Annotated in this window: 99 protein-coding genes, 2 pseudogenes and 1 riboswitch (1 of these 102 only partly in view); of the genes and pseudogenes, 47 read left to right on the top strand and 54 right to left on the bottom strand. The window is 61.1% G+C overall.

Annotated features, from left to right (window positions below; genetic code table 11):
* Nucleotides 1-292, top strand: partial view of a magnesium/cobalt transporter CorA gene (gene corA / locus B5M06_RS06235; RefSeq protein ID WP_054065398.1) — the final stretch only. 695 nt of this gene lie to the left of the window's left edge; 292 of the gene's 987 nt are visible here — the last part of the coding sequence; its start codon lies off the left edge, out of view; the stop codon is at nt 290-292.
* Between the two features lie 127 nt (nt 293-419).
* On the opposite strand, the gene otnI is transcribed toward corA, so the two are convergent.
* The 5 genes from otnI to B5M06_RS06210 form a co-directional block, all read right to left on the bottom strand.
* Nucleotides 420-1,247 (bottom strand): 2-oxo-tetronate isomerase, encoded by an 828-nt coding sequence (gene otnI / locus B5M06_RS06230; protein WP_054065397.1) that lies wholly within the window; start codon nt 1,245-1,247, stop codon nt 420-422.
* A gap of 19 nt (nt 1,248-1,266) precedes the next feature.
* Nucleotides 1,267-2,427 carry a glycerophosphodiester phosphodiesterase gene (locus B5M06_RS06225; RefSeq protein ID WP_080025189.1) on the bottom strand — a complete coding sequence of 387 codons (1,161 nt, stop codon included), beginning with the start codon at nt 2,425-2,427 and terminating at the stop codon, nt 1,267-1,269.
* 193 nt (nt 2,428-2,620) lie between these two features.
* Nucleotides 2,621-3,205 carry a methionine biosynthesis protein MetW gene (metW, locus tag B5M06_RS06220; RefSeq protein WP_054065396.1) on the bottom strand — a complete coding sequence of 195 codons (585 nt, stop codon included), beginning with the start codon at nt 3,203-3,205 and terminating at the stop codon, nt 2,621-2,623.
* Nucleotides 3,202-4,332, bottom strand: coding sequence for a homoserine O-succinyltransferase MetX (gene metX / locus B5M06_RS06215; protein ID WP_054065438.1), 1,131 nt, complete (start codon nt 4,330-4,332; stop codon nt 3,202-3,204). The genes metW and metX overlap by 4 nt, the downstream gene beginning before the upstream one ends.
* A 112-nt stretch (nt 4,333-4,444) precedes the next feature.
* Nucleotides 4,445-5,023, bottom strand: coding sequence for a TMEM165/GDT1 family protein (locus B5M06_RS06210; RefSeq protein ID WP_054065395.1), 579 nt, complete (start codon nt 5,021-5,023; stop codon nt 4,445-4,447).
* 21 nt (nt 5,024-5,044) lie between these two features.
* A riboswitch (yybP-ykoY riboswitch) is annotated at nt 5,045-5,219 on the bottom strand.
* 272 nt (nt 5,220-5,491) lie between these two features.
* Between B5M06_RS06210 and B5M06_RS06205 the strand changes: the two genes are divergently transcribed.
* Together B5M06_RS06205 and B5M06_RS06200 are read left to right on the top strand one after the other, a co-directional pair.
* The gene (locus tag B5M06_RS06205) at nt 5,492-5,830 is read left to right on the top strand and encodes an RNA recognition motif domain-containing protein (RefSeq protein WP_054065394.1); all 339 of its coding nucleotides are present in this window, start codon (nt 5,492-5,494) and stop codon (nt 5,828-5,830) included.
* A 210-nt stretch (nt 5,831-6,040) separates the two neighbouring features.
* The gene (locus B5M06_RS06200; protein ID WP_054065393.1) at nt 6,041-6,448 is read left to right on the top strand and encodes an RNA recognition motif domain-containing protein; all 408 of its coding nucleotides are present in this window, start codon (nt 6,041-6,043) and stop codon (nt 6,446-6,448) included.
* Nucleotides 6,449-6,525: 77 nt separating this feature from the next.
* Here B5M06_RS06200 and lptC read toward each other — a convergent pair whose 3' ends face one another.
* Genes lptC through B5M06_RS06185 form a run of 3 tightly spaced genes read right to left on the bottom strand, consistent with a single transcriptional unit; the run spans nt 6,526 to nt 8,686 of the window.
* On the bottom strand, nt 6,526-7,128 hold the full coding sequence (gene lptC / locus B5M06_RS06195; RefSeq protein ID WP_054065392.1) for an LPS export ABC transporter periplasmic protein LptC: 603 nt from the start codon (nt 7,126-7,128) through the stop codon (nt 6,526-6,528).
* The gene (locus tag B5M06_RS06190) at nt 7,125-7,685 is read right to left on the bottom strand and encodes a KdsC family phosphatase (protein ID WP_054065391.1); all 561 of its coding nucleotides are present in this window, start codon (nt 7,683-7,685) and stop codon (nt 7,125-7,127) included. The genes lptC and B5M06_RS06190 overlap by 4 nt, the downstream gene beginning before the upstream one ends.
* Nucleotides 7,685-8,686 (bottom strand): KpsF/GutQ family sugar-phosphate isomerase, encoded by a 1,002-nt coding sequence (locus B5M06_RS06185; protein ID WP_054065390.1) that lies wholly within the window; start codon nt 8,684-8,686, stop codon nt 7,685-7,687. The genes B5M06_RS06190 and B5M06_RS06185 overlap by 1 nt, the downstream gene beginning before the upstream one ends.
* A gap of 321 nt (nt 8,687-9,007) precedes the next feature.
* Between B5M06_RS06185 and B5M06_RS06180 the strand changes: the two genes are divergently transcribed.
* The 4 genes from B5M06_RS06180 to B5M06_RS06165 all read left to right on the top strand — a co-directional run bounded on the left by B5M06_RS06180 (nt 9,008) and on the right by B5M06_RS06165 (nt 14,009).
* Nucleotides 9,008-9,565 (top strand): adenine phosphoribosyltransferase, encoded by a 558-nt coding sequence (locus tag B5M06_RS06180; protein ID WP_054065437.1) that lies wholly within the window; start codon nt 9,008-9,010, stop codon nt 9,563-9,565.
* A gap of 208 nt (nt 9,566-9,773) precedes the next feature.
* Nucleotides 9,774-10,781, top strand: coding sequence for an Lnb N-terminal periplasmic domain-containing protein (locus B5M06_RS06175; protein ID WP_240184009.1), 1,008 nt, complete (start codon nt 9,774-9,776; stop codon nt 10,779-10,781).
* A 122-nt stretch (nt 10,782-10,903) separates the two neighbouring features.
* Nucleotides 10,904-12,835 carry an esterase/lipase family protein gene (locus tag B5M06_RS06170; protein WP_054065389.1) on the top strand — a complete coding sequence of 644 codons (1,932 nt, stop codon included), beginning with the start codon at nt 10,904-10,906 and terminating at the stop codon, nt 12,833-12,835.
* A 181-nt stretch (nt 12,836-13,016) separates the two neighbouring features.
* Entirely contained in the window at nt 13,017-14,009 is a 993-nt protein-coding gene (locus B5M06_RS06165) for a Bug family tripartite tricarboxylate transporter substrate binding protein (RefSeq protein ID WP_054065388.1), read from the top strand.
* 40 nt (nt 14,010-14,049) lie between these two features.
* Here B5M06_RS06165 and B5M06_RS06160 read toward each other — a convergent pair whose 3' ends face one another.
* The 6 genes from B5M06_RS06160 to rpmH all read right to left on the bottom strand — a co-directional run bounded on the left by B5M06_RS06160 (nt 14,050) and on the right by rpmH (nt 18,883).
* On the bottom strand, nt 14,050-14,406 hold the full coding sequence (locus tag B5M06_RS06160; protein WP_054065387.1) for a hypothetical protein: 357 nt from the start codon (nt 14,404-14,406) through the stop codon (nt 14,050-14,052).
* A gap of 135 nt (nt 14,407-14,541) precedes the next feature.
* The gene (mnmE, locus tag B5M06_RS06155; RefSeq protein WP_054065386.1) at nt 14,542-15,993 is read right to left on the bottom strand and encodes a tRNA uridine-5-carboxymethylaminomethyl(34) synthesis GTPase MnmE; all 1,452 of its coding nucleotides are present in this window, start codon (nt 15,991-15,993) and stop codon (nt 14,542-14,544) included.
* 195 nt (nt 15,994-16,188) lie between these two features.
* Entirely contained in the window at nt 16,189-17,895 is a 1,707-nt protein-coding gene (yidC, locus tag B5M06_RS06150) for a membrane protein insertase YidC (protein ID WP_054065385.1), read from the bottom strand.
* Entirely contained in the window at nt 17,892-18,164 is a 273-nt protein-coding gene (gene yidD / locus B5M06_RS06145; protein ID WP_054065384.1) for a membrane protein insertion efficiency factor YidD, read from the bottom strand. Before yidD ends, yidC begins: the two co-directional genes overlap by 4 nt.
* Before the next feature lie 4 nt (nt 18,165-18,168).
* On the bottom strand, nt 18,169-18,687 hold the full coding sequence (locus B5M06_RS06140; RefSeq protein WP_054065435.1) for a ribonuclease P protein component: 519 nt from the start codon (nt 18,685-18,687) through the stop codon (nt 18,169-18,171).
* A gap of 61 nt (nt 18,688-18,748) precedes the next feature.
* The gene (gene rpmH / locus B5M06_RS06135; RefSeq protein WP_042412105.1) at nt 18,749-18,883 is read right to left on the bottom strand and encodes a 50S ribosomal protein L34; all 135 of its coding nucleotides are present in this window, start codon (nt 18,881-18,883) and stop codon (nt 18,749-18,751) included.
* Between the two features lie 351 nt (nt 18,884-19,234).
* On the opposite strand from rpmH, the gene dnaA reads away from it, so the two are divergent.
* From dnaA to gyrB, 3 genes are all read left to right on the top strand, one after another.
* Nucleotides 19,235-20,641, top strand: a complete 1,407-nt coding sequence (dnaA, locus tag B5M06_RS06130) for a chromosomal replication initiator protein DnaA (protein WP_054065383.1) — start codon at nt 19,235-19,237, stop codon at nt 20,639-20,641.
* A gap of 129 nt (nt 20,642-20,770) precedes the next feature.
* Nucleotides 20,771-21,892 (top strand): DNA polymerase III subunit beta, encoded by a 1,122-nt coding sequence (gene dnaN / locus B5M06_RS06125; protein WP_054065382.1) that lies wholly within the window; start codon nt 20,771-20,773, stop codon nt 21,890-21,892.
* A 152-nt stretch (nt 21,893-22,044) separates the two neighbouring features.
* Nucleotides 22,045-24,624, top strand: coding sequence for a DNA topoisomerase (ATP-hydrolyzing) subunit B (gene gyrB, locus B5M06_RS06120; protein WP_054065381.1), 2,580 nt, complete (start codon nt 22,045-22,047; stop codon nt 24,622-24,624).
* 1,802 nt (nt 24,625-26,426) lie between these two features.
* Here the strand turns inward: gyrB and B5M06_RS17390 are convergent.
* Nucleotides 26,427-26,696, bottom strand: a pseudogene (locus tag B5M06_RS17390) (hypothetical protein); the annotation flags it as partial.
* Complete coding sequence (locus tag B5M06_RS06110) at nt 26,647-26,892, bottom strand: AlbA family DNA-binding domain-containing protein (RefSeq protein WP_240184038.1); 246 nt, start codon at nt 26,890-26,892, stop codon at nt 26,647-26,649. The pseudogene B5M06_RS17390 and the gene B5M06_RS06110, both read right to left, overlap by 50 nt.
* 176 nt (nt 26,893-27,068) lie before the next feature.
* Here B5M06_RS06110 and B5M06_RS06105 point away from each other — a divergent pair, with 176 nt between their 5' ends.
* From B5M06_RS06105 to B5M06_RS06090, 4 genes are all read left to right on the top strand, one after another.
* Nucleotides 27,069-28,571: a DUF3375 domain-containing protein gene (locus tag B5M06_RS06105; RefSeq protein ID WP_054065379.1), complete on the top strand. Its 1,503-nt coding sequence runs from the start codon at nt 27,069-27,071 to the stop codon at nt 28,569-28,571.
* A gap of 108 nt (nt 28,572-28,679) precedes the next feature.
* Nucleotides 28,680-29,399, top strand: a complete 720-nt coding sequence (locus tag B5M06_RS06100; RefSeq protein WP_080025186.1) for a DUF4194 domain-containing protein — start codon at nt 28,680-28,682, stop codon at nt 29,397-29,399.
* Nucleotides 29,383-32,694: an ATP-binding protein gene (locus tag B5M06_RS06095; protein WP_054065378.1), complete on the top strand. Its 3,312-nt coding sequence runs from the start codon at nt 29,383-29,385 to the stop codon at nt 32,692-32,694. Before B5M06_RS06100 ends, B5M06_RS06095 begins: the two co-directional genes overlap by 17 nt.
* Complete coding sequence (locus tag B5M06_RS06090) at nt 32,691-33,887, top strand: Wadjet anti-phage system protein JetD domain-containing protein (protein WP_054065377.1); 1,197 nt, start codon at nt 32,691-32,693, stop codon at nt 33,885-33,887. Before B5M06_RS06095 ends, B5M06_RS06090 begins: the two co-directional genes overlap by 4 nt.
* 88 nt (nt 33,888-33,975) lie before the next feature.
* Here B5M06_RS06090 and ssb read toward each other — a convergent pair whose 3' ends face one another.
* Nucleotides 33,976-34,533 carry a single-stranded DNA-binding protein gene (gene ssb, locus B5M06_RS06085; protein ID WP_054065376.1) on the bottom strand — a complete coding sequence of 186 codons (558 nt, stop codon included), beginning with the start codon at nt 34,531-34,533 and terminating at the stop codon, nt 33,976-33,978.
* A 265-nt stretch (nt 34,534-34,798) separates the two neighbouring features.
* The gene (locus B5M06_RS06080; protein ID WP_054065433.1) at nt 34,799-35,983 is read right to left on the bottom strand and encodes an MFS transporter; all 1,185 of its coding nucleotides are present in this window, start codon (nt 35,981-35,983) and stop codon (nt 34,799-34,801) included.
* Nucleotides 35,984-36,299: 316 nt separating this feature from the next.
* On the opposite strand from B5M06_RS06080, the gene uvrA reads away from it, so the two are divergent.
* A complete protein-coding gene (gene uvrA, locus B5M06_RS06075; RefSeq protein WP_080025336.1) occupies nt 36,300-39,233 on the top strand; it encodes an excinuclease ABC subunit UvrA in 2,934 nt (977 codons plus the stop codon).
* A 108-nt stretch (nt 39,234-39,341) separates the two neighbouring features.
* On the opposite strand, the gene B5M06_RS06070 is transcribed toward uvrA, so the two are convergent.
* Complete coding sequence (locus tag B5M06_RS06070; protein ID WP_054065374.1) at nt 39,342-40,214, bottom strand: gamma-glutamyl-gamma-aminobutyrate hydrolase family protein; 873 nt, start codon at nt 40,212-40,214, stop codon at nt 39,342-39,344.
* A gap of 539 nt (nt 40,215-40,753) precedes the next feature.
* Between B5M06_RS06070 and B5M06_RS06065 the strand changes: the two genes are divergently transcribed.
* Nucleotides 40,754-41,125: an HPF/RaiA family ribosome-associated protein gene (locus B5M06_RS06065; protein WP_054065804.1), complete on the top strand. Its 372-nt coding sequence runs from the start codon at nt 40,754-40,756 to the stop codon at nt 41,123-41,125.
* Nucleotides 41,126-41,225: 100 nt separating this feature from the next.
* Here B5M06_RS06065 and B5M06_RS06060 read toward each other — a convergent pair whose 3' ends face one another.
* Nucleotides 41,226-42,632, bottom strand: coding sequence for an aspartate ammonia-lyase (locus B5M06_RS06060; RefSeq protein ID WP_054065805.1), 1,407 nt, complete (start codon nt 42,630-42,632; stop codon nt 41,226-41,228).
* A 427-nt stretch (nt 42,633-43,059) separates the two neighbouring features.
* On the opposite strand from B5M06_RS06060, the gene B5M06_RS06055 reads away from it, so the two are divergent.
* Nucleotides 43,060-43,323: a hypothetical protein gene (locus B5M06_RS06055; RefSeq protein ID WP_130932739.1), complete on the top strand. Its 264-nt coding sequence runs from the start codon at nt 43,060-43,062 to the stop codon at nt 43,321-43,323.
* A 108-nt stretch (nt 43,324-43,431) separates the two neighbouring features.
* On the opposite strand, the gene gap is transcribed toward B5M06_RS06055, so the two are convergent.
* On the bottom strand, nt 43,432-44,433 hold the full coding sequence (gap, locus tag B5M06_RS06050; protein ID WP_054065807.1) for a type I glyceraldehyde-3-phosphate dehydrogenase: 1,002 nt from the start codon (nt 44,431-44,433) through the stop codon (nt 43,432-43,434).
* Nucleotides 44,434-44,530: 97 nt separating this feature from the next.
* Nucleotides 44,531-46,573 carry a transketolase gene (tkt, locus tag B5M06_RS06045; RefSeq protein WP_054065808.1) on the bottom strand — a complete coding sequence of 681 codons (2,043 nt, stop codon included), beginning with the start codon at nt 46,571-46,573 and terminating at the stop codon, nt 44,531-44,533.
* A 151-nt stretch (nt 46,574-46,724) separates the two neighbouring features.
* On the opposite strand from tkt, the gene B5M06_RS06040 reads away from it, so the two are divergent.
* The 5 genes from B5M06_RS06040 (at nt 46,725) to B5M06_RS06020 (ending at nt 52,883) form a co-directional block, all read left to right on the top strand.
* Entirely contained in the window at nt 46,725-47,504 is a 780-nt protein-coding gene (locus B5M06_RS06040) for a nucleotidyltransferase family protein (protein WP_054065831.1), read from the top strand.
* Nucleotides 47,505-47,639: 135 nt separating this feature from the next.
* Nucleotides 47,640-49,019, top strand: coding sequence for an aminopeptidase P N-terminal domain-containing protein (locus B5M06_RS06035; RefSeq protein ID WP_054065832.1), 1,380 nt, complete (start codon nt 47,640-47,642; stop codon nt 49,017-49,019).
* Between the two features lie 41 nt (nt 49,020-49,060).
* Nucleotides 49,061-50,497: a pyruvate kinase gene (gene pyk / locus B5M06_RS06030; protein ID WP_054065833.1), complete on the top strand. Its 1,437-nt coding sequence runs from the start codon at nt 49,061-49,063 to the stop codon at nt 50,495-50,497.
* Between the two features lie 159 nt (nt 50,498-50,656).
* The gene (gene fba / locus B5M06_RS06025; protein WP_054065809.1) at nt 50,657-51,721 is read left to right on the top strand and encodes a class II fructose-bisphosphate aldolase; all 1,065 of its coding nucleotides are present in this window, start codon (nt 50,657-50,659) and stop codon (nt 51,719-51,721) included.
* Nucleotides 51,722-51,902: 181 nt separating this feature from the next.
* Entirely contained in the window at nt 51,903-52,883 is a 981-nt protein-coding gene (locus B5M06_RS06020; protein ID WP_054065810.1) for a Bug family tripartite tricarboxylate transporter substrate binding protein, read from the top strand.
* An 83-nt stretch (nt 52,884-52,966) separates the two neighbouring features.
* Here the strand turns inward: B5M06_RS06020 and B5M06_RS06015 are convergent, their stop codons facing one another.
* Genes B5M06_RS06015 through B5M06_RS05985 form a run of 7 tightly spaced genes read right to left on the bottom strand, consistent with a single transcriptional unit; the run spans nt 52,967 to nt 57,369 of the window.
* Complete coding sequence (locus tag B5M06_RS06015; RefSeq protein WP_054065834.1) at nt 52,967-53,491, bottom strand: NUDIX hydrolase; 525 nt, start codon at nt 53,489-53,491, stop codon at nt 52,967-52,969.
* A gap of 60 nt (nt 53,492-53,551) precedes the next feature.
* Complete coding sequence (locus B5M06_RS06010; protein ID WP_054065835.1) at nt 53,552-54,082, bottom strand: GNAT family N-acetyltransferase; 531 nt, start codon at nt 54,080-54,082, stop codon at nt 53,552-53,554.
* 11 nt (nt 54,083-54,093) lie between these two features.
* Nucleotides 54,094-55,125 (bottom strand): response regulator, encoded by a 1,032-nt coding sequence (locus tag B5M06_RS06005; protein ID WP_054065811.1) that lies wholly within the window; start codon nt 55,123-55,125, stop codon nt 54,094-54,096.
* Nucleotides 55,109-55,609 carry an Hpt domain-containing protein gene (locus B5M06_RS06000; protein ID WP_162777386.1) on the bottom strand — a complete coding sequence of 167 codons (501 nt, stop codon included), beginning with the start codon at nt 55,607-55,609 and terminating at the stop codon, nt 55,109-55,111. The genes B5M06_RS06005 and B5M06_RS06000 overlap by 17 nt, the downstream gene beginning before the upstream one ends.
* The gene (locus B5M06_RS17645; protein ID WP_275886667.1) at nt 55,537-56,250 is read right to left on the bottom strand and encodes an ATP-binding response regulator; all 714 of its coding nucleotides are present in this window, start codon (nt 56,248-56,250) and stop codon (nt 55,537-55,539) included. The genes B5M06_RS06000 and B5M06_RS17645 overlap by 73 nt, the downstream gene beginning before the upstream one ends.
* The gene (locus B5M06_RS17640) at nt 56,243-56,377 is read right to left on the bottom strand and encodes an ATP-binding protein (RefSeq protein WP_080025184.1); all 135 of its coding nucleotides are present in this window, start codon (nt 56,375-56,377) and stop codon (nt 56,243-56,245) included. Before B5M06_RS17640 ends, B5M06_RS17645 begins: the two co-directional genes overlap by 8 nt.
* Nucleotides 56,377-57,369: a PAS domain S-box protein gene (locus B5M06_RS05985; RefSeq protein ID WP_054065814.1), complete on the bottom strand. Its 993-nt coding sequence runs from the start codon at nt 57,367-57,369 to the stop codon at nt 56,377-56,379. Before B5M06_RS05985 ends, B5M06_RS17640 begins: the two co-directional genes overlap by 1 nt.
* 249 nt (nt 57,370-57,618) lie before the next feature.
* Between B5M06_RS05985 and B5M06_RS17715 the strand changes: the two genes are divergently transcribed.
* From B5M06_RS17715 to B5M06_RS05965, 4 genes are all read left to right on the top strand, one after another.
* Nucleotides 57,619-58,113, top strand: a complete 495-nt coding sequence (locus tag B5M06_RS17715) for a DUF2061 domain-containing protein (RefSeq protein WP_077393594.1) — start codon at nt 57,619-57,621, stop codon at nt 58,111-58,113.
* 398 nt (nt 58,114-58,511) lie between these two features.
* Nucleotides 58,512-60,821, top strand: coding sequence for an NADP-dependent malic enzyme (locus tag B5M06_RS05975; protein ID WP_054065815.1), 2,310 nt, complete (start codon nt 58,512-58,514; stop codon nt 60,819-60,821).
* 201 nt (nt 60,822-61,022) lie between these two features.
* Entirely contained in the window at nt 61,023-61,361 is a 339-nt protein-coding gene (locus B5M06_RS05970; protein WP_240184035.1) for a guanyl-specific ribonuclease, read from the top strand.
* Nucleotides 61,362-61,492: 131 nt separating this feature from the next.
* Entirely contained in the window at nt 61,493-61,918 is a 426-nt protein-coding gene (locus tag B5M06_RS05965; protein WP_054065817.1) for a barstar family protein, read from the top strand.
* Between the two features lie 106 nt (nt 61,919-62,024).
* Here the strand turns inward: B5M06_RS05965 and rsmA are convergent, their stop codons facing one another.
* From rsmA to B5M06_RS05950, 3 genes are read right to left on the bottom strand one after another with little or no spacing between them, the layout of a single operon-like run.
* Nucleotides 62,025-62,786, bottom strand: coding sequence for a 16S rRNA (adenine(1518)-N(6)/adenine(1519)-N(6))-dimethyltransferase RsmA (gene rsmA / locus B5M06_RS05960; RefSeq protein ID WP_054065818.1), 762 nt, complete (start codon nt 62,784-62,786; stop codon nt 62,025-62,027).
* 9 nt (nt 62,787-62,795) lie between these two features.
* Nucleotides 62,796-64,166 (bottom strand): peptidylprolyl isomerase, encoded by a 1,371-nt coding sequence (locus B5M06_RS05955; RefSeq protein WP_240184008.1) that lies wholly within the window; start codon nt 64,164-64,166, stop codon nt 62,796-62,798.
* Nucleotides 64,167-64,202: 36 nt separating this feature from the next.
* The gene (locus tag B5M06_RS05950; protein ID WP_054065820.1) at nt 64,203-66,662 is read right to left on the bottom strand and encodes an LPS-assembly protein LptD; all 2,460 of its coding nucleotides are present in this window, start codon (nt 66,660-66,662) and stop codon (nt 64,203-64,205) included.
* Nucleotides 66,663-66,737: 75 nt separating this feature from the next.
* On the opposite strand from B5M06_RS05950, the gene B5M06_RS05945 reads away from it, so the two are divergent.
* From B5M06_RS05945 to B5M06_RS05935, 3 genes are all read left to right on the top strand, one after another.
* Nucleotides 66,738-67,835, top strand: a complete 1,098-nt coding sequence (locus tag B5M06_RS05945) for an aminoglycoside phosphotransferase family protein (RefSeq protein ID WP_054065821.1) — start codon at nt 66,738-66,740, stop codon at nt 67,833-67,835.
* 99 nt (nt 67,836-67,934) lie between these two features.
* Complete coding sequence (locus tag B5M06_RS05940; protein ID WP_054065836.1) at nt 67,935-68,663, top strand: 16S rRNA (uracil(1498)-N(3))-methyltransferase; 729 nt, start codon at nt 67,935-67,937, stop codon at nt 68,661-68,663.
* Between the two features lie 203 nt (nt 68,664-68,866).
* Complete coding sequence (locus B5M06_RS05935) at nt 68,867-70,027, top strand: GGDEF domain-containing protein (protein ID WP_240184007.1); 1,161 nt, start codon at nt 68,867-68,869, stop codon at nt 70,025-70,027.
* A 112-nt stretch (nt 70,028-70,139) separates the two neighbouring features.
* Here the strand turns inward: B5M06_RS05935 and B5M06_RS05930 are convergent, their stop codons facing one another.
* The 5 genes from B5M06_RS05930 to pyrF form a co-directional block, all read right to left on the bottom strand.
* Nucleotides 70,140-71,618 (bottom strand): M20 family metallopeptidase, encoded by a 1,479-nt coding sequence (locus tag B5M06_RS05930; RefSeq protein ID WP_054065822.1) that lies wholly within the window; start codon nt 71,616-71,618, stop codon nt 70,140-70,142.
* Nucleotides 71,619-71,733: 115 nt separating this feature from the next.
* Nucleotides 71,734-73,734: a methyl-accepting chemotaxis protein gene (locus B5M06_RS05925; RefSeq protein WP_054065823.1), complete on the bottom strand. Its 2,001-nt coding sequence runs from the start codon at nt 73,732-73,734 to the stop codon at nt 71,734-71,736.
* 122 nt (nt 73,735-73,856) lie between these two features.
* Nucleotides 73,857-74,627 (bottom strand): 5'-methylthioadenosine/adenosylhomocysteine nucleosidase, encoded by a 771-nt coding sequence (locus B5M06_RS05920; protein ID WP_054065824.1) that lies wholly within the window; start codon nt 74,625-74,627, stop codon nt 73,857-73,859.
* A 95-nt stretch (nt 74,628-74,722) separates the two neighbouring features.
* Nucleotides 74,723-76,396, bottom strand: a complete 1,674-nt coding sequence (locus B5M06_RS05915; protein ID WP_054065825.1) for a long-chain-fatty-acid--CoA ligase — start codon at nt 76,394-76,396, stop codon at nt 74,723-74,725.
* Between the two features lie 292 nt (nt 76,397-76,688).
* On the bottom strand, nt 76,689-77,522 hold the full coding sequence (gene pyrF, locus B5M06_RS05910; protein WP_054065826.1) for an orotidine-5'-phosphate decarboxylase: 834 nt from the start codon (nt 77,520-77,522) through the stop codon (nt 76,689-76,691).
* A gap of 38 nt (nt 77,523-77,560) precedes the next feature.
* Here pyrF and B5M06_RS05905 point away from each other — a divergent pair, with 38 nt between their 5' ends.
* Together B5M06_RS05905 and B5M06_RS05900 are read left to right on the top strand one after the other, a co-directional pair.
* Nucleotides 77,561-78,469: a DMT family transporter gene (locus tag B5M06_RS05905; protein WP_054065827.1), complete on the top strand. Its 909-nt coding sequence runs from the start codon at nt 77,561-77,563 to the stop codon at nt 78,467-78,469.
* On the top strand, nt 78,463-79,056 hold the full coding sequence (locus tag B5M06_RS05900; protein ID WP_054065828.1) for an exopolysaccharide biosynthesis protein: 594 nt from the start codon (nt 78,463-78,465) through the stop codon (nt 79,054-79,056). The genes B5M06_RS05905 and B5M06_RS05900 overlap by 7 nt, the downstream gene beginning before the upstream one ends.
* Before the next feature lie 92 nt (nt 79,057-79,148).
* Here B5M06_RS05900 and B5M06_RS05895 read toward each other — a convergent pair whose 3' ends face one another.
* Entirely contained in the window at nt 79,149-79,808 is a 660-nt protein-coding gene (locus B5M06_RS05895; protein WP_054065829.1) for a YiaD family glycine zipper/OmpA-like lipoprotein, read from the bottom strand.
* Between the two features lie 280 nt (nt 79,809-80,088).
* On the opposite strand from B5M06_RS05895, the gene mltA reads away from it, so the two are divergent.
* The gene (gene mltA, locus B5M06_RS05890) at nt 80,089-81,255 is read left to right on the top strand and encodes a murein transglycosylase A (protein ID WP_054065830.1); all 1,167 of its coding nucleotides are present in this window, start codon (nt 80,089-80,091) and stop codon (nt 81,253-81,255) included.
* Between the two features lie 89 nt (nt 81,256-81,344).
* Here mltA and B5M06_RS05885 read toward each other — a convergent pair whose 3' ends face one another.
* Genes B5M06_RS05885 through def form a run of 5 tightly spaced genes read right to left on the bottom strand, consistent with a single transcriptional unit; the run spans nt 81,345 to nt 84,552 of the window.
* Nucleotides 81,345-81,686: an AzlD domain-containing protein gene (locus B5M06_RS05885; protein ID WP_077345337.1), complete on the bottom strand. Its 342-nt coding sequence runs from the start codon at nt 81,684-81,686 to the stop codon at nt 81,345-81,347.
* Nucleotides 81,683-82,513, bottom strand: coding sequence for an AzlC family ABC transporter permease (locus tag B5M06_RS05880; protein WP_080025183.1), 831 nt, complete (start codon nt 82,511-82,513; stop codon nt 81,683-81,685). The genes B5M06_RS05885 and B5M06_RS05880 overlap by 4 nt, the downstream gene beginning before the upstream one ends.
* Before the next feature lie 3 nt (nt 82,514-82,516).
* A complete protein-coding gene (gene fmt, locus B5M06_RS05875; RefSeq protein ID WP_054064971.1) occupies nt 82,517-83,485 on the bottom strand; it encodes a methionyl-tRNA formyltransferase in 969 nt (322 codons plus the stop codon).
* 48 nt (nt 83,486-83,533) lie between these two features.
* A complete protein-coding gene (locus B5M06_RS05870; protein WP_054064970.1) occupies nt 83,534-84,043 on the bottom strand; it encodes a hypothetical protein in 510 nt (169 codons plus the stop codon).
* Nucleotides 84,043-84,552, bottom strand: a complete 510-nt coding sequence (def, locus tag B5M06_RS05865; RefSeq protein ID WP_054064974.1) for a peptide deformylase — start codon at nt 84,550-84,552, stop codon at nt 84,043-84,045. Before def ends, B5M06_RS05870 begins: the two co-directional genes overlap by 1 nt.
* Nucleotides 84,553-84,710: 158 nt before the next feature.
* Here def and B5M06_RS05860 point away from each other — a divergent pair, with 158 nt between their 5' ends.
* Entirely contained in the window at nt 84,711-85,880 is a 1,170-nt protein-coding gene (locus tag B5M06_RS05860) for a LysM peptidoglycan-binding domain-containing protein (RefSeq protein WP_054064973.1), read from the top strand.
* A 2-nt stretch (nt 85,881-85,882) separates the two neighbouring features.
* Complete coding sequence (gene dprA, locus B5M06_RS05855; protein ID WP_054064969.1) at nt 85,883-87,061, top strand: DNA-processing protein DprA; 1,179 nt, start codon at nt 85,883-85,885, stop codon at nt 87,059-87,061.
* Nucleotides 87,062-87,107: 46 nt separating this feature from the next.
* On the opposite strand, the gene secF is transcribed toward dprA, so the two are convergent.
* The 4 genes from secF to B5M06_RS05835 form a co-directional block, all read right to left on the bottom strand.
* Nucleotides 87,108-88,058 (bottom strand): protein translocase subunit SecF, encoded by a 951-nt coding sequence (secF, locus tag B5M06_RS05850; protein WP_054064968.1) that lies wholly within the window; start codon nt 88,056-88,058, stop codon nt 87,108-87,110.
* 11 nt (nt 88,059-88,069) lie between these two features.
* Complete coding sequence (gene secD, locus B5M06_RS05845; RefSeq protein ID WP_054064967.1) at nt 88,070-89,938, bottom strand: protein translocase subunit SecD; 1,869 nt, start codon at nt 89,936-89,938, stop codon at nt 88,070-88,072.
* Between the two features lie 91 nt (nt 89,939-90,029).
* On the bottom strand, nt 90,030-90,359 hold the full coding sequence (gene yajC / locus B5M06_RS05840) for a preprotein translocase subunit YajC (RefSeq protein WP_054064966.1): 330 nt from the start codon (nt 90,357-90,359) through the stop codon (nt 90,030-90,032).
* A 448-nt stretch (nt 90,360-90,807) separates the two neighbouring features.
* Nucleotides 90,808-94,377: an indolepyruvate ferredoxin oxidoreductase family protein gene (locus B5M06_RS05835; RefSeq protein WP_054066380.1), complete on the bottom strand. Its 3,570-nt coding sequence runs from the start codon at nt 94,375-94,377 to the stop codon at nt 90,808-90,810.
* Between the two features lie 157 nt (nt 94,378-94,534).
* Between B5M06_RS05835 and B5M06_RS05830 the strand changes: the two genes are divergently transcribed.
* From B5M06_RS05830 to B5M06_RS05810, 5 genes are all read left to right on the top strand, one after another.
* The gene (locus tag B5M06_RS05830) at nt 94,535-95,005 is read left to right on the top strand and encodes an Lrp/AsnC family transcriptional regulator (RefSeq protein WP_077345334.1); all 471 of its coding nucleotides are present in this window, start codon (nt 94,535-94,537) and stop codon (nt 95,003-95,005) included.
* 76 nt (nt 95,006-95,081) lie between these two features.
* A complete protein-coding gene (locus tag B5M06_RS05825; RefSeq protein WP_080025182.1) occupies nt 95,082-96,743 on the top strand; it encodes an MFS transporter in 1,662 nt (553 codons plus the stop codon).
* Between the two features lie 485 nt (nt 96,744-97,228).
* Nucleotides 97,229-97,993 (top strand): TerC family protein, encoded by a 765-nt coding sequence (locus B5M06_RS05820; protein ID WP_054066638.1) that lies wholly within the window; start codon nt 97,229-97,231, stop codon nt 97,991-97,993.
* Between the two features lie 139 nt (nt 97,994-98,132).
* On the top strand, nt 98,133-98,582 hold the full coding sequence (locus B5M06_RS05815) for a hypothetical protein (protein WP_114070928.1): 450 nt from the start codon (nt 98,133-98,135) through the stop codon (nt 98,580-98,582).
* 87 nt (nt 98,583-98,669) lie between these two features.
* Nucleotides 98,670-99,020 (top strand): phage holin family protein, encoded by a 351-nt coding sequence (locus B5M06_RS05810; RefSeq protein WP_054066639.1) that lies wholly within the window; start codon nt 98,670-98,672, stop codon nt 99,018-99,020.
* Here B5M06_RS05810 and B5M06_RS05805 read toward each other — a convergent pair.
* Nucleotides 98,991-100,526 (bottom strand): M48 family metalloprotease, encoded by a 1,536-nt coding sequence (locus tag B5M06_RS05805; RefSeq protein WP_054066636.1) that lies wholly within the window; start codon nt 100,524-100,526, stop codon nt 98,991-98,993. The genes B5M06_RS05810 and B5M06_RS05805 overlap by 30 nt on opposite strands.
* Nucleotides 100,527-100,674: 148 nt before the next feature.
* On the opposite strand from B5M06_RS05805, the gene moaC reads away from it, so the two are divergent.
* Nucleotides 100,675-101,178, top strand: a complete 504-nt coding sequence (gene moaC, locus B5M06_RS05800) for a cyclic pyranopterin monophosphate synthase MoaC (RefSeq protein ID WP_054066635.1) — start codon at nt 100,675-100,677, stop codon at nt 101,176-101,178.
* 66 nt (nt 101,179-101,244) lie between these two features.
* On the opposite strand, the gene B5M06_RS05795 is transcribed toward moaC, so the two are convergent.
* The 3 genes from B5M06_RS05795 to sucC form a co-directional block, all read right to left on the bottom strand.
* Nucleotides 101,245-101,715, bottom strand: coding sequence for a pilin (locus tag B5M06_RS05795; RefSeq protein WP_080025181.1), 471 nt, complete (start codon nt 101,713-101,715; stop codon nt 101,245-101,247).
* Between the two features lie 382 nt (nt 101,716-102,097).
* Nucleotides 102,098-103,000 carry a succinate--CoA ligase subunit alpha gene (gene sucD, locus B5M06_RS05790; RefSeq protein WP_054066634.1) on the bottom strand — a complete coding sequence of 301 codons (903 nt, stop codon included), beginning with the start codon at nt 102,998-103,000 and terminating at the stop codon, nt 102,098-102,100.
* A gap of 21 nt (nt 103,001-103,021) precedes the next feature.
* Entirely contained in the window at nt 103,022-104,182 is a 1,161-nt protein-coding gene (gene sucC, locus B5M06_RS05785; protein ID WP_054066633.1) for an ADP-forming succinate--CoA ligase subunit beta, read from the bottom strand.
* Nucleotides 104,183-104,512: 330 nt separating this feature from the next.
* Between sucC and argC the strand changes: the two genes are divergently transcribed.
* The 4 genes and pseudogenes from argC to yddG all read left to right on the top strand — a co-directional run bounded on the left by argC (nt 104,513) and on the right by yddG (nt 107,562).
* Nucleotides 104,513-105,445, top strand: a complete 933-nt coding sequence (gene argC, locus B5M06_RS05780) for an N-acetyl-gamma-glutamyl-phosphate reductase (RefSeq protein WP_080025180.1) — start codon at nt 104,513-104,515, stop codon at nt 105,443-105,445.
* A 157-nt stretch (nt 105,446-105,602) separates the two neighbouring features.
* Complete coding sequence (locus B5M06_RS05775) at nt 105,603-106,001, top strand: CZB domain-containing protein (protein ID WP_162777373.1); 399 nt, start codon at nt 105,603-105,605, stop codon at nt 105,999-106,001.
* A 27-nt stretch (nt 106,002-106,028) separates the two neighbouring features.
* Nucleotides 106,029-106,457: pseudogene (locus tag B5M06_RS05770) on the top strand (N-acetyl-gamma-glutamyl-phosphate reductase); the annotation flags it as partial.
* A gap of 181 nt (nt 106,458-106,638) precedes the next feature.
* Nucleotides 106,639-107,562 carry an aromatic amino acid DMT transporter YddG gene (gene yddG, locus B5M06_RS05765; protein WP_054067136.1) on the top strand — a complete coding sequence of 308 codons (924 nt, stop codon included), beginning with the start codon at nt 106,639-106,641 and terminating at the stop codon, nt 107,560-107,562.
* A gap of 397 nt (nt 107,563-107,959) precedes the next feature.
* On the opposite strand, the gene recX is transcribed toward yddG, so the two are convergent.
* Together recX and recA are read right to left on the bottom strand one after the other, a co-directional pair.
* Nucleotides 107,960-108,415 carry a recombination regulator RecX gene (gene recX, locus B5M06_RS05760; protein WP_054067137.1) on the bottom strand — a complete coding sequence of 152 codons (456 nt, stop codon included), beginning with the start codon at nt 108,413-108,415 and terminating at the stop codon, nt 107,960-107,962.
* Nucleotides 108,416-108,480: 65 nt separating this feature from the next.
* Entirely contained in the window at nt 108,481-109,596 is a 1,116-nt protein-coding gene (recA, locus tag B5M06_RS05755) for a recombinase RecA (RefSeq protein ID WP_054067138.1), read from the bottom strand.
* A gap of 141 nt (nt 109,597-109,737) precedes the next feature.
* Between recA and B5M06_RS05750 the strand changes: the two genes are divergently transcribed.
* The 3 genes from B5M06_RS05750 (at nt 109,738) to B5M06_RS05740 (ending at nt 112,656) form a co-directional block, all read left to right on the top strand.
* Nucleotides 109,738-110,241: a MarR family winged helix-turn-helix transcriptional regulator gene (locus B5M06_RS05750; RefSeq protein ID WP_054067139.1), complete on the top strand. Its 504-nt coding sequence runs from the start codon at nt 109,738-109,740 to the stop codon at nt 110,239-110,241.
* Nucleotides 110,242-110,423: 182 nt separating this feature from the next.
* On the top strand, nt 110,424-111,098 hold the full coding sequence (locus B5M06_RS05745) for a response regulator (protein ID WP_054067154.1): 675 nt from the start codon (nt 110,424-110,426) through the stop codon (nt 111,096-111,098).
* Between the two features lie 67 nt (nt 111,099-111,165).
* Nucleotides 111,166-112,656 carry a sensor histidine kinase N-terminal domain-containing protein gene (locus B5M06_RS05740; RefSeq protein WP_054067155.1) on the top strand — a complete coding sequence of 497 codons (1,491 nt, stop codon included), beginning with the start codon at nt 111,166-111,168 and terminating at the stop codon, nt 112,654-112,656.
* 12 nt (nt 112,657-112,668) lie between these two features.
* Here B5M06_RS05740 and B5M06_RS05735 read toward each other — a convergent pair whose 3' ends face one another.
* Complete coding sequence (locus tag B5M06_RS05735) at nt 112,669-113,655, bottom strand: LysR substrate-binding domain-containing protein (protein WP_240184006.1); 987 nt, start codon at nt 113,653-113,655, stop codon at nt 112,669-112,671.
* Between the last annotated feature and the right edge of the window lie 51 nt (nt 113,656-113,706).

The raw sequence follows: 113,706 nt of genomic DNA, 5'->3' as shown, positions 1-113,706 counted from the left end.
TGACATTGAGTCACTGGACAGCCACACGCAGTTCCTGTTCGACAAGATCAACTTCCTGATGGACGCGACCGTCGGTTTTCTGAACATCAACCAGAACAAGATCATCAAGATCTTCTCAGTGGCCAGCGTGGCCCTGCTGCCGCCTACCTTGATTGCCAGCGTCTACGGCATGAACTTCGCGATGATGCCGGAGCTGGAGTGGAAGTACGGCTACGTCTACGCCATCTTGCTGATGATTGCCAGTGCACTCGTGCCCATGCTGTACTTCCGCAAGCGCGGCTGGCTGCGCTAAGCCCTGCGCCCGGCACGGGCGCGTCGCTTTCGCACACCCATCAAAAAAGAAATAGCGCCTTGTGCGCTATTTCTCTATGTTTCAGACACTTTTCTATCTGAAAACCAATATTTTCAAGCGCAAGCAGCTATTTTTTAGATAGCTCCTGCGGCAAGCGCCGCAGCCAGCCCAGCCCCTGACTGGTTCCGGCACGGGGGCGGTACTCGCAGCCTACCCAGCCCGCATAGCCCAGCGCATCCAGCACGCCAAACAGGTAGTCGTAGTTCAGCTCGCCCACATCGGGCTCGTGGCGCTCGGGCACACCGGCAATCTGGATATGGCCCACACGCCCCGTAGGCAGGTACTGGCGCAGCTTCATGGCCACATCACCTTCCACAATCTGGCAGTGGTACAGGTCCATCTGCACCTTGAGATTGGGCGCTGCCACCAGCTGCACCAGGTGGTGCGCCTGGGCCTGCGTCTGCAAGAAGTAGCCCGGCATGTCCCGGCCGTTGATGGGCTCGATCAGCACCTCCACCCCGGCATCGGCCGCAGCCTGTGCCGCCCAGCGCAGATTGCACAGCGCCGTATCTTCCAGCAGCTTGCGCGGCGCGCCCTCGGGCATCCTGCCGCTCATCAGATGAATGCGCGGGCAGCGCAGCGCTTGTGCATAGCGCAGGGCCTGGAGCACACCGGCCTGGAACACCTGCTCCTGCCCCGGCAGACACAGCGTGCCACGCATGCCCTCCTCCCAGGCAGCCACCATGGCCTCGGGCGTATCACCGCCCGGTGGCGCATTGAACAGCACCTGCTGCAGGCCAGCCTGCGCCAGCGTATCGGCCAGTACTTCAGGCGCATAGGCATAGGGAAACAGATATTCCACCGCGGTAAAACCATCGGCTGCAGCGGCAGCAAAGCGCTCCAGAAATGGCTGCTCGGTGTACATCAGTGACAGATTGGCAGCAAAACGTGGCATGGCGCCCTCCTCACACCCATCAGCGCAGACCCATGCGCTGCATGGTCTGCATGCCCACAGCGGGGTCGTCGGTAAACACGCCATCAATGCCTGCGCTCAGAAAGTCTTCCATATCGGCCTGCGCATTGCCACGCAAGGCAGCATTGCTGGCGGGCTGAGCCTTGAGGCTGGCTGGCAGAAACTGGTTTTCCGGGCGCAGGGTCCAGGCATGCACTTTCAGACCAGCCTTCTGGGCCTGCGCGACCAGCGGAGAGGCCGGTGTGTTCTTTCCGTCCACCACGCGGATCACCATGCTCTTGCTCAGGCCCAGCCCATAGGCATAGCTGGCAATGTCGGCCAGGCCCTGCGGTGTGAGCATGTCTGCGTACGTGGTGGCCTTGCCTGCAGCCACGGCGTCATAGGGACTGCCTTTAGGCATGACCAGCTGCACCAGGCGCACCGCGCTCTGGCTGCGAAGCTGGCGCAGATTGCTGACCTCAAAAGACTGCACCAGCACGGGTGCATCGGCATGGTTCCAGCCATTGTCCTCCAGCACCTTCAGCAGGGCAGGCTCCAGCGGCAGGCCGATGGACTGAAAGTAGCTAGGGTGCTTGGTTTCTGGATAAATGCCAATCGTGCGGCCCAGCCTAGCGCTTTCTGCCTTGGCCAGGTCAATGATTTCCTGCAGCGTTGGCACTTCAAACTGGTCGTTAAAGCGCACATTAGCAGGACGCACGGCAGGAATGCGCTCGCGTGCTCGCAGGGTCTTGAGTTCTGCCAGTGTGAAATCTTCGGCAAACCAGCCCGTGATGTCCTTGCCATCTATGCGCTTGGTGTTCTTGCGGTCAGCGAACTCCGGGCGCTCAGCCACATTGGTGGTGGCCTCTTTGACGCTGCCGTCGGCATTCAAAATGGCCATCGCGTTTTCGTGGCGCGCCACCAGCACACCATCCTTGGTGATGACCAGGTCAGGCTCGATAAAGTCCGCCCCTGCGCGAATGGCTTCACGGTAGGCTTCCAGCGTGTGCTCCGGACGCACAGCCGATGCGCCGCGGTGCGCAATCAGCAAAGGTCTGGCCACCTCTGCTTGTACTGCGCTGTGTTGCTGCAATGGCTGGCTGGTGACGCAGCCGCTGAGCCAGATGGTGGCTGCCAGAACAGCCCCCATGCAGGCCGATGTGCGCGAATGACTGGCTTTCATATTCCTGCCCTTGATCTTCAAAATAACAGGAGCAGCTAGCGCTTATGAATGCTTGTTTTCAAATACAAAAGACATTGAAAACCTTGAATATCAAGCGCAAGCAGCTATTGTTTTGAATGCCATGCGTGGTACGCACAGCACTTGCAAGACGCATTATGGGCAGGCAGGCCTTGCCTGGCCTGTCACCTCACTGTCAGCCGCGCTCCAGACAGAACACTGCCGTGCTGGCGCGCAGATTGGGTAAGGTGCGGATGATCTGGCCTTCCTTCAGGCCAAAGGCATCGACCACGTTCAGGCGGTTCTTGTTGGCCAGCACCTCAAAGTCTTTGAACGTACCCACGCGAATGTTCGGCGTGTCATACCACTGGTAAGGCAGGTGGCGCGTCACAGGCATACGCCCGCGCAGCACCGAAAAGCGGTTGGGCCAGTGCGCAAAGTTGGGAAAGCTCACCACACTCATGCGGCCTACGCGGGCCGTTTCACGCAGCATGGTCTCGGCATTGCGCAGGTGCTGCAACGTGTTGATCTGCAGCACCATGTCAAAGCTGTTGTCGTCAAAAATGTTCAGGCCATCGTCCAGATTGAGCTGCAGCACATTGATGCCGCGCTTGACGCAGGCCAGCACATTGGCGTCGTCAATCTCCACGCCATAGCCGGTGCAGCCGCGCTCGCGCTGCAGATAGTCCAGAAAGCTGCCGTCGCCGCAGCCCAGATCCAGCACACGTGCGCCTTCGGGCACAAGCTGGGCCAATGCTTGCATGGTGGGTGTCGCGCTCATGCGTTGAACTCCTTGGCAATACCTTCAAAGTAGGCGCGCATGGCGGCCATGTAACGGGGGTCGTCCAGCAGGAAGGCGTCATGGCCGTGCGGGGCGTCAATCTCGGCGTAGCTCACATCGCGGCCGTTTTGCAGCAGGGCCTGCACGATCTCGCGGCTGCGGCCGGGGGCAAAGCGCCAGTCGGTGGTAAAGCTCACGAGGAAGAACTTGGCCAGGCTCTGCGCCAGTGCGGCCTTGAGGCTGCCGCCGTATTGTTTGGCGGGGTCAAAGTAGTCCAGCGCACGTGTGATCAGCAAATAAGTGTTCGCATCAAAGTAGCTGCTGAACTTGTCGCCCTGGTAGCGCAGATAGCTCTCAATCTGGAACTCGATGTCCTGCGTGGTGAACTTGATGTTCGGCCCTTCGCGCAGCTCACGGCCAAACTTCTGGTTCATCACATCATCACTCAGGTAGGTGATGTGACCAATCATGCGCGCAATGCGCAGGCCGCGCTGCGGAATCACGCCGTGCTCGTAGAAGTCCCCGCCGTGAAAGTCAGGGTCCGTCACGATGGCGCGGCGCGCCACTTCGTTAAAGGCAATGTTCTCTGCATTCAGGTTGGGCGCGCTGGCCACCACCACGGCGTGGCGCATGCGCTCGGGGTACTGCAGCGTCCAGCTCAGCGCCTGCATGCCGCCCAGACTGCCGCCCAGCACCGCCGCCAGCTGCTGGATGCCGAGCCGATCCAGCAGGCGCGCCTGCGCGTGGACCCAGTCTTCCACCGTCAGCACGGGAAAGCTGGAGCCATACACCTTGCCTGTATCGGGGTTGGTGTGCATGGGGCCTGTAGAGCCAAAGCACGAGCCCAGGTTGTTCACCCCAATGACAAAGAACTTGTTGGTATCTACCGACTTGCCAGGACCAATCATGTTGTCCCACCAGCCCGCGCTCTTGGGCTGGTCTTCGTAGACGCCTGCGACATGGTGCGAGGCGTTCAGGGCATGGCAGACGAGGATGGCGTTGGACTTGTCGGCATTGAGTGTGCCGTAAGTCTCGTACGCCAGGGTGTAGTCGCGGATGCTCTTGCCGCTTTGCAGCGGCAGCGCATCGGCGAAATGCATGGATTGTGGTGTGGCGATGAAGGACATGAAAAAACCCGGCATCGCTAAAAACGAGGCCGGGTTCAATACATTCGGTTTCGTCTTTAGCAGGATTTATAAAGCGCCCGCAAGCAGAAGCAAATCGGCGCGTAAGTCCGCATTATGCCAAAGCTGGCACATCCTTGGACAAGAGCGCCAGCACGCCCAGCACCAGGAAGATGCCGGCTGACATGATATGCACCATGCGGATAGGCACTTTCTTGACCAGCTTGTCCCCCAGCCACACCACAGGCGCATTGGCCAGCATCATGCCCAGCGTCGAGCCCAGCACCACCCACAGATAGGCGTTGTACTGCGCAGCCAGCATCACGGTAGCGATCTGCGTCTTGTCGCCCATCTCGGCCAGAAAGAACGCCACCACGGTGGTGCCAAACACGCCCCAGCGTGATTGGTTATCCACATCTTCGTCATCGAGCTTGTCAGGGATAAGCATCCAGATGGCCATGGCGATAAAGGACACACCCAGAATCCAGCGCATCACATCCGGCCCCACCCAGGCATTGACCCAAGCGCCCACCGCACCTGCCAGGCCGTGGTTAATCACCGTGGCCACGAAAATGCCCAGAACGATAGGCCAGGGTTTGCGAAAACGTGCGGCCAGCACCAGAGACAGCAACTGCGTTTTGTCGCCCATTTCTGCGAGGGCCACAATGCCGGTTGAGACGAGGAAGGCTTCCATATATGCGGGGTAAATAGTTACAGGCTGGCTCAAACACGCATTGACTACCACCGCGCCAGCCTTTGGAACGGTTGCAGTCAATGGTCTTGCCCAGCTCTTCCAAGCCGCATGCACCATAGCGCGAAGGCGCCAAGTCTGTTGATGCATGCCTTTGGCGCATTGCACGCCAAACGGACTACTCCCCAAGGACTTGGCTATTGTAGCGATTGAAAAATTCTTTGCGCTGTCTGCCGTCACTTTCCATGCAGTGCAAAGCAACACTGGGGGAAAGCCCGAAGGTCTGTTGTATCCGCGTATAAATTGCGCAGAAATTCCATTGCCAGCCGAACACCTTGCCTCATAATGACCTCGCTCCCAGGTGCGCGGGCACAGGAGCTAGTGCGTTTGCGTCTCTAAGGTGGGTCACGGTTAGCTGGCTTTCGATTAGGGCTCCATCGCGTTTCAAGTTTTTTTCCAGGAGTCCCAAACATGGGCAACAAACTGTACGTAGGCAACCTGCCCTACGCTTTCCGCGACAACGATCTCGAACAAGCCTTCTCTCAGTTCGGCTCCGTGCAGAGCGCAAAGGTCATGATGGAGCGTGACACAGGCCGTTCCAAGGGCTTTGGCTTCGTAGAAATGGGCAGCGACGCTGAAGCCCAATCCGCTATCCAGGGCATGCACGGCCAAAACTACGGCGGCCGTGACCTGGTGGTCAACGAAGCTCGCCCCATGGAGCCTCGTCCTCCCCGCTCCGGTGGCTTCGGCGGTGGCCGTGGCAACGGTGGCGGCTACGGCGGTGGCTTTGGTGGCCGCAACAGCTACTAATTCAAGCGCTCAAGTGCACTAGTTGCACTGGCGTTGCAAAAAGGAACCTTCGGGTTCCTTTTTTGTTTTATTGACATCTTTTACTTCTGAACGGTTGCCATATTTTTGCAACTACCCCAATAATGTTTTCCGCGGTTGATGCATTAACCGCTCCTCATGAAATGTAGTGGAAGCAAAAGCTCCATTGGTTAAATGGCACAGGAGTCTTTAATGGGCAGCAAGTTATATGTAGGGAATTTACCCTATGCCGTTCGCGATCATGATTTACATCAGGCCTTCACCCAGTTTGGAACGGTTGTGAGTGCCCGCGTGATGATGGAAAGAGATACCGGTCGCTCCAAAGGTTTTGGCTTTGTCGAGATGAGTGCTGAAGCAGAAGCCAGCGCTGCCATTGAAGGCATGAATGGTCAGCCACTGGGCAGTCGCAGTCTCATTGTCAATATTGCCCGCCCCATGGAGCCAAGGCCGCCACGCAGCAATAACTACGGCGGCGGCTTTCAGGCGCCAGGCCATGCAGGGCGCAACGATGGCGGCTTCCGCAGCCCTTATGGCACCAATATGCGCAACCGCAACAATGCCGGCAATAAATCCAGTCATCAGGACGGTAACGGTTTCTGAAACTACAGAAAATCAAAAAGGCCCTACAGGGCCTTTTGAAAGTTATGTCCTACAACACATTCAGAATAAATCTGAGATTATTGATTCTTCGGATAAATAATCCCTTTCACACGGCCATTCAGTTCGGTCGTCTGTGAAATATTGTCGTAGTTCATGGAGTCACCCGTGAACTGGTCTTTGCCGCGGTTCAATACCACGGGTAAATGCGACTGCACGCGTTCCTCATTGGTCCAGGCATGCAGAAATTCACCCGTCACACGCATGGGCTGCGAGGGATTCTGCGGCGATGTACGCAGCACTTCGGCATCGCCCACCAGCTGTACTTCCGAGGAATCCGAGTTGCTGATACCGCGCTGAGCAGATGCCACGGTCACCACGCCATCCTGCGCAATGCTGCGTGTACGGACGTCGTCCACCTCCAGAATGTCCGACTTGGGCAGATGTCGCGCCTGCGTGCCCGTCATCACATTGGTCAGGCGACCACTACCGTCAAACTGGTGCACAGAAAAGCGCTCCATCACATAGTCCGGGTCATCCGTGAGCGCGCTTTCCGTCTGAACCTGCAGCGGCTTGGGCGCATGGCGCACCAGCCACCAGGTCCCCATGGCCAGCATGGCCATGAGCACGACGGGCAGGTAGATGGAGGCATGCTCCCACGCACGCTGCAAAGGTTTTTTCATGCCAGGTAAGTCTCCAGCAAAGTTCGGTAATGGCCGCTGGCGACCAGCAGCAGATCGCACAGTTCGCGCACCGCACCCTGACCACCTTGCGCACGTGTCACAAAGTCTGCCACCGCCAGATTCTCTGGGTGTGCGTTGCAGGGTGCGCAGGCCAGGGCACAGCGCTGCATGACGGGCAGGTCAGGCCAGTCATCGCCCATCATGGCAGCCTGGCTCCAGGCCAGCCCCAGGCTGTCCAAAATAGCCTGTGCTGCAGGCAGCTTATCTTCCGTGCCATAGACCGCATGCTGCACACCCAGCTGCTTCAGGCGCAGGCGCAGCGGAGCAGAATCACGCCCCGTAATCACGGCAGGCACGATGCCCGCTTTTTGCAGCAGCTTGATGCCGTGGCCATCGAGGGTGTTGAAGCGCTTGGTGGTTTCGCCCTGCTCCGAGAAATGCAGACCACCATCGGTCAGCACACCATCGACATCAAAAAAGGCAATGCGCACGGGCTGGGCCTGCAGCAAAAGCTCGGGCGCAAACTGCAAGGCAGGTGTGGTGAGGCGCTTGGGCATCAGATCACCTTGGCCAGCATCAGGTCACGGATATGTACCATGCCCAGCAGACGGCGGTCTGCATCGACCACCAGCACCGAGGTAATGCCGTGCTGCTCCATCATGTGCGCGGCATCTACGGCCAGAGCCTCCGGTGCAATGGTGCGAGGCTGCTTGTGCATGAGGTCTCCTGCCTTGGCATTGCGCAGATCCGCACCGTCTTCAATGCGGCGACGCAGATCGCCATCGGTAAAAATGCCCAGCACACGGCGATCGGCATCGACCACCGCGCTGGCCCCCAGGCTCTTGGCACTGATTTCACGCATCAGACGGTCAAAGCCATCGTCTGCCAGCACACTGGGCACATCATCGCCGCTGCGCATCACATCACGCACATGGGTCAGCAGCTTGCGGCCCAGCGCACCACCGGGATGAGACAGCGCAAAGTCTTCGGCCTTGAAACCACGTGCATCCAGCAGCGCCATGGCCAGGGCATCGCCCAGCGCCAGCTGCACCGTGGTGCTGGCTGTAGGTGCCAGATTCAATGGACAGGCCTCACGCACCACGCTGGTATCCAGCACCCAGTTCGAATGCTTGGCGAGGCTGGAGTGCGCACCACCCGTCATGCCCACAATGCGCACACCCTGGCGCTTGAGCGCTGGCAGCAAGGCGGTCAGCTCATTGCTCTCACCGCTGTTGGAGATCGCCAGCACCAGATCCTGACGCGTCACCATACCCAGATCACCGTGGCTGGCTTCTGCAGGGTGCATGAAAAAGGCAGGCGTGCCGGTGGAAGCCAGCGTTGCGGCGATCTTGCGGCCAACGTGACCGCTCTTGCCCATGCCTGTGACCACCACACGGCCAGGGGTGCTCAGAATGGCCTGCGCCACCTGTACAAAGCTGTCGTCCAGTCGCTGTGCCAGCGCTTGCAGGGCCTGAATCTCAATAGACAGTGTTTCGCGCGCGATGGCCAGCGCCTGCGAAGCGCCCAGAACGGGCGCAGTATGCGTGAGGGTGTTCATCCGGCAATTTTATCGACCACTGGGCTTTGTCTGCCCTGCGTACCTGACTCCTGCAGCACCACTCAAGGGTAAGCGGTGCACTTTTCCTAGCGCAAGCGCTGCTGCAGTGCAGCATGTGTGGAGATAACAGCAGATTACATCGCAGTGAAGCGCCCCCCCGTATGCGCAAGGTGCAGGCACTTAGTACACTTTTGCACGTTCACCGCCTTTGATCCTGCCCCCTGTGCGGCAGGGCCTGGGCCTGTTTTAATCTGTCGGTCATTGCACACACGTGCGATGACTTTCTGCCCCTTTCCGGAGCGACTGCGCTCTGAGCCCACCATGTACACCACCAGCGTCAACGACTACCTTCGCCAGCACATCCGCACCGTGCCCGACTGGCCAGCCCCTGGCGTGCAGTTCCGCGACATCACCCCCCTGCTGCAGAATCCGCAGGTATTCCGCATCCTGATCGATGCCTTTGTGCACCGCTACATGTCACCCGAGATGCGCCCAGACGTGGTGGCCGGCCTCGATGCGCGCGGCTTTATCCTGGGCTCCGTCATCGCCTATGAGCTGAATGTGGGTTTTGTGCCCATCCGCAAAAAAGGCAAGCTGCCCTTTACCACCGTAGAAGAGACCTACGAACTCGAATACGGCAGTGCCACCGTCGAGCTGCACACGGATGCCGTCAAGCCCGGCGACAAGGTGCTGCTGATTGACGACCTGATCGCTACCGGCGGCACCATGATGGCTGGCAAGAAGCTGATCGAAAAGCTGGGCGCCACCGTCATGGAGGGTGCTGCCATTGTGGACCTGCCAGAGCTGGGCGGCTCCAAGCTACTGCGTGACACCGGCAAGCTGCCGCTGTTCACACTGGTGGACTTTGCAGGCCACTGAGCGACAAGCACCAGCCACAGCCATCTGTGCATATGTGTTTCCACAAGCCGACATTTGTCGGCTTTTTTGCATTCTGGCGTCAGAATATGCGCGCAGCCATGGCTGCAACGCGGTGTTTCTTCACGCTTCTGTACGTTCGCACCCACCCTTTATGCCCTCTCACCATCTACTGCTGACGCCGTCTCCCTGGCGGCGAGGTCTTCGCATTGTGTTGTGGTTCCTGCTGACTGCCGTGTGCATGCTGTGCTGCGCCTGGGGCGTCATGGCACTGCTGGCACAGGCACCTGCTCAGCACAATATCGCGCAGGCGCTGGCTCTGGTGTGGGGCTTTGCCTGGCTGCTGGCGTGGGGCGCAGGGCTGCTGCAGCGCCGCATGCTGCCCGTGCTGATGGGCGGCACGGTACTCATGCTGGCCATGCTGGTGTGGTGGAGCACCATACTGCCGCGCTCAGACCTGGACTGGGCGCCCGATGTGGAGCATCTGGTCGTGGAGGAAACCGATGCTGCACAGCCTTCCATCGTGCAGCTGCGCAATGTGCGCAACTTTGACTGGCGCAGTGAAACCGACTTCACCCCGCGCTGGGAAACACGCAGCTATGACCTGAACCAGCTTGACAGTGTGGACGTGGCGCTGTCGTACTGGATGGGGCCCGCCATTGCACATACGCTGGTGTCCTTTGGCTTCAAGGATGGGGAACACGTGGTGTTTTCCATCGAGATCCGCAAGGAGTCGCACGAATCCTTTGATGCGCTGGCAGGCTTCTTCAAGCAGTATGAAATGGCCCTGGTTGCCGCCGATGAGCGCGACATTCTGGGCGTGCGTACCAATGTGCGCGGCGAAGAAATCCAGATGTTCCGCATTCACATGCCGCAGGCCGCCATGCGCGAACTCTTCATGGCCTATGCACGCCAGGCCAGCCTGCTGGAATATGCGCCGCGCTTTTACAACACACTCACGGCCAACTGCACCACCATTGTCTGGCAGCTGGCACGGCGCATGGGCCAGGAACTGCCGCTGGACTGGCGGCTGCTGGTGTCCGGCTACCTGCCCGAGTACCTGCGTGACGTAGGTGCACTCGACTCCATGCAGCCGCTGGAGCTGCAGCGCAAGAGTGGTGACATCACCACCCGCGCCCAGCAGTGGCAGCCCCCGGCAGATGCCAGCGACACACAGGCCAGCATCGACTTCTCCCGCTACATTCGCCAAGGCATGTAAAGCGCTGTGCTGTGCACACATCACGCCAGGCAGCACATGCACGCAGGCTAAGCCTGCCTGGGCCAGCGCCTTCTTGGGCGGCGGCGCGCAACCATGCGCCGCCCTTTTTACACTCGCAACCTATGTTGTCTTCCTTTCTGTCGCGCACCCTTGTGGTGGGTCTGCTTGCTGCCGTGCTGGCCGGCTGCGCGGGCGTGACCGTACGCTCTGCCGACCCTGCAAACTATCTGGCCGAGCGCCGCAGCGATGTGCTGACGGCCGGCACCCTCAGCCCTGCCACCCAGGAATCACTGCGCGTGCTGGATCTGGACCTCAAGCGCTGTCTGGCCGATGTGCCCATGTGTCACTACACCTTGGCCAATGCCACCGGCCTGTATGACGAGCAGCGCATGGCCGCGCTGGCCGAGCTGTGGATTTACCAGGCCCGTCAGGCACAGCAGGCCCCCTCGCTGCCCGGCACCCGCACCAGCGCCGAAGTGCAGGCCTGGCTGGAAGCCGCACGCCACGCCTGGGCCTATCTGTTTTTCACACACCGGGAGCCCAGCGAGCGCGCCTTTGAAGACCGCCAGAGCCAGGTGCGTGACTATTACAACCACGCCGTGCAGCAGGCCGTGGCCGGCATGTTTGCGCTCAGCCGCCTGCAGGAAGACCATGTTCCGCTGGAAATTGGCCGCTGGAAGCTGAGCACCGACTTCTCCCACGTCTGGCTGCCTGCCAACAAGCACATGCCGCAGGAGCTGATTCCCGCCACCTCGCTGCGCTTTTCGGGCCTGCGCAACCAGTACCAGCGCAACGGACTGGGTGCCGAGCTGGTCGCCGTCTTTCAGACCGAGGAAGAAGCACAGGCCGCCCATGTGCAGCAACGCAACGTAGAAGGCCCGCCCCGGCCACCGTTTCAGGAGTCGCTCTTTCCGGCACTGACCACGGTCCTGAGCTTTGGCGGCAACACGCTGCAGGAAGTGCTGTCCACCCGCGAGGTGGAGCTGCGCGCCTACGACCCCTACCGCTTTCGCGAAATTCCGCTGGGCAACACCACCGTGCCGCTGGCGGGAAACTTTTCCTCGGGCTACGGCCTGTGGCTGGCGCGCTCGGGCTTTTCCACCCAGGCGCTGCGCACCCTGGTGGGGCTGAACAACGGCATCGTCCAGCCCACGGTCTACCTGATGCAGCCCTATGACCCCAACCGCCGCATCATCGTCATGCTGCATGGTCTGGCCAGCAGCCCGGAAGCCTGGATCAATGTGGCCAATGAAGTGCTGGGCGATGAAACCCTGCGCAGCAACTACCAGGTCTGGCAGGTCTACTACCCCACGAACGCACCGCTGGCACTGAACAACTACGCCATCCGCCAGGCACTGCAGCAGACGCTGCGCCACTTCGACCCCATGGGTACGGCACGCGCCTCGAAGGACATCACGCTGATTGGCCACAGCATGGGCGGCGTGCTGGCACGCCTGATGGTCAGTGAATCGGACGGCAAGGTGCTGGATGCGTTTGCCGCGCACAGCGGCCTGCCGGATGCGCCGCAGGAGCAGGTCCAGCTGCGGGACTTTCTGGAGCTGACCCCGGTACCCCAGGTCAGCAGTGCCATCTTTATTGCTGCGCCCCACCGCGGCACGGACTTTGCCAACAACCGGGTGGCCCGCTGGGTGTCCAACCTCATCACGCTGCCGTTTTCCATGCTGGAGCAGTTTGGCGATGTGGCGCGGCGCCTGGCCCAGAGCGGCCCCAGCATTGGCAAATCCTCGCTGCTGCGCATCCCGAACAGCATCGACAACCTGCGCGACACCGACCCCTATGTGCGTCTGACGGCCGACATACCCATCTCGCCGAAGGTGCGCTACCACTCCATCATCGGCAACCACACGCCCAGCAGCCCGCTGACAGAGAGCAGTGACGGCATCGTGCCCTACCACAGCGCCCACCTGGAAGGTGCGGCCTCCGAGCTGGTCGTACCCTTTGGCCACAGCGTGCAGGAGCACCCGCGGGCCATCGTGGAAATCCGCCGCATTCTGCACAACCAGCTGCTGGGCAGCACAGCCAAAAATAAGTGAGCGCCTTGCGCTGTCAAATTAAGGGTTTCAGACAGTTTTCTATCTGAAACCCTTTTTGCATGCGCGCTAGACGCTACAGGTATTTGCAAAACGGCAAGCCTGCCTTGTTTTGATGCAGCAGCAACTTCCGTTAAGCTCCGTGGATTCAAAATTGCTTATGCATATTAAGAGAGGCTAATCCATGTTTTCCACCCGCACCCTCTGGCGCGCCGTGCTGTCCGCCACCGCCTGTGTCGCAGCCTTTGCCACCACGGCCCATGCCGCCGAAGCAGACGCCTACCCCAGCAAGCCCATCACCCTGGTGATTCCCTACTCTGCGGGTGGCTCGACCGACATTCTGGGCCGCCTGCTGGCCCAGAAGCTGGGTGAGCGCATGAACGTCTCGGTGGTCGTGGAAAACAAGCCCGGTGCCAACGGCACCATTGGCGTGGATCGCGTTGCCAAGTCGGAGCCCGATGGCTACACCATCGTGCTCGGTGACGTAGGCGGCCTGGCCATCTCGCCCAGCCTCTACCCCAAGCTGCCCTACAACCCGCTCAAGGATCTGGCGCCTGTGAGCCTGGTGGGCCGCAGCCCCCTGGTGCTGACCGTGGGCAGCAAGAGTCCACTGAACTCGCTGGCAGACCTGACCGCCGCAGCCAAGGCCAACCCCGGCAAGCTGAACTATCCCTCCTCCGGCACGGGCGGCCCCAACCACATGGGCGGTGCGCTCTACGCCCTGCAGGCGGGGGTGGATGTGACCCACATCCCCTACAAGGGCAGTGCGCCTTCCGTGGTATCGCTGGTCTCGGGTGAAACGGATTTTGGCTTTCTGACGGCGGTGACCATCAACTCCCAGCTCAACGCAGGCAATGTCCGTGCGCTGGCTGTGGCCCACAGCGAACGCCTGCCTGCCATGCCCAATGTGCCCACCATGCACGAAGCGGGTCTGAAGAATTTTGTGGCTGACGCCTGGTTCATGGCGGCCGTGCCTGCAGGCACACCCCAGCCCATCATCGATCGCCTGCAAAAGGAAATTGCTGCCGTGCTGCCCGAGCCTGATGTGACCAGCAAGCTCGACAGCGTGGGCGTGCTGCCTGCGGGGCTGTCCGTGAAGGCTTCGCAGGACTTCCTGGCCAGCGAAATCGTCAAGTGGCGCGACGTGGTGCACAACGCCAAGATCACACTGGAATAAGCCGGCCGCCGCTGGCAGGCCAGGTGCAGCCATGCAGCGCCTAGGGCGCAGCGGCTGCACCCTGCGTCTGCTGCAGGCTGGCCTTTTCGGCTTCCAGTGCCTGTAGTGCGCTGCGCAACTGGTTGGCCGTCACCTGGCATTGCGCCACCAGCACTTCCATGTCCTGCCAGCTGGAGGCCGACTCCGGCCCTTCCATCATGGCCATGGCGCGGCGGGTATGCAGCACTGCCATCAGCGTGTCGCAATGCTTCAAATGGCTTTGCAGCGCCTCACGCGCCCGGGGCAGTTCGATGCGCTCCAGCACCTGCAGGCGCTGTGCACCTGCGGTCTGTACCTCTGCTGGCACTGTCTCCAGCTGCTGTGCAGGCACCTGCGCAGTCGCACCGAATCCCACCATTGCCAGCACCACGGCGCCGCAGCGCCCGATAGGCCTTATTCGTCTCCACCACATATATAGCCCTGTTCCGGGTGTTATTGCCATGGGCACATGGTAGCGGCGAAGCGGGCGGCGCTGGGAAAAGGAGGGCGTGCCTTACTTGCCGATGCAGAAGCTGGAGAAGATCACGCCCAGCAAATCGTCCGAGGTGAATTCGCCCGTAATGCTGTTGAGCGCGGTCTGCGCCAGGCGCAGCTCTTCGGCCAGGATGTCCAGCGCCGGGCCGGGCACGTTCAGCTGGGCATGGGCTTCTTCCAGATGCACCCCCACCGCCTGCAGCGCTTCGACATGGCGTGCGCGAGCAATGTACAGACCTTCAGCGGCCGACTGCCAGCCCGCCACCTGCAGCAGGCGCTGGCGCACGGCATCCAGCCCTTCGCCCGTGCGGGCGGACAGGCTAAGGGGCGCTTCCGTGCCCTTGCGGCCTGCCAGCGGAGCCAGTGGCTGCATCTGCGCCGCGATCACGCCCGGAGCTGCCAGGTCGGCCTTGTTCCACAGATCAATCACGGGGATGCTCGGCGCAATCCGATCGGCCAGGGTCTGGGCAATGTCCAGATCCGCCGCCACATAGTCTGCATCGTGCATGCGCGAGAGGTCGTGAAGGAAGAGCACGGCGTCTGCCGCGGCAATCTCCTCCCAGGCACGCGCAATGCCGATGCGCTCCACCTCATCGTCGCTGTCGCGCAGGCCTGCAGTGTCAATCACATGCAGGGGCACACCGTCGATCTGGATGGTCTGCTGCACCTTGTCGCGCGTAGTACCTGCAATCGGCGTGACGATGGCCAGCTCTGCGCCTGCCAGCGCATTGAGCAGCGAGCTTTTACCCGCATTGGGCTGGCCCGCAATCACCACCTTGATGCCTTCGCGCAACAGCGCGCCCTGCTGGGTGCGTGCCAGCACCAGGCCGAGCTGGTCGCGCAGGCTGTCGAGCTGGCCGTAGGCATCGGCCTTTTGCAGAAAGTCGATTTCTTCTTCGGGGAAGTCCAGCGTGGCCTCCACCAGCATGCGCAGGTGCACCAGTGCGTCACGCAGTTCGCCAATCTCGCGCGAGAACTCGCCCGACAGCGATCGACTGGCACTGCGCGCAGCGGCTTCGGTGCTGGCGTCGATCAGGTCGGCAATCGCCTCGGCCTGGGCCAGATCGATCTTGTCGTTCATGAAGGCGCGCTGGGTGAACTCTCCGGGCTCAGCCAGACGCAGGCCGGGCAGCACGGGAGCATCCGCTTGCGTGCGTGCCTGCGCCGCTTCCAGGCAGCGAGCCAGCAGCAGCTGCAGCACCACGGGGCCGCCGTGGGCCTGCAGTTCCAGCACGTCTTCGCCGGTGTAGCTGTTGGGGCCGGGAAAGTAAATCGCCAGACCGTGGTCAATGGGCGCACCCTTGCTGTCTCGGAAGGGCAGATAGGAGGCCTCGCGGGGCTTGAGATCCTTGCCCAGCAGGTGGCGCACAAAGCCTGCCAGCTGCTTTCCGGAGACACGCACAATGCCCACGGCCCCGCGTCCGGGGGCTGTGGCAATGGCGACGATGGGGTCGTTATGGCGCGCAAGCATGGCTGGTCATCCTATGTTGGGCTGCCACTGCGGCAGCCTTCCTTCAAAACAGGAGCACTTTGCGCTCGTCTTTATTGGTTTTCAGCATGATTTCTATCTGAAACCTAGAGCACACAAGCGCTAAACGCTCTTGTTTTGAAAGAACAAGGGCCGCTTGCGCGGCCCCTGATGCTTTCTCTCAGCGCAAGGGCTGAATTATTTCTTCTTGTTGTTGCTGTCAGGCGTTTTCTTCAAGAAGCTGGGCAGGTTGAACTGCGGTGGCACACCCATGCGTGTGTTGATGACCCACTGCTGGGCAATCGACAGGATGTTGTTGGTCAGCCAGTACAGCACCAGACCTGCGGGGAACATGAAGAACATCACGCTGAAGATCAGCGGCATGATCCACATCATCTTGGCCTGCATAGGATCTGGCGGCACAGGGTTCAGGGCCGTCTGCAGCATGGTGGACAGCAGCATCAGCACAGGCAGGATGAACAGCGGATCCTTGGCCGACAGGTCAGAAATCCACAGCCAGCTGGCGTGACGGATTTCCACCGACGACAGCAGCACCCAGTACAGCGCAATAAACACTGGAATCTGGATCATGATGGGGAAGCAGCCACCCATGGGGTTGACCTTTTCCTCACGGTAGATGCGCATCATCTCCTGCTGCATCTGCTGGGGATTGTTCTTCAGGCGCTCACGCATCTCCATGATGCGGGGGTTGATGGCCTTCATCTTGGCCATCGAGGCATAGGCCTTGGCGTTGAGCCAGTAGAACAGAATCTTCAGGAACAGCACCAGGCCCACGATGGACCAGCCCCAGTTGCCCAGCACGCTGTGGATCTTGTCCAGCAGCCAGTACAGCGGCTTGGCCAGAATGGTCAGCCAGCCGTAGTCCTTGACCAGTTCCAGGCCAGGAGCCAGCGCTTCCAGCACCTTCTCCAGCTGAGGACCGGCGAACAGGCGTGCGTCCAGCGTCTTGGTCTCACCGGGCTGGATGGTGCCCAGCGGCGTGATCAGGCCGGCAGCAAACAGGTCGTTGCCCACCTTGCGGGCAAAGTTGTCGCGGTAGATGCCTTCACCCAGCAGCCAGGCGCTGGCAAAGTAGTGCTGCACCATGGCCACATAGCCGCTGTTCGCAGTTTCCTGGAAGCTGGCCTTGCCCTTGGTGATGTCCTCAAACGACACCTTCTGGAACTTCTGCTCTTCCGAGTAGAACGCAGGGCCGGTGTAGGTGGAGTAGAAAGCACTGTCTGCACCTTCGTGCGTGCCATCACGCATCAGCTGCAGGTACAGCTGGGGCGTCACGGCAGCGCTGCCGGTGTTGACCACTTCATGCTTCACGCCAATGGCGTAGGAGCCACGCTTGAGCGTAAACGTCTTGATCAGCTTCACGCCACCCTGCTCGGGCGACTCAAAGCGCACCTGCAGCTCGTCCTGACCGTCCTTGAGTTCACGGTCGCCAGGCAGCAGGTTCATCACGGTCTTGTGGGTGGGGAAGTCGCCCCCCACCAGACCCGTCTGGGCCACATAGACGCGCTTTGCACTGTCTTCAAACAGCACGAAAGGCTGCTTCAGGCTTTCGTTCTGGGCGTAGTCCAGCAGCTCGGCATTCACCACCGCACCGCCCTGGCCGTCAAAGGTCAGACGCAGCACATCGGTAGACACCGTGACTTTTTCGCGCACAACGGGCGCGGTCTCAGGCATGTCAGGCAGCGCAGCCGCACCAGAAGCAGACTGTGCACTGGCCTCAGGCACATCCGCAGGCTTGTCCTGTGCAGGCGCCGTAGCCGTCGCTGGCGCAGGAGTTGGGAAAAACGTGGCAGGTCTGCCATTGTGGATTTGCCATTGGTCCCATAGCAGCACTATGGAGAAACCAAATATCACCCACAGGATGGTGCGGCGAATGTCGTTCATGAAGACTTCTTTGGTGAGGAAGAGGAGGTCAAAGCAGTAAACAGCTTGGGCGCTTTTTCAGGCACGGGATCATGCCCTCCATCACACCACGGGTGACAGCGTACCAGCCGACGCAGCGTCAGATACGAACCGGCTGCTGCGCCATGTCGTTCCAGCGCCTGCAGGGAGTAGACAGAGCAGGTCGGCTCAAAGCGGCAGGCAGAGCCCAGCCAGGGGCTCAGCAGCAGACGGTAGCCACGCACTATCGCCATGAGCAGGGCCTTCATCATGCGCCTACCCCGGACTTGGTTCCGTCGCTGCGGCGACGGGCGGTGTCTGCTTGGGCGCAGCACTTTGCTTGCGCCGCGTGGCATGTGCCAGCAGCTGCTGCAGCTCGGCGCGCACGGCCCGCTTGAGCGGCTCGGAGCTGGCACTGATGAATTGCTTACGGTCAAAGCCCGCGCGCAGACGCACCACATAGGCAGCTGCAGGCAAGGCTTGCAGCTGCGAGGCGCTGTCGCTGACGACGGCATACACCTGACGCTTGATCAGGTGCCGAGTCACCGAGTGCTTGGCCCAGCGCTTGGGTGCCATACAGCCTATCCACACCTGCGGCATCTTGCACCCGGGCACGACAAACAGGGCCTGCGGTGCCTGCTCTGCGAGCTTTGCACCGGGCCCTGTTGGCTCAGCGTCCTTGACGACATCGGCTTCACTGAGCACCAGACGGTGCAAAGCAAAGTGCGGCGTCCGGGAAACAATTCCCCCGGACATGGCCGCCTGAAATTGGGAGCGCGTCTTCAGCCGTTGCATCACAGCACGCCCTGCCAGCAAGCAGGTAATGGTGTCAGGCAGTCGGCCAAGCTGGCAGTCCTTAGACAGCCAGACGCTTGCGACCCTTGGCGCGGCGTGCGTTGATCACGGCACGGCCGCCCTTGGTCTTCATGCGCACCAGGAAACCGTGGGTGCGAGCGCGCTTGGTCTTGGAGGGTTGGTATGTACGCTTCATGTTCGTTCCTTGAGAAGGTTCAGTTGTTTTGACCGGCCTGTGCATTCCGCATGAATGCACGCGGCCCAATTTTCCCCGACTCGGCACGTCTGCAGGCGCTGCTGCTCAACAAAAGGCAACTGCTGCAAAAAGCCTTGCACGGGCCATATCACCCTGAACACATTCAGGGAAACCCAAAATTATCTCAGTGTTAGCACTCTCTTGCAATGTCCCTCTGAAGATGGCCCAAAATACGTAATTTCCGCAGTCAGAATAAAAAAGTGCCACCGGTTTGTGGATAACTTTTTGAAAAGCTACAATCCTCACCCCGCATCCGTTCCTCCTATCCACAAAAAAGTACCACCCATTGCAATGACAGAGGAACTCACCAATGACGCAGGCTTAGGCCTTTGGCTCGCCTGCGTTGAGCAGCTCAGTCAAGACCTGCCTGAACAACAATTCAACACCTGGATCAAGCCTTTGACCGCCGTTGTGGCTGAAGACTTCTCCAAGGTGACGGTGTACGTGGCCAACCGCTTCAAGCTGGACTGGATTCGTGCCCAGTACGCAGCCCGCATTGCTGGTTTGCTGGAAGATCTGTACGGCCAACCGGTGACACTGGAGTTAGCACTCGCTCAGCGTGAAGGCGTGACACGCACTTATGTGCGCCCCTATCAGGCCGAGCGCAGCACGCCTGCAGAAGTGCCTACGCTGCTGCCTGCCAATGCCGCACCGGAAGAGTCTGCGGCACCGGCTTTCCGCACCCGCCTGAACTCTGCCCTGACCTTTGAAACGCTGGTGGAAGGTACTGCCAACCGCATGGCACGCTCGGCGGCCATGCACGTGGCGGCTTCGCCCGGACACCTGTACAACCCACTGTTTATCTACGGGGGTGTGGGTCTGGGTAAAACCCACCTGGTACATGCTGTGGGCAACAAGCTGCTGGAAGACCGTCCGGATGCCAAGGTTCTCTACATCCACGCTGAACAATTTGTCTCGGATGTGGTCAAGGCTTACCAGCGCCGCACCTTTGATGAGTTCAAGGAGCGCTATCACTCGCTCGATCTTTTGTTGATCGACGACGTACAGTTTTTCGCCAACAAAGACCGTACGCAGGAAGAGTTCTTTAACGCGTTCGAAGCTCTGCTGGCCAAGAAGAGCCACATCGTGATGACATCAGACACCTACCCCAAGGGTCTGACCAATATCCACGAACGCCTGGTTTCGCGTTTTGACTCGGGCCTGACCGTGGCCATTGAGCCACCCGAGCTGGAAATGCGCGTGGCGATTCTGATCAACAAGGCCCGCGCCGAAAACGCTGAAATGCCGGAAGAGGTCGCCTTCTTCGTGGCCAAGAACGTACGCTCCAACGTGCGTGAGCTGGAAGGCGCACTGCGCAAGATTCTTGCTTACTCGCGTTTCAACCAGAAAGAGATCTCCATCCAGCTGGCGCGTGAAGCGCTGCGCGATCTGCTGAGCATTCAGAACCGCCAGATCAGCGTGGAGAACATCCAGAAAACCGTGGCCGACTACTACAAGATCAAGGTGGCGGATATGTACAGCAAGAAGCGCCCCGCGTCGATTGCCCGTCCGCGCCAGATCGCCATGTACCTGGCCAAGGAACTGACCCAGAAGAGCCTGCCCGAAATTGGCGAGCTGTTCGGTGGTCGCGACCACACCACAGTGCTGCACGCGGTGCGCAAGATTGCCGCCGAGCGACAGCAACAGACCGAGCTGAACCAGCAATTGCATGTGCTGGAGCAAACGCTCAAAGGCTGATGGAATTACCCTCGTCCAGCCCGGGCCTACCGGGCAAAATGAGGGGGTTTTGAGTGGCAAGAGGGGGCGCTAAAGTGACGCCGCTGCTCAATCCCAAGACACCCGCATCCTGAAAACTCAGAGGTTGACATGATCGTCCTGAAAGCCACACAAGACAAAGTTCTCGCGGTCCTGCAATCGGTGTCCGGCATTGTTGAACGCCGCCACACCCTGCCCATCCTGGCGAACGTGCTGATCAAAAAGACCGGCAACGCCATGCAATTTACCACCAGCGATCTGGAAATCCAGATTCGCACCACCGCAGAACTCGGTGGCGACACGGGTGACTTCGCGACCACCATCGGCGCGCGCAAGCTCATCGACATTCTCAAGACCATGCCCGGCGACCAGACCGTGGCCCTGGAGTCGCAGCAGTCCAAGATGATTTTGAAGGGCGGCAAGAGCCGCTTCACGCTGCAGACCCTGCCCGCTGAAGACTTTCCGCTGGTGCAGGAAGCGGCCAACTTTGGCCCTGCCTTCAGCGTGCCCCAGAAGGTACTCAAGGACCTGATGGGCCAGGTCTCGTTTGCCATGGCGGTGCAGGACATTCGCTACTACCTCAACGGCATTCTGTTCGTGGCCGAAGGCAATACGCTGAGCCTGGTGGCCACCGATGGTCACCGCCTGGCCTGGGCCAGCGCCGAGCTGGACGTGGACGTGGGCGAGAAGCAGGAAGTCATCCTGCCCCGCAAGACCGTGCTGGAGCTGCAGCGCCTGCTGAGTGACGTGGGTGGCGAGAACTCGCCCCGCATCGAAATGCAGTTTGCGAACAACCAGGCCAAGTTCACCTTTGGCGGCATGGAGTTCGTGACCAAGCTGGTCGAGGGCAAGTTCCCTGACTACAACCGCGTGATTCCACGCAACCACCAGAACAGCGTCACCCTGGGCCGCGCACCGCTGCTGGCTTCGCTGCAGCGCACGGCCATCATGACCAGCGACAAGTTCAAGGGCGTGCGCCTGACGATTGAGCCTGGCACGCTGCGTGTGGCATCCAACAACGCCGACCAGGAAGAGGCGGTGGACGAACTCGATATCGACTACGGCAGCGACGCCATCGACATCGGCTTCAACGTCACCTACCTGCTGGACGTGCTGTCCAATATGTCGCAGGACATGGTCAAGATCGACCTGCAGGACAGCAACAGCTCCGCGCTGATCACCATCCCCGGCAACGACAACTTCAAGTACGTTGTCATGCCCATGCGCATTTGATGCGTCACCGGATCAGGCGTGATAGTCTGATCACTTCTCAAAAAAAGTAGCTGCTGGCGCTTGCCAGCGCTTCTTTTTGAAACGATTTATTGGTATTTCCCAGGCAAACCAAGCGCAAACAGCTCTTGAGTTTGTAGCAGTAAGGCAACTTCATGACCGACGAGAACAAGCCAGAAAACCAGACCACAGCACCCGCAGCGCCCGCTGACACCGGCTACGGCGAAGGTGCCATCCAGATCCTGGAAGGCCTGGAGGCCGTGCGCAAGCGCCCCGGCATGTACATCGGCGACACCTCCGATGGCACGGGCCTGCACCACCTGGTGTTCGAAGTGGTGGACAACTCCATCGACGAAGCACTGGCAGGCCACTGCGATGACATCCTGGTGACCATCCATGCCGATGGCTCGCTGTCCGTCATCGACAACGGCCGCGGCATTCCCACCGGCGTGAAGATGGACGACAAGCACGAGCCCAAGCGCTCGGCCGCAGAAATCGCCCTGACCGAACTGCACGCGGGCGGCAAGTTCAACCAGAACAGCTACAAGGTCTCCGGCGGTCTGCACGGCGTGGGCGTGTCCTGCGTGAACGCGCTGTCCGTGTGGCTCAAGCTCACCGTGCGCCGCGACGGCAAGGTGCATGAGATCGACTTCTCGCGCGGCTTTGTACAAAACCGCCTGATCGAAGTAGTGGACGGCGTTGAAACCTCGCCCATGCGCATCGTGGGCGAGACCGACAAGCGCGGCACCAAGGTGCACTTCCTGCCTGACCAGGAAATCTTCAAGGAGAACTTTGAGTTCCGCTACGAAGTGCTGGCCAAGCGTCTGCGTGAACTGTCCTTCCTGAACAACGGCGTGCGCATTCGCCTCAAGGACGAGCGCGACGGCAAGGAAGACGACTTCTCCGGCGCCGGTGGCGTCAAGGGCTTTGTGGACTTCATCAACACCAACAAGAAGGTGTTGCACCCCACGGCTTTCTATGCGACCGGCTCGCGCCCAGCCGACACCTACGGCGGCATTCCCGGCACCGAAATCGGTGTGGAAGTGGCCATGCAGTGGAACGATGGCTACAACGAGCAAGTCCTGTGCTTTACCAACAACATCCCGCAGCGTGACGGTGGTACCCACCTGACCGGCCTGCGCGCGGCCATGACCCGCGTGATCGGCAAGTACATTGCCGACAATGAACTGGCCAAGAAGGCCAAGGTCGAAGTCTCTGGCGACGACATGCGTGAAGGCCTGTGCGCGGTGCTGAGCGTGAAGGTGCCCGAGCCCAAGTTCTCCAGCCAGACCAAGGACAAGCTGGTCAGCTCCGAAGTGCGTGCGCCGGTGGAAGACATCGTCGCCAAGACACTGACCGAGTACCTGGAAGAAAACCCCAACGACGCGAAGATTCTGTGCGGCAAGATCATTGAAGCTGCCCGCGCCCGTGAAGCTGCGCGCAAGGCCCGTGAAATGACCCGCCGCAAGGGCGTGCTGGACGGCATGGGCCTGCCCGGCAAGCTGGCCGACTGCCAGGAAAAAGACCCCGCGCTGTGCGAAATCTACATCGTGGAGGGTGACTCCGCCGGTGGCTCCGCCAAGCAGGGCCGTGACCGCAAGTTCCAGGCCATCCTGCCCCTGCGCGGCAAGATCCTGAACGTGGAAAAAGCCCGCTACGAAAAGCTGCTGTCCAGCCAGGAAATCATCACCCTGATTACCGCTCTGGGCACCGGCATTGGCAAGGCCACGGCAGAGTCTGGCAAGAGCAACTCGGACGACTACAACCCCGACAAGCTGCGCTACCACCGCATCATCATCATGACCGACGCGGACGTGGACGGTGCCCACATCCGTACCCTGCTGCTGACCTTCTTCTACCGCCAGATGCCTGAGCTGGTCGAGCGTGGCCACATCTACATCGCCCAGCCACCGCTGTACAAAGTCAAGAACGGCAAGGAAGAGCTGTACCTGAAAGACGGCCCCGCGCTGAACAAGTACCTGCTCAAGATCGCGCTGAATAACGCATCCGTCACCACCGGCGGCGCTGCGCCTCGCACCATCGAAGGCGAAGAGCTGGCCAAGCTGGCCGACATGCACCTGGCCGCAGAAATGGTCATTGAGCGCCTGTCGCACTTCCTGGACACCGAAGCCCTGCGCGCCATTGCCGATGGCGTGAAGATCAAGCTCGACACGCTGGAAGACGCCCAGGCCTGCGCCCCCGTGCTGGAAGCCAAGCTGCGCGAACTGACCACCACCGGCGTGCCTGCTGCCGTGACTGCGGAACTCGACCCACACACCGAGAACCCCATCCTGCGCATCAGCCGCCACCACCACGGCAACATCAAGAGCTCCATCCTCACGCAGGACTTTGTGCGCAGCCAGGACTACGCCGCCCTGTCTGCCGAGGCGGACAGCTTTGCCGGTCTGCTGGCCGAAGGCGCCAAGGTCACACGCGGTGAAGGCGAAAAGGCCAAGACCGAAAAGGTCAGCGACTTCCGCCAGGCCATGCGCTGGCTGATCGCCGAAGCCGAGCGCACCACCGCACGCCAGCGCTACAAGGGTCTGGGTGAAATGAACCCCGAGCAGCTGTGGGAAACCACCATGGACCCCAATGTGCGCAGCCTGCTGCAGGTCAAGATCAACGACGCCATCGAAGCCGACCGCGTGTTCACCATGCTGATGGGCGACGAAGTGGAGCCACGCCGCAACTTCATTGAAGACAACGCGCTCAGGGCGGGGAATATTGACGTTTGATGTCTAATGTAGGTGACTGGAATAAGTGGGATTTTGGAAACAAAAAGGTGGGATTTTTCTTCCCACACCACTTATGCCTGGACCTACTCGTAGGTGACAAGCTTCAGAGAGACAAGCGCACGAACTTCAGATAGCGGGCGCTTAAAGAAAAGAGAGTTGTGCTCTCGCATACAGAGATATGCACCCTAGAAAGCACAACGCCACCCATAGGGTGGCGCGGCTCTGTTACGTAAGGGGCATCACCTCTTTCGGTCTTTCAACCTATGGTACCTAGCCTGACGACTAGGATGGGAGCGGCTTGTCCTTACGTGTATGGAGCGAAGTATAACGAACAAAGTAAGTCCGTCAATGCCATACGAAAATTTCTTGACTTCCGTTTCATCGCCTCGTAGTGGTGTGTACAGGCGCGTTTTTCGGACACAGAACGAGGTTGAGACCTGCGGGGCCATCTTGTGGGGACAACAAGTCACGATGTCCCTTCTATCACTGACATCGAACTTCGAAGTTGCGTTGCGAAACCGCATACATGTGAGCCTCTCTAGGCAAGCGAGCTCGAAACTAAACGCGCAATCTTCGGACTCTTTTCCTTGGTATGACAAAGAGTTAGGTTGGCTTCAGCTTAACGGAGAGTCACTAGAAAAAGTGGAAAGAATACTTTCTGCTAACCAGCTACGTTTAAAAGTTCAACCACCTCCTGACAAGGTGATTTCAAGACTCTCATTTGGATTTTGGTCAAATATTCTTGACTCACAACTACCTGGACCGATAGCAGCCAGAACTTTCCCGGAAATCCTTCCGTATCACCCTTCAAGCAAACACCACTGGAAACATGTTAATAACCAGAAGGTAGTAGTTGACATCATTAAAGGTGTGCAAACTTGGAGAAACCGCTTGGCTCATTGCAAGCCTGTCTGGAATGAAGGATGGTTCCGCAGTAGTCCGAATCAGCATTGGACTGAACTTCTACCCCGCTTAAAGCAAAAGCATAACGAGGTCCTAGACTGTCTTTCGTGGATATGCCCCGCAACATGTACTGTTTATAAAGACTCATTCGCTGGGAAAATTTTTCCAGCTTTGGTTTCTGAGGAAGCTATCGTTGCACACCTTCAAGCGCCAACAACTTTTGGGGTATCACCGATTTTTTCGGCTCCCACGCCACAAGAAATAGCAGCTTATAAAGCTCGTAGATGAATAGCGATTGGCGCCTTGCATCAACTGCAAGCTCTTGCATGGGCTGCTTCCTCCTCCGCACTTCCTACTTTGGAGGCCTACTGGCTCAGCAAGATAGGCTGAGTTTATTGGCCTACTTCGCGTTAACTCTAGCCAAAGCTAGCGCTATAGCTAAGCACCGCTATTAGAGGCATAATTTTCGCGAAGAACCACCTCTGCGGTGCCATGTTGCCTCTGATTTGAAGCATTATTTGCTTGGTGCATAGACTCCGATGGGGTGACTACCCCGACATGCTGAAGTTTTCACAGACCATCTGTAGAGTTGAAATTTTGTCCCACCTTTTCCTTGCCATTTGTCCCAGCTGATGTTGCAAGGTCAAGCTAAGCGATTGATTTCAAAGAGGTGAAAATCCCATTTATTTCAACCACCTACAGTCTAAAGAAAGCGTATCTCTTATCTAAAAAATACGCCAAGAATGCTTTAGAAAACAAAAAAATCAACAGCTTACAAATGGCGCTTGGATACATCCAAGCGCCATTTTTCTATATAGCTTCGCTTCTAACCAAGCGCCAGACGGTCCCAGAACGAGGGCCTTCTGGATAAATGAGCCCTTCTTTTTTCATGCTCTGGATCAGGTTTTTTTAGGCGTTGTTGCATAAATCGCCGGGCCTGCAAAATTCAATTTCAGGCCATCAACAGCTTTTCGCTGTCCTGTTGGCGCTGCTGACAGCCAAGTTAAAAACGCTGAGATAAAAAAGCGTGCAAAAAAGCCTTTGAGGCCCAAGCGCACCACTGCCCGCATCAGCCAACGCAGGTTGTAGCCTGCAGCGCATAGCACCGCATGGATGGCATCACCCATTTGTCCTTTGAGCCAGCAGCGGTCCATTCCGTGATCTGCTTTGGTAAGGATCAAAGTTCGTACCCACAATTTGATGGCTACCGTCTGCTACCCCCCAGACCATCCAGGCACGATCCTTACGCTCCAAAGCAGCGGTATTTGCCAGCGCAGACAGATATTGACCAATGGTTTCCGCGTCCTGCAAATTCTCTTTGAATTCCACTGTTGCTTGCTCACGAGGCAAATGCAGTAGCTCCATCAACTTGGCGTGCAATGCTGCTGTATCCATTCGTCCATCTCCCTGTCTTCAAAAATCGCTGCCCTCTCGCTGAACCGCATGCTTAAACTCCGTCAACGAGTACCGCCCCAGACAGCTGGCATATCTCTCAAGAGTATGCATATTTAATTCATCCAACGACAAACGTTCTCTCCCCCATGCCCTCCCTCAACCAGCAACGCACCCAGAAGTACATTCAGGCCCGGCAGCAGCATCCGGCCTGGCTGCTGCTGGCTTCGCGCAGGGCGCCGTTGATGCTCAGTTGCCTGGAGGCACTGTTTGAGCACCAGCGCGAAGGCGTGGGTTTTGATGATGCCGTGCAGGCACTGGCAGACATGCTGGCGGCGCATGCCAACCAGCCTGACTATGAGATTGACCCCGCCGATGTGGCCGCACAGGCACGCAAGGAGTTGCGCGAGTGGATTCGCCGAGCCTTGATCACCGAGCGCGAGGGCAAGATTTTTGAGACCGATGCGCTCAAGACGGCGCTGCGTTTTCTGGAGCAGCTGGACAACCGCTGGATGACCTCCACCGCTTCGCGCCTGGCGATCGTGCAGCGTGAAATTGACCACCTGGCGGCAGCACTGGATCCCAACCCTGAACACCGCGCCGCCCACCTGCAGCGCCACATAGAAGAGCTGCAGGCACAGCTGGCGCAGGTGCAGCGTGGTGAATTGCCAGTGCTCAGCGAAGAACAGGCGGTGGAAGGCGTTCGCGAGGTCTATGCACTGGCCACCAGCCTGCGTGAAGACTTCCGCCGCGTGGAAGACTCCTGGCGCGAGGCAGACCGTGCCTTGCGCCAGGCCATTTTGAGTGCGCAGCATCACCGGGGCTCAATCATGGATCAGCTGCTCGAAGGCCATGCCAGCTTGCTCAACACCCAAGAAGGGCGGGTGTTTGAGAACTTCCAGCAGCAGCTGGACCGCCAGAGCGAACTGTCCGAGATGCGCCAGCGCATCCGCAGCATTCTGGCCCACCCTGCCGCGCAGCAGGCCCTGGATGACTTGCAGCAAAGCAGCCTGCGCCTGCTGGTAAGCCAGCTCATCAAAGAGGCCAAGGTGGTGCAGCAAGTGCGTGCGCGCAGCGAACGTGAGGTCAGCCAGTTCATGAAGACCGGCCAGGCCGCCGAAAACCAGCGCGTGGGCCAGCTGCTCAATGACATCTTGCAGCAGGCCCTGGAGGTGGACTGGCAGCGCCAGGCCGTGCGCCGCCAGCCTGCGCCACTGCCGCCCATTGGCATCAGCCTGGCGGGGCTGCCGCTGATAGAGCGCCTGCGGGTCAAATCGCTGGAACAGGCGCAGACATCTGCCGAGTTGATGCTGACCACGCAATATGCCGATCTGGACCAGATGGAAGATGAGTTCTGGCAGGCGTTTGAGGGGCTGGACCAGCAGGCCCTACTGGCGCAGACACTACAGGTGCTGCAGCAGCACGCGCGCCCCATGAGCCTGCACGAGCTGGCGCAAGCCCTGCCACTGGGCGAGCACGATCTGGAAACGCTGACCGTATGGCTGACTGCCGCGCAGGCAGCGGGCATAGCACCAGCAGACGGCTGCGAACATATCACCACCACCGATGCACAAGGACAAGCTGCCTGGCGTTTTACCGTGCCTCGCGTACAGTTGAGCGCTGACGATGTTCAGACTTTTGAAGCACAGTAATCCATAAAAAATCATAGCTGCTAGCGCTTGATTTATCTTGGTTTTGCATAAAAACCAGCGTCAAAACATTGCAGCACAAGCGGTAGCAGCTATTTTTAGATGAGTTCCATGGGCACCACTCCCTCTGACGATCTGTTTGACCAATGGGCGGCCAGCACGCCAGACGATGCGCAGGACAGCGCTCTTTCTGCGCCAGAATCAGCACCCGCCAGCAACACGACACCCGTCAACCTGCGCCGCGCCATGCAGGAGTTGCTCAAGCATGGCCTGCTGGAGCAGCAAAGCAAGCCCCAGCTGTTTCGCCAGATGCTGACGGAAACCGCACGCATCAATACGCTGCTGGAGCCGCTGGATCTGGAGCTGCGCCTGGACGACACGCGGGGGCTGGCCTATGTCGCCATTCCTGCCAGCTACCAGCCCGATGAGGACGAGGGTGATGAATGGACGCATCCCCTGGTGCGCCGCCAGCGGCTGACGCTGGAGCAATCCCTGCTGCTGGCGGTTTTGCGGCGCGAGTTTTTGCAGCAGGAGCAAGAGCGCGGCATTGGCGTGCCTGTGTACACCAGTGTCGAGCAACTGCTGCCGCAGCTGGAGATCTACCTGAGCGCCAGCGGCAGCGAGATGCAGGACCGCAAGCGCCTGCTGACGCTGCTGGAGCACCTGCGCAGTCATGGCGTGGTGTCAGAAGTGGATGCGCAGGAGCGCGTGCTGGTTCGACCCATGATCGTGCATCTGGCCAATCCGCAGAACCTGCAGGCACTGCTCCAGCATCTGCGCAAGCTGACCCAACCCAAGCAGCAGGAGGAAGCACATGCCGACGACGAATGAAACTGCCCCCAGCTTTCACCTGAGCGAACTGCACCTGTACAACTGGGGCGCGTTTGCAGGCCGCCACCAGGCACTGCTGGATGCAGACAACACCGCCATCATCGGCCCCACAGGCAGCGGCAAGACCACGCTGATTGATGCCTTGATGACACTGCTGTGCGCCAGCCCGCGCTACAACCTGGCATCCACCGGCGGCCATGAAAGCGACCGCGATCTGGTGTCCTATGTGCGCGGCGCCACCGGCCCCGGCCACAGCGGTGATGGCAGCCAGCACCTCACACGCAGTGGCCGCACCGTCACGGCCATTGGCGCACGCCTGGTGCGCGGAGAGGAATCCGTGCTGCTGGGCGCACTGTTCTGGCTGGATGGCACCAGCTCCTCCGCCTCCGACATGGGCAAACGCTGGTTTTTTGCGCAAGGCGCTGACCACCACTTGGATCTGTGGCTCGAGGCCCACCACCGTGGCGGTGCGCGTGCCCTGACGCAGCTGGAAAAAAACACCGAAGGGCTGCAGAGCTTTTCCAGCAAAAAGGCCTATCTGGCCCGGCTGCAGCGCTTCTTTGAAGTAGGCCCGAATGCTTTTACCCTGCTCAACCGCGCCGCAGGCCTGAAGCAGCTCAACAGCATTGACGAGATTTTTCGGGAGCTGGTGCTGGACGACCACGCCGCGTTTGACGATGCCCTGCAAGTGGTGGCCAGCTTTGACCAGCTTGCCTCCATCCATGCCGACCTGGAAGTGGCTAACCGCCAGTACCTGTCCCTGCTGCCCCTGCGCGACCTGGAACAGCAGGCGCGCAAACAGACGGAGCTGGTCGATCAGCTTCAGCGCCTGAAAGTTGCCCTGCCCGCCTGGTTCGCCACGCAAGGCCTGCAGCTGTGGGAAGCTCGCTGCCAGGAACTGCTGCGCGAACTGCAGGTGCTGCAGGGCCAATGCCACACCGCCAACGACGCCTTGCAGCAGGCACGGCAGCATGAGCAAGACGCCTTGGCCCACTACCTGCAAGCAGGCGGCAGCAATATTGAAATGCTGCGCAACAGCATTGCCACGCAAAAAGGCATCCTGCAGCAGCGCGAAAAAGCCTTGCTCGACTACCTCCAGCTGGCCCGCAATCTGGCACTGAGCGTGCCCCGCCGCCAAGCCATGAATGCCAGCGTGCTGGCTGCGCAGCAGGCCCAGGCACGCACGGCACTGGAGCAGCTCGCTGCGCAGGAAACCGCACTGCAAGAGGCCGCAGAAACCGCTGTCACGGCCGAGCGCAATGCCCATGCCCAGCTGCAGCAATGGCAGCAGGAATTGCAGGAAGTGCGTGCGCGGCCGCATTCCAACGTGCCTGCCAACTTTCAGCAGTTCCGCGCCGATCTGGCCCAGCACCTGCAATGCCCACCGGAAGATCTGCCCTTTGTGGCCGAGCTGGTGGAAGTGCCCGCTGCCCACCACGCCTGGCGCGGCGCCATCGAGCGTGCTCTGGGCAACCACCGCCTGCGCGTGCTGGTGGCCCCTGCCCTGATGCAGCGTACGCTGGACTGGGTCAACCAGCGCCACAACCGCCTGCATGTGCGCCTGCTGGAAGCGCGAGAGAGTGAGCCCGTGGACTTCTGGGACGATGGCTTTGCCCGCAAACTCAACCTCAAGCCCCATGCCCACAGCGCCGCACTGCGCCAGCTGCTGGCCGGGCTGGACCGCCACTGCGTAAACGATGTGCAAACCCTGGCCCACACCCCGCATGCCATGACGCAGCAGGGCCTGATGTCTGGCAAAGCCCAGCACTTTGACAAGCAGGACCAGAAACGCCTGGACCAGGACTGGATGACGGGCTTTGACAACCGCGACCGGCTGGCCCAGCTCAGCGCACAGATCGCACAGGCCGAGCAGGCATGGAAGCAGCTCGATGCCAACAAACGCCAGGCCCAGCAGGCACTGAGCCACTTGCGTGCGCAGCGCATCCTGTGGGAGCGCTTACAGGAGCTGCGCTACGAACTCATCGATGTGGCCGGCCCACAGGCCGAGATCCAGCGGCTGCAGGACCAGCTCGATGCCCTGCTCGACCCACAATCCGACGCCACCCAGGCCCAGCAGCGCTGGGAAGCTGCCAAAGCGCAGACCCAGGCCGCCGACCAGACGCTGCGCCAGCTGGAGCAACACAGGCAGCGGCAAACCGCCATTCACGAACAGGCCCTGCAGCAGCGTGACCAGTTCGCCCAGCGGGTGGCCGAAACGCCCGCGTCCACGCTGGATACAGGTCTGGTGCAGCTGCTGCCCAAAGGGCGACTGCCCCAGCTGCAACACGAGCAGCTGCATGCACAAGAGCGCGACACCCTGGGCAAGATACAGGAACGCCTGGAGCAGGAAAACCGCCGCCTTCATGACACGCACAAGGAGCTGATTCGCCAGATGGGCAAGGCGCTCAAGGAAGACACGGGGGCACTGGTCGATCACAGCGAGGAGCTGGCCGCGCTGCCGCATTTTCTGGACCGACTGCGGGTGCTGGAAGAAGAGGCATTGCCCGAGAAACGCGCCCACTTTCAGGAGTATCTGAACGCCGCTTCAGACCAGGGCGTGAGCACCTTGCTCAAGGGCATCGAAACCCAGGTCAGTGACATTCTGGACCGCATCGAAGCCCTTAACCAGACCTTGCTGCGCGTGGACTTTCAGCCTGGCCGCTACCTGCAGCTGGACCCGCAACCCGTGGTGCACCAGAGCCTGCAGGCACTGAACAAGGCCATGGCGCAGCTGCGCACTGAACGCCTGCGCGACGACGGCGGCCGCAGCCACTACCAGGCTCTGCGTGCCATGGTGGAACTGCTGCGCGAGCACGCCAGCAACCGGCGCAACAAGGCATCGCAAGCCTTGCTGGATGCACGCTACCGCCTGCAGTTTGCTGTGCAAGTGCTCGACCGCGAAAGCGGTCAGGTACTGGAGCGGCGCACAGGCTCACAAGGTGGCAGCGGTGGCGAGAAAGAAATCATTGCCAGCTATGTGCTCACCGCCTCGCTGAGCTATGCCCTGTGCCCGCCGGGCCGCAACCGCCCACTGTTTGGCAGCATTGTGCTCGACGAGGCATTCTCCAAAAGCTCGCAGGCCGTGGCGGCACGCATTATTCAGGCGCTGCGCGAGTTTGGCCTGCACGCCCTGTTTGTCACGCCCAACAAGGAAATGCGCCTGCTGCGCGACCACACACGCTCTGCCGTGGTGGTGCACCGCCGTGGCGCACAGGCCAGCCTGGCCTGCCTGAGCTGGCAGGAGCTGCAGGCACGTGCGCAGCAGCGCCAGGCCCACGCACCGCAGACCGCATGAAAACGCCACAGCAACTGGCCCACTGGCTCACCCGCTGCTGGCAGCGCCAGGACTGGCGCGAAAAGCAGCTACTGCCCGGCACGCCCGGGGCATGGCCGCTGCGCCTGGCCATTGGCCTGCCCGACAGCCAGGTGTTTCTGCAAAACGGCAGTGCCTTGCGCCAGCACTTGCAGCAATGGCACAGCGTGGCGGACCGCGGCATTGGCACGGTTCTCTGGACAGAACACCGCTTTCGCGGCGCCAGCGCGGCCCTGCGCATTCCCACCCACTGGGAGCTGGCCAAGCCTTCGCAATACCTGCAGGCCGTGCGCCAGCTGGGTGGCAGCAGCGGCACAGCCATTGCGCGGGAGTACAGCGCGCTGCAAACCGTGCTGGGCCAGGTGGATCCGTGCTTTCACCGCCTGCTGGTACGCCGCCTGGCCCTGTGGCGCGATACGCCGGTAGAGGCCGTCGTCACCGCCGCCCGCATCGCCATGGAACTGCAGCCGCAATGCGCCCAGGGCAAGCCCCTGCGCGCGCTGGCCCTGCAAGGCAATGACAGCAAGTTTTTTGAGCGCCACGCCGCCCTGCTCAAAGCCTTGCTGGATGAGCGCTTTGACGGTGCCGCCAGCCGCGAAGGCCTGGCGGCATTTCTGGGTGCGAGCGAAGAGGCCGACCACTGGCTGCTGGTACTGCCCCTGGCCCCGGGCCTGCTGCCCTTTGGACGCCTGCGGCTGAGCACGCAGGAGCTGCGGCACACCCCACTGCCCGGCCAGCGGGTGCTGCTGGTGGAAAACGAACAATGCGCTCACCACCTCAACATCACCCTGCCAGACACCGTGGCCGTACTCGGTGCGGGTCTGGATCTGGAATGGCTCAACGCCCCCTGGCTGCAGGAACGCCACGTGGCCTACTGGGGCGATATGGACAGCTGGGGCCTGCAGATGCTGGCCACGGCACGCCGCCACCTGCCCCATCTGCAGGCCTTGATGATGGACCGCCCCAGCTTTGAGGCCCACGCCCAGCACGCCGTGCCAGAGCCTGTCCCCACCACGCTGGATGCGCACTGGCATGACCTGCTGCCGCACGAGCAGGAGTTGGCCCAATGGCTGGGCCAGCAAGGCTGTGGCAGGCTGGAGCAGGAGTTTTTACGCACGCAATGGGTACAGCAGCATCTGACGCAGTGGTTGGCAGGAACGCCAGCAGCGGTCTAGCCACTTGCCGCCAGCGCCCCAAAAACAAAGCCTCTCAGGCGCAACACCTGAGAGGCTTTTTATGTATGAATCCGTACGGAATCAGGCCTTAGAACGGGATGTCGTCATCCATGTCGTCAAAGCCAGATGCTGCACGCTGGGGAGGAGGTGCCATGGGCGCTGGTGCGGCGGCAGGGGCCTGCTGCTGGGGTGCTGCAGGGCGGGGAGCAGGCGCTGCGGGGCGGCGGGATGCAGGTGCTGCATAACCGCCGTTGTCGCCATAGCCTGCGTCATCGCCATAGCCCTGGTTCTGGCCGCCCATGCCGCCACCCTGGCGGCCGCCGAGCATCTGCATGCTGTCGGCGCGGATTTCGGTGCTGTAGCGCTCGATGCCTTGCTGGTCCGTCCACTTGCGGGTACGCAGGCTGCCTTCTACGTAGACCTGGCTGCCCTTGCGCAGGTACTGGCCCACGATTTCAGCCAGACGGCCGTTGAACACCACGCGGTGCCACTCGGTGGCTTCCTTGTTTTCGCCGGTGTTCTTGTCGCGCCAGCGGTCGGTCGTGGCGATGGTGACGTTGGCAACCTGATCTCCGCTGGGGAAGGTGCGCATTTCGGGGTCGCGCCCCAGGTTGCCGACGAGAATGACTTTGTTGACAGATGCCATGGTGAATACCTTTGGTTCAGTGGTAGCACGGGCGTTGATGGGGGAGTTCCCGTGCCAGATAGTGATTGCAGCACCCCCCGGAATGACTGCAGGAGCGCAGCTTAGCGCATGTTGTGAGTGCCTGCACGCCCGTAGCTTCCCTTGGGGAAAAGAAGTTGCCCAACGGCTACGGATATTCAAAAAACATAGCTTCTTGCGCTCGTAAAACAAGGGGTTCAGAGCCATTCAAGCCTGAACCCCTTGTCAATATTGCGCCGCAAGCTATTTATTTTTTAGCGTCATAGCGCCCTATGGGTTGGAGCGGCCAGGTGATGATGAGCCACAGCAGCATCAGCGCCGTGGTAGCGGCAAACAGCACAGGCGCACCGCCCAGCTTGGCCAGCACACCGCCCAGAAAACCACCGGCAAACAGGCCCAGCGACTGCAGCGTGTTGTAGGCCCCCAGTGCTGCACCGCGCAGATGGGCGGGCGCCATGCGCGAGACCAGACTGGGCTGCGTGGCCTCCAGCGCGTTAAAGCCAACAAAGAACACAAACATCAGCACCCCCATGACAGCCAGCGAGGGGGCTGCGGCTGCCTCGGCCATCACGCCCAGCACTGCCTGCACGACCAGCACCAGGGCGATGGAGCCCAGCAGCGCGGCACGCAGGCGGCCACGGCGCTCCATGGCAAACAAGGCCCCCATGGCGACGAAGGACAGCACCACGGCAGGCAGATAGAGCTTCCAGTGCACATCCTTGGCCAGACCAGCCGCCACCAGCATGGCGGGCACGGCCACCCACATGGACATCTGCACGGTGTGGAGGATGAAGACACCGGCGTTCAGGCGCAGCAGATCGCCATGGCCCAGCAGCTCGCGAGCGCTGCCACGCGGGGCCTCTGCGTGGTGTTCAGGCTCCGCAGGCACGACCCACAGCACCACGGCAATGCCAGCCAGTGCCAGCGCAAAGGTCAGGCCAAAAATGCCAGACAAACCACCCCAGGCCGCCAGCACGGGGCTGAGCACCAGGGCCAGCGCAAACATCAGGCCGATGGAGCCGCCCACCATGGCCATGGCCTTGGTGCGTACGCTGTCGCGGGTCATATCGGCCATCAGCGCCGTCACAGCCGCCGACACGGCACCTGCACCCTGCAGGGCGCGGCCCAGCATCAGTCCGGTGAGCGAGTCCGCCAGTGCAGCCACCAGACTGCCCAGTGCAAACACGGCCAGCCCGGCCACGATGATGCGTTTGCGCCCCCAGCGGTCAGAGGCCAGGCCCAGCGGCAGCTGGAACACGGCCTGCGTCAGCCCATACAGGCCCATGGCAAAGCCCACCATGGCGGGGTTGTCACCACCGGGGTATTTGGCGGCTTCCAGCGCAAACACGGGCAGCACCAGAAACAGGCCCAGCATGCGCAGCGCAAAAATCAGGGCCAGGCTGGCGCTGGAGCGGCGCTCCTGCGCGGTCATCTTGCCCGCAACGGCGGCTGGGGCATCAGGGGAGGAAGAAGCAAACTGAGACTGGGACACGCGACAAAACCAGGGTTGGGCGGCATAAAAAACCGCTGTGCTCAGCGGCGCAGGCCTTGGCTAGCAAGACTCAGGCAGTGCGAAAAATACGCGCTGCGCAAATCCTTATTGTCTGCGATTCGTACCAAGCCTGCTACACGCGCACAGGTGCAAATCTCTATGATGGCTGGTTTACCTTTGCCACGACTGCACCGCTGTGACTGACGCTTTGACACCAAAATTGCCTGAGGACGCCGGCCGCTATCTGGGCCATGCCATGGGCCACACCCACATCAGCATCCGCGGTGCGCGTACGCACAACCTCAAGAACATTGATCTGGACATCCCGCGCAACCAGCTGGTGGTGGTGACGGGGCTGTCCGGCTCGGGCAAGTCCAGCCTGGCGTTTGACACCCTGTACGCCGAGGGTCAGCGCCGCTATGTGGAAAGCCTCTCGGCCTATGCGCGGCAGTTTCTGGGGCAGCTCGACAAACCCGATGTGGATTTGATCGAAGGCCTGTCGCCCGCCATTGCGATTGAGCAAAAGGCCGCCAGCCACAACCCGCGCTCCACGGTGGGTACGGTCACAGAAATCAACGACTACCTGCGCCTGCTGTTTGCGCGCGCAGGCACGCCCTACTGCCCCGAGCACGGTCTGCCCCTGCAGGCCCAGACCATCAGCCAGATGGTCGATGCCATGCTTGCCTTGCCCGAGGGCACCAAACTCATGCTGCTGGCCCCCATGGCACGCAGCCGCAAGGGCGACTTTGCCGAGCTGTTTGTGCAGATGCAGGCCCAGGGCTATATCCGCTTTCGCATTGATGGCAAGGTGGTGGAGGCGGCCGATCTGCAGCCGCTGGACAAAAACAGCAAGCACGATGTGGACGTGGTGATTGACCGCATCAAGGTGCGTGCCGATCTGCAGCAGCGCCTGGCCGAGAGCATTGAGGCCGCACTGCGCATTGGTGGTGATGCCTCCAGCGGCCGCGTGCTGGCAGTGGACATGGATTCTGGCCAGGAGCACATCTTCAGCAGCCGCTTTGCCTGCCCACTGTGCACCTACTCGCTGGAAGAGCTGGAGCCACGCCTGTTCTCCTTCAACTCGCCCATGGGGGCCTGCCCCACCTGTGATGGTCTGGGCCTGAGCGAAGACTTTGACCCGGACAAGGTCGTGCCCTTCCCGTCTGTGAGCGTGGCCAATGGCGCCATCCACGGCTGGGACAGCCGCAACCCCACCTACTTCAGCCTGCTGCAAAGCATTGCCCACCATTACGGGCAGGATGTGAACGCTGCTTTTGAAGCCTGGCCCGCCGATGTGCAGAAAGTAGTGCTTTGGGGCTCCGGCGAGGAAAAAATTCCGTTTGCCTACGACAGCGATGGCAAGACCACCGTGGTCGAGCATGTGTTTGAAGGCGTCATCCCCAACATGATGCGCCGCCTGCGCGAGACCGATTCGCAGATCGTGCGCGACGACCTGTCACGCCTGCGCAGCATACGCACCTGCCCCGACTGCCAGGGCACGCGCCTGCGCCGCGAAGCGCGCTTTGTGCGTGTGGGTGATGGCGACCAGGCCCGCGCCATCTATGAGGTCAACCGCGCCACGCTGACCGAAGCCCACCAGTGGTTCCGCAGCCTGCAGCTGCAGGGCAGCAAGGCCGACATTGCCGAGAAAGTGGTGCGCGAGATTGCTGCACGCCTGCGCTTCTTGCTGGACGTGGGCCTGAGCTATCTGAGCCTGGACCGCAGTGCTGACACGCTCTCAGGCGGCGAGGCCCAGCGCATTCGCCTGGCCAGCCAGATTGGCAGCGGCCTGACGGGCGTGATGTATGTGCTGGACGAGCCCAGCATTGGCCTGCACCAGCGCGACAACGACCGCCTGATTGCCACGCTGGAGCACCTGCGGGACATTGGCAACAGCGTCATCGTGGTCGAGCACGACGAAGACATGATGCGTGCGGCCGACCACATCATCGATATGGGGCCGGGCGCTGGCGTGCATGGCGGCCAGGTCATGGCCCAGGGCACGTTCGAGCAGGTCAAGGCCAACCCGAACTCACCCACCGGCCAGTATCTGAGCGGCACCAAGGCCATTGCCGTGCCGCGCCAGCGCACGCCGTGGATACCAGTCAAGCAGGACGATGCCGCCGCACAGCCTGCCAGCGGCTTTCCCAGCATTCGCGGCAGCGAGGCCGCCAGCCAGCACCACGCCCTGCAGGCCCTGCGCGTAGTGGGGGCCAGCGGCCACAACCTGCGTGATGTGACCGTGGACTTTCCCGTGGGACTGTTCACCTGCGTGACGGGGGTGTCAGGCTCGGGCAAATCCACCCTGGTCAATGACACCCTGTATGCCGAGGTCGCGCGCCAGCTGCACCGTGCAGGCACGGAGCCTGCACCCCACCAGGCACTGGAAGGGCTGGAGTATTTCGACAAGGTCATCAATGTGGACCAGTCGCCCATTGGCCGCACACCGCGCAGTAACCCGGCCACCTACACCGGGCTGTTTACACCGATTCGCGATCTGTTTGCCGAAACCAATACGGCGCGGGAGCGCGGCTACGGCCCCGGGCGCTTCAGCTTCAACGTCTCCGGCGGGCGCTGCGAGGCCTGTCAGGGCGATGGCCTGATCAAGGTGGAAATGCACTTTCTGCCGGACGTGTATGTGCCCTGCGACATCTGCCACGGCAAGCGCTACAACCGCGAGACGCTGCAGGTGCAGTGGAAGGGCAGGAATATTGCCGATGTGCTGGAGATGACGGTGGAAGACGCCCACGCCTTCTTCAAGGACGTGCCCAGCATCCACCGCAAGCTGCAGACGCTGATGAACGTGGGCCTGGGCTATATCCGCCTGGGCCAGAGCGCGACCACGCTCTCAGGCGGCGAGGCGCAGCGCGTCAAGCTCGCACAGGAGCTGTCCAAGCGCGACACGGGCCGCACGCTCTACATCCTCGATGAGCCCACCACCGGCCTGCACTTTGCCGATGTGCAGCTGCTGCTCAAAGTGCTGCACCAGCTGCGCGATGCGGGCAACACCATCGTGGTGATTGAGCACAACCTGGACGTGATCAAGACTGCCGACTGGGTCATCGACATGGGCCCCGAAGGCGGTGCAGGCGGCGGCCAGGTGGTTGCCGTGGGCACACCCGAGCAGGTGGCGGCCCACCCTGAAAGCCATACGGGACGCTATCTGCAGGCGTATCTGCAGCCACGGTAAAACGCCCTGCCACTTCTGTTTTAGTAGCTTTTTGCGCTTGAATAAAAAGGGTTTCAGATAGTTTTCTATCTGAAACCCTTTGTTTTTCTGCACTGACCGCTTCTGTTTTTATCTTCTACGCAACAAAGCCCGGCGCAGCATGCGTGCCGCGCGGTCGCGAATCTGGAAGGGGCTGTGGCTGTCTGCAGGGCGGTACTTGGCATGGGTGCAGGCCGTGAGAAAGTCGCCCAGCAGCACACTGCTGTCGATGATGGGGCTGTCCGGGTTGTGGAATTCCGGGTGCCACTGCGTGGCCGCGATATAGCTCTTGCCTGGTTCATGGCGGCAGATGGCTTCGGGAATATGGTCGGGAATGCTCCAGGCCTCTACCACAAAGCCCGGTGCTACCTGCTTGATGCCCTGGTGGTGAATGCTGTTCACCCGCGCCACGTAGGTGTTGGGGTAGAGCTGCGCCAAGCGCGAGCCGGGCACGATGTGGATGTCATGCTGGTGGCGGTCATAGGCATCGGCATTGCGGTGCACCTGCGCACCGGGCACCTGGGTCAGGATATCCTGGTAGAGCGTGCCGCCAAAGGCCACGTTGATGAGTTGCAGCCCGCGGCACACGCCAAAGATGGGCTTTCCCGCCTGGCTGAAGGCCTCGACCACGGCCAGGTCGTACAGATCGCGCACGCGGTCGCCCAGCCATTCCGGGCGCAGCGGCTCCTCGCCATAGCTGCCGGGCCACACGTCTGCACCACCGTGCATGACCACACCGTCCAGCCAGTCTGCATAGTGGGCCAGCGTGACGTCGCCCTTGGCAGTTTCGCCCATGGGGCAGGGAATCATGACCACCATGGCGCCACTGGACATGATCCAGTGCGCGATGGACTGCTCCACGTATTGCAGGGTCTTGCCTGTAAACAGCGGGCGGCTGGGGTCTGCATGCGAAAAACAGGCGGACAGACCGATCTTGAGGCGGCGAGCGGCGGGCAGGGACATGGGCAGGCGAGGTGGAGGTGCTAGGGCGTGTTCACATAAAGCTTGAGATTCGCGTTGAAGGCTTGGGGATGGGATGCTAGGCGCGGTGGCGCAGCAATGCCGAGCGCCTTGCAAGCCGCCGCAACAACGCAGACCGCCCCAAGCCTTCAACCCCATTTGTGATCTCCATAATCAGGGGCAGCGAACCCAATGTTGATGTGAACACGCCCTAGTTGTAACCTCAGCCTGCCGCCCTGTCATGTAGGAACTGCAGCCATACGGTTTTAGCGGTGAGCATCTGCCAACAAAGCCCTCCATGTGCTGGTACTTGCGCTGCATGTCTGTCTGCAGCCCACACGCAGGAAGCGTTTTGGCTGATTGGAGGTTTGACCAATATCAAGTAACTTTCAAGCTCGAACTTGAAATGGCCCAAAGAAGTCCCACACTGTAGAAAACCACACACCGAGACTGCGCTTGCAGCCATCGCGTGAACGATTTCGCTGGTCATCCAGCGCAACCGCTGCACCTTCTGGTGCGGCTTTGGCGATAAGGAGATATGCATGCAAGTACAAGTCCATACCGACGCAACCATCCAGGGCGGCGAATCGCTGGAACAATGGACTCGCGAAGAGGTCAACAGCAAGCTGGCCCGCCTCAAGGAATACGTGGTGCGGGTAGAGGTCTTTTTCACGGGCGTGGATGCCATGAAGGTCAATGGCGCCCCCGGCAAGAAATGCGTGCTGGAAACCCGTGCCAACGGTCGCCCGCCTGTAGCCGTCAATGCAGAAGCCGAAAAGCTGCACGACGCCTTCCATGCCGCCATCGAAAAGTTGCGCCGCGCCGTAGAGTCTGACCTCGACAAGGTGCGTGACAAGAACATTCGCGAAAGCGTGCGCGGGGTCGATGACGCGGCCACCGGCACAGAAGGCTAAGCCTCGCACTGCTCCTCTGGTCTTGCCGACCAGTTCACAACAAAAAAGCCATGACCTTGCGGTCATGGCTTTTGTTTTAGGCGCTACGAAGCGTTATCGCTTAGACGGCTTCAGCAGTCAGTGCACCGGGCGTGGTTAGCTTGTCAGCCACCAGCAGAGCCTTCATCTGAGCCTGGCTCATGATGCCCAGCTCTTCAGCCACCACAGCGATAGGCTTGCCGGTCGCAATCGCCGTCTTGGCAATCTTGGCCGCCTTTTCGTAGCCGATCAGGGGGTTCAGTGCGGTCACCAGGGTCACGGACTCATGGATGCGGGCATCCAGCAATTCGGTGTTGGCCACAATGCCTTCCACACAGTTCACCTGCAGGGTCTTGCAGGCGGCTGCCAGGTGGGTCAGGCTCTGGTGCAGCGCCCAGCCCATCAGGGGCTCAAACGCGTTCAGCTGCAGCTGACCGGCTTCCACAGCCATGGTGATGGCAGCGTCGTTGCCGATCACTTCAAAGCACACCTGGTTCATCACCTCGGGGATCACGGGGTTGACCTTGCCGGGCATGATGGAAGAACCTGCCTGGCGGGCGGGCAGCTTGATGTCGCCCACGCCAGCCTGAGGGCCGGAAGACAGCAGACGCAGATCGTTGCTGATCTTGGACAGCTTCACGGCGATGCGCTTGAGGATGCCGGAGATGTCTGCAAACACGCCAGTGTCGGCCGTGCCAGCAATCATGTCCTTGGACTTGAACACAGGCACGCCAGAGAACTCAGCCAGCTTGGTGGTCACCACGTCGGCATAGCCCACAGGAGCGTTGATGCCGGTACCGATGGCGGTGCCGCCCATGTTGATTTCGCACAGCAAGGCAGCCGACTCACGCAGGCGCTGCTCGTCAGCGGCAATCATGGACACAAAGGAGTTGAACTCCTGGCCCAGTGTCATAGGCACGGCGTCCTGCAGCTGGGTACGGCCAATCTTCAGGATATCCTTGAACTCTTCAGCCTTGGCCTGGAAGGCACCGCGCAGCGAAGCCAGTGCGGCCAGCAGGTTCTGCACTTCAAAGTAGGTCGCCAGCTTCACCGAAGTGGGGTAGGAGTCGTTGGTCGACTGCGAGGCATTGACGTGGTCATTGGGGTGAATCACGTCGTAGCGGCCCTTTTCCAGGCCCAGCGTTTCCAGCGCCAGGTTGGCAATGACCTCGTTGGCGTTCATATTGGTCGAGGTGCCAGCGCCGCCCTGAATCACGTCCACCACAAACTGGTCATGGTGCTTGCCAGCGATCAGCAGATCGCAGGCCTTGGCAATGGCCTGGGCCTGCTGCTCATTGATGGCGCCCATGGCCAGGTTGGCGGCAGCAGCCGCCTTCTTCACATAGGCAAAGCCGCGAATCAGCGCAGGCATTTGCGCCACGGTCTGGCCCGTGATGGGGAAATTTTCCACAGCACGTGCCGAATGCACGCCCCAGTAGGCGTTGTCGGGAATGTCCTTGGGACCCAGAAAGTCGCTTTCTTGACGCATGACGACCACTCTCCAATGCAATAAAAAATCGGGCTCCATGCACGTGCAAACGCCGCCCGCAGGCGGCGTCAAACTGCTCCATGCATATGTAATGACATCCCACATCCACGAGCGACCATGCCAAACTATGCGCAGTGGTGCAGGACCTTATGCATGGATTATGAAATCTTTCCTGCATGGGTCGCACTCATTTTGTGCATACCTATGTCATCTGCACTTTTATTGGGCAGAAAACCATGGTTTCTGCCTACTTTATGAGCATACGTATAAATAAAACTCATAACCTGGTTGTTTTTTCTCTATATTCGCACCGATTTAGTGCGAATACGCTGTGCGGCATCGATTCATTTTGGTGCAGTGCAGTTTTCCTGCCGGTGCCATCCGTGGCGCCACTTATCGTTTGGCCATACGTTTTGGAGACAAGCACATGACAAGCTGCCTGACTGCTGCCACCGCCACCACCGCTGCCTTGCCCCTGCAATTTCATGCCCGCATCAGCGGCAAAGTGCAGCACCGCGTAGGCGATGGCATGCTGCATGACATCCCGCAGGGTCAGAAAGTGCATGTAGACACGGCCCTGGCCAGCATGGTCGTGTCCTGGCACAGCGATGGCCAGCCGGTCACTGTCACACTGGCGCGTGAGGAATTTCTGTTCTACGTGGACGAAGGCCGCATTGAAGTGCTGGGCTGAAGCCCCCCAGAAACACAAAAAGCCAAGTCCTGAGGACTTGGATTTTTTTGATAGCTGCCAGCGCTTACAGAATAAGCGCTAGCGGCATATTTGGCTAGTAATTTGGAATTACTTGCCAGCGACCACGCGCACCATTTCCAGGCACTTGTTGGAGTAGCCCCACTCGTTGTCGTACCAGGCCACGACCTTCACAAAGGTCTTGTCCAGTGCGATACCTGCTTCGGCGTCAAACACGGAAGTGCAGGTTTCGCCACGGAAGTCGGTAGCCACCACCTTGTCTTCGGTGTAACCCAGCACGCCCTTCAGAGCGCCTTGGGACTGTGCCTTCATTTCAGCGCAGATGTCTTCATAAGAAGCTTCGGTGTTCAGCTCCACAGTCAGGTCGACCACGGACACGTCAGACGTAGGCACGCGGAAGGACATGCCGGTCAGCTTCTTGTTCAGCTCAGGAATCACCACGCCCACAGCCTTGGCAGCGCCAGTGCTGGAAGGAATGATGTTTTCCAGAATGCCGCGGCCGCCGCGCCAGTCTTTGTTCGATGGGCCGTCCACGGTCTTCTGTGTCGCCGTAGCAGCGTGCACAGTCGTCATCAGACCGCGCTTGATGCCCCACTTGTCGTTCAGCACCTTGGCCACGGGAGCCAGGCAGTTGGTGGTGCACGAAGCGTTGGAGACCACGTCCTGACCCGCATAGGTCTGGTGGTTCACGCCGAACACAAACATGGGGGTAGCGTCCTTGGAGGGCGCAGACATGATGACCTTCTTGGCGCCAGCAGCGATGTGCTTGCGGGCGGTTTCGTCGGTCAGGAACAGGCCGGTGGATTCGATCACCACTTCCGCGCCCACTTCGTTCCACTTCAGGTTGGCAGGGTCGCGCTCCTGGGTCAGACGGATCTTCTTGCCGTTCACGATCAGGGTGTTGCCCTCGACCGAAACTTCACCGTCAAAACGGCCGTGCACGCTGTCGTACTTCAGCATGTAGGCCAGATAGTCAGGCTCAAGCAGGTCGTTGATGCCCACGATTTCGATGTCCGAAAAGTTCTGCACGGCGGAGCGCAGCACGTTGCGGCCAATACGGCCAAAGCCGTTGATACCAACCTTGATAGTCATAGTTGCCTCGTCTATGGATAGTGAAAACAGAAAAACGCTGTGACTGTACGGAAAACACCCACCGGGGCCAAGGCCAGGGCGGGTGTTGCAAGCATCGTTATTGGTTGCGCTGGATGGCTTCGATCACGGTGGCTGTCACGTTCTCTGCCGTGAAGCCAAAGTGCTTGAACAGCACAGCAGCGGGAGCCGATTCACCGTAGGTGTCGATACCGACCACGGCAGCGCAGCCGTACTTCCACCAGAAGTCGGTCACGCCCATTTCCACCGCGATGCGGGGGATGCCGGCGGGCAGCACGCTGGTCTTGTATGCCACGTCCTGCTTGTCGAAGGTGGTGGTGCTGGGCATGGAGACCACGCGCACGCCAATCTTCTGCTCGGCCAGCATCTTCTGCGCGGCCAGTGCCAGCTGCACTTCAGAGCCGGTGGCAATGATCACGGCCTGTGGCTTGCCCTTGATGCCCACATCGGCAGGCTCAGACAGCACGTAGGCACCGTTGGCGATGTGGTCCAGTGCCTCTTCAGACTTGGGCGAGTAGGCCAGGTTCTGGCGGCTCAGCAGCAGGGCGGTAGGCTTGTTCTTGTGGCTCAGGGCCACCGTCCATGCCACGGCAGTTTCCGTGGTGTCAGCGGGACGCCAGACGTCCAGACCAGGGATCAGACGCAGGGAAGCGGCATGCTCGATGGACTGGTGGGTAGGACCGTCTTCACCCAGGCCGATGGAGTCGTGCGTGAACACATGGATCACGCGCTGCTTCATCAGCGCAGCCATGCGGATGGCATTGCGGCTGTAGTCCGAGAAGGTCATGAAGGTGCCGCCGTAGGGGATGTAGCCGCCATGCAGCGCCACGCCGTTCATGATGGCGGCCATGCCGAATTCGCGCACACCGTAGTTGATGTGGCGGCCGATCTTGCCGTCTTCGGTCTTGACCACATTGCCCTTGTCATCCACGCGGAAAGCGGGGGTGGACTTGGTATTGGTCAGGTTGGAGCCTGTCAGGTCCGCCGAGCCGCCCAGCAGTTCGGGCAGGGCAGCGGTCAGGCCTTCCAGCGCCAGCTGGCTGGCCTTGCGGCTGGCCACGGTGGCGGCGGTGTCGTGTGCGTCAGATGCGATCTTGGCAGCCACTTCCAGGAAGTTGGCAGGCAGGTCACCGGCCATGCGGCGCTTGAATTCAGCGGCCAGCTCGGGGAAAGCCTTTTCGTAGGCAGCGAACTTCTTGTTCCAGGCAGCTTCTGCCTTCTTGCCAGCAGCCTTGGCATCCCAGCCTGCATAGACTTCCGCAGGGATTTCAAAGGGAGCGTGTTCCCAGCCCAGTGCCGCGCGGGTCAGTGCGATTTCTTCCGCACCCAGAGGCTCGCCGTGGGCCTTGGAAGTGTTGGCGCGGTTGGGAGAACCCTTGCCAATGTGTGTCTTGCAGCAGATCAGTGTGGGCTTGTCCTTGCTCTTCTTGGCCTGGGCAATTGCCGCATCCACCGCGTCCACATTGTGACCATCTACACCACGGATCACGTTCCAGCCATAGGCCTCAAAGCGTGCGGGCGTGTTGTCAGCAAACCAGGGTGTGACCTTGCCGTCGATGGAGATCTCGTTGTCGTCCCACAGGGCGATCAGCTTGTTGAGCTTCCAGGCACCTGCCAGCGAAGCGGCTTCGTGCGAGATGCCTTCCATCAGGCAGCCGTCACCCATGAACACATAGGTGTAGTGGTCCACGATGGCGTGCTTGGGCTGGTTGAATTCAGCCGCCAGCAGCTTTTCAGCCAGTGCAAAGCCCACGGCATTGGTGATGCCCTGACCCAGAGGGCCCGTTGTGGTTTCCACGCCGGGTGTCACACCCACTTCGGGGTGGCCAGCGGTCTTGCTGTGCAGCTGACGGAAGTTCTTGATCTCATCCATGGGCAGGTCGTAGCCGGTCAGATGCAGCAGCGCATAGATCAGCATGGAGCCGTGGCCGTTGGACAGAATGAAACGGTCGCGGTTGGCCCAGTGGGGGTTGGCAGGGTTGTGCTGCAGGTGGCGGTTCCACAGAGCCACTGCCATGTCGGCCATGCCCATGGGGGCGCCAGGGTGGCCGGAGTTTGCTTGTTGCACTGCGTCCATGGCCAAGGCACGGATTGCGTTGGCCATCATTGGGGTGTTTGCCATGGGGGGGATGGTTCCGAATGGAATGTGTCAAATGATGCAAGGGATTTTACCGGTGTGGCATGGCGCAGGTTTCCATGTGATTACATAGCCCCCGCATGGCCTAAAGTGTGGCTTGCAGCGCGTGCGTGAACGCGTTAAGAAATTTTCTGCCATGACCTCTTTGAACCTTCCCGCCATGTTGCTGGCTGCCGGGCGCGGCGAACGCATGCGCCCGCTGACCGACACCACCCCCAAACCCCTGCTGCAGGTGCAGGGCCGTGCGCTGCTGGACTGGCACATGGCCGCCCTGCTGCGTGATGGCGTGCGTGATGTGGTGGTGAATACCGCCTGGCTGGGCGCGCAGATTCCCGCACACCTAGATGACATCTGGCCCGCACAGGGCATGCAGCTGCAGTATTCGCATGAGCAGCATGACTTTGGCCATGCGCTGGAAACCGCTGGCGGCATTGCCCGCGCACTGCCGCTGCTGGGCGAGGCATTCTGGCTGGCAGCGGGTGATGTGTTTGCACCTGACTTTGTGTTTGATGCACAGCTGGCGCAGCGCTTTGCGCAGTCGGACGACCTGGCCCACATCTGGCTCGTGCCCAACCCGGCGCACAACCTCAAGGGGGACTTTGGCTTTGCCCCCGATGCGCCAGACAGCCACACAGGCCGCGCCATCCACCTGCCACCGGGCGATGTGGCACGCGACGCACGTCCGCGCTTGACCTACAGCACGATCGCCCTGCTGAAGGCAGACTTGTTCCGCCCACCGTTTTGCGGCATGGCCGCAGGCAACCCAGACGGCGTGGCCGAGCCGCTGGCCCCGCTGCTGCGCCGGGCCATGGATACCGGGCGCTGCGCAGCCAGCCTCTACACCGGCCGCTGGACCGATGTGGGCACGCCCGAGCGCCTGGCTGCATTGAACCAAAGCGCGACACAGAACTCTTAAAAAACAAGAGCATCTAGCGCTCGTATTTCAAGGACTTTCAAGTAAAAAAACTTGCAATCCTTTGAAAATCAAGCGCTAGCTGCTCATCTTTTGTAGAACCACGCAGTGCATGGCACTGCGCAATACGATGCCTGTATGACCTCTGTTTACGCACAACGCCGCGCACGCCTGGCCGCCCAGCTGGGCGAAGGCGGCATTGCCATCATCCCGACCGCCCCTGAGCGTGGCCGCAACCGCGACAACAGCTATCTGTACCGCCACGACAGCTACTTCTACTACCTGACGGGCTTCAGCGAGCCCAATGCCTGCCTGGTACTCAAGGCCGATGGCAGCAGCACGCTGTTTTGCCAGCCCAAGGATCTGGAACGCGAAATCTGGGACGGCTACCGCCTTGGCCCCGAGGCAGCCGTGTCCACGCTGGGCATGGACGCAGCGTTCTCGGTCGATGACATCGACACCCGCCTGCCACGCCTGCTGGAGAACCAGGACAAAGTCTGGTGGCCGTTTGCCACGCACGAAGGTCTGGCCGCCCGTGTCGAAGGCTGGCTGCAGAAAGTCCGTGCCCGCACCCGCGCCGGGGCGCTGTGCCCGGCTGCACAGGGCGATGTGTGCACCCTGCTCGATGAAATGCGCCTGATCAAGGATGCGCACGAACTCGCCATCATGCGCCGCGCAGGCCAGATCAGCGCCCGCGCCCACATCCGCGCCATGCAGCGCGCAGCACGCATGCTGCGTGCGGGAGAAGACTGCCGCGAATACCACCTGGACGCCGAACTGCTGCACGAATTCCGCCAGGGCGGTGCCGAAGGCGTGGCCTATGACTCCATCGTCGCCGCAGGGCCGAACGCCTGCGTGCTGCACTACCGCGCCGACAAGGCCCCGGTGCGCAGCGGCGACCTGGTGCTGATTGATGCAGGCTGTGAGCTGGAAGGCTATGCCAGCGATATCACCCGTACCTTCCCGGCCAACGGCACATTCACCGGCCCGCAGCGCGCTCTTTACGAACTGGTGCTGGACAGCCAGAAAGCCGCCATTGCCGCCACCAGGGCAGGCAATCGCTTTAACGACCCGCACGATGCCACCGTCGCTGTGCTGGCGCAGGGCATGCTGGACCTGGGGCTGCTGGACAAATCCAAGTACGGCAATGCACAGGACGTGATTGCCCAGCGCGCCTACTTCCAGTTCTACATGCACCGCACCGGCCACTGGCTGGGCATGGATGTGCATGACTGCGGCAGCTATGTGGAGATGTCAGAAGTCGATGCCGCCAGCACACGCACCGATGCACTGTCGGGCGAGGCCATCACCCGCCCCAGCCGCATCCTGCGCCCCGGCATGGTGACCACCATCGAGCCCGGCATCTACGTGCGCCCAGCACCCGGCGTGCCCGAGCAGTTCCACCACATTGGCATTCGCATTGAAGACGATGCCGTAGTGACAGAGACCGGCTGCGAGCTGATCACCCGCGACGTGCCCGTGGAAGCCGACGCCATTGAAGCGCTGATGCGCGACTGACCCGCCAAGAAGAAAAGATGCACACCATGGATTTGCAACGCATGTATATCCGCCGCGCCACCAAGATTGTGGCGACGCTCGGCCCTGCCTCCAGCGACGTACACCTGCTGGCCCAGATGATTGCCACGGGCGTCAACGTCGTGCGCCTGAACTTCAGCCACGGCAAAGCACAGGACCACATCGACCGCGCCAATGCCGTGCGCGAAGCTGCGGCCATGGCTGGCCGCGAGGTGGCCATCATGGCCGACCTGCAGGGCCCCAAGATCCGCGTCGGCAAGTTTGCCGAAGGCAAGGTCTGGCTCGAAGCTGGCGCGCCCTTTGTGCTCGACGCCTCGCGCACCAAACCCGGTGATCTGCAGGGCGTGGGCCTGGACTACAAGGAGCTGCCCCGCGACGTGAAAAGCGGCGATGTGCTGCTGCTCAATGACGGCCTGATCGTGCTGACCGTGGACCGCGTCCTCGGTGATGCCGTGCACACCACCGTCACCATTGGCGGCGAGCTGTCCAACAACAAGGGCATCAACAAGCAAGGCGGCGGCCTGACCGCCCCCGCACTGACAGCCAAGGACATGGAGGACATCAAGACCGCCATGCAACTGGGTGCCGACTACGTGGCCGTGAGCTTTCCCAAGAACGCCACCGACATGGAAATGGCGCGCCAGCTGTGCAATGTGGCCTGTGCCGATACCGGCCACCGCCCCGGGCTGATCGCCAAGATCGAGCGTGCCGAAGCCGTGCCGAAGCTGGAAGAAATCCTCAAGGCCTCGGACGGCATCATGGTCGCACGCGGCGACCTGGCGGTGGAAGTGGGCCATGCGGCCGTGCCTGCCCTGCAAAAGAAGATGATTCGTCTGGCGCGAGACATGGACAAGGTGGTCATCACCGCCACCCAGATGATGGAGAGCATGATCACCAACCCCGTGCCCACACGCGCCGAGGTCAGCGATGTGGCCAATGCCGTGCTCGACGGCACGGATGCCGTGATGCTCAGCGCCGAAACCGCCGTCGGCAAATACCCGCTGGAGACCGTGCGCGAAATGGCCAAGATCTGTGCAGCTGCTGAAGCCGCCGAAGACCGCGGCCAGGACGGCCACTTTAACGAGCGCGAATTCACGCGGATTGACCAGGCCATTGCCCAGGGTGCACTGTTCACGGCCCACAAGCTCGGTGCCAAGGCGATTGTGGCCATGACGGAAAGCGGCTCCACCGCGCTGTGGATGAGCCGCCACCGCGTGCACATCCCTATCTATGCCCTCACGCCCAAGGTTGGCACCCAGCGCAAGATGGCGCTGTACCGCAATGTGCGCCCCCTGCTCATGGCCACCAGCACCGAGCGCGACAAGGCGCTGGTGCAGGCCGAGAGCCATCTGCGCATGCGCGGCATCGTCAAACCTGGCGATGTCTACGCCATCACCTGCGGCGAGCCCATGGGCCAGCCCGGCGGCACCAATATGCTGCAGATCTGCCAGGTGCAGTAAGCCCCAGGACGGCTGCTTTGGCCGTCTTGCCCCCAGCGTGGCAACAGGCGAATCACCACTGCCAATGCCACGGCCTCGGGGGGCGGTTAAAATCAAAAGTTACCACGCGGTTACAGCCGCGCAGCATTATTCTTCGTTCAACCTTACTGGACCACGACCATGCCTCTGATCTCGATGCGCGAAATGCTCGACCATGCCGCTGAAAACGGCTATGGCATCCCCGCCTTTAACGTCAACAACCTGGAACAAGTGCAGGCCGTGATGTCGGCGGCGGACGAAGTGGGCGCTCCCGTGATCCTGCAGGCATCGGCCGGTGCACGCAAGTACGCTGGTGAGCCCTTCATCAAGCACCTGATCCAGGCAGCAGCCGAGATGTACCCCCACATCCCTCTGGTGATGCACCAGGACCACGGCACCACCCCCGAAGTGTGCCGTGGTGCACTGAATCTGGGCTTTGGCTCGGTGATGATGGACGGTTCGCTGATGAGCGACGGCAAGACCCCTTCGTCCTTTGAATACAACGTGGACGTGACCAAGCAGGTCGTCGCCATGGCCCACGCCATTGGTGCCACCGTGGAAGGTGAACTGGGCTGCCTGGGCAACCTGGAAACCGGCGACGCTGGTGAAGAAGACGGTATTGGCGCCGCAGGCAAGCTGGAACACAGCCAGATGCTGACCGATCCTGAAGAAGCCGCCGTGTTCGTGAAGGAAACCCAGCTGGACGCACTGGCCATTGCCATCGGTACCAGCCACGGCGCCTACAAGTTCAGCCGCAAGCCCACAGGCGACATTCTGTCCATCCAGCGTGTCAAGGAAATCCACGCCCGCCTGCCCAACACCCACCTGGTGATGCACGGCTCTTCTTCCGTGCCTCAGGAATTGCTGGCCATCATCAACCAGTACGGCGGCCAGATGAAGGAAACCTACGGCGTGCCCGTCGAGGAAATCCAGGAAGCCATCAAGTACGGCGTGCGCAAGGTGAACATCGACACCGACATCCGCCTGGCCATGACCGGTGCTGTGCGCAAGTTCCTGGCCGAGAACCCCGAGAAGTTCGACGCCCGCGAATGGCTCAAGCCAGCCCGCGAAGCCGCCAAGCAAGTGTGCAAGGCACGTTACCTGGAGTTCGGCTGTGAAGGCCAGGGCGCCAAGATCAAGGGCTACACCCTGGAGCAGATGGCCAAGCGCTACGCCGCTGGTGAGCTGGCGCAAATCGTGAACTGATCCATCGCAAAAACCGGCGTCATCGCACGCCGCTTCGCAAAAACCCGCATGGCTAGGCCCTGCGGGTTTTTTTATGGTCTGCGTTGGCACGCTGTTTGCTCCAACTGCGCATGTTTATATTGCATAAATTCATGCATTACGCGTGCAAAGTTGATCACAATTGCAGCAACAAGGAATTTTTATGAGCACACTCATCCTCCGACGCACTCTGATTGCTTGCGGCGCCGCACTGCTGGCCGCAGGTCCCGCCATGGCGGACGACGCCGCCTCCTACCCGAACAAGCCCGTGACCATCGTGGTCGGCTACCCCGCAGGTGGCTCCACCGACCTGGTGGGTCGCCTGGTGGCCAACGAGATCGAGAAGCACCTCGGTCAGACTGTGATCGTGGAAAACCTCGGCGGTGCCGGTGGTGCCATTGGCGCGCAAAAGGTGGCCAATGCCAAGCCCGATGGCTACACCCTGCTGGTGGGCGCGAACAATGAAATCGCGATCGCCAACATGATCAACAAGTCGATCAAGTACAAGATCAGCGACTTCACACCGATTGGTGTGGTGGCCTCTCAGCCCATGGTGCTGGTGGCATCCCAGAAGGCGGGCGTAAAGAACACCGAAGCGTTCTATCAGGCAGTGAAGGCCAACCCTGCCAAGTTCAGCTACGGCTCGTCGGGCGTGGGCACTGCGCTGCACCTGGCCGGTGAAATGATGAAGGACCAGGCCCAGATCGACATGCAGCACGTGCCTTACCGTGGCGTGCCTGCACTGACCAATGATGTGCTGGGCAACAACATCGAATACGGCGTGTTCGTGCTGTCCTCCGGACTGCCGCTGATCAAGGCGGGCAAGGTACAGGCCATTGCTACCACCGAAGCCAAGCGCTACGCAGCGACCCCCGACATTCCTGCCCTGGCAGAGCACCCAGCATTCAAGAACGTGGACATCAACTCCTGGTTCGCCATGATGGGCCCCGCCAACATGCCAGCGCCTGTGGTGGCCAAGATCAAGGAAGCCCTGAACAAGACCATGGCCGCGCCTGAGTTCCGCAAGAAGATGGAAGACGCTGGCGCCCAGGTGATGGACAGCCAGATCGATGCCAGCCAGTACATCAACGGCGAAATCGCCAAGTACCAGAAGATCATCGACGTGGCGAAGATCGAGCTGTAATCCAGCTGCGACTGAGCACATGCCATGTAAAAAGCCCTGCAGGCCGCAGCCTGCAGGGCTTTTTACTTTACTGAGAGGATGTGCTATTTCATGCTGGCCAGCAGATCCTGCGTGTGCGGCGTGGGCTCGGGCACGCTGTAGATGCTGGGGTCCGCCTGAATCAGGCTGACATCAAAACGCCGCCCTGCCAGATAGTCTCGAACAGATTGCAGCACCACTGGGCTGCGGTGCAGATGGGCGCTGGCCTGCAACTCTTCCAGACTGAGCCACACGGTGCGCACAATGCCTTCGTCCAGTACGCGGTGGGCATGGTGCTGGCCCAGCTTGCCCGTAAAGGCAAAGCGCATATAGGTGATGTCAGAGCCGGTGCGCGTGCGAATGAAGCGGTTCATATAGATGCCCACCAGGTGCGTGGGCTCAAAGCTATAGGCAGTTTCCTCCAGCACTTCGCGTGCACAGGCTTGCAATGGAGTCTCGGCAGGATCCAGGTGACCGGCTGGCAAATTCAGGCGTAGCCCGTCAGCCGTGTTTTCTTCCACCAGCAAAAAGCGTTGATCGCGTTCGATCACGGCAGAGACCGTGACATTGGGTTTCCATCGGGTAGGCATGCGCGCATTATCGCGATCGCGCCACATAGATTTGTCAGCCAATGTCTTGTCTATCAACAATCAGAGCGCTGCAACCATATACAGCGCACCTTCACCATAGGTTTGAAGGTGTGCCTGCTGTTGTGAATCACTGACGGGGCAAATCGAAAAACCTTGACGTTCCCAATAAGTTTGTGAGCCCTGCACCGACACCAGTGCCGCCTGCCGCATGCCACGCGCACGCGCCTGCTGCTTCAAGGTCTGCACCAGATGGCGGGCCACGCCCTGGCCGGCCAGCTCCGGCAGCACCGACATGTCATGCAGATAAAGCACCTGTTCGCCCGGCGCAGGCGGCGTAAAAACACCGTTGAGTGGCGTGATCTTGCCGGGATTGGACCAGTAGGCTGCCAGATAAGCCTTGAGCGCCTGCTCGCCTTCACGCACCACGCCAATGGAGCACTGGTGTGCACAGCACAGGCGCTGCGCAAACACTTCGCGGCTTTCCTGAAAGCCGTCGCCATAGCAAATGGTCTGCACATGCAGCAGGCTATCAACATCGTGCGCATGCAAGGGGCGCACCACCCAGGGAGATGGCAGTACAGAAGCAGTCATGGCCTGCATTATCAAAGCGCAGCAGCAAGCTCCGCGCAGGCAGGCGATTTATCCTTCCAGCGCTGGCGAATGGCTTCAAGCTGCGAGCGCAGCGAGATGAATGCCGACACCAGCTCGGGATCAAAATGGCTGCCTGCCTGTGCTGCAATATGGGCCAGCGCCTCATCCACGCTCCACGCACGCTTGTAGGGTCGCACAGAGGTCAGGGCATCAAACACATCGGCAATCGCCACGATGCGCGCTGCCAGCGGAATGTCTGTGCCGCGCAGGCCCGCAGGGTAGCCCGATCCGACCCATTGCTCGTGGTGGGCCAGAGCGATGGAACGCGCCATCTGCAGCATGCCTCCTTCATGCTCCCCCAGAATTTCCGCGCCAATCACAGGATGCTGGCGCATGATCTGCCACTCCTCATCATCCAGCGGACCGGGCTTGAGCAGCACGGCATCAGGTATGCCGATCTTGCCCACGTCATGCATGGGAGCCGCGTGCAGCAAATCATCTGCCCACTCAGGGGCGCAACCCATCGCCAGTGCCAGCGCATGGCTGTAATGGCTCATGCGCAGCACATGCATGCCGGTTTCGTTGTCCTTGTACTCAGCGGCTCGCCCCAGGCGCTGCACGATCTGCAGACGAGACTGGCGCAATGCCTCAATATCTACCAGCGACAGGTGCGTGCGCACACGGGCACGCACCACAGGTGCACGCACGGGCTTGATGATGTAGTCCACCGCTCCGGCTGCAAAGCCATCGGCCTCATCGCCCACCTCCGCCAGCGCAGACACAAAAATCACCGGAATACTTTCTGTCCTGGGGTCAGCCTTGAGCTGTCGGCACACGTCATAGCCGTTGAGCTCGGGCATCATGATGTCCAGCAAGATCAGATCCGGCTTTTGCTGCTGTGCCAGCTGCAGGGCCTTGCGGCCATCGGTCGCAAATTGCAGGCGGTAGTCCTCGCCCAGTATCTGGCGCAGCACATGCAGGTTGGTGGGCTCGTCGTCCACCAGCAGCAGGCGTGGCCTGCGATCTTCATGCTTGGGCAGCATGGGGTGGTTTCCTTTCTGAATCAGAACTGGTGCTGACGCTGCTCGCCAGTGCCTGTGCACACTGCAGCGCCTGGTCAAAGCCAAACATGTCGATGGCCGCCTGCAGCGCAGCCACCATGGCTTCAGGCAGCAGTTGCTGCAAGGCCTCGCTGTCAATCTCACCGCCCTGCAGCGCCTCGGTCAAAGCCTGCAGTGCTTCCTGCACCTGGGTCCGTGCAGCGGCGCTCAGCCCTGCCTCTGCAGCTATGGCAGCCGGCGCCAGTGCCGGCGCTGCACTGGTGACCTCGGCGCTGCGCAGCAAAGCCAGATTGCCTGCGGCGCCACGCATACGGTGCACCACAGCCAGGGCTGTATCCCAGTCGCCATGCTGGGACAAGCTCTGCAGCTCGGGCACTCGGCTGTGCTGCTCGTTCAGAAAACGCGACCACGCCGTGCGCAGCGCTGCCTCGCTGCCCCACAGCTGCAAGCCGGTATGCCAGTCCACCACCTCACTTTCCGCCGCAGCGTGCGCCAGCACGGCGGGCACGGCCGAAGCACCTGCAGCACACGCGCCATTTCCTGCAGCAGCTTGTGCTGCTCCAGTGGCTTGACCGCAAAGCCATCCATGCCAGCCGCATCGGATGCGCGGCGGTCCTGCTCCAGCACGCTGGCCGAGAGCGCAATGACGGGAATACGGGGCTGCTGATGCTCGGCCTCCCAGGCGCGAATGGCCATGGAAGCCTGCAGACCATCCATGTGCGGCATCTGCAAGTCCATCAGGATGATGTCGAACGCCTGTGTCTGCCGCAGCTGCAGGGCCTGCAGACCATCGCTGGCAGATACCACCTGGTGGCCATGGCGCTGCATCACTACCTGCAGCAGTTCCAGGTTCTGTGGCACATCGTCGGCAGCCAGAATGTGCAGCGGCGGCAGCTGCACCGCGCTGGCAACCGCTTCATCAATGGGTGCCTGACCAATCGGCAAGGGCAGCTGCACATGGAACTGCGTGCCCTCACCTTCACGGCTGCTGACGCTGATTGCGCCGCCCATCAGCTGCACCAGCTGGCGCGAGATGGTGGTGCCCAGGCCCGTACCACCAAAGCGGCGCGTGGTGGACGCATCAGCCTGTGCAAACGGGTCAAAAATACGTTCGAGCTTGTCCTGCGCAATGCCAATTGCCCGTGTCCTGGATGGTCAGGTGCAGGCGGCACTGCTCATCGTTCACGCGCAGCTGCACATGGCCGCGTTCGGTGAACTTGACGGCATTGCCCATCAAATTGATGAGAATTTGCTGAATACGCAGCGCATCCCCGCGCAGATAGCACGCCCCACGGCCAGGCGCACATCAATCAGCGCTCCGTTTTTGTGCAGTGCCTGCACCTCACGGCCTGCGCCAATGATGTTGGTATGCCCTGTGCTGATGTGGCGCTGCAGATAGCCGTCATGCGCCTGCTGGTGCGGCATGGGCATGAGCATGCTGACGTTGCGGCCCAGCACTTCCTGCTCCGTCCAGCCCAGCAGGCGTTCCGCTGCGGGGTTGAAAGCACTGATGCGGCCATCGCTTTCGATCATGATGATGCCGTCCACGGCAGTATCGACCAGTGCGCGCAGGCGGGCCTCATTACGGCGAATTTCCAGAAACAGCTGGCGCGAACGCATCAGCATGTGCAGCACCAGCAGCACCGTGCCCACCAGCAAGGCCCAGGCTGCAGCGCTGGTCAAGGCGGTCCAGTGCACCTGCGTCGCACCTGCTTCACTGTCGCCCTGCCCAACCAGGATGTAGATGGCATCCATGGCGATGTAGTGCATGCTGGCCGTGGTGGCACCCATGACGCCGCCGCTGACCAGCGTAATCAGCATGGGCCGCGCACCCACACTCTGCATGCGGCGGTACAGCACCACGGAAAAAAGCGCCATGGCCAGCCCCAGGCCCAGCGCCAGCAGCAGGGTGTGGACCACGACACCCGCCGCCAGCAGGCTCGGCAGCGCCGACAGCGCGCTGTGGAGGATGGAGAACGTCCCCGCCGCGCAGGGAGTGAAGGCCTGCATGCCAATAAAGTGCATGCTCCAGATCCCGCCTCCCAGCAAGAGCACGCCAGCCGCGGCCATGCCTGTACGCCGCGGGCCGGGAGCAGTCCATTGCGCACGGGTGCAGACATGCACGGCCAGCATGGCGGTGACCAGCGCAACCAGAATGGAGATGACAACCAGCTGGGGATCCATCCACTCCCACTGCATGTGGACATAGGTCAGGTCATCAGACAAAAAAACGTATCCACATAGGGTCTGCGCTTGCGGGAATAAGGAGAGAGAGGGGGATCCGGGCAATCTTGCCCGAGTTACATCAACCTGTAGGAATGAACCTACATTTTTGCCAAATTTGACAAACCCGCCACAGCAGAAGCCCGCCAGCGTTGACGCTATAGCGACAGGCCATAGGCAAGATAGAAACTATCAAATTCACCATCTAATTGCGATTAACTATCATTCATGCATCTTCTCTGGATGAATGCTATGTCCCATCTGCAATCGCTGATTCGTCGCAACGAGACGACGCTGATCAAAACGTCCTGCTACTACGTGATCCACGTCCTAGTAGCGGCGGGCGTGGCCTATGCCGTCACGGGTGACCTGATGGCTGCACTCACGCTGAGTTTGCTGGAGCCCACTGTGCAGGCCGTGGCCTATTTCATGCACGAGAAGGTCTGGATGCTGGCCCCGCGCATGCGCCACCGCGCCCTGATCAAGACTGGCACCTACTACGTGATTCACATCTTCGTCGCCTCCTGCGTGGCCTACGCGGTGACCGGTGACCTGGTTGCAGCCTTCACCCTGAGCTTGCTGGAGCCTACCGTGCAGATGGTCTTCTTCTTTGTGTACGAAAAGCTGTGGGAGAAAAAGGCCCAGGCCAAGCACAAGGTGCACAGCATCCTGCCCCTGTGCGTGGCCGCAGGCCCCTGCCAGCGCGCCCAGACCTGCAGCCAGCACTGCACACTGCGTACGCTCTGAACCCACTTTCCCAAGGTCGCGTCATGAACAAGCCCAGAAACAGTTTTTCCGCCTGGTTGCTGCAATGCCTGGCCCACATGGCCTGCCACTCTTAAAAAAGAAGCTGCCAGCGCTTTACAGCAGCCAATTTCAGAATCAGATCATTCTGAAATCTTGATATTTCAAGCGCTAGAAGCTATCAATTTGCAAGCACCTGGCATGCGCTCTGCTTGCCCTGACAGCCAGCCCCTGCATCCCCCGCCCCATTGTGTGGATGACAGTGAAAGGTGTTTGACCCGCACCGGCCTGTGCCAGCGCCCCACTTTTGATAGCAAACACCTACAATGGGCTGCAAGAATCTAACTGTGTACAACCTCTGCGACAGGCTGCCTGCGCGGCCTTGCGTCCTGGGAGACGATATGCCTGAGAACACCTCACCCACCCTGCAAGACAAACGTGCTTTGCTGCGCCAGTCGGCGCTCGAATACCACCAGTTTCCCAAGCCCGGCAAGGTCGCCATCGCTGCCACCAAGCCCATGGCCAACCAGCACGACCTGGCGCTGGCCTACTCGCCCGGCGTAGCTGCGCCCTGCGAGGAAATCGTCAAGGACCCTGCCGCCGCCTTCAAGTACACCAGCCGCGGCAATCTGGTGGCCGTGATCTCCAACGGCACCGCCGTGCTGGGCCTGGGCGATATTGGCGCACTGGCCTCCAAGCCCGTGATGGAAGGCAAGGGCGTACTGTTCAAGAAGTTCGCCGGCGTCGATGTGTTTGACATCGAAATCAACGAAAAAGACCCACAAAAGCTGGTCGATGTGATCGCAGCGCTGGAGCCTACCTTCGGCGCCATCAACCTCGAAGACATCAAGGCTCCTGAGTGCTTCTTCGTGGAACGCGAGCTGCGCAAGCGCATGAATATCCCCGTCTTCCACGATGACCAGCACGGCACGGCCATCACCGTGGCAGCCGCCATGGTCAATGCACTGAAGGTGGCAGGCAAGAAGATCGAAGAGATCAAGCTGGTGGCATCGGGCGCGGGCGCCGCAGCCCTGGCCTGTCTGAACCTGCTGCTGGAAATTGGTCTGAAGCGCGAGAACGTGTTCGTAACCGACATCGCCGGCGTGGTCTACGAAGGCCGTACCGAGCTGATGGACGAGGACAAGGCCAAGTTCGCGCAGAAGACCGAGCTGCGCACGCTGGGCGAAGTCATCGCAGGCGCCGACGCCTTCCTGGGCCTGTCGGCGGGCAATGTGCTCAAAAAAGACATGGTCGCCAAGATGGCCGACAAGCCCATCATCTTCGCGCTGGCCAATCCCTCCCCCGAAATCCTGCCAGAAGACGTCAAGGCCGTGCGTGATGACGCCATCATCGCCACCGGCCGCACGGACTACCCCAACCAGGTCAACAACGTTCTGTGCTTCCCCTACATCTTCCGTGGCGCACTGGACTGCGGCGCCACCACCATCACCACCGAGATGGAGGTGGCTGCTGTCAACGCCATTGCCGCACTGGCCGAGGCCGAGCAGTCCGAAGAAGTGGCGGCAGCCTATGTGGGCCAGAGCCTGAGCTTTGGCCCTGAGTACCTGATTCCCAAGCCCTTCGACCCACGCCTGATGCTCATCGTGGCACCGGCCGTGGCACAGGCCGCCGCAGACTGCGGCGTGGCCCAACGCCCCATTCAGGACATGGATGCCTACCGCGAGCACCTCAAGACCTTTGTGTACTCGTCCGGCACCATCATGAAGCCCATCTTCGCGGCCGCCAAAAAAGCTGCCAAGAAGCGCGTGGCCTACTCCGAAGGTGAGGAAGAACGCGTGCTGCGCGCTGCGCAGATCGTGGTGGATGAGCGCATTGCCCGCCCCACGCTGATCGGTCGCCCCGCCATCATCGCCCAGCGCATCCAGAAGTTTGGCCTGCGCCTGGAGCAGGGTCGCGACTATGACGTGGTCAACGTGGAAGACGACCCCCGCTACCGCGACTTCTGGCAGACCTACCACCGCATGACCGAGCGCAAGGGCATCACCGCCCCCATCGCCAAGATCGAAATGCGCCGCCGCCTGACCCTGATCGGCTCCATGCTGCTGCACAAGGGCGAGGTCGACGGTCTGATCTGCGGTACCTGGCACAACACCCATCTGCACCTGAACTACATCGATCAGGTGATCGGCAAGAAACCCGACGCGACCACCTACGCCTGCATGAATGGCCTGCTGCTGCCTGACCGCCAGGTCTTCCTGGTCGACACCCACGTGAACTACGACCCCAGCGCCGAGCAGCTGGCCGAGATCACCGTCATGGCGGCCGAAGAAATGATGCGCTTTGGCATCAAGCCCAAGGTGGCCCTGCTGAGCCACTCCAACTTTGGCTCCAGCAACCAGCCCAGCGCCGTCAAGATGCGCCAGACCCTGGAGCTGCTGCGCGTGCAGGCCCCCTGGCTGGAAGTCGATGGCGAAATGCATGGCGACGTGGCACTGGACGCCGAAGCCCGTGGCAAGCTCATGCCCCACAGCACACTGACGGGTGAAGCCAATCTGTTGGTGCTGCCCAACATTGATGCGGCCAACATCTCCTACAACCTGCTCAAACAGGCGGCGGGCGGTGGCATTGCCGTGGGCCCCGTGCTGCTGGGCGCCAGCGCTCCCGTGCATGTGCTGACCCCCAGCACCACGGTGCGCCGCATCGTGAACATGACAGCACTGACCGTGGCAGACGCCAACGCAGCGCGCTGATCACGACGCAGGCACTCGCCAAAAAAAGGGCTGGTCCTCTGATGGGGGACAGCCCTTTTTTCTTGCAATTTACAGGGGGCTGCGTCACACTTGCGGGTCAAATTTCTGGGGATGTCCCGAGGTTTGGAAAGGTGTTGTGTGATGCGGAATGCGGTCTGGTTTCGAGCCCTTGGCGCCATCTTGGTCGGCACCGCTATGGCGATGCCCGCTGGCCCGTTGCAGGCACGGACACAGCAACAGGCCCAGTACATCGAAACGGTATCACTGGCTGAGCTACCCTCTCAGGCACGCACCACCTACCGACGCATACATCAGGGGGGACCTTTCCCCTACGAAAAAGATGGCAGTGTGTTTGGGAACCGTGAGCGTCTGTTGCCCGCGCAAAAGCGTGGCTACTACCGCGAATACACCGTCAAGACACCATGGGCCAGAGACCGCGGTGCCAGACGTATCGTGTGTGGCGGTGAACCGCCCACACAGCCCGAAGCCTGTTACTACACCAGCGATCACTACAACAGTTTTCGGAAGATTACGCCATGAGCGCTCCTGATCTGGATGGGCTGCACCACCACCATGCTCCTGCCGGGAACTTGTGGCCTGGCGGGCTGTCCATGTATCCCACACCCCCTGCTTTCAGTGGGCAACTACGAGCTATAGAAAGAATCCCAGAGATGGTGAAACCGTCTTGTCCTGCCCCCAAAAACCTGTTGCTTGGGGTGCGCAGCAACATCGTGCAGTCCATTCGTGCCTTCCACATTCCGGACTTGCAGCAGGCGGCACAGGCCATGGGGCACCACTTCCTCTACGCCAATCTGGCCCATGCCCAGACCAAGCAGGATGCGCTGGACCTGATTGCCCTGCAGTTTCACTTTCCTGCCCACTTTGGCAAGAACTTTGATGCCCTGTACGACTGCCTGACCGATCCGCTCCACAGGGCAGGCCCACAGCCTGGCTTTGTGGTGGTGCTCGACCAGCTGCCCATCGCCCACAAGTTCGACAAGGAAATGCGTGAGCAGTTTCTGGACTGCTTCCGCGACGCGGCCGACTACTGGGCCGAGCGCAAGATTGCCTTCCGCTGCTTCTATTCCTTCCTCTGAGCCTTGATTGCTCCAAAAAACAAAGCGCCCACCGTAGTGGGCGCTTTGTTTTGCGAATGAAAAGCGTCTGAATGCTTTACAGATTCAGCGCTGGCAGCTCTTATTTTTAAGAAAGCTGGGCCGCCAGTGCCTCGTATTCCGCCACAGGCACTTCTTCGGCACGACGCTGCAGGTCGAACTCGCCAGCAAAGCCTTTGGCTTCCAGCCACTTGCCCAGCGTATTGCGCAAAATCTTGCGGCGCTGGCTGAAGGCCACCTGCACCATCTCTTCGAGCAGCTTGGGGTCCAGCGCCGCGGGATGCTCACGCGGCACCATGCGCACCACCGCGCTATTGACCTTGGGGGGGGGATCAAAGCTCTCAGGCGGCACAAACAGTACGTTTTCCATGGCATAGCGCCACTGCAGCATGACGGACAGACGCCCGTAGTCGGAGGTCCCCGCATCGGCCACCATGCGGTCAATCACCTCTTTTTGCAGCATGAAGTGCTGGTCTTCAATCACGTCCACATGCTCGAGCAGGTGAAACAGGATGGGCGAAGAGATGTTGTAGGGCAGGTTGCCCGCCACGCGCAGTTTGGGCACACCCAGTTCCTGCGCCAGGGCGGTGAAGTCCACCTTGAGCACGTCAGACTCAATCACCTTGAGCTGGGGCTTGGTGCGCAGGCGCGCGGCCAGGTCGCGGTCCAGCTCAATCACGGTGATCTGGCCGGTGCGCTCCACCAGAGGCTGGGTCAGCGCCATCAGGCCGGGGCCGATTTCCACCAGAGGCTGGCCGGGGCGGGGATCGATGGCCTTGACGATGCCGTCGATGATGCCGTGGTCGATCAGAAAGTTCTGACCGAAACGTTTACGAGGAATATGTTTCACGCGGAAAAATTATTGGGGTGGCTCGCGATATTCCACATAGGCCTGTCCGCGCAGTTCCTGCAGCCAGTTGGCATGCGCCTTCTCGAGCTTTTCTTCACGAACTACGTTGCGCAGCATTTCGCGCTGCTCACGGGGTGTCAATGTGGCTTGGCGACGATCCACCAGTTGAATCAGGTGTACGCCAAAGCGAGAAACCACAGGCTGGCTGACCTGGCCAGGCTCCAGCGCGTTCAGCGCCTGTTCAAACTCTGGCACGAACTGGCCTGGGCCTGCCCAGCCCAGATCACCACCCATGGCCGCGCTGCCGTCTTCCGAATACTGGCGCGCCAGATCGGCAAAGCTGGCTCCGCCTTCCACACGCTGGCGCAGCTCGGACAGCACCTGTGCGGCTTCTCGTTCACTCAATTGTGGCGAAGTTCGCAGCAGGATGTGTCGTGCAAGGTTTTGCGTCACCACCGCATCTACACCGCCTGCGCTCTTGTCCACCACCTTGAGAATGTGAAAACCTGCAGGTGAACGCACAGGGCCCACAATGCCGCCCACGGGGGTGCTGGCTACGGATTCGATAAACAGGCTGGGGTAGCGATTGGCAGGGCGCATGCCCAGAATGGCTGCGCCACCGTCGGAGTAACGCTGCGCCACCGCAGCGAAATCGGCTTCGGTACGAGCCGCCTGCAGAGCTTCCTGTGCACGCGCCTGCAGTCGGGCGACTTCCGCCTCGCTGGCGTTTTCAGGCACGGCAATCAGAATGTGTCCCAGATTCAACTGGGAACGCATCACATCGTCCTGGCCGCCTTTCTGGCGCTGCTGCGCCATGAACTGGTCAATATCGTGTTCCGACACTTGCACGCGGCCATCGACCTCGCGGTTTTGCAAACGCTGCAGCAGCATCTGGTTGCGGATTTCCTCACGGAATGAGGCCTGCGACTGACCACGTCGCGCCACTTCCTGGGCCAGCGCCTGCTGGGTCAGACCGCTTTGGCGCGCAATGTTTTCGATGGCCTGATCGACGGCGTAGTCATCGACCTTGATGCCGGTTTCCTTGGCCGTCTGCACCTGGATTTTTTCCACAATCAGGCGCTCCAGCACTTCCTGCGCCAGTTCATCCTCAGGGGGCAGCTGCTGGATACCCTGGCTTTGCAGGTTTTCCTTGACACGCTGAATCCGGGCGCGGACCTCGTTGTTGGTCACAGGCTCCGAATTGACAATGGCCACGATGTAGTCGGCCGAGCGCAGCTGCGCTGCGGACTTGCCCAGCTGTGTGGTCTGTGCCGAATCCGACAGCGCACGCGCCACTTCAGGACTCGGGTTTTGGGCATACGCCGACCCGGCGCTCATAACGGCAGCACAGACAAGCCCCAGGGCGAAGTGACGTGGCATGGAAATCAGGTGGTGCATGGAAGACGATGCGTCCTATTAGTCGTAATTGCTGAAACGGCTAGGCACCGTGCCATCGCTGCTGCGCAGTGGGCGGTAGCCTGGAACAAACTCTTTCAGACTGCGCATGGGGTCTGCCCCCAGGCTCAGGCGAGAAAATCCGACGAACTCGATCTGAAACAGCAGTCGCGTGTTGGAATCCGTGCGGCTATTTTGCACGCGCTCCACCACCACCCGGCCAATCCAGCAGCAGCTGTCGTACTCAAAACCCACAATGGCGTCGACCAGCTTCTTGTCATACATGCTGTAGTTCAGGCGGCCTACGCTGTACCAGCGGCCACCGCCCGTGGCCTGGCCGAACTGGTCCTTGCGCCCCTGGTTCAGCGGCCACTGCCAGCCCAGATCAATTTGTTCACTGCCTTCATTGACCATAGGCATACTGTTTTCGCGCTGGTAACGATATGCCGCACTGAGGACTTTATAAGGCCCCGGGCTATAGCGACCACTGACGGAAGAGCGTGTCGTGTTATGGGTGTCCTGGTTGTACTGCACCATGGCATCCGTACTCCAGCGCTTGGACCAGTTCACGCCACCGCCAATCAGAATGTCTGACCAGCCCTTGGTACCAGGTTTGTCATAACCCAGGCTGACGCGCTGATTTTCCAGGCGGTAACGCTGCGCAAAACCCAGGCGGGCCACTTCAGCACCATCGTCAGGGTCCAGATAGCGCGTGGTCAGCCCCACTGTGACCATATTGTTGTCAGCGATGCGGTCGTAGCCCGTATAGCTGTTGGAGCTGTAGATAGAGCCAAAGTTGAAGTCCGTGAGCGCTGTGTCATACAGCGGCACCATGCTCTGGTCGCGGTAGGGTGTATAGGTATAGAAGGCGCGAGGCTCCAGTGTCTGCACATAGGAACGGCCAAACGCAGAGGTATCACGCTCAAACACCAGGCCGCTGTCCAGACTGAGCGTAGGGATAGCGAACGACCTGCTACGCGCATAGCCACTGTTCACTGCGTCCAGCTGCGTCTGGCTGGCCGACAGTTGGTAATGGTTTGCCTGCAGCTTCACCGAGGGCGTTACAAAGCCGCCCGGCAGCAGGAAGGGGCGACTGGCCGCGAAATGGGCAAAGCTGCGCTGGCCATTGGCAAGGTTCTTCGCACCGTACCAAGTGTCTGCCTCAAAACGCGTCGTATCTGCGCGCAGGGCCACATCCCAGCCCTGGGTAGCCCACTGGGTGGTGTCATAACTCCACTGCAGCTGCGGCATGCGGTTAAACGGTGGCGCAATCAGTGCTTCCGGATCCTGCAGCACCTGCCACTGCTGGGCATACAGAGACACCCGGTGATTGCCACCCGCCCAGGACAGACGTCCGTCACTGCTGAGCAGACGCTGGTCGCTATAGCGGGAATCACTGCTGTCGCCTGGCAGACGGCTGAAGTCACGCCAGTAGTCGTTGTCGCTGACGCGCAGCAGATTCCACTTCAAGCCCAGTGCACCAAACGGGCTGTTCAGCGCTGTATCGTGGCGCCAGTGATAACCCCAACGATCCCGGTCACGCAGCTTGTCATTGGGCATGTACTGCAGATCGAGGCTGCCGTCGTAATTTGGCTCCAGATAGCGGAACTCGGTATTCAGGCTCACCCCGCGCTTGCTCATGATGGCGGGGGTGATGGTGGCATCGCGATTGGGCGCAATATTCCAGTAATACGGCTGGCTGTATTCAAAGCCGCTGACGCTGTCCACACCAATGGTGGGCGGCAGCAGGCCCGATTTGCGCTTGTCAGACAGCGGAAAGCTGATGGCCGGAATCGGCAGAATCGGCACGCCCTTGAATTCCAGTATGCCGCCATAGGCCACGCCTACATCTTCGTTGCGGTCCAGGGTGATGCGCTTGGCGCGGATCATCCAGTCAGGCTCCCAGCTGGCGCTGTCGTCGCGCAGACAGGTGGTGTAGGTGGCCTGATGGACCACGCTGTTTTCACGATCCAGAAACTCGATGCGCTCGGCATCACCATGGCCCTGCGTGGCCAGAAACTGGTAGGTGGCTTCGTTGAAGTCCCCCTGAAAGGCATCGACCTGCAGCTTCAGCGATGTGCCCTGATAGATATTGCCGCCGCTGTTGATGTGTACATTGCCCTGTGCCTGCACGGTGTCGTCCGGCAGGCTGTATTCCACACGGTCCGCACGGATGATGGTGTCGCCCCGGCGCAGTTCGGCGCCCCCTTCCAGCACCACATTGATGTCGGCCTGCCCGGAAATCTGCTCCGCACGGATGTGTGACGGCAGCTGATCGCGCAACTCTGCGGGCAACTGCTCGGCCAGCTGGCTGCTGGACTTCAATTGCGGAGCAGGCAGCGCCGTGTCCCAGGAGCTGAGCGCCGGTGTCTGAGCCTGTGCATGCGCGGCGGCAGCCCACACCATGGCAACAGAAGCAGCCAGTGGGCGCAGGCGAAACAGGGTCGATGGCGAAGGCAAAGAAAAAGCGTGTGGGCTCACAGGCGCATTCAGTCAAAGCGGAGATGGAGGGCAAGCACGGAGGGAATCCAGGCCGTTTGTAGAATCGGATTATCCATGAGCGATCCTATCCTCCCCACATCTACCGTTGTTTGGGCCGACCCTGGCCGTCAAACATTGTTTGCACAATGGCTGTCCGGCCTGACACCACAGCATGCGCTGTGTCCCGACAGTCTACGCCCGGCATCCGCCGATGCAAGCTTTCGCCGCTATCTGCGCATTGATACCCGCTCTGGCGACAGCCTCATCATCATGGATGCGCCGCCTGACAAGGAAAACTGCCAGCCTTTTGTGCATGTGCAGCAGCTGATGGCAGAGGCCGCCCTGCCTGTGCCTGAGATCCTGGCCTGGGATGCAGCCAATGGCTTCATGCTGCTGACCGACATGGGCAGCCGCACGCTGATTGAAATCCTCCACCCCGAGCAGCCACGCAACGCTGAGCCCTGGTATCGCGAGGCGATTGAGCTGCTGCTGCGCTGGCAGCTGGCCTCCAAGCCCGGTGTGCTGCCAGCCTATGACGAAGCCATGCTGCGCCGCGAGCTGCAGCTGTTCCCGGACTGGTATGTGGCCCAACACCGCCAGTTCACGCTGGACGACAAGCAGCAGGCCATGCTGTCCAACACCTTCGACACCATCGTGGCCGAGAACCTGCGCGCGCCCAGCGTCTATGTGCACCGCGACTTCATGCCGCGCAATCTGATGCTGCCTGCCAGGGATGGCGCTGGCCTGTCGATTCTGGACTTCCAGGACGCCGTCTATGGCCCCGTCACCTACGACATTGCCAGCCTGATGCGCGATGCCTTCCTGAGCTGGGAGGAAGACTTTGTCATCGACATCACCGTGCGCTACTGGGAAAAGGCGCGCAAGGCCGGTCTGGTGGGTGCCACCAGCGCCAGCGGCTGGGGTGATGACTTTGGCGAGTTCTACCGCGCCGTGGAATGGATGGGCCTGCAGCGCCACCTGAAAGTGGCAGGCATTTTTGCGCGCCTGACGCTGCGTGACGGCAAGCCCAAGTACCTGGCCGACACGCCGCGCTTTATCCACTACCTGCGCTCGACCTGCAGCCGCTACCGCGAACTCAAGCCGCTGCTGCACCTGATCGACCAGATCGAAAACATCCAGCCCCAGGTGGGCTACGCCTACGGGCGCATCTAAAACCATAGCTGCTACGGCTTGATAAATCTTGATTTCAAAGAAAAATCATTTGAAAAGCAAGATTTTTCAAGCGCTGGCAGCTTCTTTTTTTATATCAACATGCCACGTTTTTACTGCCCTCTCCCACTGACGGCCGGCGCTGAACTGGAGCTGCCCGCGGGTGCTGCACGCCATGTGCAGGTGCTGCGCCTGCAGCCCGGGGACACCATCACCTTGTTCGATGGCGCGCAGGACGGCCCGGGCGGTGAGTGGCAGGCCACCATCACCCGCATGGGCCGCAGCGACGTAGCCGTGCGCATTGACCAGCACGTGGCGGCAGACCGCGAAAACACCCGCCCCGTGCACCTGCTGGCCGGCATCACCGCCAATGAGCGCATGGACTGGCTGGTCGAAAAAGCCACGGAACTGGGTGTGACCAGCATCACCCCCTTGCTGGCTGAGCGCAGCGTGCTCAAGCTCAAGGGTGAACGTGGCGACAAGAAACGCGCGCACTGGCAGGCCGTGGCCGTGGCCGCCTGCGAGCAGTGCGGCCGCAACCGTGCGCCCGTCATCCATGAAGCAGTGACGCTGGCGCAGTGGCTGCAACAGGCGCCCGCCCAAGGGCTGCGCGCCGTGCTGTCGCTGGCAGATGGCACTCAGCCGCTGCAGCAGGTGCTCGGCGCCGATGCTGCCCAGCCCGTATTTTTTCTGTCCGGCCCCGAAGGCGGCCTGACCGAGCGGGAAGAGCTGCTGGCCCGCAACAGCGGCTTTATGCCCGTCACCCTGGGCCCCCGCGTCCTGCGCGCAGAAACGGCGCCGCTGGCTGCGCTGGTGCTGTCCACTTTGTAGGACAAGGTCTGCATTTTTACTGCTTAGCCTGCTGGCAGGCTGCAGGCAACCATTGTTCAAATTTCTCTCGGTAGTAACCCGGTGAGGATGGGATATCCTTTTTTCCAAAATACTTTGTAACCATTTATTGCAATTCACAGAACCGAACCCGAGGGTGGCAGCCTGCATCCACGTTCTGCAACCGGTGTACACGTTCATTGAGAATGGATTCCCCCTTGTCTGGGCTTTGCAAACGCCTGAGCGACTGGCTGTTTTCTACCCATCCCACCTTGCGCGTGCGCTCCAGCATGGCCATGCTGGCTGTGCTGCTCATGGCAAGCAGCGCTGGCGTCATGCTGTGGCTGGGTCATGCTGGCTATGGCAGCCTGTCACACATCCGCTGGTGGTGTGCAGCTGCGGTGGGCGGGCTGGCCATCATGGCGGCGCTGGTGCGCAGCGACATCACCGCCAACTGGCGCGACCCTGCACTGACTTTTCCCCAGGTGCTGTGGGCCGTCACCTGCAGCGCCGTGGCCTACGTGCTGCTGCAGGAGCAGGCGCGTGGCGTTGTGCCCGGGCTGCTGGCCATTTCCCTGTTTTTCGCCGCACTGAACCTCAAGGCGCGACACATCGTCAGCGTGACCTTCTACGCCTTGTGTGCCTTCACGCTGGCCACCCTGATCACCATCCATGAGCAAGGCAAGGGCTGGGGCCGCCCGCTGGACTGGGCCTATGCCGCCGTGCTGGCCATCATGCTCCTGGGCTGCATGCTGCTGAGCCTGCACCTGTACCAGCTGCGTGGGCGGCTGCGCAAGCAGCGCCAAGCCCTGGCACTGGCGCTGGAAGAAAACCGCGAGCTGGCCTCGCGCGATGCGCTCACCGGGCTGCTCAACCGCCGCTACATGCTCGAAGTCCTGCGCCTGGAGCAGGACCGCCGCCTGCGTGCAGGCCACCGCATGCTGCTGGCGCAGATGGACCTGGATAACTTCAAGGCCATCAACGACAACCACGGCCACAGCGTGGGCGATCTGGCACTCAAGACCTTTGCGGACCTGGTGCGCAGCTGCATCCGCAATTCGGATGCTTTATCGCGCTGGGGCGGGGAAGAGTTCGTGCTGCTGCTCAGCGACACCAGCATCGACAACGCGCTGCGCACACTCAACCGCATCCGTATGGCGGTGGAGCAGACAGAAGTGCATGCCGACTGCGTGACACTGCGCATGACGGTCTCTGTCGGGCTGGCCGAGCATCTGCCCGGTGAGAGCATTGAAATGACGCTGGAGCGCGCAGACCGCGCCCTGTACCGTGCCAAGCATGCGGGCCGCAATTGCGTCGTGCTGGGCGACCACCCACTGCCAGCAGGGCCTGCCTCCATGGGCATGTAACTCTCAAAAAAAGAGCGGCTAGCGCTTTTCCTTGCTGGATTTCAAATAGAAATCACCTCAAAACAAAGAAAGCACCTGCGCAAGGTGCTTTCTTTTTGGGAGCATTCGAGGCTTATGCCGCAGGCATGGCCGCAATCACCTGTGCCACCGCTGCCGTCAGCTTCTTGGCATAGGGCACATGCAGGAACTCGTTGGGGCCGTGGGCATTGCTCTTGGGGCCAAGCACGCCGCAGACCATCATCTGCGCCTTGGGGAAGCCCTGGCTGAGCAGATTCATCAGCGGAATCGTGCCGCCCTGGCCGATGTAGCCGCAGTCCGCACCAAAGTGCGCACGGCTGGCCTGGTTCAGCGCATCTTCAAACCAGTTCGTCATGCTGGGCGCATTCCAGCCATTGGCGCTGCCGTCACCTTCCCATGTCACCTTGGCCTGGTAGGGGGCGTTGTCTTCCAGCAGCTGCTTCATTTCCTGCACGCAGGCGGCTGCATCCACCAGCGGAGGCAGGCGCAAGCTGAGCTTGAAGGCCGTGTAGGGGCGCAGCACATTGCCCGCATTCTGCAGATTGGGCATGCCTTCCACGCCGGTCACAGACAGCGTGGGCTCCCAGGTGCGCTTGATCAGTGCCTGCACGGGGTCGGTCGTGGTGGGCAGCGCCACCAGTGTGGAGCCACCGCAGTCATGGTGCGCCCAGGGAAAGCGGCTGTAGGCCGCATCGCCCAGAATGCCTGCCGTGGTCTGGATCTGTGCCAGACGGTCCTCCGGCACTTCGCAGTGAAAGCTCTGTGGTAGCAGCCGGCCGGTCTTGCTGTCTTCCAGACGGTCCAGCACCTGGCGCAAGATGCGGAAGGACGAGGGCACCACGCCCGAAGCATCGCCCGAGTGCACGCCTTCGCTCAGAATTTCAACCTTCAAGGTGCCGCTGGCCATGCCACGCAAGCTGGTGGTGAGCCACAGCTGGTCGTAGTTGCCAGCGCCGCTGTCCAGGCAGATCACCAGCTCCACCGCACCCAGACGGGGGCGCAACAGGTCGATATAGGGCAGCAGGTCGGCCGAGCCGCTTTCTTCACAGGTTTCGATGATGCCGACGATGCGAGGGTGCATCACGTGCTGGCTCTTGAGCGCCTGAATCGCGGCCACGCTGGCATAGACCGCATAGCCGTCATCCGCGCCCCCGCGGCCGTAGAGCTTGCCGTCTTCGTACTTGGGCGTCCAGGGGCCCAGGTCACTGCGCCAGCCTTCAAATTCAGGCTGCTTGTCCAGGTGGCCGTACATCAGCACCGTGGGGCTGTCTGCATTGTTGGAATTGGGCTGTGTGCCCGCCACTTCAAAAAACAGAATGGGCGTGCGGCCTTCCTGGCGAATGATTTCGAGCTTGAGCCCTTCCACCTTCTGTGCCTCGACCCAGCTGGCCGCATTGCGCAGCACGGTGTCGATGAGCCCCTGCTGCTCCCAGTCGGGTGCAAACATGGGAGACTTGGCGGGAATGGCGATGTAGTCCTTGAGCTGGCCAACGATGTCGTCGTCCCACTTCTGGCTGACTTGCTCCAGCGCCTGAGCGGTATTCAAAGCGTTGGAAGGAATGCGTGCGTTCATGGCGAACCTCCAAAGGCATGGCGGCGCATAGGCCGCAGATAAGGCACATTGTGCGCCATCAAAAAAGCCCACGGCAGCCTAAGCTGCAGTGGGCATGGGTAGAGCAGGGACGCACTCAGTAAGGCAGTGCAGCCTGCGTGCTGCTGCCCTCAGCTTCCGGCAGCTTGAACACGCTGACCGAGTCTTCCAGGCGCACGGCCTGGTCGCGCATGCTTTGCGAAGCAGCGGCGGACTCCTCCACCAGCGAAGCGTTTTGCTGCGTCATCTGGTCCAGCTGCGTGACGTCCTGGTTGACCTGGCTGATGCGCTCGGCCTGTTCGCTGGCCGCCGCCGAAATCTCGCCAATGATGTCGCCCATGCGCTGCACGGAGCTGACGATCTCCTGCATGGTGTGCCCGGCGTTCTGCACCAGCTGGGCGCCAGACTCCACTTTGCCCACCGAGGTACTGATCAGCGCCTTGATTTCCTTGGCCGCTTCTGCGCTGCGCTGCGCCAGCGAGCGCACTTCTCCGGCCACCACGGCAAAGCCGCGGCCCTGCTCGCCCGCCCGCGCAGCTTCCACGGCGGCGTTCAGTGCGAGGATGTTGGTCTGGAAGGCAATGCCGTCAATCACACCAATGATGTCGCCAATCTTGCGGCTGCTGGTGTTGATGTCATCCATGGTGGCGACCACATCGCCCACCACCTGACCGCCGCGCGATGCCACTTCCACCGCCGAAGCCGAGAGCTGGTGCGCCTGCTGCGCGGCATCGGCAGACTGGCGCACCACGTGCGTGATCTCTTCAATGCTCTGCGCAGAACGAGCCAGGCTGTTGGCCGTGTTTTCCGTGCGCTCTGCCAGGTCGCCATTGCCCTGGGCAATCTGGCTGCTGGCGCTGGCAATGCTGTGTGCGGCCACGCGGACCTGACGCAGCATGCCCACAAAGCGCTGGCGCATGCCTTCCACCTCGCGCACCAGATCACCCACTTCATCGCGGCGTGCGCTGCGAAATGGCTGGGTCAGATCACCCTGCGCCACCAGCGTGATGGCCTGTGTCAGCTCCTGCAGCGGCGCACTCACGCCACGGCGCAGCGTAAACAGCAGGCCTGCAGCCAGCAGCGCCAGCGCCAGCGCCATCGCGCCCCAGAGCATCCACAGTGCGCGGCGCTGCGAGGCCATGGCCTCGTCATCCGACACCTCGGTAATCACCCACCAGCCATTGTCGGCCTTGCGCAGCACCGACCATGGGTTTCCACCCTGCCCAGGCAGCAGCGCCGTCACGTCCCGGGCAAAGCCGTCTGCATTCTGCGCCAGTGCTTCCAGCGAAACGCGTGCCTGCGGAAAAGCGTCCAGCACTTTCTTGCCCGTGTGTGTGCTGTGCGCGACGAAGGTGGCCTGCTCCCAGCTGCTGCCCGGCGCAATCACCATGGCTCCGCCGTGCTCGAACAGGCGCGTCGCCACCACCTGCTGCTGCATGGCGTCCTGAAAGGCTGACAGGTCTGTACCCACAAACAGAATGCCCACCACCTGGCCCGAAGCATCACGCACAGGCTCATAGGCCGTCATATAGGGTTTGCCAAAGAGGTCTGCGCGGCCTACATAAGGCTTGCCCTGCAGCATCAGCTGGTAGGCAGGGTGCTGGCGGTCCAGCACGGTGTGCATCACGCGCTCACCCTTCAGATCCCGCAGCGAGGTGGTAATGCGCACAAAGTCATCACCCTTGCGGGCAAACACCGTGGCAACACCGCCCGTGTCTTCGCTGAATTTGTCGACCACGGCAAAGTCGTCATTGATGGCAATGCCATCCAGATACAGCATGCCCAGAGAGGTATCCAGGCTCATCGCGCCATCGAAATAACGGCCAAAAGCCTTGGAGGCGCGCTCCACCATGCGACGGTTGGCGTTTTCCACGGTATCGATGGAAGCGGCCAGCCCTTCGGTGGCGTGGATCACACTGGCCAGCAGCTGCTCGCGGGCTGCCTGGGTGCTGATATAGGACACAGCCAGGCTCAGCACCAGCAGTACCGCTGCCATCATGGCAATGCCAATGGCTGTCACACGACGGGCGACAGAACGACTTCGTGAAGGGTGGCCAGGCACGCTGCTGGTGGCCGTTGTTGGGGATATAGAACTCATGATGCTTGTAGGAATAGTGTCAGCGTGCCGCCCTCTGGCTGTTTGGTCTCATCAGGGCATGCTCGCAGCAGAGGTCAGCGCCAATGCCCTTGACAGGTGCTCGGCGCTTGTGAAGTCAAAAGTCAGCGATTGTCAGGTTTTCCTGCGTTTTTGTTCAACCAGTGCAAGACGATGTGCTGCGCATAGCGGCTGGCCACCGCGCTCACAAAGGCCGGGAAATCCACGTGCGCATTGCCATCCGCTCGGTCAGAAATCGTACGCACTGCAGCAAAAGGAATGTCATAGTCGGCGCAGGCCTGGGTAATCGCAGCGCCTTCCATTTCCACCGCCAGCACGGCATGTCCGGCAGCAGCCAGGTCCTGAGTGATGCCCTGTGCAACGGCTGCAGACACAATGAACTGGTCACCACTGGCAATCAGGCCGCTGTGCGCACCGGGAGCGTGCCCCTGCAGCAATGGGAGCTGCCATGCACCAGCCTGGCGCACACAGTCCTGCGCGGCCTGCAGCAGACCGTCATGCAATGCGGCATCGCAATCAAACAGTGCAGAGCCATAGCCTGGCACCTGCCAGCGCGGAAACAGTGGGCGCACATCCATGTCGTGCTGCACGAAGTGGCGCGCCACCACCACATCGCCCACCTGCACGCCTGCGCCCACACCACCGGCTACGCCTGTGAACACCAGCTGCTGCACACCAAAGCGCTCGATCAGCGCGGCAGTTGTGGTGGCTGCTGCCACCTTGCCGATGCCGCTCAGTGCCAGCACCACCTTCTGCCCGGCATACCGGCCGCACACAAACTGTCTGCCCGCATGCTGCACGGTGTCTACATCGCTCAAGGCATGGGCAAGCCCTTGCTGCTCTTCTGGCAGGGCACTGAGAATGGCAATCGTCATGTCTGGGAGGAAAAAATAAGGCAATGAAAAACGGCCCCCAAAGGGGCCGTTGATCGGCTGTTCAGCAACCAGTGACCAAGTGTAAGCGCACTGGCTCAGCGCAGTTCGCGGCGCAAAATTTTGCCCACAGGCGTTTTAGGTAGCTCCGTGCGGAACTCGATCACACGCGGCTGCTTGTAGCCCGTCATGTTCTCGCGGCAGTACTTGCGCAGCACTTCTTCGGTCAGGCTATCGTCCTTCTTGACCACCACCAGTTTTACGGCTTCGCCGCTCTTTTCGTCAGGCACGCCAACGACTGCGCACTCGAGCACACCGGGGCACATGGCCACCACGTCCTCCACCTCATTGGGGTAGACGTTAAAGCCGCTGACCAGAATCATGTCCTTCTTGCGGTCCACGATCTTGATGAAGCTGCGCTCATCGATGGTGCCAATATCGCCTGTCAGGAAGTAGCCATCGGCCGTGGTGGACTTGGCGGTTTCATCGGGACGCTGCCAGTAGCCCTCCATGACCTGCGGGCCCTTGACCGCAATTTCGCCCGTCTTGCCGGGCTCGGTGACGGTCTGCCCGTCATCCCCCACCAGCTTGACATAGGTGCTGGGCAGCGGCACACCGATGGAGCCCGTGAACTCCTTGGCCGTGACCGGGTTGCAGCTGACCACAGGGCTGGTCTCTGACAGGCCATAGCCTTCGACGATTGGGCAGCCAGTTTTCTCCAGCCACAGCTTGGCTACTGCGCCCTGCACGGCCATGCCGCCGCCCACTGACACCTTCAGGTGGCTCCAGTCCACCGCGCCAAAGTCCGGGTGATGTGCCAGCCCGTTGAACAAGGTGTTGACGGCCGGGAAGTTGTGGAACTTGTGCTTGGCCAGTTCCTTGAGCGTGCCCGCCAGATCGCGCGGGTTGGGGATGAGAATGTTTTTGCCGCCGGTGTGCATGGACAGCATCATGTTCACCGTAAAGGCGAAGATGTGGTACAGCGGCAGCGCGCACACGCTGGTGACCTGCTCACCGCTTTGGCGGATGGCTTGCAGCACGGGGTTGAACCATGCCTCACACTGCAAGGTGTTGGCGATGATGTTGCGATGCAGCAGCACTGCCCCCTTGCTCACGCCAGTGGTGCCACCGGTGTACTGCAGCACGGCAATGTCATTGGGGCCAACCGTAGCCTTTCGGAACGTCGCCTGGCTGCCACGCTGAATCGCTGCCTTGTAGCGCACGGCCTTGGGCAAATGAAAGGCTGGCACCAGCTTCTTGACCTTGCGCACCACATAGTTCACCAGGCAGCCCTTGAGCGTGCCCAGCATGTCGCCCATGGAGCACAGCACCACGTGTTCGACGGGGGTGTTCTGCAGGCACTGCTCCAGCGTGTGGGCAAAGTTCTCGATGATGACGATGGCCTTGGCACCTGCGTCCTTGAGCTGGTGCTCCAGCTCACGCGCGGTGTAGAGCGGATTGACATTCACCACCACAAAACCGGCACGCAGGATGGCTGCCACGGCAATCGGGTACTGGGGCACGTTGGGCATCATGATGGCCACACGCTCGCCGGGCTGCATGCCCAGCGACTGGAAGTACGCAGCAAACGCCTGGCTCTGACGGTCTACCTCACCAAAGCTGATGTCCTTGCCCATATAGGAATAGGCAGAACGGGTGGCATAGGCCTGAAAGGCCTGTTCCATCAGGTCGACCAAGGATGGATAGCTGCCGGGGTCAATGTCCTTAGGTACGCCAGCAGGATAGGCTGCCAGCCATGGGCGTTCGCTCATGTGTTGTCTCCGCTGATTGTCGTTGTAGTGTCAAAAAAATGACCGACATGGCCGCAGATTGGCTCTGTCCCCATGCCGTGGGTCTATGCCCTTTGTCAGCATTGTGGGGAGAGGGTCAGGAGCTTGCCTCTGTGCAAACCCTAGGTAAAGCAACACAAACTACGCTTTTTTGGCAAAAAAACGCACAATCGTTCTTTTTTAGCCTTTGGCGCACGGTGGACGCGATGGATTCACGCAACAAAAAACCCACAGGGCCTGGGCCGTGTGGGTTTGGCTGGAGCGCAGTGCCGTGTCAGTCACACAGCGCAGCGGCGCGGTTCAGCGTATCGCGCGTCTCCATGGCGGCCTGGCGGGCTGCGGCAGCAAAGTCTTCACCCTGCGAGGCATAGAGCACGGCACGCGAAGAATTGATGATGATGGGGCCACCGCCAATGCGCGCTGCCTTGACCGTGGCCACAGCATCACCGCCCTGCGCACCCACGCCGGGAATCAGCAGCGGCAAGGTGGGCGCTACAGCGCGTACACGCTCGATTTCATGGGGGCGGGTTGCGCCCACCACCAGGCCCAGCTGTCCATTGGTATTCCAGGGGCCTTGCGCCAGCTTGGCCACATGTTCAAACATCCTGGGCTGGCCGGGGATGTCTGCCAGGGTCTGCGCCTGCAGATCGTCACCACCGGGGTTGGAGGTGCGGCACAGCAGGAAGGCGCCCTTGCCTTCGTACTTCAGGTAAGGCGTGATGGAGTCAAAGCCCATGAACGGCGACAGGGTCACGGCATCGGCGCCATAGCGCTCAAATGCTTCCTTGGCGTACTGCTCGGCAGTAGAGCCAATGTCCCCACGCTTGGCGTCCAGAATCACGGGCACATGGGGCGCGACCTTGCGCATATGGGCCATGAGCTTTTCCAGCTGGTCTTCCGCACCATGGGCTGCAAAGTAGGCAATCTGAGGCTTGAAGCTGTTCACCAGATCGGCGGTGGCATCGACGATGGCCGCACAGAAGTCGTAGATCTTGGTGGCATCCCCGCGCAGGGCCGCAGGGAACTTGGTGGGTTCGGGGTCCAGCCCCACGCACAGCATGGAGTTGTTGCGCGTGGACGCGTCGCGCAGCATGTCTAGAAAAGTCATGAGCAGCGATTGTAGGTGGCGGGCACAATCAGCGCCTTATGCCTGTCTTTACTCGACGACAACTTGGACTGCTGGTGGCCCTGACCCTGATCTGGGGCGTGAACTGGCCCGTGATGAAACTGGGCGTGCAGCACTTCCCGCCGCTGAGCTTTCGTGCCGTCTCCATGTGGATGGCCCTGGCCGTGGTCTTTGCCGCCGTGCGCTACCAGGGGCTGCCACTGTCCGTTCCGCGCAGCTTCTGGCCTGCACTGGCCAGGCTGACGCTGTTCAACATGGTGCTCTGGCACTGCCTGATCATTGTGGCCATTCCCATGGTCTCCAGCGGCCGCGCCGCCATTCTGGGCTACACCATGCCGATTTTTTCGGCGGTGGTAGGCCGCGTGTTCTGGCATGACCGGCTGGCCGCCAGAGGCTGGGGCGGCGTGATTGCTGCGCTGCTCGGTGTCTCGCTGCTGCTGTGGCACGAATTCGGGGCCTTTGGCAGCCGGCCCGAAGGGGCAGTGCTGATGCTGGTGGCCGCACTGAGCTGGGCCATTGGCACACAGATGATGCGCCGCACGCCCTTGCCCGTGCCGCTGCTGAGCCTGGCCTTCTGGATGATGCTGATCACCGCCATCGTGCTGACCACCGGCGGCTGGCTGTTTGAGCGTGCGCAATGGCACATGCCCGACGCTGTCGCCTGGAACACCATCCTTTTCAACGGCCTGCTGGTCATTGGCTTTGCGCAGATCGTCTGGTTCGAGCTAGCCCGCAGCCTGCCCCCGATTGCCTCTACGCTGAGCGTGATGTTCATCCCCGTGCTGGGGGTGTTCTGCGGTGCATGGTGGCTGGGCGAGGTACTGCACTGGCAGGACTGGACCGCCGTAGGCCTGATGATGCTGGCCATTGCTTCCGTGCTCTGGCCGAGCAAACCCCGTTCACCGCACCACAAGGACTGTTCATGCTGAGTCATATGCTCACCGGTTTGATTGATGAGATTCACGGCGACACCATCACGCTGCGCGAGCTGCTGGAGCGCAGCGGCCGCCAGGGCATGCTGCTGATCTGCGCCCTGTCCACACTGCCGTTTCTCATTCCGGTGTCGATTCCCGGTGTGTCCACCGTCTTTGGCGCAGCCATTGTGCTGCTGGCCTCTGCCCTGTTTCTGAACCGGCTGCCCTGGCTGCCGCAGCGTATTCTGAACAAGCCGCTGGACGCCCACAAACTCGTGCCCGTGCTGCGCAAGGGCGCAGGCCTGGTCAGCAAGATCGACCGCTGGGTCAAGGAGCGCTGGCTGCACCTGACCTCTGCCACCATGCTGCGCCTCAACAGCGCGGCCGTGGTGTTTGGTGGCCTGCTGCTCATGGCACCGCTGGGGCCGATTCCGTTTTCCAATACCGCCCCGGCCGTAGGCATTCTGCTGCTGACCATTGGCCTGCTGCAGCGCGACGGTCTGTGCGTGCTGCTGGGCTATCTGGGTCTGGTACTGAGCGTGCTGTACTTCAGCGTAATCGGCTATCTGCTCTGGACTGGGGGCAACTACATCCTCAGCTGAGACGCTGCCCCAGAAAAAACAAAGCCCAGCAATGCTGGGCTTTGTTTTTGATAGCTGCCAGCGCTTGTCAATCAAGCGCCAGAGGCTGATTTTTATTGTGCGCGCTCGCCCACAAAAATTTCTACGCGGCGGTTACGCGCACGGCCTTCTGCAGTGCCATTGGTGGCGATAGGCTGGTAGGAGCCACGGCCTTCGGTGTAGATGCGGCTGCCGCTGACGCCACGCATCATCAGGTAGTCACGCGTGCTGTTGGCACGGTTGAGCGACAGGGGGTTGTTGACGGCATCCGAGCCCGTGCTGTCGGTATGGCCGACGATGCGCACCTCAGCATTGGGGCTGCTGCGCAGGCCTTCGGCAAAGCGGTCCAGAATGGGCGCAAAGTTGCTCTTGATGTCGTAGCGACCTGTATCAAACGAGATGTCGCTGGGGATTTCCAGCTTGAGCTGGTTGTCTGCAGTCTGCACCACGTTCACGCCTGTGCCCTGGGTGGCCGCTTCCATTTCACGCTTGCGCTTTTCCTGGTTCTGCGACCAGATATAGGTACCAATACCGCCTACGGCAGCACCGGCTACGGCACCCACACCAGCCTTGCCGCCGGTCATGGCACCCAGTGCTGCACCGGCCAGCGCGCCGGCACCGGCACCGATGGCAGTTTGTCTGGTGCTGTCGGACATGCCACCGCCCGTGGTGGCGCAGCCAGAAATCAGCAGCGTGGCCGCCGCAGCGGCAGAAATCCAGAGTTGTTTACGCATAGTGCTTCCTTTGCGTGAGTGAGTGTGGACAAATCCACGAAAAATAGACAGCTCCGATTGTTCCAGTCTTTGCTGTGCTCCGTATCGGAAAGTGGGCATGTTGCTTGTCAGCCAATCAAGCCATCAGAGTCCATAGGGTCTGTTGCAACTGGTGTGCGTTTTTTTCGCATGTTCCACAGACCCGAACCACGGGCCGGAGTTCCAGCCTCCATGTCTGACGTGTCAACAATCGTTCCCCGGATACAGAAAGCCGCCAAGGCTTCGCGCACAATCAGCGGCTATGACTGCATCTCTCCTGCTCCGTGCTTCGATGGCGCTGCTTGTCGCAACCCTCGTGGCTTGCTCTTCTGGTCCCAAGGCACCACCGGCATCCAACGATGGCCCCGAAACCGGGTTCCCCGTCGGGGAGGTCCATGACACCGCACCGCTGGGGCCTGCAAGCTATCGCCCCAAGAGCCGCTGGCTGCCCGTGCGCTGGGCTGAGCTGCCGGGCCTGGAGAAGGACAGCCTGCACGAGGCCTGGAATGCCTGGCTGCGCAGCTGTGAGCGCCCCCATGCTGCCTTTGCGGCCCTGTGTGACGATGTGCGCCGTCTGAGCATTGCCAGCCAGGAAGAGCAGCTGCACTGGCTGCAGTCCCACCTGCAGCCCTACCGCATCGAGTCGCTCGATGGCAAGTCACAGGGCATGCTCACGTCCTACTACGAGCCAGAGATGACCGGCTCGCGCGTGCGCACCGAAGAATTCAATATTCCGCTCTACGCACCACCTGCCACCCTGGGCCAGCGCAAGCCCTGGTACACACGCCAGCAGATTGACACCCTGCCCGAAGCCCAGGCCGCACTGGCAGGCCGTGCCATTGCCTGGCTCAATGACCCCATCGAAGCGCTGGTGCTGCACATTCAGGGCTCAGGCCGCATGCGTGTGACCGAGCCGGATGGCAGTGTGCGCCTGATCCGTTTGGCCTATGCAGGCACCAACGACCAGCCCTACAAAAGCGTGGGCCGCTGGCTGCTGGATCGCCAGCTGATCACCGATGCCAGCTGGCCTGGCATCAGCGCCTGGATCGCCGTGAACCCCGACCGCACGCAGGAGATGCTGTGGAGCAATCCGCGCTATGTGTTCTTCCGCGAAGAGCCGCTGGACGGGCTGGACGCCCAGTTCGGCCCCAAGGGCGCGCAGGGCGTGCCGCTGACGCCCGGCCGATCGATTGCCGTGGACCGCGGCAGCATCCCCTATGGCACGCCCGTGTGGATGTACTCCAAGGGGCCTGAAGTCGAATACCAGCGTCTGGTACTGGCGCAGGACACGGGCAGTGCCATTGTGGGTGCCGTGCGTGCCGACTATTTCATGGGCTGGGGCAAGCAAGCAGGCGATCTGGCAGGCCGCATCAAGCAGCCGCTGCGCCTGTGGGCACTGTGGCCCAAAGGCATGGCAGTGCCCAAATAAAGATAGCTGCCAGCGCTTGATTTCAGACACTTTCAGATAGAAAACTATCTGAATTGCTGATAAATCAAGCGCAAGCAGCTATTTATTTTTTACCAGCCAAGCCCAATGTGCAGGGGCAGATAGACCGCCATGCCCACCACAATCGTGCCCAGAATGCCGCGCTTCCAGAAGAAGTACAGGGTGGCGCACAGGGCCGCAGGCAGGCGGGCATCGGCCAGAGTGCCGATCAGCGCACCCTGGCTCATCAGCAGCTCCGGCGCAATCACCGCCGCCAGCGCGGCCAGCGGCGCATATTTGAGGCCGCGCTTGAACCACTCGGGCATGGGCACTTCACGCTCGGGAATCATGAAAAAGGCGCGCGTGACCACCGTCACCACGGCCAGACCAATGGTGGCAATCCATGGCCAGATGCCAGAGAAATCACCGCTCATGGCTGCTCCTTGCGCGGCGCGTCTTCCGGCAGGGGCAGCACCGGGAATTTCTCGCCCTTGGCCGGATCTGGCGGGCGAATCGCAGGCTGGGGCAGATGGCGCGCGGCACGGCGCTCAGCGGTTTCCATCAGCAGGCCAGCAGTGACCGCTGCAGCAATCGCCACCAGAATATTGAGCTTGAGCGGCAAGGCAAACGTGGCCACGGCAGCGCCACAGGCCACCACACAGGCCAGCCAGGCGGCCTTGTCCTTGAGCATGGAATACAGCACCCCCATCAGTGCCAGCACACCCGCAAAGCCCAGGCCCCAGCTCAGCGGAATCACATTCGCCAGCAGGATGCCGGCGATGGAAAACACCTGCCAGAACACCCAGTTGGCCACTGCAGCGCCCCAGAAAAAGGGCAGCTGCTCCGGCTTTTTCTCCGGCGTGGGGTAGCGGTGCGTGAAGGTGACAAAAATCACGTCGCCGCTGAAGTAGCCCAGCGTCAGCCGGTGCAGCAGGCGCAGATGGCCAAAGTAGTGCCGCCACATGCTGCTCAGAATCACAAAGCGCAGGTTCACGCAGGTGGCCGTAAACCAGACCACCCACAGCGGCGCGCCCACCATGAGCAGCGGCAGCACGGCCAGCTGTGCACTGCCGGCATAGACGATGAGAGACATGAAGATGGCCAGCGGCACGGACATGCCCGCCTTGACCATGGCAACACCCGTCACCAGCCCCCAGGCACCAATGCCCAGCATGGTGGCCAGCATGGAGCGAAAACCGGCCACAAAGGCCGGGTCACGCGCAATGCCGGCGGCACGCTGCTGCAAAGCGTGGGCGTTCATGGCTCAGGCGTTCTCGGCCGTGCTCAGCACACTGCCCACAGGCAGGGCAAAGCCACGCAGAAAGTCTGCGGCAGGCAGGCGCTTGCCCCCTGCGCGCTGCAGCAGTGTCAGGCGCAGCGCGCCTTCGCCACAGGCCACCAGCACACCATCTGCATCGGCTGCCAGCACCGTGCCGGGCTGGGCCGTACCTGCATAGGCCTCAGGTGTTGCAGTCCAGAGCTTGATAACTTCTTCTCCCAGCTGCGTCGCACCACCCGGAAAGGGGTTGAAGGCACGCAGACGGCGGTCCAGCTCCACGGCGGAAAGCTGCCAGTCCATCCAGCTCTCGGCCTTTTCAATCTTGTGAGCGTAGGTCACACCCGCTTCAGGCTGGGGCGTGCGCGGCAGGCCACCGCAGGCGCTCATCTCCAGCGCTTCCACAATCAGGCGACCGCCCAGGTCTGCCAGCTTGTCGTGCAGCGAGGCCGTGGTGTCGGTATCAGCAATCGGCAGGCGCTCCATCAGGCACATATCGCCGGTATCCAGACCGATGTCCATCTGCATGATGGTGACGCCAGTTTCCGCATCTCCGGCTTCAATCGCACGGTGGATGGGCGCAGCACCGCGCCAGCGCGGCAGGATGGAGGCGTGGATGTTCAGACAGCCCTTGGCAGGCAGGTCCAGCACCCACTGAGGCAGGATCAGGCCATAGGCGGCCACCACCATGACATCGGCCTTGGCATCGAGCAGGGCCTGGCGTGCCGCTGCGGCGTCTTCAGGATATTTGCCATCCAGGCGCAGGCTGCGGGGCTGCTCCACGCGAATGCCATGCTCCAGCGCGCACTGCTTGACGGGTGATGCCTGCAGCTTCATACCGCGCCCGGCGGGGCGGTCAGGCTGGGTCAGCACCAGCGGAACTTCAAAGCCTGCCTGCAGCAACTGCTGCAGGGCCACACGCGCAAATTCAGGCGTGCCAGCAAAAATAACTCTCATGCGATCTATCCGGAGATAAAAAAGCTGCCCTCGCGGCAGCCTATGCCGTCAGTGACGGTCCTCAGGGTCGTTGCGTGGTTCGTCCAGAAACATCACGCGCTGCACAATGCCCTGCGGATCGATAAAGACATGCGCCTGACGGTCGATGCTATTTTCGCGAATCCGGTAGGTCCAGATGTCGCCTTTGAAGTTGGCGACATGCTCGACCAGCGCGGGCTTGCCAAAGTAGTGGTACACGTCCTCACGGCGGTCCTGGCCGATGCGCAGGCGCTGGAAGTACGCTTCCTGCAGCACCTGCTCCACGCGCAGCAGCTGCTGTTGTGCGTCAAACACCATGTGGTAGACCTGCTGGCCTGCGGGCTGGTAGCTGTAGATCCAGCGTTCACCGCCTTCTGGCAGGCCCACACGCACCTGGGGCTGGCCCATGTCCCTGGCAATCTGCGGGGCAGGGGTGCCGGGCTTTTGCCATTCAGGCACAGCACAGGCCATCAAGGTGGCTGCGCAGGCAAGCACGGCGGCCCAGCGCCACATCTTGCAGTGAACCGGGCCTGTCATCATCAGCGTGCTGCCTGTTTCTGCATCTTGACCAGCTTGGTCTTGATGCGATTGCGCTTCAGGGGCGAGAGGTATTCCACGAACACCTTGCCCATGAGGTGGTCCATCTCGTGCTGGATGCAGATGGCCAGCAGGCCTTCGGCCTCAATCTCACGCGAGTTGCCGTTTTCGTCCAGGGCACGCACCTTCACGGAAGTGGAGCGCTCTACGCCATCGTAGATACCGGGCACGGACAGGCAGCCTTCTTCGCCGACCTGCTTTTCTTCGCTGGCCCAGAGGATTTCAGGGTTGATCAGCACCAGCTTCTGGTCACGGTCTTGCGATACATCAATGACGATCAGACGCTCATGAAAGTCCACTTGCGTTGCCGCCAGACCAATGCCATTGGCCTCGTACATGGTCTCAAACATGTCTTCGATCTGCTTGCGGATGCGCTCATCCACCTTTTCTACAGGTTTGGCCACCTTGTGCAGACGAGGATCGGGATAGCAAAGAATGGGAAGTAATGCCATGGCAAGTTCAGTGTAGTTGTAGCTATTTTCGCTACTTTTGGGCATTGCTGCTGCCCTGTTTGAGCATACGCATTGCCCAATCAAGGGCTTGGATTGAGAATCTTGCGTCATTGAAGTTCACAAAGCAGGGCACACCTGCATACAGAGAGGGAGAAAGCATGAAAGGAACTGCCACCACCTGTGTCCTGGCCCTGGGCGCCATGTTCCACAGCCCGGCCACGCTTGCACAGGGGCCATCCTTTCCGGTGACGGAAGCGCAGCGCGCCACGGCACAGCAGGTCGCTCAGCAAGGCGTTCCCCTGTCTGCCCTCAGCCCCAACGCCCCGGACAGCTACACCGTCCGCCGTGGCGACACGCTGTGGCGCATCTCCGGCCTGTTCCTGCGCCAGCCCTGGCGCTGGCCTGAGTTGTGGGGCATGAATCTGCAGGCGATTGCCAACCCGCACCTGATCTACCCCGGCCAGGTGCTGTATCTGGAAAAAAATGGTGGCCATGCACGCCTGACCACCGCCCGCGGTGGCGCAACCCCCACGGTCAAGCTCAGCCCGCAGGTGCGTGGTGAAAATCTCTCCGACATGGCTCTGCCCACGCTGCAGATGCACATCATCGAAGCCTTTCTGGCCGAACCACTGGTCGTAGACAGCGACACCGTCGCCAAGGCGCCGCACATCCTGGCTGACAGCAATGAGCGCGCCCTGGTCGCCCAGGGTGACCGCATCTACGCCCGTGGCTCAGACACCCAGCGCCTGCTGCAGGGCACAGACCAGCCACGCAGCTTCCGCATCTTCCGTGACGCCGTGGCCCTGCGCGACCCCATCACCCGCGAGGTCCTGGGCTATGAAAGCCAGTACATCGGCCAGGCCGCGCTGGTCCATGGTGAAACCGAGGCACAGCTCCAGGCTGACTACCGCCCCGCTACGCTGAACGTGGTCAAGGCCAAGGAAGAAATCCGTGCAGGCGACCGTCTGCTGCCCGAGCCGCCGCGCCAGTACCTGAACTTTGTGCCCCATGCACCAGCCTCTGACATCACCGCCCACGTGGTCTCGCTGTACGGTGATACCTCGGTGCGCTATGGCACGCAGTACCAGGTGGTGGCCATCAACAAGGGCCTGCAGGATGGCGTGCAGCCCGGCATGGTGCTGGCACTGATGAGCAAGGGGGCCAAGGTGGTGGACAAGACCGACCCCAAGCGCCCAAAGATCCAGCTGCCCGATGAAGAAAACGGCCTGGCCATGGTGTTCCGCAGCTTTGACCGCGTCTCGTATGCCCTGATCATGGACATCCAGCGCGGCGTGCAGGTGGGCGACACGCTCACCAATCCCCGCTAACCATGGCACAGCAGCCCCTGCCTGCATGGGAGCACAACGAACTGCAGGCCTGGCTGCGCCTGGCCCTGACGCCCGGCATTGGCAATGGCACTGCCCGGCGTCTGCTGGCCCGGTTTGGCAGCGCGCCAGCCATTTTTGAAGCCTCTGCCAGCGAACTGCACGACTGCGTCAGTGCCGCACAGACATCGCAGCTGCAGACACTGCCCGAAGGCTTTGCCGCAGCGCTGGCGCAGACCTGGCAATGGCTGCAGCATGAGGGCGACGATATCGCCCATGCCCTGATCACACTGGGTGATCCGCGCTACCCGGACAGCCTGCTGCACACGGCCGACCCACCCATCATGCTCTATGCCCTGGGCAGTGCGCAGCACCTGCTGCGCGCAGCTCCACTGCTGGACTGGCAGCGCAGCCTGGCCATGGTGGGATCGCGCAATCCCACCCCACAAGGCAGTGACAACGCATTTCAGTTTGCCAAGTACCTGGCCCAGCAGGGCTGGAGCGTCGTCTCCGGCATGGCGCTGGGCATTGATGCCGCCGCACACCAGGGGGCGCTGACCGCCACGGACGCGCCGCTGCCCACTGTGGCGGTGATGGGTACGGGCATTGACCGCATCTACCCACGCCAGCACCAGCAGCTGGCGCACCAGATTGCCCGCCAGGGCCTCATCCTCAGCGAATTTCCGCTGGGCACGCCCCCCATTGCCAGCAACTTTCCCAAGCGCAACCGCATCATCTCCGGGCTGAGCTGCGGCACGCTGGTGGTGGAGGCCGCACTGGCTTCTGGCTCACTGATTACGGCACGCATGGCATCCGAGCAAGGGCGGGAAGTCTTTGCCATTCCCGGCTCCATCCATGCCCCTCAGTACAAGGGCTGCCATGCACTGATACGGCAAGGCGCCAAACTGGTCGAGCAGGCCCAGGACATTCTGGAAGAGCTGATGCATCTGGCGCCTTCCACCACGCAGGATGCTGTGCGAGCCACCGCCCCTGCCCCCCAGTCCGACGAGCCTGTACACCCGCTGCTGCAGGCCATGGGCTATGACCCCGTGCATCTGGACCAGCTGTGCGCCCGCACAGGCCACAGCGCAGCAGAGCTGCAGGCCCAGCTGCTGGAGCTGGAACTCAGCGGCGAAGTCTGCCGCCTGCCCGGCGGGCTGTACCAGCGCATGGGGCAGGCATAAAAAAGGGCTCCGAAAGGAGCCCTTGGTACCTATTCAGAACACCGCCTTAAACGACAGCGCCTGCATTCGGGTCGTTGGGGTCATGCTCGGTCTTGCTGGGCTTGACCAGGTCTTCGCGCTTGACGCCCAGCCACATGACAATGGCTGCGCCCACAAAAATGGACGAGTAAATACCAAACAAGATACCAATGGTCAGCGCCAGCGAGAAGTAGTGCAGGCTGGGGCCACCAAAGAAGAACATGGCCAGCACCATGGCTTCGGTGGAAGCGTGGGTAATCACCGTGCGGCTCATGGTCGTGGTGATGGCGTGGTTGATCACCTGCTTGGTATCCATCTTGCGCTGTCGGCGGAAGGTTTCGCGGATACGGTCAAACACCACCACGGATTCGTTCACCGAATAGCCCAGCACCGCCAGCACACCGGCCAGCACGGGCAGCGAGAACTCCCACTGGAAGAAGGCGAAAAAGCCCAGAATGATCACCACGTCGTGGAAGTTGGCAAAAGCCGCCGCCACACCGAACTTCCACTCAAAGCGGAAGGCCAAGTAAACGATGATGCCCAGCATCACCACGGCCAGCGCCATCAGGCCACCAGTGACCAGTTCTTCACCCACAGAAGGGCCCACAAACTCCGTACGGCGCAGCTCCACGGAAGGATCTACCTCACGCAGCGCGGCCATGACCTGCTCGCTTTGCTGGGCCGAGGTCACACCCTGCTGCACGGGCATGCGGATCATCACGTCACGGGCCGTGCCAAAGTTCTGCACAGTCACATCGCTGTAGCCCTTGGCCTGAATGGTGCTGCGCACCTTCTCTAGGTCTGCGGGCTGGCTGTAGGACACCTCAATCACCGTACCGCCGGTGAATTCCACCGACAGATGCAGCCCCTTGGTGACCAGGAAGAACACGGCCAGCACGAACGTGACGATAGAGATCACGTTCAGCACCAGCGCGTGCTTCATAAAAGGAATGTCTTTGCGGATGCGGAAGAGTTCCATGTCTTCCTCCTTTACTTTGCGTTTTCAACGGCCGTGCCGTCGGGACGCCAGATCGTGCCAATCGACACGCTCTTGAGCTTCTTCTGGCGGCCATACCAGAGGTTCACCAGACCGCGCGAGAAGAACACGGCCGAGAACATGCTGGTCGCAATACCAATGCAGTGCACCACAGCAAAGCCGCGCACAGGGCCGGAGCCAAATGCCAGCAGCGCCAGGCCCACGATCAGCGTGGTCAGGTTGGAGTCCAGGATGGTGGCCCAGGCACGGTCGTAGCCCGCGTAGATGGCCTGCTGGGGCGACATGCCGGCGCGCAGTTCCTCACGGATACGCTCGTTGATCAGCACGTTGGAGTCAATCGCCACACCAATGGCCAGTGCCATGGCCGCAATGCCGGGCAGGGTCAGCGTGGCCTGCAGCATGGACAGAATCGCCATGAGCAACAGCACGTTCACGCCCAGTGCAATCGTGGAGAACACACCGAACAGGTGGTAGTAGATGCACATGAAGATGGCGATGACGACAAAGCCCCACACCACCGAGTCAATACCACGCTCAATGTTGTCGGCACCCAGGCTGGGGCCAATGGTGTATTCCTCAATGATTTCCATGGGCGCAGCCAGCGAGCCTGCACGCAGCAGCAGCGAGGTGTCATTGGCTTCCATGGTGGTCATGCGACCGGAAATCTGCACGCGACCGCCACCGATTTCGGAGCGGATCACAGGCGCAGTCACCACCTCACCCTTGCCCTTTTCGAACAGGATGATGGCCATGCGCTTGTTGATGTTCTCGCGGGTAATGTCCTTGAAGATGCGCGCCCCCTTGGCATCCAGCACCAGGTTCACGGTCGGTTCCTGGGTCTGGCTGTCAAAGCCGGGCTGGGCATCGGTCAGGTTCTCGCCAGTCAGAATGACCTGCTTCTTGACGATCACAGGGTTGCCGTTGCGGTCCAGATAGCGCTCAGAGCCAAAGGGCACATTGCCCACGCCCATTTCTGCAGCACGGCCTTCGGTGGACTCATCCACCATGCGCAGCTCCAGCGTCGCGGTACGGCCCAGAATGTCCTTGGCCTTGGCGGTGTCCTGCACGCCTGGCAGCTGCACCACAATGCGGTCCAGGCCCTGCTGCTGAATCACAGGCTCAGCCACGCCCAGTTCGTTGATACGGTTGTGCAGCGTGGTGATGTTCTGCTTGAGCGCCTGTTCCTGAATCTTGCGAACGGCCTCAGGCTTGATGGTGGCACGCAGACCGGAAGCGATTTCCGCCACCTGCAGTTCCGGAATATTGTCAGCAATCAGATTGCGCGCGGCCTCGATGGAGGCTTCGTCACGCAGACGGATCTCAATGGTCTGGCCGTCACGGGTCACGCCGCCGTAGCGAATGCCCTTGTCGCGCATCATGGTGCGCAGGTCACCGGCCAGCGCATCGGCGCGCTTGGTCAGCGCAGCCTGCATGTCGACCTGCAGCATGAAGTGCACGCCACCGCGCAGGTCCAGGCCCAGATACATGGGGTGCGCACCCAGTGCCGTCAGCCATGCGGGCGAGCGGGACACCAGATTCAGCGCCACGATATAGGCGGGGTCGCTGGGGTCCGTCACCAGGCTGCGTTCAATCACATCCTTGGCTTTGAGCTGTTCATCGGGCGTATTGAAACGTGCACGAACAGAGCCGTTTTCCAGACTCAGGGTGTCAGGTGACAGCGAAGCCGCCTTCAATGCGGCTTCCACGCGCGTCAGCACGTTTTCGTCGATCTTGACGGAGGATTTGGCCGAAGACACTTGCACCGCAGGTGCTTCGCCAAAGAAATTGGGCAGGGTGTAGATCACCCCAATGAGTAGCGCGACCACAAGGATCGCGTACTTCCAGACCGGGTATCGGTTCATGATCGCGCTCTATCTCTCACGCTGAAAACAGGGCGCGGCATGCCTTCTTGAAAAGCCACCGGCCCACTTCATCAGACAAGCAGGTGGACTTTTACTTGACCGTGCCCTTGGGCAGCACTTGCACCACAGCAGAACGCTGGATTTGCACCTTCACGCCGGAAGCGATTTCCACGAACAGGAATTGCTCGTCCAGATCCACCACGCGACCCAGGAAACCACCAGCAGTAGCCACTTCATCCCCCTTGGCCAGGGCTTCCACCATGGCACGGTGTTCCTTCTGACGCTTCATCTGAGGACGAATCATCACGAAGTACAGCACCACGAACATCAGCACCAGAGGCAGCATGCCTGTGAGCGAACCCATCAGGCCACCTTCAGCAGCGGCGGGGGCAGTTTGGGCAAAAGCAGAAGAAATAAACACGGACGAACTCCAATAGTGGAATGGGTCAAAAAAAGCAGCAGGCTCACGGCCTGCACGGCGCTACAGCATAGCCGAGCGCAAGTCAATGGAACATTGTATGCGTGCCCTTGCGAGATTGCAGTGCACAAAACCTGAGACTTCTCAGTGTTTGGTCTGCCACAGTTTTATAAGGGAAATTAGCCTCTAACGCAGATGCAGCAAGCGCCAGCAGCTCTGTTTTCTATAGCACTGCTGGCACTCTCATACACCTAGGGCGTGTTCACATAAACATTGGGTTCGCTGCCCCTGATTATGGAGATCACAAATGGGGTTGAAGGCTTGGGGGCGGTCTGCGTTGTTGCGGCAGCTTGCAAGGCGCTCGGCATTGCTGCGCCACCGCGCCTAGCATCCCATCCCCAAGCCTTCAACGCGAATCTCAAGCTTTATGTGAACACGCCCTAGGGCGCGATCAAGCCTGCCGCACCTGTGGTGCTTCCTCAGCCGGTGGCGCATGCCACTGTGCCAGCAACTGCTGCCACTTGCTGCGTGCCGCCTGCAGATGGCGCTCCTTGACGTGGCCATAGCCGCGAATGTCCTCGGGAATGCGTGCAATCTGCACGGCCAGCGCCAGATTGCTTGCCATCAGCCGGGTCAGCAGCCCCTCGATGCAGTCGCGGTATTCGGCAATCAGCGCACGTTCGGTCTTGCGCTCCTCGGTGCGACCGAAGGGGTCGAATGCCGTGCCTCGCAACACCTTGCCGCGCGCCAGCCACTGAAACAGCGTACGTACGCTGGCACCATAGGCTTTCTTGACCAGATGGCCGTGCGCATCGCGCGCCGCGGTGGAAGGTGGTGCCAGGTGATGCACCAGCTTGTAGTCACCTTCGAACATCTGCGCAATCTTGGCCTGAAAGCCTGCGTCCAGATGCAGGCGAGCCACTTCGTATTCGTCCTTGTACGCCATCAGCTTGAACAGATAACGCGCCACCGCCTCACTCAGCTGCGTGCTGCTGGGCACCACGCGGGCTTCTGCCGCCTGCACCTGCTCCACAAAGCGGCGATAGCGTGCGGCGTAAGCGGCGTTCTGGTAGTCCGTCAGAAAGGCCACACGGCGCTCGACCAGCTCCTGCAGGCTGGGCTTTTTCACCAGCTGAATGACCTGCGCCGTGCGGTACAGCGCCTGCACCTCCTGCAGGTTGTGGGCACAGCGGCGGCCCCATTCAAAGGCCGCGTGGTTGTTCGCCACCTGCACGCCATTGAGCTCCATGGCGCGCAGCAGGGCCGCGCGGCTGAGCGGAATGCGCCCCTTTTGCCAGGCGTAGCCCAGCATCATGGGGTTGGTGTAGATGCTGTCACCCAGCAGCTGGGTGGCCACCTGCTCGGCATCAAAACAGCCGACGGCATCCTGCCCCACCAGTGCCTGCAGCAGCTGCTGGCACTGCCCGGCGGGCGACTGCCAGTCGGGGTTGTGCACAAAGGCAGCGGTGGGTGTGCTGCTGGCGTTCAGCGCCACATAGGTGCGCCCGGCCTGCATGGCTGCCAGGGTGACCTTGTTCGCGCCGACGATGGGGTCGCAGGCCATCACCAGATCGGCTTTGCCAATATCCACCTTGGTGGTGTAGATCGCCTCCGGCGTGCTGGCAATCTGGATGTGGCTCCAGGTCGAGCCGCCCTTTTGCGCCAGACCTGCCGCATCCTGCGTAACCACGCCCTTGCCTTCCAGGTGGGCCGCCATGCCCAGCAGTGAGCCAATGGTGATCACGCCCGTGCCGCCCACACCCGCCACCACAATGCCCCACGCCTGCTGTGCCTCCGGCAGCGTGGGCTCCGGGATGGGAGGCAGCTGCGACAGATCGCCTTTTTGCTCGCGCTTGGGCTTTTTGAGCTGGCCGCCTTCCACGGTGACAAAGCTCGGGCAAAAGCCTTTGACGCAGGAAAAATCCTTGTTGCAGGTGCTCTGGTTGATACGGCGCTTGCGGCCAAACTCGGTTTCCACAGGTTCCACCGACAGGCAGTTGGACTGCACCGAGCAATCGCCACAGCCCTCACACACCAGCTCGTTGATGACCACGGTCTTGGCGGGCGTTGCCATGGTGCCGCGCTTGCGGCGGCGGCGTTTTTCGGTGGCACAGGTCTGGTCGTAAATGATGGCCGTGCAGCCTGCCATCTCGCGAAACTCTCGCTGGATCTGGTCCAGCTCGTCGCGGTGGTGCACCGTCACGCCGGGCGACAGGGCCACGCCCTGGTATTTCTCAGGCTCGTCCGTCACGATGACCAGCTTGCGCACGCCTTCTGCCAGCAGGCTCTGCATGATCTGCAGCACGCTGTGGCCTTCCGGGCGCTCACCCACGCGCTGGCCGCCCGTCATGGCCACGGCATCGTTGTAGAGGATTTTGTAGGTGATGTTCACCCCGGCCGCAATGCTCTGGCGAATCGCCAGCAGGCCGCTGTGAAAGTAGGTGCCATCGCCCAGGTTGGCAAACACATGCTTGTCTTTGGTAAACGGCGACTGCCCCACCCAGCTCACGCCCTCGCCGCCCATCTGCGTAAAGGTGCTGGTGGAGCGGTCCATCCACACCGTCATGTAATGGCAGCCAATGCCCGCCACCGCGCGGCTGCCTTCAGGCACACGGGTGCTGGTGTTGTGCGGGCAGCCGCTGCAAAACCACGGCGTGCGGTCACCCGTCTGCACGGTCTGCGCGCTGCTCTGGCGTTCACAGGCATCCAGCAGAGCCAGATGCTGGTCCATGCGCGCCTGCACATCGTCGGGCACACCCAGCTTTTGCAGACGCCGGGCAATGGCGCGGGCGATCAGCGCCGGCGTCAGGTCGGCATTGGCGCGCAGCAGCCAGTCGCTGCCGCTGTGGAAGGGCTTGCCCCACTCATCGCTTTCACTGTCTTCAAACTTGCCCACCACGGTGGGGCGCACGTCATTGCGCCAGTTGTACAGCTCTTCCTTGACCTGGTATTCGATGATCTGGCGCTTCTCTTCAACCACCAGAATTTCCTGCAGGCCACGTGCAAATGCACGCGTGATGCTGGCCTCCAGCGGCCAGACCACGTTCACCTTGTGCACGCGAATGCCAATGCGGCGGCAGGTGGCATCGTCCAGCCCCAGATCGACCAGGGCTTGCCGCATGTCGTTATAGGCCTTGCCACTGGCCATGATGCCAAAGCGGTCCTGCGGGCCTTCGATCACGTTGTGGTTGAGCTTGTTGGCACGCACATAGGCCAGCGCCGCATACCACTTGTAGTGCATGAGGCGGGCTTCCTGCTCCAGCGGCGCATCGGGCCAGCGAATGTGCAGACCACCCTCGGGCATCACAAAGTCTTCGGGCAGCACCATCTTCACGCGGTCTGGGTCCACATAGACGCTGCTGGACGACTCCACCACCTCCTGAATCGTCTTCATGCCCGACCACAGGCCGCTGAAGCGGCTCATGGCAAAGGCATGCAGGCCCATGTCCAGTATCTCCTGCACGCTGGACGGAAAAAACACCGGTGTGCCGCAGGCCTTGAAGATGTGGTCACTCTGGTGCGCTGCGGTGGAAGACTTGCTGATGTGGTCATCTCCCGCCAGCGCAATCACCCCGCCATGCTGGGCCGTGCCCGCCATATTGGCGTGCTTGAACACGTCAGAGCAGCGGTCCACCCCCGGGCCTTTGCCGTACCAGATGCCAAATACACCGTCGAATTGCTTGGACTGTGGATACAGATCAAGCTGCTGCGTACCCCAGATCGCCGTGGCGGCCAGCTCTTCGTTCACGCCGGGCTGAAAGACAATGTTCTGGCTGTCCAGGTGCTGCTTCGCGGCCCAGAGTGCCTGGTCGTAGCCACCCAGCGGTGAGCCACGGTAGCCGCTGATAAAGCCTGCGGTGTTCAGGCCTTGCTGCGCATCGCGCAGGCGCTGCAGCATGGGCAGGCGCACCAGCGCCTGTACACCGCTCATAAAGGCGCGGCCGTGCTCCAGGGTGTATTTGTCATCGAGAGATACCGACTCCAGTGCCTTGCGCACGGCGTCATTCATGGGGGCGTTCATCGTTGTCTCCTTTGTGCGGACCATGCGCATGGCTGGTCTCTGTGGTTATTGGGCGATGACCCGAATCAAGTGTAGGAGTGCCCTTCAGATAGAGGATTGCTTTTTTTGCTCGCAGAACGCAGTATTTAGCAAGATCCTTTCTCTTTTAGGGGTTAACGTGAATACTTTGGACAAGTTTGACCTCGCCATCCTGGCCCATCTGCAGGCCGATGGCCGCCTGACCAATGCCGAACTCGCGCAGCGCGTGGGCCTGTCTGCCGCGCCCTGCTGGCGGCGGGTGCGCGCGCTGGAGCAGGCAGGCTTTATCAAGGGCTACCACGCGCACATTGACCGCCACAAGATCGGCCTGGGCGTGCTGGCCTTTGTGCGTATTGATGCAGAAATCAGCTCCGGCACACGCACCCGAGAAATGGAAGAAGCCATCCGCGCCATTCCCGAAGTCGTGTCCTGCCACTACATCAGCGGCAAGGGCATGTTTGAGCTGCAGGTCGTCGCCAGGGACCTGGAAAGCTTCTCGCACTTCACGCGCACGGTGCTGCTGAATTTGCCGAATGTGAAAGACATGCACACCAGCTTTTCGCTGGGCGAGGTCAAGTCCAGCCTGCCACCAATACCCCGTCCGCTGTAAGACAGGTTCACGATGCGGCCCTTGCTGACAAATGTGCGCCTGCAAGCGAACGCATAAGGCCCGACAATTTGCCGTAATGACAGCCCCACACGCCACCCCATCCTCGCCCGCCACAGGCCGCATTCTGGAAGAGCCCGACGTGCGCTCCACTGCGCCTGCGCCACCACCTCCCTCCACCTGGACCCCCCTGCGCACCCCCACCTTCCGTCTGCTGTGGAGCGTGACCCTGGTCGCCAATATCTGCATGTGGATGAACGATGTGGCCGCGGCGTGGATGATGACTTCGCTGACCACCTCGCCCGTGCTGGTGGCACTGGTGCAGACCGCATCCACCCTGCCCGTGTTTCTGCTGGGTCTGCCCAGCGGGGCGCTGGCAGACATTCTGGACCGCCGCCGCTACTTCATCTTCACGCAGTTCTGGGTGGCCGTCGTCGCCGTGCTGCTGTGCGCGGCGCTGGCCTTGGATGTCATGAATGCGCCGCTGCTGCTGGCCCTCACTTTTGCCAACGGCATTGGCATGGCCATGCGCTGGCCCGTGTTCTCGGCACTGATTCCGGAAGTCATCAGCAAACCCATGCTGCCCTCGGCCATGGCACTCAATGCCGTGGCCATGAATGCCTCGCGCATCGTCGGCCCGCTGGTGGCTGGCGCGCTGATAGCCAGCGCTGGCACGCTGTGGGTGTTTGTGCTCAATGCCGTGCTGTCCATTGTGGCAGGCCTGCTGCTGCTGACCTGGCAGCGCACCCATGTCACCCACCCACTGGGGCGTGAGCGCCTGCCCAGCGCCATGCGCGTGGGGCTGCAGTTCATCAAGGAGTCGCCCCGCATGCGCGCCGTGATTGCGCGCACCGTGGCCTTCTTTTTCATGTCCACCGCCATCATGGCCCTGCTGCCACTGACGGCCAAGCGCTTTGATGGCATTGGCTTTATCAGCGGCGCGGGCGTGTTCACGCTGCTGCTGGCCTCCATGGGTGCAGGCGCCATCATCGGTGCCATGTTTTTGCCGCGCATCCGGCAGATGTTCACGGGTGAGCCCCTGGTGCTCACCGGCACGCTGCTGCAGGCCGCCTCCACCGTGGGGGTGGCGCTGGCGCCCAATCTGCCGCTGGCCGTGGTCTGCATGATGACGGCGGGCCTGTCGCTCATCGCTACCGCCAACACCCTGGGCGTAAAGGCACAGATGGCCCTGCCCAACTGGGTGCGTGCACGCGGCATGTCGGCCTATCAGATGTCCATCATGGGCGGCACAGCCATTGGCGCGGCGCTGTGGGGCAAGGTGGCCGCACTCAGCTCCGTGCCCGTGAGCCTGATCGCCGCTGCCGTCACCGGCGTGGTGTGCATGCTGATCGTGCAGCGCGTGTTTACCGACCGCCAGGCGCTGGAAGATCTCAGCCCCTCCAAGGCCTTTCAGCCACCGCGCCACAGCCAGCCGGAAGAAGGCCGCGTGGTGGTGCACATCGAATACCTCATCAACCCCGCCAAGGCCCGGCGCTTTCGCACCCTGATGCAGGAAAGCCGCCGCAGCCGCATGCGCCAGGGGGCACTGTCGTGGCGACTGCTGCACAGCATGGAGCGGCCCGAGCGCTACATCGAGGAAATCGTGGATGAATCCTGGGTCGAGCACCTGCGCCGCTTTGACCGCATCACCGCATCCGACGTGGCCCTGCGCGAGCGCAAGCTGGCCTTCCATGTGGCCGATACACCGCCGCGCGTAACGCGCTTCTTTGAAACAGACTAAAAAAACATAGCTGCCAGCGCTTGTAAATACTGGGTTTCAGAATCTTTTCTATCTGAAATCCTTATCTTTCAAGCGCAAGCAGCTATTTTTATGGGAGTAACAGGCAAACAGCCTGCTTCGCAGCAACGCTGACATACCCGTGCTATCCGTAACTTCCACATGCACAAGTTCATGCACAAAGCTTTGACTTGTGTTCAAATCGCCCACTTCAAAGGGGAGTAGCTCCCCGCCGGGTGTGCAAATGCAGCCACATTCCGGCGGATTGGCAAGTCGTCAGTACGAAACCGTGGTTTCCGGCTTGCCAGGCATGATCGGCGATCGTGCGGGCAAGACCTTTGGGAGACTGTTTACACGTGCTCCCTCAGGAAGCTCCCACGGCATCCAGGCTTTGTCCTTCATCGCCCAAGACTTCTCCCAGGTGAACACGCGTAAAGTATCTGCTGCAGGCGCCTGAGCGCATCCGCAGTTTTTAACCGAGGTTTCACATGGATTTCGACTTTCTCACCCATGCCCCATTCTGGATTGCCCTGGGGCAAATCATCATCATCGACATCTTGCTGGGCGGCGACAACGCTGTGGTGATTGCGCTGGCCTGCCGCAAACTGCCTCCTGAGCAGCGTCGCAAGGGCATCATCTACGGCACCGCCGGTGCCATCATCCTGCGCGTCATCCTGATTGCCTTTGCCATGACACTGCTGGCGCTGCCTGCGCTCAAGCTGGTGGGTGCACTGCTGCTGGTGTGGATTGGTATCAAGCTGATTGCCCCTGATGAAGAAGGTCACGACAACATCCAGGGCAGCGACAAGCTGTTTGCCGCCATCAAGACCATCATCGTGGCTGACCTGGTCATGTCCGTGGACAACGTGATCGCCATTGCTGGCGCCGCGCAAAGCTCGGGCGACCACCAGCTGCTGCTGGTAACACTGGGCCTGCTGATCTCTATCCCCATCATCGTCTGGGGCTCGCAGCTGGTCATCACGCTGATGGAACGCTTCCCCATCATCATCGTGGGCGGCGGCATGCTGCTGGGCTGGATTGCGGGCGGCATGCTGGTCTCCGATCCGCTGTTCGTGAACCCCGAGAAGTGGACCTGGGCGCCCAAGCTGCTGGCTGCGGATGAAAATGGCCACGCCATCTTCAACGCCTCCATGCCTATCTACTGGGCTGCCCACATCGGTGGCGCACTGCTGGTGCTGGTGCTGGGCAAAATGGTTGCTGCCAAAAAAGCCAAGGCTGGCGCTGCGCACTAAGCCCTGAACAGGCCCCGGACCACAGCCCGGCTGCGATATGCTGAGCGCTGTGCCCCCGGGGCTTTTTTATTCACACTCAGCCGCCCACACCCCCGAGTAACGAGCGGCGCTGATGAGACTGATTGCTGGAAAAGGAACCGTGCAAACTTACATCGCCTACGTAGACGACGCGGAGTACGCGCAGCAGCTGCTGCGCAGCATGCTGCTTTGCGCGCATGGACAGGACGCACACTGGGTGCTGGTCGCCTGTGCCCCACGTATTACGCATCGCGTTAGCAAGTTTGTGAGCAATCGCTCTCGCGAAAACTGGCGCAACAAATGGGCAGATCGCCTGTTTCAGTCCTGCCTGCCCGTCTTTCAGGCACAGGGCGTGCAGGTCACGCCCATGCTGGCCAAGGCCCCCTTGCCAGAGCTGCTCGAAAGCCTGCTGGCTGAGCACGGCAGCAGCGCGCAAGTCATCGACATGCGCCGCCCCAAGGATGCCGTATCGGCCCAGACCTCCGCCCCTGTTCTGCGCAAGCTGGCTGGCACGCTGACCAGCCTCGGCGCATGCTGGACGGTGCTGGTCAGCGACGTGCTTGCAGCCTGATGGGCCTGTGCCAGGTCTTTCAGACTCCCTACCAGATCAAGGGCCTTCTCGGCCCTTTTTCTTTGTCTGCGCGTTATGCTGGCAGCCATGAAACTCATGCTGAAATGGTTGCTCAGCGCTGGTGCGCTGCTCTTGGTTGCCGCAGTATTCAGCGGTGTACAGGTACAAAGCTATGGCTCGGCCCTGCTGGCGGCGCTGGTCATCGGCCTGCTCAATGCCCTGGTGCGGCCCGTGCTGGTGATTCTGACCTTGCCGGTCACGCTGATCACCGTGGGCCTGTTCCTGTTTGTGATCAACGGCCTCATGCTCTGGGCGGCGTCCAGCATGCTCTCCGGCTTTCACGTCACAGGCTTCTGGGCCGCCGTCTGGGGCTCCATGCTGTATTCGCTGCTGGGCCTGGCCATCGAATCACTTCTGGCGCGTCTGTTCCCGCAGTAATTCCTGCACGGCACGCAGCCGCGTGTCGATGATGGAGGCCTCGATATAGTCGCCCTGGCCGCGCTGCGCCAGGTCCTGCGCGGCCTTGAAGCGGTCCACCGCCCCCGCATAGTCGTAATGCGCCACGCGTGCCTCGGCCTCGGCGCGGATGGCGCGCAAATCCTCGCGCTGTGCATACCAGGCCTGTGCCAGCAGGCGCCACGCCGCCGCATCATGCGGATGCTCGGCCACCCAGGTCTGCAGCCGGTCACTGACCACGGCAGGCTGGCCCAGCGCCAGCAGGGCGCGGCTGCCCAGCAGCATGGCCGGGCGTGGCAAGTCACCGCGCAAGTCTGGATGGCCCAGCAATTGCAGCGCAGCCTGCGGCTGCTTGTCCTCCAGCTCCAGCTCCGCCCCCAGCCATTGCACCTGCTGGATGCCGGCCTTGTCGCCAGAGGGCTGCACCAGGGCATCCAGCCTGCTCCAGAGCGCACGTGCAGCGCGCCAGTCCTTGAGTTCCATCTGGCTGAGCACGGCCACATACAGCGCAGCCGCCTGCTCCCGCGCATTGCGCTGGGCAAATTCCGGCATGTCCGGCAGCTTGACCCACTGGCGCAAAGTATCAACGCCGGGGCGGCTGAGCACGCGTGCACGCCCCGCCATCAGCGCATGCTCCAGCGTGGGCTGGGGCGGCTGGTTCTTGCCCTGGGGCACGCGGCTGTGCATGTCGGCAATACGCTCGGTGGTCAGCGGGTGGGTGCGCAGATAAGGCCAGCTGCCGTTGTCATTCAGGCGGCTGGCGTGCTGCAGTTTTTCAAACATGCTCACGGCGCCCTGCGGTGCAAAACCTGCGGGCTCCAGCAAGGTGTAGCCAATGCGGTCGGCCTCGCGCTCCATGTCGCGCGAAAAGCCCAGCTGGTTCTGAATCGTGGCCGCCTGCCCGCCCACAATCAGGGCATTGGCCGCATCCGGGCTCTTGCTGGCCGCCAGCGCGCCCAGCACCATGCTGGCAATCATGATGGGCATGTTCTTCTTCTCCTGCCCGAACATGCGCGCAATGTGGCGCTGCGTCACGTGCGTGAGCTCGTGGGCCATCACCGTGGCCAGTTCATCGCTGCTGCTTACCGCACCAATCAGCCCCAGGTGCACCCCCAGATAGCCACCAGGCAGGGCAAAGGCGTTAATGCTCTTGTCCCGGCCCAGCAAAATCTCCCAGGCAAAGCGCTCGCTGATTTCCTCCGACAGATTGCCGCGCTCACGCGCCGCTTTCACCAGTGGCTCCCAGACGCTGAGCACATAGGCGTGCAGCTGCGGGTCGTCGATATAGTCCGGGTCGCGGTAGAGCGAGGCAATGATGCTGTCGCCCAGCCTGCGCTCTTCGCTGGCCGTCAGGTCTGCGCCATCGCCCATGCTGGGCAGGGCCAGCTGGGCCTGTGCACCAGCCATATAGCCCACACCGGGCAGACACAGCACCGCAGCCAGCAAGGCACTGCGCAGCGGCGAAAGGGCGAAGGAAAATGGCTTCATGGCAATAGCGGGCAAAGGCACAAGGCCCTCTGTGACAAGAACAGACTCTTATGATGCCTGCATTGCGCCCATGTTCCCAGCTTTACATGCCATACGCAAAGCTGTCTGACATCTGCGCCTCCCTGTAGCGAACGACACAGAATCAAAGATGAGCGAACACCACCTCCCCAACGACGGACTGACCCACTTTGACGCCCACGGCCAGGCGCATATGGTGGACGTAGGCGCCAAGCAACCCACCCACCGCGTGGCCGTGGCCGAAGGCCGCATCGTCATGCAGCCCGCAACCCTGGACATCATCCAGAAAGGCACGGCCAAAAAGGGCGATGTGCTGGGCATTGCACGCATTGCCGGCATCATGGCCGCCAAGCAGACCAGCCACCTGATTCCGCTGTGCCACCCCCTGGCACTGACCCGCGTGGCCGTGGATTTTGAATTGCTGCCTGAAGACAACGCGGTGCGCTGTGAAGCCACGGTGGAAACCTATGGCAAGACCGGGGTGGAAATGGAAGCGCTGACGGCCGTACAAATTGCCTTGCTGACCATTTATGACATGTGCAAGGCGGTGGATAAGGGGATGGTGATGGAGGGGGTGAGGGTCGTAGAAAAACGGGGGGGGAAGTCTTATAATTTAGCGAATTATTTAAAATAATTACTCCACCTCACACATAAAACTAAAAAAGAAATGCTGCCGAAATGGCAGCATTTCTAAATCTAATTAAACTTTGGTACAGCCATTAGGCAAGTATTTCTGAGCTATACCAGATGTGCAAGCCCAATTAAAAGATCCATTGTCTGCATTGGACAGGGTCAAAGTAATGGTTCCATTTACCAGTGGAGTAGCTACACCTGTACCTTTAAAGGTCGCAACAATTGTACATCCACCAGCTGCTGTAGCAGTCCCGCCAGTAGTCACTTTCAGAACATATTTTCCGTTGACATCTGTATCTGTTGGAAGTCCTACGGCAGCAGCAGCAGCATCAGTGTTAGCTGGACACGTTCCTGTATTTGCAAAAATCTCAGACATATTAGTCTTGAGGCCACTTGCCAAGGAGACCCCCTCAGTAGCCTGAGCTCTAGCAACATAGTCCTGATAAGCAGGCAGTGCCACAGCCGCCAAAATACCAATAATCGCCACCACGATCATCAGTTCAATCAAGGTAAAGCCCTGTTGCATTGTGCGCTTCATAGAAAGCTCCTCTCTCTGTGGATGAAATTGACGTCATCCATAGAGCAAGTCGCGTGCCAGCGAATTCCTACGTACCAACCCCGGGGAATTGCAAACTTTGGTTGCAAACGGGCGTGGAATGTAATTTTCTGCATGACTTGTATCAAGCGGCATAACACTTTTGTCATTCACTGGATTTCCGCCACCTCGCATGCATAAACTCTATTTTCAGGAGCACCTTGCGCTTGATATACGGTGCTTTGCAATATAAATAACTTGGAAACCAAGAAATAACCGGCGCAAGCAGCTATATCTTTGAAAGCAGCAACCAAAAAGCCAGCCTCAAGAGGCTGGCTTTTTGCTTGATGCCCGCAGCAGATCACTGCGAGCTGGCTGAGAGGGCTTAGGCCTTCTTCAGCAGGCCTTGCAGCAGGCGGCCCATTTCGGAGGGGTTGCGGGTGATGGTGAAACCGCACTCTTCCATGATGGCCAGCTTGGCGTCGGCCGTGTCAGCGCCGCCGGAGATCAGCGCGCCGGCGTGGCCCATGCGCTTGCCGGGAGGGGCGGTCACACCGGCGATAAAGCCCACCACGGGCTTTGTCATGTGTTCCTTGCACCAGCGGGCGGCTTCGGCTTCGTCGGGGCCGCCGATTTCGCCGATCATGATCACGGCATCGGTGTCGGGGTCGTCGTTGAAGGCCTTCATCACGTCGATGTGCTTCAGACCGTTGATGGGGTCACCACCAATACCAACAGCAGTGGACTGGCCAATGCCCAGTTCGGTCAGCTGTGCCACGGCTTCGTAGGTCAGCGTGCCGGAGCGGGACACCACGCCCACGCGGCCCTTCTTGTGGATGTGGCCGGGCATGATGCCGATCTTGATTTCGTCTGGCGTGATCAGGCCGGGGCAGTTGGGGCCCAGCAGCAGGGTCTTCTTGCCGCCCGCGGCTTCCTTGGCCTTCATCTTGTTGCGCACTTCCAGCATGTCGCGCACGGGGATGCCTTCGGTGATGCAGATGGCCAGGTCCAGATCGGCTTCCACGGCTTCCCAGATGGCGGCAGCGGCGCCTGCTGGGGGCACGTAGATCACGGAGACGGTGGCGCCAGTTTCCTTGGCTGCGTCCTTGACGGAGCCGTAGATGGGGATGTCAAAAATGCGCTCGCCCGCCTTCTTGGGGTTCACACCGGCGACGAAGCAGTTCTTGCCGTTGGCGTATTCCTGGCACTTTTCGGTGTGGAATTGACCGGTCTTGCCGGTAATGCCCTGGGTGATGACTTTGGTGTCTTTGTTGATAAAGATCGACATGTTTTTATCTCCGGGGGCGTTTTACTTGACGGCAGCAACAATCTTGGTAGCAGCTTCAGCCATGGTGTCGGCTGCGATGATGGGCAGACCGGATTCGGCCAGGATTTGCTTGCCCAGCTCTTCGTTGGTGCCCTTCATGCGCACGACCAGTGGCACGCTCAGGTTCACGGCCTTGCAGGCGGTGACCACGCCGGTGGCGATGGTGTCGCACTTCATGATGCCGCCGAAGATGTTGACCAGAATGCCCTTGACCTTGGGGTTCTTGAGCATGATCTTGAAGGCTTCGGTCACCTTCTCGGCCGTTGCGCCGCCGCCCACGTCCAGGAAGTTGGCGGGCTCGCCGCCGAACAGCTTGATGGTGTCCATGGTGGCCATGGCCAGGCCCGCGCCGTTCACCAGGCAGCCGATGTTGCCGTCCAGAGAGATGTAGGCCAGGTCGAACTTGGAGGCTTCGATTTCTGCGGGGTCTTCTTCGTCCAGGTCGCGCAGGGCCACGATTTCGGGGTGGCGGAACAGGGCGTTGGAGTCGAAGTTGAACTTGGCGTCCAGGGCCATCAGGTTGCCGTTGGAGTCGCAGTTCAGGGGGTTGATTTCCACCAGCGAAGCGTCGGTGTCCATGTAGCACTTGTAGATGTTGGCGAACAACTCTACGGCCTGGTCGATGGACTTGCCTTCCAGACCGATGGCCGCAGCCACCTTGCGCGACTGGGCTTCGGTGATGCCGGTCAGGGGGTCGATCATCTCGGTGATGATCTTCTCGGGCGTGGAGTGGGCCACTTCCTCGATGTCCATACCGCCTTCGCTGGAAGCGATCAGTGCCACCTTCTGTGTGGCGCGGTCGGTCACCAGCGACACATACAGTTCGTTCTTGATGTCTGCACCTTCTTCGATGTACAGACGGCGCACCTTCTGGCCTTCAGGGCCAGTCTGGTGGGTCACCAGCTGCATGCCGAGGATTTGCTCGGACAGGGCCTTCACGTCCTCAATGGTCTTTGCCACCTTGACGCCGCCGCCCTTGCCGCGGCCGCCGGCATGGATCTGCGCCTTCACCACCCACACGGGGCCGCCCAGCTTCTGTGCTGCCTCTACAGCTTCCTGGACGGTGAAAGCCGGAATGCCACGGGGAACTGGCACGCCGAATTGACGCAAGATTTCCTTGCCTTGGTATTCATGAATCTTCATGAGTCTTGTCTCTCTGAAACGGAGGAAAAATGCCCGTTTTCCTGCTGCCTGGGCATGCGGAGCCGGGCTCGTATGACATGGCAATCGGCGAATGTACCATGCTGACAAGTCGGCAAAAAGTGCTTTGTTTCACGGGATATACGTATTGGCATACGTAGATCAAGCCGCACCAAGGCTGGCCCGGAAGGCCACAAACGCCCCCTGAAAAACGGCAGGAGCCGCAGTTTTTGCGCTGCACCCCGCCCGCAGCAGCGACAATCCGTTTATTTGATGGCGTCGCAATTGCGGCATGAACCTACGATGCGCCAAGAAGCGCGGGAGCATTGAACAATGTCCAAAGTCTTTATTGATGGCGAAGCTGGCACCACGGGTCTGCAGATTCGTGACCGCTTGCAGGGTATGGCTGGTGTGGAACTGGTCAGCATTGCGCCCGAGTTGCGCAAGGACCCCGCGGCCAAGCGGGCGCTGATTGCCGAGGTGGATCTGGTCATCCTGTGTCTGCACGACGATGCCGCACGCGAGACGGTGGCGCTGGTCGACAGCATCACCGCAGAAACCGGCCGCGCCATCAAGATCATTGATGCATCTACCGCCCACCGCGTGGCGCCGGACTGGGTCTATGGTTTCCCTGAGCTGTGCGCCGGCCAGCTTGAAGCGGTGAAGACCGCCACCCGCGTATCCAACCCCGGCTGCTACGCCACAGGCGCGATTGCGCTGCTGCGCCCGCTGGTGGATGCAGGGCTGATGCCTGCGGACTACCCCGTGGCCCTGCCATCGGTGTCTGGCTACACCGGCGGTGGCCGCAGCATGATTGAGGCGTACGAGGCTGGCAGTGCCGCGCCTTATGAGGCCTATGGTCTGGGCCTGGCGCACAAGCACATTCCTGAAATTCTGAAATACACCGGCATGACACGCCGCCCCGTGTTCATTCCCGCCGTGGGTAACTATGCACAGGGCATGCTGGTGCAGCTGCCCCTGCACCTGGACCTGCTGCCCAGCGCGCCCAAGGCCCAGGACCTGCACGATGCGCTGGCCAGCCACTACGCCAAGACGAATACGCCGGCGCAGTGGGTCAAGGTGCTGCCTCCCACCGAAGACAACAAGCTGGCCGCCGATACGCTGGCCAATACCAACCACCTGGAGCTGCGTGTGTTTGCCAACGAAACCCATCGCCAGGCCGTGCTGATTGCGCGGCTGGACAATCTGGGCAAGGGTGCCAGCGGCGCTGCCGTGCAGAATCTGCAATTGATGCTGGGAATTTGACCCCCCGCCTATGTGGAGATTTTCCCGAAGGTGGTTTGACAGAGATCGAACCTTCTCTTAGTACCACCTATGAATTTACTTATTTTTACAAGGTGACAATATGGCTTTTGGTCTTCTGGCGCGGTTTTTTGGTGTAGGCGCATCCCCGAAGAAGGAGATGGTTTCTCACATTGCAAAAATCGTCAACACGGTTGACATCGACATGGCTATCGCCTCCCACGAAAACTGGAAATACCGTCTGCAAGCGTTCCTGGACGGTCGCTCCACCGAGAAGTTCGTCGCAGAGGAGATCTGCTTTGACGACCGCTGCGATCTCGGCAAGTGGATTCACGGCGCAGGGAAGGCCAAGCTGGGGAACTTCCCGGGCTTCACGGCCCTGCAAGGGCATCACAAGATGTTCCACTACGCTGCATCCAACGTGGTGGCACTGGCACAGGCAGGCAAGACCGAAGAGGCTAACAAGATGCTGGACGTGCAGTTTACCCAGCAATCGGCTGAAGTGGTGCGTGACCTGCGCATGCTCAAAGCTCTTGCCGAAGAAGCGGCAGACGAGTAATTCACAATCGGCGCCGGGGATTGCGGTGCCGCGCCTTATGAGGCCTATGGTCTGGGCCTGGCGCACAAGCACATTCCTGAAATTCTGAAATACACCGGCATGACACGCCGCCCCGTGTTCATTCCCGCCGTGGGTAACTATGCACAGGGCATGCTGGTGCAGCTGCCCCTGCACCTGGACCTGCTGCCCGGCGCACCCAAGGCACAGGACCTGCACGATGCGCTGGCCAGCCACTACGCCAAGACGAATACGCCGGCGCAGTGGGTCAAGGTGCTGCCTCCCACCGAAGACAACAAGCTGGCCGCCGATACGCTGGCCAATACCAACCACCTGGAGCTGCGTGTGTTTGCCAACGAAACCCATCGCCAGGCCGTGCTGATTGCGCGGCTGGACAATCTGGGCAAGGGTGCCAGCGGCGCTGCCGTGCAGAATCTGCAATTGATGCTGGGTGTGTAAAGCGCGGTTTTACACTGGCATCTGCCTTGCATGATCAAGCGGCCTGCGGGCCGCTTTTTTGCAGGCAGGGCGCTTCTTTATAAATAGCTTCCTGCGCTTGATTGCATGAGGTTTCAAATAGTTTTGTATCTGAAACCTTTGTTTATCAAGCGCTGGCAGCTCTTGTTTTTATAGGTTTTGCATGACTGCCGCCACTGCCTCTTCGCCGGAAATTCGCCGTGCCACCCTGATCGGTCTGGTGGCCGTGCTTTGCTGGAGCAGCACCGTGGGCCTGATGCGCTCCGTGGCCGAGGCGCTGGGTGCGCTGGGCGGCGCGGCGGTGTTCTACAGCGTCAGCGCCGCGTTTGTGCTGCTGGTCAAGGGTGTGCCCTCGCGCGCGCAGCTGCGGGGTATCTCGCGCATCTACCTCATCGTCTGCGGTCTGCTGTTTGCTTTCTATGAGATCTGCCTGTCGGTGGCGATTGGACTGGCGCATGACCGGCCCCAGTCCATGGAGCTGGGCATGATCAACTACCTCTGGCCCTGTCTGACGATTGTGCTGGCCGTGCTCTGCCACCAGCAGCGCGCCCGCTGGTGGCTGTGGCTGGGCGTGGCCTTGTGCCTGTGGGGGCTGGTGCTGGTCATGGGAGAAGGCGCCAGCAGCGTCGATACACCCTGGTGGCAGAACCTGGGCGCGCACATGGCGGCCAACCCCGTGGCCTATGCGCTGGCCTTTGGCGCAGCCATCATGTGGCCTGCCTACTCGGTGCTCGCACGCATCCACGGCGGTGGCTTCAATGGCGTGGGGCTGTTTCTGACCCTCACGGCCTTCCTGCTGTGGCTGCAATGGCTGGCAGCAGACACGGTTGCCATGCAATGGAGCTGGAGTGTGGTGCTGCAGGTGCTGGCGATTGGCGCGCTCACCGCACTGGGCTATGGCTGCTGGGAGCACGGCATTCAGCGCGGCAATCTGGCCGTGATGGCTGCGGGCTCGTACTTCACCCCCGTGCTTTCGGCACTGATGGCCAGCGTGTGGCTGGCCGTGCAGCCGGGCCTGCCGTTCTGGCAGGGCGTGGTGCTGATTACGGTGGGTTCGCTGGTGTGCTGGTGGGCGACGCGCGCTTGAAAGTTAGACCCTCACCCCCGCCCTCTCCCGCAAGCGGGAGAGGGAGTTCATACCAAATTCATAGCTACTAGCGCTTGCTGCATGGTCGTTAGAGGCATATTTCATGATGGAAACTGGTGGCTATCATGCAGCGCCACGGCGGCATGCCTCAAGCCTGGCAGGCCCCCATCCCTGCCTTCCCCCAGAGGGGGAAGGAGAGAAAGCCAGAGGGGAAGAGGTTCACCTCTCCCGCCTCTATTCCCTCCCCCGCTGGGGGAGGGTGAGGGTGGGGGCCGCCAGAAAAGAAAGACGCTCCCCTCACCCCAACCCTCTCCCGCAAGCGGGAGAGGGAGCCAGCGAAAGTTAGACCCTCTCCCCCGCCCTCTCCCGCAAGCGGGAGAGGGAGCCAGCGCTGCGCTTAATCGGATTCCGGTGCCTGCCCGCGCAGCACCTTGCCCACTACATCACCGCCAAAGCCACGGCTGGCCAGAAAGCGCATCTGCTTCATGCGCTCCTGCGGGGTGGTGGCGACTGCGCCAAACTTGCGCTGCCACACGTCCCAGGCGCGGGCGTGTTCCGTGTCTCTGAGCTGCTCCGCAGCGGCGCGCACCACGTCATCATCCAGCCCCTTGCTGCGCAGCTCGTGCAGCACGCGCGCGGTGCCCAGCTTGCTGCTGCGGCGGTAGATCACGGACTGGGCCACGCGCTCGGGGCTGATGAAGCCTTTGGCCTCCAGCGCATCAAGCACGGCGGCCAGATCTTCGCCTTCTTCCACATGCGGGGCCAGCTTGCGCTCCAGCTCCAGGCGCGAGTGCTCGCGCTGCGAGAGGTATTTGAGTGCGCGCCCGGTGAGCGAGATTGTCTGAAAACCCATGGTGTAAAAAAACCCGCTGCCAGCGTTCGTGCAAAAACGCTGGCAGCGGGTTGGTTTGCTATGGATTAGCCGATGACGCCATCAGCGTCGGGCGTGTTTTTATCGGCCTTCTTGCCTTTGCCGGGCTTGGCGGGAGCGGCTTCGCCTTCGGCCACAGGAATCAGGCTGATGCCCAGGCTTTCGCGCACCTTGTTTTCAATTTCCACGGCCAACGCGGGGTTCTCGCGCAAGAATTCACGGGCGTTGTCGCGGCCCTGACCAATCTTTTCACCGTTGTAGGCGTACCAGGCACCGGACTTTTCAATGAGCTTGGCGTCCACGCCCATGTCCAGAATTTCGCCTTCGCGCGAAATGCCCTCGCCAAACAGAATGTCGAACTCGGCAGTCTTGAAGGGCGGCGAGACCTTGTTCTTCACGACCTTGACCTTGGTTTCGTTACCAATGGCTTCGTCGCCCTTCTTGATGGTGCCGGTGCGGCGGATATCCAGACGCACCGAGGCGTAGAACTTCAGCGCATTACCGCCGGTGGTGGTTTCGGGCGAGCCGAACATCACGCCAATCTTCATGCGGATCTGGTTGATGAAGATCACCGTGCAGTTGGTCTTCTTGATGGTGGCAGTCAGCTTGCGCAGCGCCTGGCTCATCAGGCGGGCCTGCAGGCCGGGCAGGTTGTCACCCATTTCGCCTTCGATTTCGGCCTTGGGCACCAGTGCGGCCACCGAGTCCACCACGATCAGGTCCACGGCGCCGGAGCGCACCAGAGAGTCCACGATTTCCAGCGCCTGCTCGCCCGTGTCAGGCTGGCTGATCAGCACTTCATTGAGGTTCACACCCAGCTTCTGGGCATAGGACGTGTCCAGTGCATGTTCTGCGTCGATGAAGGCGCAGGTGCCGCCGAGCTTTTGCATCTGAGCGACGACCTGCAGCGTCAGCGTGGTCTTGCCGGACGACTCAGGGCCGTAGATTTCAATCACGCGGCCACGGGGCAGGCCGCCTACACCCAGGGCAATGTCCAGACCCAGCGAGCCGGTGGACACCACCTGGATGTCTTCCACCACTTCACCTTCGCCCAGCTTCATGATGGTGCCCTTGCCAAACTGCTTTTCAATCTGGGCGAGGGCGGCAGCCAGGGCTTTGGCTTTTTCGCTGTTGGCGTCGTTGTTGCGTGCGATGGCGTTCATGGCGATGTCCTTTGAAAGAAGGGGATGACAACTGGTGCTGCATCCCCTGTTGATGTGAACAGGCTGGATGCTTGAACAGTAGTGTATGGGCAATGCAAAAGAATTTATATTCAACTTGCCTGACTATCCATCAAACTGACTATGTCTAAATTACCGGCTGCCGAACACCTGGAAGACGCATGGCGCCACACCCATCTGGGGCGGCTGCTGGGCCATGCCATGCGCAAGTTTGACGAACGCGTGCGCCAGCTCATGGCACAGGACGATGAGACGCCGCTGGCGCTGTCCAACCTGGCGCTGCGCGACAAGGTCAGCGCCGCGCACATCCACATCACGCGGCACCTGTCCCTGCAGGGCGACCGCATCACCGATCTGGCCGAGCGCGCCGGCATGAGCAAGCAGGCCATGACCGATCTGGTGGACCAGTGCGAAGCCTGGGGGCTGGTGCTGCGCGAGGCGGACGCTTACGACCGCCGTGCCAAGCGCGTGGTCTATACCGACACCGGCCGCGCCTGGCACCTGGCATTTCAGCGTGCGGTACAGCAGGCCGAGCGTGAGTTTGAAGAGGCCGTAGGGCATGACGTGGCCGTGGTGGTGCGCATTGGTCTGGAGGTCTACGGCAGCGATGTGGGCGATCAGGCCTGATGTGAAAAGCGCAGGGCGAAAGGCTTGACCTGCCTCGGGTTTGCTGCACTGCCGCACCCGCGTAAACACCGCTTGTCTGATGCAGCGGGGTTCCTAGAATGGTTCTGGCAGGCGGCATGTGCAGCGCCTGCAGCAATGCAAAGCCGGGGCAGCAGACCCCGGCATGCCAGGAGACATACACCATGCGCATTCTCATAGCCGAAGATGATCAGGTGCTGGCCGACGGCCTGCTGCGCAGCCTGCGCGGGGCAGGGGCCGTGGTCGACCATGTGGCCAGCGGCACCGAAGCAGACACCGCCCTTGTCACCAGCAACCAGTTTGATCTTTTGATTCTGGATCTGGGCCTGCCGCGCATGCACGGGCTGGAGGTGCTCAAGCGCCTGCGCAGCCGCGGCGATGGCCTGTCCGTGCTCATTCTCACCGCGGCGGACAGCGTGGAAGAACGCGTGCAGGGGCTGGATCTGGGCGCAGACGACTACATGGCCAAGCCCTTCAGCCTGCAGGAGCTGGAAGCACGCGTGCGTGCCCTGACGCGCCGGGGCATGGGCGGCACCAGCAGCGTCATCAAGCACGGCCCGCTGGTCTACGACCAGGCCGGGCGTGTAGCCACCATCGACGGCAAGATGGTGGAGCTGTCCGCCCGCGAACTGGGCCTGCTGGAAGTGCTGCTGCAGCGCGCGGGCCGTCTGGTCAGCAAGGACCAGCTGGTCGAGCGCCTGTGCGAGTGGGGCGAAGAGGTGAGCAACAACGCGATTGAGGTCTACATCCACCGCCTGCGCAAGAAGATCGAGCGCGACCCGATACGCATTGCCACCGTACGCGGCCTGGGCTACTGCCTGGAAAAGATTCAGGCTTGATTTTTCATAGCTGCCAGCGCTTGTGCAGCAAGCGCTGAAGGCCAAAAACACTGATAGCAAGGCCAGCGTGAAAATTTTCCAGCGTGAGCAGCGATCCCTGTTCGGAGAAATTCTGGACTGGATGCTCACGCCCCTGCTGCTGCTGTGGCCCGTGAGCCTGGCGCTGACCTGGCTGGTGGCCCAGTCGCTGGCCAACAAGCCGTTTGACCGTGCACTGGAATACAACGTGCACGCACTGGCCCAGCTGATTCTGGTGGACGCTGGCGGGCAGCTGCACTTCAACCTGCCGCAGCCTGCTTCGGAAATGCTGCGCGCCGACGAGTCCGACATGGTGCTGTTTCAGGTCACCACCTCCGACGGCAGTTTTCTGGCGGGTGACAGCGACTTCCCCCTCACCTCCGCACCACAGTCTATGGAACTGGGGCAGGTGGAACTGCGTGACGATGCAATCCGCGGCATGGACATGCGCGTGGCTGCACTGCGCGTGCGGCTGCCCGTGCTGACGGACGATGCCTGGGCGCTGGTGCAGGTGGCTGAAACGCGTGAAAAGCGCAGCGTGCTGGCCACGGAAATCATCAAGGGCGTGATGCTGCCGCAGTTCGTCATCCTGCCACTGTCGGTACTGCTGGTGTGGCTGGCACTGGCGCGCGGCATACGGCCGCTGCACCTGCTGGAGACGCGCATCCGCGCACGCAAGCCCGATGATCTTTCGCCCATTGACCACCGCGCAGTGCCGCTGGAAGTGGTGCCGCTGGTCGATGCGGTCAATGACCTGCTGCGCCGCCTGAACGAATCGCTGGCCACCCAGAAGCGCTTTCTGGCTGATGCGGCCCACCAGCTCAAGACCCCGCTGGCTGGCCTGCGCATGCAGGCGGATCTGGCACTGCGCGAAGGCGTGAGCACGGAGGATCTCAAGCGCTCGCTGCAGCAGATCGGGCGCTCCAGCATGCGCGCCACACACACGGTCAACCAGCTGCTGTCACTGGCTCGTGCCGAAGGTGCCAGCACCGGCCTGCAGCGCACGCCCTGCGATCTGGCCGCGCTGGCGATTGAGGTTATGCAGGACCTGCTGCCGCTGGCCATGGATCGCCATGTAGACATGGGCTATGAGGGGGCAGAGCCCGGCAGCGCAGGCGTGTGGCTGCAGGGCAATGCCACGCTGCTCAAGGAGCTGATTCGCAACCTGCTGAGCAATGCCATCAACTACAGCCCCTCCAGCCCGGAGGTACCCGCCATGGTGACACTGCGTGTGCTGCCAGACCAACTGGCCCGCGTGGTGCTGCTGCAGGTGGAAGATACAGGGCCGGGCGTGCCGCCCGAGGAGCGTGAGCTGATCTTTCAGCCGTTTTACCGGGTGCTGGGGTCAGAGGCCGATGGCTCGGGTCTGGGCCTGCCCATCGTGCAGGAAATTGCGCGCCTGCATGCTGCAACCGTGGCGCTGGATGATGCACACCCTCATCGCACGCCCCCGGGTGCACGCTTTAGCGTGCGCTTTCGTGCGCTGGCAGATGCTCCTGATTCAGAAGCTGCCAGCGCCGATAAAACAAGCGTTTGTTAATCTTTTAGCACGCTATTCGTTAGTCAGCGTGCGCTGCTTGCTACGGTTTTTGCTTTGCACCGCCAGGCTGCTGGCCGTGGGCTCCCTGTAGGGGCGGGCCTGCTGCTGCAGCCAGTTGCGAAAAGCCACCAGCGGCGTGATGTTGGAGCGTGACTCCGGATAGCACAGCCAGTAGCCCAGACTGCTGACCAGCCCGTGCTGGGGCAGGGGCTCGCTCACCAGCCCCTTGGCAATCTGCCCTTCCACCAGGCAGCGCGGCACCAGGGCCACGCCCATGCCTGCCATGACGGCCTGGATGATGGTCTGGAACTGGTCAAACTGCAGGCCTGCCAGCGGGTCCAGGTTCTTGACATCCCAGGCCTGCGCCCAGGTCATCCATGCATGGGGAATGGTCAGGTGGCGCAGCCGCGTGTACTTGGCCACATCACTGGGGCTGTGAATGGCGGGGCCACCAAAGCTGGCGGGCGGGGCGATCAGCGTCACATCCTGCCCGTCCAGATAGTGGGCGCGTGCGCCGGGCCAGTGGCCTTCACCAAACAGGATGGAGCAGTCCAGGTGCGGGCTTTCAAAGTCGTAGCCCTGGGCATAGGGTACGAAATGCAGTGTCACATGCGGGTGCTGCTGCTGGAACTGTGGCAGGCGCGGAATCAGCCAGCTCGCGCCAAAGGTCGGCAGGCTGGACAGGTGCAGCGCACCACCGCCATCGGTGCTGGTGATGAGCTCCAGCGTCGCAGCCTCCAGCTGCGACAGCAGCGTGCGCACAGCCTTTTCATAGCGCTCACCTGCCGGGGTGAGCGTGAGGCGCTTGCGGCTGCGCTCGAACAGGTCGACACCAACCCACTTCTCCAGCTCCTGAATCTGCTTGCTCACGGCACTTTGCGTCAGGTGCAGCGCTTCTGCGGCACGTGAGACGCCACCAAAACGCGCGACCGTAGAGAAAGCTCGCAGCAAATGCACGGGAGGCGTCAGCCGACGCAGGGGAGGCAAGTTAGTAGACACTGTTCAATATTCCTCGAAGGAATCATAACAAGAAGAGTATTTGTTTGTTGT

This window comes from Comamonas kerstersii (genome assembly GCF_002056725.1).
GTDB classification, from domain to species: Bacteria; Pseudomonadota; Gammaproteobacteria; order Burkholderiales; family Burkholderiaceae_C; genus Comamonas; species Comamonas kerstersii.
The sequence above is the reverse complement of the archived record's forward strand: the minus strand, read 5'-3'. Positions and strand labels throughout refer to the sequence as shown.

Excerpts from the sequence above, each read along its gene's own strand:
- otnI (WP_054065397.1), bottom strand. The coding sequence starts at position 1,247 with ATGCCACGTTTTGCTGCCAATCTGTCACTGATGTACACCGAGCAGCCA.
- B5M06_RS06225 (WP_080025189.1), bottom strand. The coding sequence starts at position 2,427 with ATGAAAGCCAGTCATTCGCGCACATCGGCCTGCATGGGGGCTGTTCTG.
- metW (WP_054065396.1), bottom strand. The coding sequence starts at position 3,205 with ATGAGCGCGACACCCACCATGCAAGCATTGGCCCAGCTTGTGCCCGAA.
- metX (WP_054065438.1), bottom strand. The coding sequence starts at position 4,332 with ATGTCCTTCATCGCCACACCACAATCCATGCATTTCGCCGATGCGCTG.
- B5M06_RS06210 (WP_054065395.1), bottom strand. The coding sequence starts at position 5,023 with ATGGAAGCCTTCCTCGTCTCAACCGGCATTGTGGCCCTCGCAGAAATG.
- B5M06_RS06205 (WP_054065394.1), top strand. The coding sequence starts at position 5,492 with ATGGGCAACAAACTGTACGTAGGCAACCTGCCCTACGCTTTCCGCGAC.
- B5M06_RS06200 (WP_054065393.1), top strand. The coding sequence starts at position 6,041 with ATGGGCAGCAAGTTATATGTAGGGAATTTACCCTATGCCGTTCGCGAT.
- lptC (WP_054065392.1), bottom strand. The coding sequence starts at position 7,128 with ATGAAAAAACCTTTGCAGCGTGCGTGGGAGCATGCCTCCATCTACCTG.
- B5M06_RS06190 (WP_054065391.1), bottom strand. The coding sequence starts at position 7,685 with ATGCCCAAGCGCCTCACCACACCTGCCTTGCAGTTTGCGCCCGAGCTT.
- B5M06_RS06185 (WP_054065390.1), bottom strand. The coding sequence starts at position 8,686 with ATGAACACCCTCACGCATACTGCGCCCGTTCTGGGCGCTTCGCAGGCG.
- B5M06_RS06180 (WP_054065437.1), top strand. The coding sequence starts at position 9,008 with ATGTACACCACCAGCGTCAACGACTACCTTCGCCAGCACATCCGCACC.
- B5M06_RS06170 (WP_054065389.1), top strand. The coding sequence starts at position 10,904 with ATGTTGTCTTCCTTTCTGTCGCGCACCCTTGTGGTGGGTCTGCTTGCT.
- B5M06_RS06165 (WP_054065388.1), top strand. The coding sequence starts at position 13,017 with ATGTTTTCCACCCGCACCCTCTGGCGCGCCGTGCTGTCCGCCACCGCC.
- B5M06_RS06160 (WP_054065387.1), bottom strand. The coding sequence starts at position 14,406 with ATGGTGGGATTCGGTGCGACTGCGCAGGTGCCTGCACAGCAGCTGGAG.
- mnmE (WP_054065386.1), bottom strand. The coding sequence starts at position 15,993 with ATGCTTGCGCGCCATAACGACCCCATCGTCGCCATTGCCACAGCCCCC.
- yidC (WP_054065385.1), bottom strand. The coding sequence starts at position 17,895 with ATGAACGACATTCGCCGCACCATCCTGTGGGTGATATTTGGTTTCTCC.
- yidD (WP_054065384.1), bottom strand. The coding sequence starts at position 18,164 with ATGATGAAGGCCCTGCTCATGGCGATAGTGCGTGGCTACCGTCTGCTG.
- B5M06_RS06140 (WP_054065435.1), bottom strand. The coding sequence starts at position 18,687 with ATGCAACGGCTGAAGACGCGCTCCCAATTTCAGGCGGCCATGTCCGGG.
- rpmH (WP_042412105.1), bottom strand. The coding sequence starts at position 18,883 with ATGAAGCGTACATACCAACCCTCCAAGACCAAGCGCGCTCGCACCCAC.
- dnaA (WP_054065383.1), top strand. The coding sequence starts at position 19,235 with ATGACAGAGGAACTCACCAATGACGCAGGCTTAGGCCTTTGGCTCGCC.
- dnaN (WP_054065382.1), top strand. The coding sequence starts at position 20,771 with ATGATCGTCCTGAAAGCCACACAAGACAAAGTTCTCGCGGTCCTGCAA.
- gyrB (WP_054065381.1), top strand. The coding sequence starts at position 22,045 with ATGACCGACGAGAACAAGCCAGAAAACCAGACCACAGCACCCGCAGCG.
- B5M06_RS06110 (WP_240184038.1), bottom strand. The coding sequence starts at position 26,892 with ATGGAGCTACTGCATTTGCCTCGTGAGCAAGCAACAGTGGAATTCAAA.
- B5M06_RS06105 (WP_054065379.1), top strand. The coding sequence starts at position 27,069 with ATGCCCTCCCTCAACCAGCAACGCACCCAGAAGTACATTCAGGCCCGG.
- B5M06_RS06100 (WP_080025186.1), top strand. The coding sequence starts at position 28,680 with ATGGGCACCACTCCCTCTGACGATCTGTTTGACCAATGGGCGGCCAGC.
- B5M06_RS06095 (WP_054065378.1), top strand. The coding sequence starts at position 29,383 with ATGCCGACGACGAATGAAACTGCCCCCAGCTTTCACCTGAGCGAACTG.
- B5M06_RS06090 (WP_054065377.1), top strand. The coding sequence starts at position 32,691 with ATGAAAACGCCACAGCAACTGGCCCACTGGCTCACCCGCTGCTGGCAG.
- ssb (WP_054065376.1), bottom strand. The coding sequence starts at position 34,533 with ATGGCATCTGTCAACAAAGTCATTCTCGTCGGCAACCTGGGGCGCGAC.
- B5M06_RS06080 (WP_054065433.1), bottom strand. The coding sequence starts at position 35,983 with ATGACCGCGCAGGAGCGCCGCTCCAGCGCCAGCCTGGCCCTGATTTTT.
- uvrA (WP_080025336.1), top strand. The coding sequence starts at position 36,300 with ATGGGCCACACCCACATCAGCATCCGCGGTGCGCGTACGCACAACCTC.
- B5M06_RS06070 (WP_054065374.1), bottom strand. The coding sequence starts at position 40,214 with ATGTCCCTGCCCGCCGCTCGCCGCCTCAAGATCGGTCTGTCCGCCTGT.
- B5M06_RS06065 (WP_054065804.1), top strand. The coding sequence starts at position 40,754 with ATGCAAGTACAAGTCCATACCGACGCAACCATCCAGGGCGGCGAATCG.
- B5M06_RS06060 (WP_054065805.1), bottom strand. The coding sequence starts at position 42,632 with ATGCGTCAAGAAAGCGACTTTCTGGGTCCCAAGGACATTCCCGACAAC.
- B5M06_RS06055 (WP_130932739.1), top strand. The coding sequence starts at position 43,060 with ATGACAAGCTGCCTGACTGCTGCCACCGCCACCACCGCTGCCTTGCCC.
- gap (WP_054065807.1), bottom strand. The coding sequence starts at position 44,433 with ATGACTATCAAGGTTGGTATCAACGGCTTTGGCCGTATTGGCCGCAAC.
- tkt (WP_054065808.1), bottom strand. The coding sequence starts at position 46,573 with ATGGCAAACACCCCAATGATGGCCAACGCAATCCGTGCCTTGGCCATG.
- B5M06_RS06040 (WP_054065831.1), top strand. The coding sequence starts at position 46,725 with ATGACCTCTTTGAACCTTCCCGCCATGTTGCTGGCTGCCGGGCGCGGC.
- B5M06_RS06035 (WP_054065832.1), top strand. The coding sequence starts at position 47,640 with ATGACCTCTGTTTACGCACAACGCCGCGCACGCCTGGCCGCCCAGCTG.
- pyk (WP_054065833.1), top strand. The coding sequence starts at position 49,061 with ATGTATATCCGCCGCGCCACCAAGATTGTGGCGACGCTCGGCCCTGCC.
- fba (WP_054065809.1), top strand. The coding sequence starts at position 50,657 with ATGCCTCTGATCTCGATGCGCGAAATGCTCGACCATGCCGCTGAAAAC.
- B5M06_RS06020 (WP_054065810.1), top strand. The coding sequence starts at position 51,903 with ATGAGCACACTCATCCTCCGACGCACTCTGATTGCTTGCGGCGCCGCA.
- B5M06_RS06015 (WP_054065834.1), bottom strand. The coding sequence starts at position 53,491 with ATGCCTACCCGATGGAAACCCAATGTCACGGTCTCTGCCGTGATCGAA.
- B5M06_RS06010 (WP_054065835.1), bottom strand. The coding sequence starts at position 54,082 with ATGACTGCTTCTGTACTGCCATCTCCCTGGGTGGTGCGCCCCTTGCAT.
- B5M06_RS06005 (WP_054065811.1), bottom strand. The coding sequence starts at position 55,125 with ATGCTGCCCAAGCATGAAGATCGCAGGCCACGCCTGCTGCTGGTGGAC.
- B5M06_RS17640 (WP_080025184.1), bottom strand. The coding sequence starts at position 56,377 with ATGGGCAATGCCGTCAAGTTCACCGAACGCGGCCATGTGCAGCTGCGC.
- B5M06_RS17715 (WP_077393594.1), top strand. The coding sequence starts at position 57,619 with ATGTCCCATCTGCAATCGCTGATTCGTCGCAACGAGACGACGCTGATC.
- B5M06_RS05975 (WP_054065815.1), top strand. The coding sequence starts at position 58,512 with ATGCCTGAGAACACCTCACCCACCCTGCAAGACAAACGTGCTTTGCTG.
- B5M06_RS05970 (WP_240184035.1), top strand. The coding sequence starts at position 61,023 with ATGCCCGCTGGCCCGTTGCAGGCACGGACACAGCAACAGGCCCAGTAC.
- B5M06_RS05965 (WP_054065817.1), top strand. The coding sequence starts at position 61,493 with ATGGTGAAACCGTCTTGTCCTGCCCCCAAAAACCTGTTGCTTGGGGTG.
- B5M06_RS05955 (WP_240184008.1), bottom strand. The coding sequence starts at position 64,166 with ATGCCACGTCACTTCGCCCTGGGGCTTGTCTGTGCTGCCGTTATGAGC.
- B5M06_RS05945 (WP_054065821.1), top strand. The coding sequence starts at position 66,738 with ATGAGCGATCCTATCCTCCCCACATCTACCGTTGTTTGGGCCGACCCT.
- B5M06_RS05940 (WP_054065836.1), top strand. The coding sequence starts at position 67,935 with ATGCCACGTTTTTACTGCCCTCTCCCACTGACGGCCGGCGCTGAACTG.
- B5M06_RS05935 (WP_240184007.1), top strand. The coding sequence starts at position 68,867 with ATGGATTCCCCCTTGTCTGGGCTTTGCAAACGCCTGAGCGACTGGCTG.
- B5M06_RS05930 (WP_054065822.1), bottom strand. The coding sequence starts at position 71,618 with ATGAACGCACGCATTCCTTCCAACGCTTTGAATACCGCTCAGGCGCTG.
- B5M06_RS05925 (WP_054065823.1), bottom strand. The coding sequence starts at position 73,734 with ATGAGTTCTATATCCCCAACAACGGCCACCAGCAGCGTGCCTGGCCAC.
- B5M06_RS05920 (WP_054065824.1), bottom strand. The coding sequence starts at position 74,627 with ATGACGATTGCCATTCTCAGTGCCCTGCCAGAAGAGCAGCAAGGGCTT.
- B5M06_RS05915 (WP_054065825.1), bottom strand. The coding sequence starts at position 76,396 with ATGAGCGAACGCCCATGGCTGGCAGCCTATCCTGCTGGCGTACCTAAG.
- pyrF (WP_054065826.1), bottom strand. The coding sequence starts at position 77,522 with ATGACTTTTCTAGACATGCTGCGCGACGCGTCCACGCGCAACAACTCC.
- B5M06_RS05905 (WP_054065827.1), top strand. The coding sequence starts at position 77,561 with ATGCCTGTCTTTACTCGACGACAACTTGGACTGCTGGTGGCCCTGACC.
- B5M06_RS05900 (WP_054065828.1), top strand. The coding sequence starts at position 78,463 with ATGCTGAGTCATATGCTCACCGGTTTGATTGATGAGATTCACGGCGAC.
- B5M06_RS05895 (WP_054065829.1), bottom strand. The coding sequence starts at position 79,808 with ATGCGTAAACAACTCTGGATTTCTGCCGCTGCGGCGGCCACGCTGCTG.
- mltA (WP_054065830.1), top strand. The coding sequence starts at position 80,089 with ATGACTGCATCTCTCCTGCTCCGTGCTTCGATGGCGCTGCTTGTCGCA.
- B5M06_RS05885 (WP_077345337.1), bottom strand. The coding sequence starts at position 81,686 with ATGAGCGGTGATTTCTCTGGCATCTGGCCATGGATTGCCACCATTGGT.
- B5M06_RS05880 (WP_080025183.1), bottom strand. The coding sequence starts at position 82,513 with ATGAACGCCCACGCTTTGCAGCAGCGTGCCGCCGGCATTGCGCGTGAC.
- fmt (WP_054064971.1), bottom strand. The coding sequence starts at position 83,485 with ATGAGAGTTATTTTTGCTGGCACGCCTGAATTTGCGCGTGTGGCCCTG.
- B5M06_RS05870 (WP_054064970.1), bottom strand. The coding sequence starts at position 84,043 with ATGATGACAGGCCCGGTTCACTGCAAGATGTGGCGCTGGGCCGCCGTG.
- def (WP_054064974.1), bottom strand. The coding sequence starts at position 84,552 with ATGGCATTACTTCCCATTCTTTGCTATCCCGATCCTCGTCTGCACAAG.
- B5M06_RS05860 (WP_054064973.1), top strand. The coding sequence starts at position 84,711 with ATGAAAGGAACTGCCACCACCTGTGTCCTGGCCCTGGGCGCCATGTTC.
- dprA (WP_054064969.1), top strand. The coding sequence starts at position 85,883 with ATGGCACAGCAGCCCCTGCCTGCATGGGAGCACAACGAACTGCAGGCC.
- secF (WP_054064968.1), bottom strand. The coding sequence starts at position 88,058 with ATGGAACTCTTCCGCATCCGCAAAGACATTCCTTTTATGAAGCACGCG.
- secD (WP_054064967.1), bottom strand. The coding sequence starts at position 89,938 with ATGAACCGATACCCGGTCTGGAAGTACGCGATCCTTGTGGTCGCGCTA.
- B5M06_RS05835 (WP_054066380.1), bottom strand. The coding sequence starts at position 94,377 with ATGAACGCCCCCATGAATGACGCCGTGCGCAAGGCACTGGAGTCGGTA.
- B5M06_RS05825 (WP_080025182.1), top strand. The coding sequence starts at position 95,082 with ATGACAGCCCCACACGCCACCCCATCCTCGCCCGCCACAGGCCGCATT.
- B5M06_RS05820 (WP_054066638.1), top strand. The coding sequence starts at position 97,229 with ATGGATTTCGACTTTCTCACCCATGCCCCATTCTGGATTGCCCTGGGG.
- B5M06_RS05810 (WP_054066639.1), top strand. The coding sequence starts at position 98,670 with ATGAAACTCATGCTGAAATGGTTGCTCAGCGCTGGTGCGCTGCTCTTG.
- B5M06_RS05805 (WP_054066636.1), bottom strand. The coding sequence starts at position 100,526 with ATGAAGCCATTTTCCTTCGCCCTTTCGCCGCTGCGCAGTGCCTTGCTG.
- moaC (WP_054066635.1), top strand. The coding sequence starts at position 100,675 with ATGAGCGAACACCACCTCCCCAACGACGGACTGACCCACTTTGACGCC.
- B5M06_RS05795 (WP_080025181.1), bottom strand. The coding sequence starts at position 101,715 with ATGAAGCGCACAATGCAACAGGGCTTTACCTTGATTGAACTGATGATC.
- sucD (WP_054066634.1), bottom strand. The coding sequence starts at position 103,000 with ATGTCGATCTTTATCAACAAAGACACCAAAGTCATCACCCAGGGCATT.
- sucC (WP_054066633.1), bottom strand. The coding sequence starts at position 104,182 with ATGAAGATTCATGAATACCAAGGCAAGGAAATCTTGCGTCAATTCGGC.
- argC (WP_080025180.1), top strand. The coding sequence starts at position 104,513 with ATGTCCAAAGTCTTTATTGATGGCGAAGCTGGCACCACGGGTCTGCAG.
- B5M06_RS05775 (WP_162777373.1), top strand. The coding sequence starts at position 105,603 with ATGGTTTCTCACATTGCAAAAATCGTCAACACGGTTGACATCGACATG.
- yddG (WP_054067136.1), top strand. The coding sequence starts at position 106,639 with ATGACTGCCGCCACTGCCTCTTCGCCGGAAATTCGCCGTGCCACCCTG.
- recX (WP_054067137.1), bottom strand. The coding sequence starts at position 108,415 with ATGGGTTTTCAGACAATCTCGCTCACCGGGCGCGCACTCAAATACCTC.
- recA (WP_054067138.1), bottom strand. The coding sequence starts at position 109,596 with ATGAACGCCATCGCACGCAACAACGACGCCAACAGCGAAAAAGCCAAA.
- B5M06_RS05750 (WP_054067139.1), top strand. The coding sequence starts at position 109,738 with ATGTCTAAATTACCGGCTGCCGAACACCTGGAAGACGCATGGCGCCAC.
- B5M06_RS05745 (WP_054067154.1), top strand. The coding sequence starts at position 110,424 with ATGCGCATTCTCATAGCCGAAGATGATCAGGTGCTGGCCGACGGCCTG.